Source organism: Nonomuraea basaltis, from assembly GCF_005893125.1.
Lineage (GTDB): Bacteria > Actinomycetota > Actinomycetes > Streptosporangiales > Streptosporangiaceae > Nonomuraea > Nonomuraea basaltis.
This window is the reverse complement of sequence record NZ_VCJS01000013.1, coordinates 1-113570: the sequence shown is the minus strand read 5'-3', so window position 1 is coordinate 113570 and position 113570 is coordinate 1. Positions and strand designations below refer to the sequence as shown.

87 protein-coding genes and 2 pseudogenes are annotated in these 113570 nt (G+C 69.4%); 35 read left to right on the top strand and 54 right to left on the bottom strand.

Annotation, left to right across the window (positions count from 1 at the left end):
• The 6 genes and pseudogenes from EJK15_RS08860 to EJK15_RS08835 form a co-directional block, all read right to left on the bottom strand.
• A pseudogene (locus tag EJK15_RS08860) lies at positions 1-478 on the bottom strand (D-2-hydroxyacid dehydrogenase); the annotation flags it as partial.
• Positions 475-1461: a hydroxyacid dehydrogenase gene (locus tag EJK15_RS08855; RefSeq protein WP_138709886.1), complete on the bottom strand. Its 987-nt coding sequence runs from the start codon at positions 1459-1461 to the stop codon at positions 475-477. The pseudogene EJK15_RS08860 and the gene EJK15_RS08855, both read right to left, overlap by 4 nt.
• On the bottom strand, positions 1455-2612 hold the full coding sequence (locus EJK15_RS08850) for a hypothetical protein (protein ID WP_206060728.1): 1158 nt from the start codon (positions 2610-2612) through the stop codon (positions 1455-1457). Before EJK15_RS08850 ends, EJK15_RS08855 begins: the two co-directional genes overlap by 7 nt.
• A gap of 40 nt (positions 2613-2652) precedes the next feature.
• Positions 2653-3507: a carbohydrate ABC transporter permease gene (locus EJK15_RS08845; protein ID WP_138709885.1), complete on the bottom strand. Its 855-nt coding sequence runs from the start codon at positions 3505-3507 to the stop codon at positions 2653-2655.
• A complete protein-coding gene (locus EJK15_RS70320) occupies positions 3507-4511 on the bottom strand; it encodes a carbohydrate ABC transporter permease (protein ID WP_171074187.1) in 1005 nt (334 codons plus the stop codon). Before EJK15_RS70320 ends, EJK15_RS08845 begins: the two co-directional genes overlap by 1 nt.
• A gap of 59 nt (positions 4512-4570) precedes the next feature.
• Entirely contained in the window at positions 4571-6034 is a 1464-nt protein-coding gene (locus EJK15_RS08835) for an ABC transporter substrate-binding protein (RefSeq protein WP_171074186.1), read from the bottom strand.
• Positions 6035-6336: 302 nt separating this feature from the next.
• Between EJK15_RS08835 and EJK15_RS08830 the strand changes: the two genes are divergently transcribed.
• The 3 genes from EJK15_RS08830 to EJK15_RS08820 all read left to right on the top strand — a co-directional run bounded on the left by EJK15_RS08830 (position 6337) and on the right by EJK15_RS08820 (position 10107).
• Entirely contained in the window at positions 6337-7113 is a 777-nt protein-coding gene (locus EJK15_RS08830) for a sugar phosphate isomerase/epimerase family protein (RefSeq protein ID WP_171074185.1), read from the top strand.
• A 29-nt stretch (positions 7114-7142) separates the two neighbouring features.
• Positions 7143-8171 (top strand): LacI family DNA-binding transcriptional regulator, encoded by a 1029-nt coding sequence (locus EJK15_RS08825; RefSeq protein WP_138709881.1) that lies wholly within the window; start codon positions 7143-7145, stop codon positions 8169-8171.
• A gap of 109 nt (positions 8172-8280) precedes the next feature.
• Complete coding sequence (locus tag EJK15_RS08820) at positions 8281-10107, top strand: DUF2264 domain-containing protein (protein ID WP_240776850.1); 1827 nt, start codon at positions 8281-8283, stop codon at positions 10105-10107.
• A gap of 353 nt (positions 10108-10460) precedes the next feature.
• On the opposite strand, the gene EJK15_RS08815 is transcribed toward EJK15_RS08820, so the two are convergent.
• Positions 10461-11732, bottom strand: coding sequence for an ABC transporter substrate-binding protein (locus EJK15_RS08815; protein ID WP_138709880.1), 1272 nt, complete (start codon positions 11730-11732; stop codon positions 10461-10463).
• A gap of 487 nt (positions 11733-12219) precedes the next feature.
• On the opposite strand from EJK15_RS08815, the gene EJK15_RS08810 reads away from it, so the two are divergent.
• The 3 genes from EJK15_RS08810 to EJK15_RS08800 all read left to right on the top strand — a co-directional run bounded on the left by EJK15_RS08810 (position 12220) and on the right by EJK15_RS08800 (position 15188).
• A complete protein-coding gene (locus EJK15_RS08810; protein ID WP_138709879.1) occupies positions 12220-12921 on the top strand; it encodes an SDR family oxidoreductase in 702 nt (233 codons plus the stop codon).
• Between the two features lie 30 nt (positions 12922-12951).
• On the top strand, positions 12952-13986 hold the full coding sequence (locus tag EJK15_RS08805; RefSeq protein ID WP_138709878.1) for an alpha/beta fold hydrolase: 1035 nt from the start codon (positions 12952-12954) through the stop codon (positions 13984-13986).
• A gap of 227 nt (positions 13987-14213) precedes the next feature.
• Entirely contained in the window at positions 14214-15188 is a 975-nt protein-coding gene (locus EJK15_RS08800; protein ID WP_171074184.1) for an NmrA family NAD(P)-binding protein, read from the top strand.
• An 85-nt stretch (positions 15189-15273) separates the two neighbouring features.
• On the opposite strand, the gene EJK15_RS08795 is transcribed toward EJK15_RS08800, so the two are convergent.
• The 3 genes from EJK15_RS08795 to EJK15_RS08785 all read right to left on the bottom strand — a co-directional run bounded on the left by EJK15_RS08795 (position 15274) and on the right by EJK15_RS08785 (position 17898).
• Entirely contained in the window at positions 15274-16545 is a 1272-nt protein-coding gene (locus EJK15_RS08795) for an aldehyde dehydrogenase family protein (RefSeq protein ID WP_240776849.1), read from the bottom strand.
• Between the two features lie 67 nt (positions 16546-16612).
• On the bottom strand, positions 16613-16831 hold the full coding sequence (locus EJK15_RS08790; protein WP_138709877.1) for a hypothetical protein: 219 nt from the start codon (positions 16829-16831) through the stop codon (positions 16613-16615).
• Between the two features lie 41 nt (positions 16832-16872).
• On the bottom strand, positions 16873-17898 hold the full coding sequence (locus EJK15_RS08785) for an aldo/keto reductase (protein WP_138709876.1): 1026 nt from the start codon (positions 17896-17898) through the stop codon (positions 16873-16875).
• A gap of 256 nt (positions 17899-18154) precedes the next feature.
• On the opposite strand from EJK15_RS08785, the gene EJK15_RS08780 reads away from it, so the two are divergent.
• The 6 genes from EJK15_RS08780 to EJK15_RS08755 all read left to right on the top strand — a co-directional run bounded on the left by EJK15_RS08780 (position 18155) and on the right by EJK15_RS08755 (position 22041).
• Positions 18155-18997: a helix-turn-helix transcriptional regulator gene (locus EJK15_RS08780; RefSeq protein WP_138709875.1), complete on the top strand. Its 843-nt coding sequence runs from the start codon at positions 18155-18157 to the stop codon at positions 18995-18997.
• A gap of 219 nt (positions 18998-19216) precedes the next feature.
• On the top strand, positions 19217-19753 hold the full coding sequence (locus EJK15_RS08775) for a carboxymuconolactone decarboxylase family protein (RefSeq protein ID WP_138709874.1): 537 nt from the start codon (positions 19217-19219) through the stop codon (positions 19751-19753).
• Positions 19754-19843: 90 nt separating this feature from the next.
• Positions 19844-20152 carry an OsmC family protein gene (locus EJK15_RS08770; RefSeq protein ID WP_138709873.1) on the top strand — a complete coding sequence of 103 codons (309 nt, stop codon included), beginning with the start codon at positions 19844-19846 and terminating at the stop codon, positions 20150-20152.
• A gap of 43 nt (positions 20153-20195) precedes the next feature.
• Complete coding sequence (locus EJK15_RS08765) at positions 20196-21011, top strand: SDR family oxidoreductase (RefSeq protein ID WP_240776848.1); 816 nt, start codon at positions 20196-20198, stop codon at positions 21009-21011.
• Entirely contained in the window at positions 21008-21484 is a 477-nt protein-coding gene (locus EJK15_RS08760) for a DoxX family protein (RefSeq protein WP_138709871.1), read from the top strand. Before EJK15_RS08765 ends, EJK15_RS08760 begins: the two co-directional genes overlap by 4 nt.
• Positions 21485-21513: 29 nt before the next feature.
• Complete coding sequence (locus EJK15_RS08755; protein ID WP_138709870.1) at positions 21514-22041, top strand: nuclear transport factor 2 family protein; 528 nt, start codon at positions 21514-21516, stop codon at positions 22039-22041.
• Positions 22042-22128: 87 nt separating this feature from the next.
• On the opposite strand, the gene EJK15_RS08750 is transcribed toward EJK15_RS08755, so the two are convergent.
• The gene (locus EJK15_RS08750; RefSeq protein ID WP_138709869.1) at positions 22129-22545 is read right to left on the bottom strand and encodes an aminotransferase class V-fold PLP-dependent enzyme; all 417 of its coding nucleotides are present in this window, start codon (positions 22543-22545) and stop codon (positions 22129-22131) included.
• Between the two features lie 76 nt (positions 22546-22621).
• A complete protein-coding gene (locus EJK15_RS08745) occupies positions 22622-25507 on the bottom strand; it encodes an AfsR/SARP family transcriptional regulator (RefSeq protein WP_138709868.1) in 2886 nt (961 codons plus the stop codon).
• A gap of 162 nt (positions 25508-25669) precedes the next feature.
• Between EJK15_RS08745 and EJK15_RS08740 the strand changes: the two genes are divergently transcribed.
• From EJK15_RS08740 to EJK15_RS72670, 4 genes are all read left to right on the top strand, one after another.
• Positions 25670-26212, top strand: a complete 543-nt coding sequence (locus tag EJK15_RS08740) for a carboxymuconolactone decarboxylase family protein (RefSeq protein WP_138709867.1) — start codon at positions 25670-25672, stop codon at positions 26210-26212.
• A gap of 168 nt (positions 26213-26380) precedes the next feature.
• Entirely contained in the window at positions 26381-26989 is a 609-nt protein-coding gene (locus tag EJK15_RS08730) for a pyridoxamine 5'-phosphate oxidase family protein (protein ID WP_138709866.1), read from the top strand.
• Entirely contained in the window at positions 26986-27558 is a 573-nt protein-coding gene (locus EJK15_RS08725) for a CGNR zinc finger domain-containing protein (protein WP_138709865.1), read from the top strand. Before EJK15_RS08730 ends, EJK15_RS08725 begins: the two co-directional genes overlap by 4 nt.
• Before the next feature lie 197 nt (positions 27559-27755).
• On the top strand, positions 27756-28028 hold the full coding sequence (locus EJK15_RS72670; RefSeq protein WP_206060727.1) for a hypothetical protein: 273 nt from the start codon (positions 27756-27758) through the stop codon (positions 28026-28028).
• Positions 28029-28317: 289 nt separating this feature from the next.
• Here EJK15_RS72670 and EJK15_RS72665 read toward each other — a convergent pair whose 3' ends face one another.
• From EJK15_RS72665 to EJK15_RS08665, 12 genes are all read right to left on the bottom strand, one after another.
• On the bottom strand, positions 28318-28614 hold the full coding sequence (locus EJK15_RS72665; RefSeq protein ID WP_206060726.1) for an AAA family ATPase: 297 nt from the start codon (positions 28612-28614) through the stop codon (positions 28318-28320).
• A gap of 163 nt (positions 28615-28777) precedes the next feature.
• Positions 28778-30916, bottom strand: coding sequence for a sialate O-acetylesterase (locus EJK15_RS08715; RefSeq protein ID WP_138709864.1), 2139 nt, complete (start codon positions 30914-30916; stop codon positions 28778-28780).
• 18 nt (positions 30917-30934) lie between these two features.
• Entirely contained in the window at positions 30935-33052 is a 2118-nt protein-coding gene (locus EJK15_RS08710) for a DUF6351 family protein (protein WP_206060725.1), read from the bottom strand.
• A gap of 73 nt (positions 33053-33125) precedes the next feature.
• A complete protein-coding gene (locus tag EJK15_RS08705) occupies positions 33126-36869 on the bottom strand; it encodes a glycosyl hydrolase (RefSeq protein ID WP_138709862.1) in 3744 nt (1247 codons plus the stop codon).
• Positions 36869-38857: a sialidase family protein gene (locus EJK15_RS08700; protein WP_138709861.1), complete on the bottom strand. Its 1989-nt coding sequence runs from the start codon at positions 38855-38857 to the stop codon at positions 36869-36871. The genes EJK15_RS08705 and EJK15_RS08700 overlap by 1 nt, the downstream gene beginning before the upstream one ends.
• A 52-nt stretch (positions 38858-38909) precedes the next feature.
• Positions 38910-40862, bottom strand: coding sequence for a sialidase family protein (locus tag EJK15_RS08695; protein WP_171074183.1), 1953 nt, complete (start codon positions 40860-40862; stop codon positions 38910-38912).
• 104 nt (positions 40863-40966) lie between these two features.
• A complete protein-coding gene (locus EJK15_RS08690; RefSeq protein WP_138709859.1) occupies positions 40967-42424 on the bottom strand; it encodes a sulfatase-like hydrolase/transferase in 1458 nt (485 codons plus the stop codon).
• Positions 42424-43356: a dihydrodipicolinate synthase family protein gene (locus EJK15_RS08685; RefSeq protein ID WP_138709858.1), complete on the bottom strand. Its 933-nt coding sequence runs from the start codon at positions 43354-43356 to the stop codon at positions 42424-42426. Before EJK15_RS08685 ends, EJK15_RS08690 begins: the two co-directional genes overlap by 1 nt.
• A gap of 30 nt (positions 43357-43386) precedes the next feature.
• Positions 43387-44943, bottom strand: a complete 1557-nt coding sequence (locus EJK15_RS08680) for an ABC transporter substrate-binding protein (protein WP_138709857.1) — start codon at positions 44941-44943, stop codon at positions 43387-43389.
• Positions 44944-44978: 35 nt separating this feature from the next.
• A complete protein-coding gene (locus EJK15_RS08675) occupies positions 44979-45926 on the bottom strand; it encodes an ABC transporter permease (protein ID WP_138709856.1) in 948 nt (315 codons plus the stop codon).
• Positions 45927-46835 (bottom strand): ABC transporter permease, encoded by a 909-nt coding sequence (locus tag EJK15_RS08670; RefSeq protein ID WP_138709855.1) that lies wholly within the window; start codon positions 46833-46835, stop codon positions 45927-45929.
• Positions 46832-48955 carry an ABC transporter ATP-binding protein gene (locus EJK15_RS08665; RefSeq protein WP_240776847.1) on the bottom strand — a complete coding sequence of 708 codons (2124 nt, stop codon included), beginning with the start codon at positions 48953-48955 and terminating at the stop codon, positions 46832-46834. Before EJK15_RS08665 ends, EJK15_RS08670 begins: the two co-directional genes overlap by 4 nt.
• A gap of 143 nt (positions 48956-49098) precedes the next feature.
• Between EJK15_RS08665 and EJK15_RS08660 the strand changes: the two genes are divergently transcribed.
• Positions 49099-49860 (top strand): FadR/GntR family transcriptional regulator, encoded by a 762-nt coding sequence (locus EJK15_RS08660; protein ID WP_138709854.1) that lies wholly within the window; start codon positions 49099-49101, stop codon positions 49858-49860.
• A 199-nt stretch (positions 49861-50059) separates the two neighbouring features.
• On the opposite strand, the gene EJK15_RS08655 is transcribed toward EJK15_RS08660, so the two are convergent.
• Positions 50060-53539: a ThuA domain-containing protein gene (locus tag EJK15_RS08655; RefSeq protein WP_138709853.1), complete on the bottom strand. Its 3480-nt coding sequence runs from the start codon at positions 53537-53539 to the stop codon at positions 50060-50062.
• Positions 53540-54639: 1100 nt separating this feature from the next.
• On the opposite strand from EJK15_RS08655, the gene EJK15_RS08650 reads away from it, so the two are divergent.
• The gene (locus EJK15_RS08650) at positions 54640-56430 is read left to right on the top strand and encodes an RICIN domain-containing protein (protein ID WP_138709852.1); all 1791 of its coding nucleotides are present in this window, start codon (positions 54640-54642) and stop codon (positions 56428-56430) included.
• Between the two features lie 93 nt (positions 56431-56523).
• On the opposite strand, the pseudogene larC reads toward EJK15_RS08650, so the two are convergent.
• Both larC and EJK15_RS08640 read right to left on the bottom strand, forming a co-directional pair.
• Positions 56524-56706 (bottom strand): annotated as a pseudogene (larC, locus tag EJK15_RS77455) (nickel insertion protein); the annotation flags it as partial.
• Between the two features lie 81 nt (positions 56707-56787).
• The gene (locus EJK15_RS08640) at positions 56788-57552 is read right to left on the bottom strand and encodes a FadR/GntR family transcriptional regulator (RefSeq protein ID WP_138709851.1); all 765 of its coding nucleotides are present in this window, start codon (positions 57550-57552) and stop codon (positions 56788-56790) included.
• Positions 57553-57843: 291 nt separating this feature from the next.
• On the opposite strand from EJK15_RS08640, the gene EJK15_RS08635 reads away from it, so the two are divergent.
• From EJK15_RS08635 to EJK15_RS08615, 6 genes are all read left to right on the top strand, one after another.
• Positions 57844-59142: an enolase C-terminal domain-like protein gene (locus EJK15_RS08635; RefSeq protein WP_138709850.1), complete on the top strand. Its 1299-nt coding sequence runs from the start codon at positions 57844-57846 to the stop codon at positions 59140-59142.
• Complete coding sequence (locus EJK15_RS08630; protein ID WP_240776846.1) at positions 59142-59399, top strand: SDR family NAD(P)-dependent oxidoreductase; 258 nt, start codon at positions 59142-59144, stop codon at positions 59397-59399. The genes EJK15_RS08635 and EJK15_RS08630 overlap by 1 nt, the downstream gene beginning before the upstream one ends.
• A complete protein-coding gene (locus EJK15_RS74285; RefSeq protein ID WP_240776845.1) occupies positions 59396-59521 on the top strand; it encodes an SDR family oxidoreductase in 126 nt (41 codons plus the stop codon). Before EJK15_RS08630 ends, EJK15_RS74285 begins: the two co-directional genes overlap by 4 nt.
• Before the next feature lie 54 nt (positions 59522-59575).
• Complete coding sequence (locus EJK15_RS08625) at positions 59576-60643, top strand: sugar ABC transporter substrate-binding protein (protein WP_138709849.1); 1068 nt, start codon at positions 59576-59578, stop codon at positions 60641-60643.
• Positions 60644-60793: 150 nt separating this feature from the next.
• Positions 60794-62245: a sugar ABC transporter ATP-binding protein gene (locus EJK15_RS08620; RefSeq protein WP_240776851.1), complete on the top strand. Its 1452-nt coding sequence runs from the start codon at positions 60794-60796 to the stop codon at positions 62243-62245.
• A complete protein-coding gene (locus EJK15_RS08615) occupies positions 62238-63284 on the top strand; it encodes an ABC transporter permease (protein ID WP_138709847.1) in 1047 nt (348 codons plus the stop codon). Before EJK15_RS08620 ends, EJK15_RS08615 begins: the two co-directional genes overlap by 8 nt.
• A gap of 126 nt (positions 63285-63410) precedes the next feature.
• Here EJK15_RS08615 and EJK15_RS08610 read toward each other — a convergent pair whose 3' ends face one another.
• From EJK15_RS08610 to EJK15_RS08590, 5 genes are all read right to left on the bottom strand, one after another.
• Complete coding sequence (locus EJK15_RS08610; RefSeq protein ID WP_138709846.1) at positions 63411-64337, bottom strand: nitrilase-related carbon-nitrogen hydrolase; 927 nt, start codon at positions 64335-64337, stop codon at positions 63411-63413.
• Positions 64328-65350, bottom strand: coding sequence for an agmatine deiminase family protein (locus EJK15_RS08605; RefSeq protein ID WP_240776844.1), 1023 nt, complete (start codon positions 65348-65350; stop codon positions 64328-64330). Before EJK15_RS08605 ends, EJK15_RS08610 begins: the two co-directional genes overlap by 10 nt.
• 260 nt (positions 65351-65610) lie before the next feature.
• A complete protein-coding gene (locus EJK15_RS08600) occupies positions 65611-66222 on the bottom strand; it encodes a TetR/AcrR family transcriptional regulator C-terminal domain-containing protein (RefSeq protein ID WP_138709845.1) in 612 nt (203 codons plus the stop codon).
• Between the two features lie 24 nt (positions 66223-66246).
• A complete protein-coding gene (locus EJK15_RS08595; RefSeq protein ID WP_138709844.1) occupies positions 66247-67884 on the bottom strand; it encodes an amidohydrolase in 1638 nt (545 codons plus the stop codon).
• Complete coding sequence (locus tag EJK15_RS08590; RefSeq protein WP_206060724.1) at positions 67881-69422, bottom strand: APC family permease; 1542 nt, start codon at positions 69420-69422, stop codon at positions 67881-67883. The genes EJK15_RS08595 and EJK15_RS08590 overlap by 4 nt, the downstream gene beginning before the upstream one ends.
• A gap of 150 nt (positions 69423-69572) precedes the next feature.
• Between EJK15_RS08590 and EJK15_RS08585 the strand changes: the two genes are divergently transcribed.
• Positions 69573-70586 (top strand): LacI family DNA-binding transcriptional regulator, encoded by a 1014-nt coding sequence (locus EJK15_RS08585; RefSeq protein WP_138709842.1) that lies wholly within the window; start codon positions 69573-69575, stop codon positions 70584-70586.
• 161 nt (positions 70587-70747) lie between these two features.
• Here the strand turns inward: EJK15_RS08585 and EJK15_RS08580 are convergent, their stop codons facing one another.
• The 3 genes from EJK15_RS08580 to EJK15_RS74280 form a co-directional block, all read right to left on the bottom strand.
• The gene (locus EJK15_RS08580) at positions 70748-72502 is read right to left on the bottom strand and encodes a ThuA domain-containing protein (protein ID WP_138709841.1); all 1755 of its coding nucleotides are present in this window, start codon (positions 72500-72502) and stop codon (positions 70748-70750) included.
• 124 nt (positions 72503-72626) lie between these two features.
• The gene (locus tag EJK15_RS08575) at positions 72627-75452 is read right to left on the bottom strand and encodes an RICIN domain-containing protein (RefSeq protein WP_138709840.1); all 2826 of its coding nucleotides are present in this window, start codon (positions 75450-75452) and stop codon (positions 72627-72629) included.
• A gap of 122 nt (positions 75453-75574) precedes the next feature.
• Positions 75575-77956, bottom strand: a complete 2382-nt coding sequence (locus EJK15_RS74280; protein WP_240776843.1) for an RICIN domain-containing protein — start codon at positions 77954-77956, stop codon at positions 75575-75577.
• A 522-nt stretch (positions 77957-78478) separates the two neighbouring features.
• Here EJK15_RS74280 and EJK15_RS08565 point away from each other — a divergent pair.
• Together EJK15_RS08565 and EJK15_RS08560 are read left to right on the top strand one after the other, a co-directional pair.
• Positions 78479-79219, top strand: a complete 741-nt coding sequence (locus EJK15_RS08565) for a FadR/GntR family transcriptional regulator (protein WP_206060723.1) — start codon at positions 78479-78481, stop codon at positions 79217-79219.
• A gap of 392 nt (positions 79220-79611) precedes the next feature.
• Positions 79612-81048, top strand: coding sequence for an arabinofuranosidase catalytic domain-containing protein (locus tag EJK15_RS08560; protein WP_206060722.1), 1437 nt, complete (start codon positions 79612-79614; stop codon positions 81046-81048).
• Positions 81049-81243: 195 nt separating this feature from the next.
• Here the strand turns inward: EJK15_RS08560 and EJK15_RS08555 are convergent, their stop codons facing one another.
• From EJK15_RS08555 to EJK15_RS08540, 4 genes are all read right to left on the bottom strand, one after another.
• The gene (locus tag EJK15_RS08555) at positions 81244-82407 is read right to left on the bottom strand and encodes a mandelate racemase/muconate lactonizing enzyme family protein (protein WP_138709837.1); all 1164 of its coding nucleotides are present in this window, start codon (positions 82405-82407) and stop codon (positions 81244-81246) included.
• Between the two features lies 1 nt (position 82408).
• Complete coding sequence (locus EJK15_RS08550) at positions 82409-83236, bottom strand: carbohydrate ABC transporter permease (RefSeq protein ID WP_138709836.1); 828 nt, start codon at positions 83234-83236, stop codon at positions 82409-82411.
• Positions 83236-84156: a carbohydrate ABC transporter permease gene (locus tag EJK15_RS08545; RefSeq protein ID WP_138709835.1), complete on the bottom strand. Its 921-nt coding sequence runs from the start codon at positions 84154-84156 to the stop codon at positions 83236-83238. Before EJK15_RS08545 ends, EJK15_RS08550 begins: the two co-directional genes overlap by 1 nt.
• A 64-nt stretch (positions 84157-84220) precedes the next feature.
• Positions 84221-85498 carry an ABC transporter substrate-binding protein gene (locus EJK15_RS08540; RefSeq protein ID WP_138709834.1) on the bottom strand — a complete coding sequence of 426 codons (1278 nt, stop codon included), beginning with the start codon at positions 85496-85498 and terminating at the stop codon, positions 84221-84223.
• A 218-nt stretch (positions 85499-85716) separates the two neighbouring features.
• On the opposite strand from EJK15_RS08540, the gene EJK15_RS08535 reads away from it, so the two are divergent.
• The 4 genes from EJK15_RS08535 to EJK15_RS08515 all read left to right on the top strand — a co-directional run bounded on the left by EJK15_RS08535 (position 85717) and on the right by EJK15_RS08515 (position 92307).
• Positions 85717-86406 carry a FadR/GntR family transcriptional regulator gene (locus EJK15_RS08535; protein WP_138709833.1) on the top strand — a complete coding sequence of 230 codons (690 nt, stop codon included), beginning with the start codon at positions 85717-85719 and terminating at the stop codon, positions 86404-86406.
• A gap of 473 nt (positions 86407-86879) precedes the next feature.
• Positions 86880-88208 carry an RICIN domain-containing protein gene (locus EJK15_RS08530; RefSeq protein WP_240776842.1) on the top strand — a complete coding sequence of 443 codons (1329 nt, stop codon included), beginning with the start codon at positions 86880-86882 and terminating at the stop codon, positions 88206-88208.
• A 286-nt stretch (positions 88209-88494) separates the two neighbouring features.
• Positions 88495-91317: a glycosyl hydrolase family 95 catalytic domain-containing protein gene (locus tag EJK15_RS08520; RefSeq protein WP_206060721.1), complete on the top strand. Its 2823-nt coding sequence runs from the start codon at positions 88495-88497 to the stop codon at positions 91315-91317.
• A 207-nt stretch (positions 91318-91524) separates the two neighbouring features.
• Positions 91525-92307, top strand: a complete 783-nt coding sequence (locus EJK15_RS08515; protein WP_138709831.1) for a hypothetical protein — start codon at positions 91525-91527, stop codon at positions 92305-92307.
• On the opposite strand, the gene EJK15_RS08510 is transcribed toward EJK15_RS08515, so the two are convergent.
• Positions 92264-93442 carry an alpha-hydroxy-acid oxidizing protein gene (locus tag EJK15_RS08510; protein WP_138709830.1) on the bottom strand — a complete coding sequence of 393 codons (1179 nt, stop codon included), beginning with the start codon at positions 93440-93442 and terminating at the stop codon, positions 92264-92266. The two genes, EJK15_RS08515 and EJK15_RS08510, sit on opposite strands and share 44 nt — an antisense overlap.
• 114 nt (positions 93443-93556) lie before the next feature.
• On the opposite strand from EJK15_RS08510, the gene EJK15_RS08505 reads away from it, so the two are divergent.
• Positions 93557-94432: an AsnC family transcriptional regulator gene (locus EJK15_RS08505; RefSeq protein ID WP_138709829.1), complete on the top strand. Its 876-nt coding sequence runs from the start codon at positions 93557-93559 to the stop codon at positions 94430-94432.
• A gap of 176 nt (positions 94433-94608) precedes the next feature.
• On the opposite strand, the gene EJK15_RS08495 is transcribed toward EJK15_RS08505, so the two are convergent.
• The gene (locus EJK15_RS08495; RefSeq protein ID WP_420847029.1) at positions 94609-95280 is read right to left on the bottom strand and encodes a TetR/AcrR family transcriptional regulator; all 672 of its coding nucleotides are present in this window, start codon (positions 95278-95280) and stop codon (positions 94609-94611) included.
• A 153-nt stretch (positions 95281-95433) separates the two neighbouring features.
• On the opposite strand from EJK15_RS08495, the gene EJK15_RS08490 reads away from it, so the two are divergent.
• Positions 95434-96657 (top strand): oxygenase MpaB family protein, encoded by a 1224-nt coding sequence (locus EJK15_RS08490; protein ID WP_138709828.1) that lies wholly within the window; start codon positions 95434-95436, stop codon positions 96655-96657.
• A 189-nt stretch (positions 96658-96846) separates the two neighbouring features.
• Here EJK15_RS08490 and EJK15_RS08485 read toward each other — a convergent pair whose 3' ends face one another.
• The 13 genes from EJK15_RS08485 to EJK15_RS08425 form a co-directional block, all read right to left on the bottom strand.
• The gene (locus tag EJK15_RS08485; protein WP_171074181.1) at positions 96847-97803 is read right to left on the bottom strand and encodes a sugar ABC transporter substrate-binding protein; all 957 of its coding nucleotides are present in this window, start codon (positions 97801-97803) and stop codon (positions 96847-96849) included.
• A gap of 50 nt (positions 97804-97853) precedes the next feature.
• Positions 97854-98603, bottom strand: a complete 750-nt coding sequence (locus EJK15_RS08480) for an ATP-binding cassette domain-containing protein (protein ID WP_138709826.1) — start codon at positions 98601-98603, stop codon at positions 97854-97856.
• Positions 98600-99613 carry an ABC transporter permease gene (locus EJK15_RS08475; protein WP_206060720.1) on the bottom strand — a complete coding sequence of 338 codons (1014 nt, stop codon included), beginning with the start codon at positions 99611-99613 and terminating at the stop codon, positions 98600-98602. Before EJK15_RS08475 ends, EJK15_RS08480 begins: the two co-directional genes overlap by 4 nt.
• A complete protein-coding gene (locus tag EJK15_RS08470; RefSeq protein WP_138709825.1) occupies positions 99610-100704 on the bottom strand; it encodes a Gfo/Idh/MocA family protein in 1095 nt (364 codons plus the stop codon). Before EJK15_RS08470 ends, EJK15_RS08475 begins: the two co-directional genes overlap by 4 nt.
• Complete coding sequence (locus EJK15_RS08465; protein WP_138709824.1) at positions 100701-101711, bottom strand: ABC transporter permease; 1011 nt, start codon at positions 101709-101711, stop codon at positions 100701-100703. The genes EJK15_RS08470 and EJK15_RS08465 overlap by 4 nt, the downstream gene beginning before the upstream one ends.
• Positions 101708-102667 carry an ABC transporter permease gene (locus EJK15_RS08460; protein ID WP_171074180.1) on the bottom strand — a complete coding sequence of 320 codons (960 nt, stop codon included), beginning with the start codon at positions 102665-102667 and terminating at the stop codon, positions 101708-101710. Before EJK15_RS08460 ends, EJK15_RS08465 begins: the two co-directional genes overlap by 4 nt.
• Positions 102660-104204 (bottom strand): sugar ABC transporter ATP-binding protein, encoded by a 1545-nt coding sequence (locus EJK15_RS08455; RefSeq protein ID WP_138709823.1) that lies wholly within the window; start codon positions 104202-104204, stop codon positions 102660-102662. Before EJK15_RS08455 ends, EJK15_RS08460 begins: the two co-directional genes overlap by 8 nt.
• Positions 104205-104254: 50 nt before the next feature.
• The gene (locus EJK15_RS08450; protein WP_138709822.1) at positions 104255-105319 is read right to left on the bottom strand and encodes an ABC transporter substrate-binding protein; all 1065 of its coding nucleotides are present in this window, start codon (positions 105317-105319) and stop codon (positions 104255-104257) included.
• A 237-nt stretch (positions 105320-105556) separates the two neighbouring features.
• Positions 105557-106342, bottom strand: a complete 786-nt coding sequence (locus EJK15_RS08445) for a DeoR/GlpR family DNA-binding transcription regulator (protein ID WP_138709821.1) — start codon at positions 106340-106342, stop codon at positions 105557-105559.
• The gene (locus EJK15_RS08440; RefSeq protein ID WP_138709820.1) at positions 106335-107840 is read right to left on the bottom strand and encodes a rhamnulokinase; all 1506 of its coding nucleotides are present in this window, start codon (positions 107838-107840) and stop codon (positions 106335-106337) included. Before EJK15_RS08440 ends, EJK15_RS08445 begins: the two co-directional genes overlap by 8 nt.
• A 181-nt stretch (positions 107841-108021) precedes the next feature.
• Complete coding sequence (locus EJK15_RS08435; RefSeq protein ID WP_138709819.1) at positions 108022-108897, bottom strand: HpcH/HpaI aldolase/citrate lyase family protein; 876 nt, start codon at positions 108895-108897, stop codon at positions 108022-108024.
• Positions 108887-110092, bottom strand: a complete 1206-nt coding sequence (locus EJK15_RS08430) for a CaiB/BaiF CoA transferase family protein (protein ID WP_138709818.1) — start codon at positions 110090-110092, stop codon at positions 108887-108889. Before EJK15_RS08430 ends, EJK15_RS08435 begins: the two co-directional genes overlap by 11 nt.
• 97 nt (positions 110093-110189) lie before the next feature.
• Positions 110190-111116: a LysR family transcriptional regulator gene (locus tag EJK15_RS08425; protein WP_138709817.1), complete on the bottom strand. Its 927-nt coding sequence runs from the start codon at positions 111114-111116 to the stop codon at positions 110190-110192.
• Positions 111117-111140: 24 nt separating this feature from the next.
• On the opposite strand from EJK15_RS08425, the gene EJK15_RS08420 reads away from it, so the two are divergent.
• Both EJK15_RS08420 and EJK15_RS08415 read left to right on the top strand, forming a co-directional pair.
• Positions 111141-112529 carry a CitMHS family transporter gene (locus EJK15_RS08420; RefSeq protein ID WP_338089853.1) on the top strand — a complete coding sequence of 463 codons (1389 nt, stop codon included), beginning with the start codon at positions 111141-111143 and terminating at the stop codon, positions 112527-112529.
• Positions 112530-112539: 10 nt separating this feature from the next.
• On the top strand, positions 112540-113570 hold a 1031-nt coding region (locus tag EJK15_RS08415), incomplete at its 3' end, for a CocE/NonD family hydrolase (protein WP_138709815.1).

The window sequence follows — 113570 nt, the reverse complement described above, 5'->3', positions numbered from 1 at the left end:
CCCCCACCCCCACCACCAGGGCGGTGGCCTCCCCCAAATGGAGCACCGCGCCGGGGTCCCAGTCGGGCGCCCAGCGCGCGCCGGCCTGTTCGCGGGCGTACCTGGGCAGGCCCCTGGCCAGCGCGAGCACGAGCGCCAGCGCATGCGCGGCCACGTGGTCGGTGTAGGTGTCACGCATGTTGGTGACCTGCACGGGGTGCGCGACCAAGGCCGGATGGTAGAACCCCGGAGGCGGCCCGGCCTGCGGGGCCTGCAGCCAGCGCAGCCGCCCGGCGTGCGCCAGCAGGTCCGCGGGCAGCGTGCCGTAGGCGGCGTCGGCCTCTGCCAGCGCGTGTGCCGCCTCCTCGTGGGTCCGCGGCCGGAGCACGACGAGCTCCGGCACCGCCCGCTCCAGCCGGGCCTGCCAGCCCGCGGTGGCCGGATCGTGCGGCGGCAGCAGCACCAGGGTGGGCAGGCCTCGGCGGCCACTGGTGCTCATGCCCTCCTCGGCAGGCCGGACTCGGTGATCTCGTACAGCAGCGGCTCCCCCGCGACGTAGCGGGCGAGCTCCTCGGCCATCGCCTGCCCGTGGCGGCGCCGCTCGTGGCCCAGGCTGCCCGCCACGTGCGGGGTGACGACGATGTTGGGCATCGTGAACAGCGGCGACCCCGCGACAGGCGGTTCCGGGTCGGTGACGTCGAGGACGGCGAACAGGTCGGTCCGCCTGCCCAGCACGTCCACGAGCGCGACCTCGTCGACGAGGCTGCCGCGCGCCGTGTTGATCAGGGTGGCGTCGGGCTTCATCGACTCCAGCAGCCCGGCGCCGACCATGCCGCGCGTCTCAGGAGTGAGCGGCGCGTGCAGGCTGACCACGTCGGAGGTGGCGAACAGCTCCGCCAGGCCGACGAGGCGCACCCCGAGCCGCTCGGCCTGCGCCGGGTCGGCGTACGGGTCGTAGGCCTGCACGACGAGATCGTGGTGGGCGAGCAGCCGCGCCGTGGCCAGGCCCGTGGCGCCGAACGAGACCAGCCCGACCACCGCGCCGTGGGCGCCGATCTCGGGCCCGCGCGCGGCGGGGGCGGCGGCGGCGCGCGCGGCCAGCACGTAGCGCCAGCCGTGCTTGAGCGCGTACAGGATCTGCGAGAGGGCGAACTCGGCGACCGGGGTGGCGTTGGCGGTGGCCGCCGAGGTGACCCGCACTCCCCTGGCCCACATCTCCGGGGTGACCAGGGGGCGGATGGAGCCCGCGCCGTACAGCACCAGCGAGAGCTTGGGCGCGGCGGCGAGCAGCTCGGCGTCGAGCCTGGGCGCTCCCCATCCGGTCACCAGCACCTGGAGGCCGGCGAGCACGTCGGGCGTGAGCCGGTCGGCGGTGAGCGGGGGTGAGGGGATGGCGAGGTGCCGCTCGATCGCGGCCCGGGCCTGCGGGCCGTAGACGTCGTCGAAGCGGTTCGGATCCATCACGTACAGGCCGTTCAGCATTGCCTCTCCTTCAAGCGAGCCGCCGCTCGCAGGCTGGCCAGGCGGGCGGGCGAGCCGAGCCCGGCGTGGTAGTAACGTAGCTGCCGCGCGCCCCCGGCGACGAGGTCGGCGGCCAGGGACGGGATCCGGGCGTGGCCGTCTTCCAGCACGGTGAGGTTGGCGACGAGGGGGACCCCGGTGCGGCTCGCCGCGGCCTTCACCTGGGTCAGGGCCGCCTCCTCCTGGCCCCAGCACTTGAGCACGTACGCATCGACCGGCGCGTCGAAGGAGGCCAGGTCGATCCCCACGTCGGGGCCGGTGACCTGCGGGTCGTCGGTGGCCATGAGCAACAGCTCGCGGCCGCCAGCCAGTGCCGCCACGGCGCGGACCAGGTCGGCGATGACCTGGCCGCGGTGACCGTACAGGGCCTGGGCGCGCTCGCGGCCGAGCGCTTCGTCCAGGCTCGTTCCGGCCGGGACGCCCTGCTGGAGCTCTCCGTCCACGGCGGCGCGCACGTCGCGCGCCAGCTCCTCCACGTCCAGGCCGCGCCTGGCCAACCCGGCCCGGCAGGCCGGGCAGAGGCAGAGGGACAGCAGCGCCCTGCCGCAGGCGGACAGGTGGGCGCCGGAGGTCTTCTCGTGGTGGCCGGCGTGCTCCGCGCCCAGCCAGCCGCACGCCTCCAGCATCAGCGCGGGCACGTCGTACTGCTCGCACACCTCCCGCACGAGGGTGAGCGCGTAGTCGTGGACGGCGGGCTGGGCGGGGCAGAGCGCGTAGGGGAAGGTCTCGCCGTAGGCGTTCCTGACCGTCAGGTCGGGCGCTTCGCGGCCCAGCACCGAGGAGTGCGTGAGCACCAGCCAGGCCTCGGCCCGCAGCCCGGCCCCCGTCAGCGCGGCCAGCGCCGTGCCGAACCTGTCCTCGTCGGGCACCCCCCAGCTGGGCGGGTACGGCCGAAGCCGCCCGCGCCAGCGCTCGGGGCGCAGCCGGAAGTAGGCCGCCGCGTGGTCGGCCTGCACGATGCGGTGGCGGGGATGCCACGGGGTGGTGGCCCGGACCGAGTGGTAGGCGGCCTGCAGGGTCACCGTGCTCACGCCGAGGCCGGCGATGCGCTCGGCCCCCGCGGGGTCGCCCACGATGTCCCAGGTGTAGGCGAACGCGCCGTGCCTCACCATCGAGGGATCACCGGGTTCCAGCCGGGGTTCAAGCGGAATGTCACCCCTTCGTGGCGCCGGCCAGGCCGCGCGTGAAGTAGTTCTGGAAGAAAAGGAAGATCATCAGCATCGGCAGGAACGAGATCGTCATTCCCGCGGCGAACCCGGTCCAGTCGGTGGCGTACTCGCCCTGGAAGGACATCATCCCGACGGCGAGGTTCTGCAGGTCGGGCTGGCCGAGGGTGAACACCAGCGGGATGTTGAACTCGTTCCAGCTGCTGATGAACTGGAAGATGACCACCACCGCGATGACCGGCTTGGCCAGCGGGAGGATGAGGCGGAACGTCTTGAGGAAGCCGGCCCCGTCGAGCTTGGCCGCCTCGAACAGGTCGGCCGGAACGCTGGAGAAGAACCCGACGAACAGCAGGACGTAGAGGGCGCCGGCGCCGCCGGACATGGCCAGGATGACGCCGGCCCGCGTGTTCAGCAGGCCGAGGTTCTCGATCAGCACGAACTGCGGGACGATGATCGAGGCGACCGGGATGAACAGGGTTCCCACGATCATCCGGTAGAGCAGGGTGCGGCCGGGGAATTCGTACCTGGCCAGCACGTAGCCGCACAGGGCGGCCTTGACCAGCTCGATGAGGGTCGAGACGACCGAGTAGAGCACCGTGTTGAAGAAATATCCGGAGAAGCCGGCGTTGACCCAGGCCCGTACGAAGTTGTCGAAGTTCAGCTGGTCGGGCACGAGGCTCGCGCCGCTGGTGAACATCCCGGCCTGGGTCTTGAACGCGGCCGAGATCGTCCACAGGAAGGGATAGACCCACACGAGCCCGATGACCAGCAGGATCGGCAGGGCGATGAGGTTGGCCCGCACGGTGCTGCTGCGCCGGGTGGCCTGAGTGATCGTCGCCATCAGACGCCGAACTCCTTCCTGAGCCGCTGGGCCCGGCGGACCGCGAGGCCCTGGGCGGAGACCAGGACGAAGGCGATGACGGAGAACAGCAGCGCCGCGGCCGAGGCGTAGCCGTAGGCGAACGGAACCCTGCCGAAGGCGTTCTGATAGATGAAGTAGGACACCACGTAGGTGCTGGTGCCGGGCCCGCCCGCGGTGAGCGTGACGACCAGCCCGAAGACGTGCATGGCGTTCACGATGCCCAGCAGGGTGATGATCACGGCGACCGGCCTGATGATCGGCAGCGTGATGCGGGTGAGCTTCTTCCACTCGCTCGCGCCGTCGATGGCGGCCGCCTCGTAGAGCTCCTCCGGCACGTTCTGCAGCGCCGCCATCCAGTAGATCATGTACTGGCCGAAGATCTGCCAGATGGAGACGAGCACGAGCACGAGCAACGCGCTCCACCGGTTGGCGAACACGTCGAACCCCTGGTCGACCAGGCCGAGGTCGCGCAGGATCGCATTCAGCGCGCCGTTGGACGGGTTGAGCAGGTAGGTGAAGACCAGGCCTGCCATGGCGACGGGGATGATGAGCGGCGCGAAGAATACGGTCCGGAAGAACCGCTTGCCACGCAGCCACTTGCGGGTGAGCAGGATCGCCGCCACCAGCGAGATCGGGAGCTTGATGACGGTCGTCAGCAGGGCGAAGATCAGCGTGTTGACGACCGAGACCCAGAACAGCGGGTCGGCCAGGATCGTGCCGTAGTTGCCGGCCCCGACGAAGTTCTCGATCGGGCCGATGCCCGACCAGTCGAAGAAGGAGTAGTAGATCGTCGCGATCAGCGGCCAGATGGTGAAGCCGAGGTAGAGCAGGAGGAAGGGGGCCAGGAAGACGAGCAGCCAGACCCTGTCGAGGCCGCGGACGCGCTCGCGGGAGTGATCGACGCGTTCGGGCACACGCTCGGCGGGCGACCGGTCGCTGTCCGTCGCCCTCTCCCTGCCGGGGGCAGGGGCGATGGTTGTCATGGATGTCCTCACGAGGGAGAAGGGGCGCCGCCGGCGCGCGGACCGGCGGCGCCGTCCGGTCAGCTGCCGTACATGTCCGAGGTGTAGTCCTTGGTGGTGTCCCAGTCGGGGAAGGTGTAGCAGTCCATCGACACCTTCAGGCCGCTGGCCGCCTCCTGTTTGAGCCCTTCCTCCAGGGCGGACTGCCGCTGCTTGACGATGGCGGCGCCCACGGACGCCAGAGGCTGGCCGCTGACCAGCGCCTCGTTCATGGCCTCCCACTCCGCGTCGGGGGTCTTCGTCAGCGCGTTGACGTACGCCTTGGATTTGGCGATGTCGGGGCACTTGAGCAGCGGCTCGGGAAGCTGGACCCGGTAGCCCGGCTTCGCTCCGATCTGCATGATCTGCTTGAGCACCGGGTGGGTGACCATCTTCTGGTTGTCGACGTAGGACAGCGTGCCGAAGGCGTTCTTGTAGTACTGCTGGACGAAGTAGCCGTTCGGGTCGGTCATCCATTGGATGAACGTCCAGGCGGCGTCGGGATGCTTGGTCTGCGAGCTGACCCAGTACTTGTTGCCGTCGTACGTGCGGCCGCCCGCGCCGGTCTGCCCCTCGTCCGGGTCGACGCGCGGCGCCACCACGTAGTTGTCGCTGCTGAAGCCCTGGCTGTCCCACACGCTCAGCATCCAGGTGCCGTCGAAGTAGATGCCGGCCTGCCCGGCGGCGAACTGCTGGCGGGAGAAGTTCTTGTCGTTGGTGCCCGGCGCCAGGTACCCGGCCTTCTTGAGCTCCTGGATGAAGGCGAAGGTCTTCATCTGCCCGGGCTCGGTCAGATTGAACTTGCCCGTCTTGTAGTCGAAGAAGTCGGTCGACGAGGTCGAGACGCTGCTGAGCAGCCCGTACCAGATCCGCTGCATGTCCTCGCCCTTGGTGGGCGCGGCGATGCACTCCGCCTTGGTCTTGGCCTTGATCTGCGCGCAGGCGTTCTTGAGCTCGGTCCAGGCCTTGGGCGGGTTGTTGACGTCCAGCCCGGCCTGCTGGAAGACCTGCTTGTTGAGGAACATGTAGCCGGAGCCCCAGTAGAGGTTCTCCGTGAACGGGAAACCGTACGTCTTCCCGTCCTGCATGTTGATGCCTTCCAGGAAGGACCCGTCCGGCCAGCGCTTGGTGAAGTCGGCGGGGACGGTCCCGCTCGGGCTGAGCGGGCGGATCCACTTCTGGTCCAGCAGTTCGGACAGCCCGGTCGCGTTCCAGTAGAACATGTCCGGCGCCTGGTTGCTCTGGAAGGCCAGGGGCAGGGTCTTCATGTAGTCGGCCTGGGTGATCGAGCGCCACTCGATCTTGATATTGGGATGTTCCTTGGCGAACTGCGCGCCGATGTCCTTGTGGAACTTCACCTGTTCGGCGGAGAAGTCCCAGATCCGCAGCGTGGTCTGCGAGCCACCTCCGCTCCCGTTGCTCGAGGTGCCGCACGCCGCCATGAGCAGTGACGCCATGGCAGCGATGATCATCGTGGTGGTGGTGCGACGCCGATGAGGATTCATGGACCCTCCTAAAGAGGCGGAGGTCATAGGGGTGTCGGGCAACGGGTAAGCGCTTGCCCGAGGGTGGGTCGAGAGTAACCCGGCTCATAACCCGATTCAAGGCTTGTGAGAAAGCGGTTTCAGGTCGATGCTCGGCTGTGAAGGCCTGCCGATCGACGGCCTCCATGGCACACTTTTACCCGGGATATGCGGGTTATTCAGGCATTTCTCGGCAGCATCGCGCCGGGAAGGTCGCGACGGAGTTGCGATGATCGGCGCCTTGAAAGAAGTTCTACAAGCGCTTTCTGACATCGGGAGTTCGTGTGCGCCTGCTCGCCTTCACCAAGCCCTTCGGTCCCATCGACGCCGCCCGGCTGGCCGAGGCCCTGGCCTCGGTGGGCGCCGACGGGGCTGACCTCGTCGTGCGCGAGGGGCAGACGGTCAGCCCCGCCGACCCCGGCGGCATCGCCGTCGTCGCCGCGGAGCTCGAGCGCCGCGGGCTCACCCTCGACGTCGTCACCACCGACCTGCTCGACGCCGGTGCGGACGCCGAACAGATCATCGCGGCCTGCGGCGAGAGCGGCGTCCGTCTCGTGCGGGCGGGCTTCTACCGCTACGACCCCGCCGCCGGATACCGCCGCCGGTTGGAGGAGTCCAGGGCCGCGCTGGCCCGCCTGGCCGGCCTCGCCTCCCGGCACGGCGTACAGCTGGCGCTCCAGCTGCATCACGGTACGATCCATCCATCCGCCTCGCTCGCCCTCGCACTCGCAGGCGACCTGAACGACGTGCGCTTCTACGCCGACCCCGGCAACCAGGCCAAGGAGGGCAGCGAGGCATGGACACTCAACGTCGATCTGCTGGGCGATCGGATGGCCTGCATGGGAGTGAAGAACGCCGTCTGGCGAAACACCGCGGACGGCTGGGTGTGCGAGTGGCAACCGCTTGCGGACGGGGGCGTGGTGCGCTGGGCGGAGATCATCCCTGGGCTGCGGGCACGCGGCTGCACCGGACCGCTGTCACTGCACGTCCACTACCCGGCGGCCGACCCGGTGGCGGCCGTACGGAGGGATCTGGATCATCTGCGCGGGCTGCTCGGCTGACGAGCGCTCCACGGGGGTAGGAGGAGCAGGTGCGTAATCTGCGGCAGGGGCGCCCGGCCCGGGTGACGATCAGCGATGTCGGGGCCGCGGCGGGGGTGTCGGCCTCGACGGTCTCCCGCGTGCTCAACGGCACGGCCAAGGTCGACCCCTCGCTGGCGGCGCGCGTCCACGACGTGGTCAGGCAGCTGGGCTACCGGCCCAACGCCGCGGCACAGGGGCTCGCCCGCGGGGAGTGGGGCACCATCGGCGTGCTGGTCCCCAACCTGGCCAACCCCTACTTTCCCGGCGTGCTCAAGGCCGTCTCGGCCGTCGCCCGCTCCCACGGGCGCCGCGTCATGGTCATGGAGTCGGACGAGGACCCCGCGATCGAGCACGACCTGGTCGAGGACCTGATGCGCAGCTGCGACGGGGTGCTGCTCTGCTCCCCCCGCATGGAGCGCTCCGACCTGGTCCTCCTGACCGCCCGGGACCACCCGCTCGTCCTGCTCGACCGGATCGTCCCCGGCCTCGCCGCGCCCGCCGTCTCCGCCGACTTCTTCGGCGGGATGATGCTGATCTGCGGCCACCTGGCGCAGCTGGGCCACCGCCGGGTCGCCTACCTGAGCGGGCCCGAGGTGTCCTGGGCCAACTCCGAGCGGATCAGAGCGCTGGAGGCGGCCAAGGCGTTCGGCCTCTCCGTCACGATCCTGCCGTGCGGGTCCACCAGCCGCAGCGGGTACGAGGCCGCCGCCGAGGTGGCCGGCACCGGCGCCACCGCGCTCACCACCTACAACGACCTGGTGGCCCTGGGGGCGGTGACCCGGGTGCGCGAGCTCGGGGTGCGGGTTCCCGAGGACCTGTCAGTGGTCGGGTTCGACGACATCGCGCTGGACCACGTGGCGCACACGGGCCTGACCACGGTGTCGGCGCCCCGGGGACAACTCGGCAAGCAGGCGGCCGAGATGCTGGAGACCCTGATGACCCAGGGGCACGACGGGGAGCCGGTGTACCTGCCGATGGAGCTGCACGTCCGCGACAGCACCGCACCGCCCCGGGTGACCAGCGAACTGGCCGGGTGACCGTACGGTCGCACCCTCGGCGGCCGGACGGCCGGGCTGTTGACAAGCGAGGGCGGCGGCGGGAAACCTGTCTCAGGATAGCGCTTTCCCAACGGATGAGAGAGAGCCCGTGGACACCGACGACCGCACAGGACGGCCTGGCAGCGACCGAGACGACCTGGAGCGGCAGGTCCTGGACCTGGTCACGCCGCTGATCTCCCGGTTCAGCCCGGGCGGGGGGCGGCTGCGGCTGGGGTTCAACACGGCGCACTACGACCAGGCGGCCTCCGAGCTGGAAGCGTTTGCACGCCCGCTGTGGGGGCTGGCGCCGCTGGCGGCCGGCGGCGGGGCGTTCGATCACTGGGAGCTCTGGCGCGCCGGGCTCGCCGCCGGGACCGACCCCGAGCATCCCGACTCCTGGGGCGCGGTCTTCGACCGGAACCAGCGGCTGGTCGAGACCGCCGCCATCGGCCTGACGCTCGCTCTGGCCCCCGAGCGGATCTGGGACCCGCTGACCGGCCGGCAGCGCGACACGGTGGCCGCCTGGCTGCGGCACGCGGTCACCGTGCAGCCGAACAACAACAACTGGCTGTTCTTCCCGGTCATGGTGGGGCTCGGACTCCGCCGCGTCGGCGTCTCCCACGACCACGACGCCAACACGGCCAGACTCGACCGGCTGGAGCAGTTCGACCTCGGACGCGGGTGGTACTCCGACGGGCCGACGTGGCAGCGCGACTACTACATCCCGTTCGCCATGCACTACTACGGCCTCATCTACGCGGCGCTCGGCGACGATCCGGCCAGGGCCGAGCGCTTCCGCGAGCGGGCCGCGACGTTCGCCCAGGACTTCCAGCACTGGTTCACCAGCGAGGGGGTCGCCGTCCCGTTCGGCAGGAGCCTGACCTACCGCTTCGCGCAGTCGGCGTTCTGGGGGGCGCTGGCCTTCGCCGGGGTCGAGGCGCTGCCCTGGGAGGTGACCAAGGGGCACCTGCTGCGGAACCTGCGCTGGTGGGCCCGCCGGCCCATCCGCGACACCGCCGGGCTGCTCACCATCGGCTACGGCTACCCCCAGCCACACCTGGCCGAGCAGTACAACGCGCCCGGCTCGCCGTACTGGGCCATGAAGGCGTTCCTGCCGCTCGCCCTGCCCGCGGAGCACCCGTTCTGGGCCGCCAAGGAGGCCGACGCTCCCGCGCTCCCCGAGGTCAGCACCCAGCCGGAGGCAGGCGTGGCGCTGCTGCGCTGCGAGGAGGGACGGCACGTGGTGATGCTCAGCGCGGGGCAGCGCAACCCGCGGGTGCGGCACGGCGCGGCCAAGTACGCCAAGTTCGCCTACTCCACGCGTTTCGGCTTCAGCGTGCCCGCCGGGACGCTGGGGCTCGAGCACGGCGCCTTCGACAGCACGCTGGCGCTCAGCGAGGACGGCGAGCACTGGCGGCCGTGCGAGCTGCCGCACGCCGTCTCCGCCTCCGACGGTGTGCTGCAGGCGCGCTGGACGCCCTGGGACGACGTGGAGATCGAGACCTGGCTGGTGGCGCTGCCCTCGTGGCACGTGCGGGTGCACCGGATCAGAACCGGGCGGGCGCTGCGCACGGCCGAGGGTGCCTTCGCGGTCGACCGGGACCGGCCACCCACCCGGGTCGACACCGGGCCCGGCCGGGCCAGGATCGACTCGCCGCACGGCCTGTGCGTGATCGAGGACCTGTCCGGCCGGCGGGAAGGAGCCCTCGTCGTGGCCCTGCCCGGCACCAACGTGTTCGCCCCGCGCACCACGATCCCCACGCTGAAGGGCGAGCTGCCGCCCGGCGAGCACCTGCTGGCCTGCGCGGTCATCGGCCTGGAGGGCGCGGCGGGCTCGGCTTCGGCGGAACCGGACGCCGCGGGCGGGGGCGGGTGGCCGGAGCCTCCCGCGTGGGATTCCATCGAGCCTCTGCTCGCCCCGGCGCCCACGCCGTGAGGCCTCCGCCGGCCCGGCGTGGTGCGATGCCGGCGGACACGTTCGAGGGCATGTGGCCGCGCGCCCGCGAGTTGGACGACCTGCCGTTGTCTCCCGCTGAACAGCGGGTCCTGCATGCGCTGACCTGCCACGACACCGACTGCGATGATCCTTGTCACCGGGCTGCCGGGAACGTGGGCCGCGAGGTGCTGCGGGCGCTGATCGAGGCGGGCGCCCCGGTTCGCGCGCTGGCGCGCACCCCGGCGGGCCCGGTATCGAATGGGCCCGCGCGGCGATCTGAACGAAGCGGCGTGTCGACGTACATCTGCGCCACGGTGCCCGAGCCCGACGAACGCGAACTATTGGTCTCTCCTCTAGCCTGCGATGAGGGCGTTGGCCTCCGTGATGAGCCTCTGAGCGGCCTCGTCAGAGGTCATCCGACCGAACAAAACCTCGTTCGTATACCGTGTGAGGATGCCCTCTATGGCGCTGGCGTGCTTCGGCGGGGCGGCGGGCGGGTCCGTGAGCTCCCCCTTGATCGCTTCGAGGAAGGCCAGCGTCTTCTTGTCGGCCTCCGGAAGCTTGTCCCTGACTGCCTCCAGCACCTTGGAACTGGCCGGCAGGCCGCGGTCGCTGAGGATGATCTGGCCCGCCTCCGGGTCGTTGATCATGAAGTCGATGAACTTGGCGGCCTCGGCCGAGCGCTCGGACTTCGACGAGGCGGTATAAAACATCGCGGGCTGCAGGAACATGCCACCGGTGGTGGCGCCCTGTGCCTTCGGCATCCGCAGCAGGTCCACTTGCTTGCCCGACGCCTTGTTGATCGAGCCGAGCTGGTTGCTCCACCACATCCCCATCGCGCCGTTGCCGGTGGCGAATAGCGACCGGTCCTCGCCCTGGGCCCCGAGCTCAACGCTCTTGGCGGCGCCAGGAGAACCCTTGGTCTCAATCAGCTTCTGGTGGACGGCCCACCACGCCTTGAGCGTAGTGGGCGAGACGCCGATCTTGTTGCCCTTGTAGAAGGACTCGCCCCGCTGAGCGGCGAAGATCTGCAGGAAAGCCGGGTTGAAAGCCTGCTGCGTGCCGTAGACCTTGCCACCGGTCCTTGCGGTGATCTTCGCCGCCAAGTCGACGTATTCTTCCCAGGTCCACATGGTGTCGTCGGGTAGTTTCTGCCCCGCGTCCTTGATCGCCTTCGGGTCCACGACCAGGGACCAGGCGTTGACGCCGGTGGGGATGGCGAACTGCTTCCCGTCGATCGCGCCGGTGGCCAGCACCTTGCCGTCGATGTCGGCGGTGCTGACCGTGCTGGACAGATCGGCGAGCGTGCCGCGGTCGGCGTATTCCCGCAGGCCGCGGATCTCGATCGTGATGACGTCGGGCGCTTCGCCGCCCGCGACCTTCGTGGCCAGCGTCTCGTAGTAGCTGCCGAAGTCGGAGAACTCTTCCTCGACGTCGATGTTCGGGTTCTGCGCTTCGAACTTCTTGATCGCCTCTTGTGTCATCTTCTGCCGTGCGTCACTGCCCCAGTAGGAGAAACGCAACTTGATCTCACCGTCGGCGCCTTCGCTGCCGCAGGCCGCTGTGATCGTCAGCGCAGCAGTGGCCAGCAATACTGCCGTCCACATCTTCTTGCCAGAGCCCACGGCTCTACCTCCTGGGGTCGGGGGTGCAGGACCTGCTTCGGTCCTGGGGTGGTCGCACCACGGATCAGTTACTTCCGTCCGGCCAGGAAGAAGTCGAAGCTCAGCCCGAGCGCGCCGATCGGCATGGCGAACATCGGTGCCCCACGACGACTCTCCACCGGAGTCAAAGAATCCCGCGGTGAGTCGGCGGTGGCAAATGAGGGCTGCGGCGATGGCGACGAAGAATGCGAAGCGGCCGGCTCGGCGTTCGTAGCGGCGGTCGCCGCGCGACAGGGCAGCCACAGGCTCCGCCGGAACCACGAACGACCGGTTGCCGCGGCGGTGTGCTCACTCATCCACTTGGCGAGCACCTCCTCGCTCGGCTGACCTCCTTGTTCCCGTTGTGAACTCACATGGCGCTGGTTTGGCTCAGCCAATTTGCATGACGAAACCGATCGGTTTACGGTGGGGGTGAAACCGATCGGTTTCCCATTTCCTGGAGGTAGTCGTGACAGCAATCAAGGGCGCCAACGTCTTCGTCACCGGAGGCAGCCGGGGCATCGGCAAGATGCTGGTCGAGGAGCTCTACGCGCGCGGTGCCGGCAAGGTCTACGCCACGGCCCGTGACCCGCGCTCGGTGACCCACCCCGATGCCGTTCCGCTGGCACTCGAAGCCACTGACCCGGCATCCGTGGCAGCCGCCGCCGAGCAGGCCCAGGACGTCACCATCCTGATCAACAACGCCGGAGCCTCCGTCCGCGCTTCGTACCTCAACTCCCCGATGCAGGACGTGCGCCGGGATCTGGAGACCAACTTCTACGGGCCGCTGCTGGTCACCCGGGCCTTCGTGCCGATCATCGAGCGCAACGGCGGGGGCCACATCCTCAACGCCCACTCCGCCCTGTCCTGGCTGGCCGACGGCACGCCCTACGGCGCCTCCAAGGCCGCCCTGTGGTCGCAGACCAACTCCCTGCGCCTGGAGTTGCAGCCGCGCGGCATCGCGGTGACCGGGCTCCACATGGCCTACGTGGACACCGACATGACCTCGGGTATCGACGCACCCAAGGCCGACCCCCGCGACATCGCCGTGGCCGCGCTCGACGGCATCGAGGCGGGGGCGCACGAGGTGCTGGCCGACGACACCACGCGCTGGGTCAAGTCGCAGCTGTCCGCCGGCCTGGAAGCCATGTACGCCCAGCTGAAGAAGTAGCACGCACGTACGTATTTCAAGGAGATCCTTGTGGAAAGTTCGCTCACCCACCGCTTCGTCGACGTGAACGGGGTCAGGCTGCACATCGCCGAGCAGGGGCAGGGGCCGCTGGTCCTGCTGCTGCACGGCTGGCCGGAGAGCTGGTACTCCTGGCGTCACCAGTTCGAGGCGCTGGCGGCGGCCGGCTACCGGGTCGTTGCCCCTGACCAGCGCGGCTACGCCCGCAGCGAGCAGCCGCCGGACGTCACGTCCTACACCCTGCTCCACCTCGTCGGCGACGTGATCGCCCTGATCGACGAGCTGGGAGAGGAGCAGGCGGTCGTCGTAGGTCACGACTGGGGTGCACCCGTTGCCTGGACCGCGGCGATGCTGCGCCCGGACAAGGTCCGCGCGGTGGCCGGGCTCAGTATTCCGCCCATTCTGCCGGGCGGGATGGTCCCGCCCTCGATCACCCGCACCCAGTACGGCGAGGGCTTCTACCAGGTTTACTTCCAGCAGCCGGGAGTCGCTGACGCGGAGTTCGCCAAGGATATCCCGGACTCCTTGCGCCGCCTCCTGGTCGGTGCCTCGGGCGACAACCCGCTCGGCAGGGAGCCCAGACCGTTGGTCGTACCCGACGGTCTGGGCCTCCTGGACACCATGCCGGAGTCGCCCGCTCTCCCTGCCTGGCTGACGGAGGAGGACATCCAGGTCTACGCCGAGGACTTCGCCCTGCACGGCGAGCAGGCCTTCACCGGAGCCTTCAACTGGTACCGGAACATCGAACGCAACAACGAACTGCTCGCGCCCTTCCGGGGGCTCGGGATCGACGTCCCCGCGCTGTACGTGGTGGGAGACCGCGACATGGTCACCTCACTGCGTGGCCCGGACGGGGGCAGCTCGCTGAGCGACATTTTCCGTGGCCAGGGCGGATCGGGCAACCCGCTGAGCGCTGTCGCGCCTCAACTGCACGGACCGGTGGTGCTGCCGGGCTGCGGGCACTGGACACAGCAGGAGCGTCCCGCCGAGGTCAACGCCGCACTCCTCGACTTCCTCGCCCGCATCGACGGCCCGGCGCCCCGATGACACCACGCAGAATCCGCCTGGCCGGCACCGTCCGGCTAGAGCAGAGCCCACGGCTCACGCGCAGGCGGCCATCGAGCTCAACGACTTCACCTTCATCGACCGGCTCCGGCGGGAATGGTCACGCGGGCAGGGCACTCCTTGCACCCCAAGCAGCCCAAGACGGTCGCCGACCACCTCCTGGGCTTTCTGAACAGCTGACTCACCCCCACCAGACAGAGGACACATTGATGCCACAGCGCAACCCCATCCTGATCACCGGCGCCGCCGGCGAAATCGGTGGTGTGAGCAGAACGATGGTCGACATGCTGCTTGAACAAGGGCACCCGGTGCGCGCGTTCGTGCGACAGGACGACGAACGCGCCCACTCGCTCCGCCAGGCTGGGGCCGAGGTCTTCGTCGGTGACCTACTCAACATCGCCGATGTGACCGCCGCGCTGAAGGGCTGCCGCCGCATCTACTTCAGCATGAGCCTGTCGCCGTACTACACCGACGCCGTCAGCCTGATGGCCGCGGCGGCGCGAGCCCAGAGCGACATCGAGGTCTTCGTCAACATCTCCGAGTACGAACAGTCGTTCATGACGTTCGAGAAGATGACAGCGCCAGAGGAAGAACGGCGTTCATGGCTCGGCGGACTCGTCACGCAGTGGTCACCGCAGCAACGGGCCCACTGGATCGCCGAGCAGGTGCTGGACTGGTCCGGCATCCCGACCGTCAACGTGCGGGCGGCCATGTTCGTCGAGAACCCCCTCCTGACCTGGCTGGCGCTGGAGCCGCTGAGCAACGGTGAACTGCGCCTCCCCTTCGGCCACCAGCGGCTCGCGCCCATCGCCGGTTACGACGTGGCGGAGCTGTGCGTGAAGATCCTGGTCGACCCGGCGCCGCACATCTCGAAGTCTTACGAGCTCACCGGTCCGGAACTGAAGGACATGCACGGGTTCGCGGAGGACTTCGGGGCCGTGCTGGGACGCCAGGTCACTTACGTTCCCGAAGAGGTCGAAACCTGGAACGAGAACTACGTGGACAGCGCCCTGGCCGCGTATCCACACATAGCGGAACACCTGAAGACCCTGACCCGCCTGATGGGCGGCGGGGGGTACCGCGGCGTCACCGACCAGCTGGAAACCCTGCTCGGGCGCCCGCCGAAGACCGTGCGGTGGGCACTGGAGAACCATCCGCGCATCCGGAAACTGGCGGCTGCCTGAGCCGCTGAGCGCTCCAGAGCACGGAGATGCCTTTGTGCCTGTCTCCCAAACTCTTGCTCTGATTGGTGGGGCAATGACGGTCCGGTCAGGACGTGAGCCGTCCGCTCGGCACGATCATGTACTGGCGCAGGTAAAGGTCGCGGAAGCTCACCGGGCCGCGTGGGCCGGGCACCCGGTCGATGTTGATTCCGGTCTCTGGCAGCCGCAGCAGTTTGAAGCCGTCGAGGAGCCGTGTGGTGGAGTTCCAGAAGACGCCGGAGCCGGTGTAGGCGTCGATGAACTGCGCGGCGGCGGCGAGGTCCTCGGTCGCGATGGCGGCAGCCAGCCCGGATGTCTCTTCGTTGGCGATCCGAGCCGCGTGCAGTGGTCCGTTGGCGGCGTCGACCGTCACGGTGGCCGCACGGTTCGAGTCGAGAGACCACTCATATCCGCGCGGGTGGGTGTGCGGTGGCAGAGAGGCGGTGACGCCGAGGCGGTCCAGGATCTGGAGAATGCCGGGTAGCCGCTCGTCGTAGACGGATTGGTCGATGAGCAGCAGATTGAGCCGGTTGCACACGCCCAGCCGGTCCAGGCTGTCGGTGATCAGTTGGTGCACGGTTTTGTCGTCGGCGGCCGAATCCACGTACAGGACCCCGCCGCCGTCGGCATGGGCGAGAGTACGCACGCCGTGGCGGGCGGCCTCGCGGCTGAGGTCGCGGGTGCTGTCGCCGCTGCCGCGCAGGATGACCAGCGGAATGAGCTCGGGCAGGGACACCAGCGCATACGCCGCCGAGCGGTCTTCGCTGGGAACCAGCTGGATGGCCTCCGGATCGAGGCCGGCTTCGCCGAGGGCCGGTGCGATCACCTGTTCCACGATGGCCCGGGACGAGCGGAGTGCGGCCGAACCGGTGCGGAGCACGCCTGCGTTGCGTGACTTGAGGAACTGAGAGGCGATGTCGAGGGTGACGTTCGGACGTGCCTCGAAGTTCGCGCCGATGACGCCGACCGGCCGGCGGCGTTCCAGCAGGGTGAGGCCGTCCGAGCGCTCTTCGAGGGCCTTGTCGCGAGGCTCGTGCGCCACATCCGCCAGCGTGCGCAGCTCTGCGGCCATGGCCTCCAGTCGCGGACCGGTCAACCGCAGCCGGTCCTGAAGAGCGGGCGACATCCCGGCGGACACGGCCGCCGCGAGGTCTTCCTCGTTCGCGGACACGAGGGCGTGCCGCGCCGCCGGCAACCGCTCCGCCATGCCGCGCAGCGCGGCGTCGATGTCCGTGTCCGTCGCGCGTTCGAGGGCCGCGCAGCTCTGCTTGGCCCGGATCGCGCAGGCACGCACCGCATCCTCGGTGGAGCGGGTCTGACGGATGGCGTCGCTGATCAAGGGGCGTCCTTCTGCGGGTCGGCCGCATTGGCCAGTTTAAGACGATTGTAGCATCGTTCAACAATCCTCAAGAAATGGTTTCGTTCGCCGTGCAGCCAGGCGCTTCAGGAGTCCGGGCCTTCTGGTCACGCCTCAGGCGCCGCTGATTGCCGTGGTGCTCGATGGTCGCGCCGAGCCGCTTCATCTGGTGCAGCACGTGCAGCTCCCGGACGTACCGCAGCCGGTCGAGTTGCTCGGCCGAGTAGGCCTGGCCGTCGATCGTGCAGTCGATAGTGATCTCGCCCATGACGGAACCTTCCTGGTGTGCTGGTGCAGTGGGATCTGTGGTCAGGCCGCGGCGCGTGCGGTCAGGGGGCGGCGGCGCAGGCTCGGGTTCTCCAGAGCTGGGGGTTGGTAGGCCTGGTCGAGGGTGCCGATGTCGGTGCCGGGCGGGACGATGTCGTCGATACGGTCGAGGATGTCGTCGGTGAGGGTGACGTCCAGGCCGGTGAGCAGGCCGTCGAGGTGGTCCATGGTGCGGACGCCGATCAGCGCGCTGGTGACGCCGGGGTGGGCGATGGTGAACGCCATCGCGAGGTGGGTCATGGGCAGGCCTGCCTCGGCGGCGAGGGGGATGAGCTTTTCGACCGCGTCGAGCCGGCGCTCGTCGTTGAAAGCCCGGATTAGGCCGGCGCGCCGTAGGTTGTTGTCCTGGTCCTTGCGTACGCGGCCGGTGAGCATTCCCTGGCCGAGTGGGCCCCAGACCAGGGTGCCCATGCCGAAGCGCTGGGTGGCGGGCAGGACCTCGCGTTCGATGCCGCGGTTGAGGACGGAGTAGGCCGGCTGCTCGGTGTGGAATCGCGCGAGGCCGCGCCGCTCGGCGACCCACTGGGCCTCGACGATGTCGGAGGCGGGGGTCTGCGACGCGCCGATCGCGCGGACCTTGCCGCTGCGGATCAGGTCCGTGAGCGCGGAGAGGGTTTCCTCGATGTCAGTATGGGGATCGGGGCGGTGAAGTTGGTACAGGTCGATGTAATCGGTCCGCAGGCGGCGCAACGAGTTCTCCACGGCGGTGACGATCCAGCGCCGTGAGGCGCCTTGGTGATTGGGGTCCTGGTCCTGTCCGGTCGGGCGGCTGAACTTGGTGGCGAGCACGACGTCGTCCCGGCGCCCTTCCAGGGCTTTGCCGACGACGTCCTCGGAGTCGCCGTAGGCGTCGGCGGTGTCGACGAAGTTGATGCCGGCGTCCAGCGCCTTGTGGATGATGCGGGCCGAGTCCTCGGGGGCATTGCCCATGACGGTGGCGAACATCAGGGTGCCCAGGGCGTAGGGGCTGACCTTGATCCCGGTCCGGCCGAGCGTGCGGTACTGCATGCGAAATCTCCCTTTCTCCGCAAAAAGATCTACATAGTCGGCAAAGCCGACAAATCCGCGGAAGGCGGTTGTAGCTGTCGCGTAGATGCCGCATCTGGCACGCGGCATCTCTCGTCTCGTCGCACCTGCGGGGCGCCGCCGGTCCGCCGAGCCGGTTTCCAGCGTGCGGCCGTACGGGCGCCGGCGGGAGAGACGTCCTTATCCGGGGACGGGCGGTCCCTGGCTGCGTGCGGCGTTCCCAGGGCATGGTGGAGGCGTGGACAGAACCGAACTGGCCGACTTCCTGCGCCGCTGCCGTACCCGACTCGCCCCTGCCGACGTGGGGCTGTCGCAGGGCGCGCGGCGCCGCACCCCAGGACTGCGCCGCGAGGAGGTGGCGCAGCTGGCAGGCATGTCCACCGACCACTACACACGGCTGGAGCAGGCCAGGGGCTCACGCCCGTCCCGCCAGATGCTCGCCGCCGTCGCCCGCGCGCTGCGGCTGACCGGCGACGAACGGGACCACCTCTTCCATCTGGCCGGCGAGGAGCCTCCACGCAACCGGCCGAGCTCGGAGCACGTCCGCCCCGGCCTGCTTCTCGTCCTCGATCGGCTGACCGACATTCCCGCCCAGGTGGTGAGCGACCGCGGCGACATTCTCGCGCAGAACGCGATGGCCAGGGCGCTCCACGGTGAGGCGTCGGCCCGCCCTGAGGCGGAGCACAACGTCGTCTGGCGCTACTTCACCGACCCCTCCGCGCGGGAACTCTTCCCGGCCGAGGACCGTGATCATGCCGCCCGCGCCGCAGTGGCGGATCTGCGCGCCACCTTCGCCCGCCGCCCGGACGACGCGCGGCTGGCAGGGCTCGTACGCCGGCTCCGCGCCCGCAGCGACGAGTTCTCGGCGCTGTGGGACACCCACCACGTCGCCGTACGCCGCACCGACGTCAAACGCTTCCTGCACCCGGTCGTCGGCCTGCTGGAGCTGGACTGCGAGGTACTGCTGAACCCGGAGCACGACCAGCGGCTGGTCGTCTACACCGCCCGTCCGGGCAGCAGGTCCTACGAGCGGCTGGAACTGCTGCGCGTAGTCGGCCTCCAGGATCTGACCCGCGGCTGAACCGCTCCGCCGGGTCCGCCGGCGCCCGCAGCAGCGACATCGCTCGAACCCATCGGCCGGTCACCGACGTCGCCCTCCCACTCCCTGACGTGAACTAGTCCCCCTACAGGACGACCTATAGGAAAAGCATGGGGAATTTATCAACACGGGCCCGCATGCTCGGTCTCAGCCCCGGAAACGGGCGCCACCACTGAAGAGAACACGAAAGTGAGACCGAGCATGTCCCGTCTTCCCCTGATCCAGCCCGAATCCGCCACCGGCGCCGCCGCCGAGCTGCTGGCCGTCGTGAAGAAGGCGCTGGGTGTCACCCCGAACATGACCAAGGCGATGGCCAACAGCCCCGCCGTGCTCAAGGGCTACCTAGAGTTCTCCGGCGCCTTGGCAGGCGGCGCGCTGGCTGCCCCGGTCCGCGAGCAGATCGCGCTGCTGGTCGCCCAGGAGAACGGTTGTGACTACTGCCTGTCGGCGCACACCTACATCGCCACCAATCTGGCCGGACTGAACGCCGCTCAGGCCGACCATGCCCGTCACGGCCACTCCGACGACCCCCGCGTCCAGGCCGCGCTCACCTTCGCCGCCACGGTGGTCCGTACCCGCGGCGACATCGAAGACACCGACCTGAAGGCGGCCCGCGAAGCCGGACTGTCCGACACCGAGATCGCTGAGGTCGTCGGCCATGTCGCGCTCAACGTCTTCACCAACTACTTCAACAAGAGCGCCGAGACCGACATCGACTGGCCTGTCGTCCGCCACTGACCAGCCCTCTTCTCCAGTACGGCTCGCGCGAGCCGGCTCCTCTGCGGCAGCGTCCGGACGGGCTCGGTCAACGAGGCCACGCTCAAGACCGTGGCGGCGATCGCCCCCGATGGGGTGACATCCGAGCTTTACGCGGGTCTGGAGACGTTGCCGCACTTCAACCCCGACGACGACCCGGTCCTGCGCGAGGAACTCCTGACCAGCCTCACCGCACTCATCGAACAGGCCGTGGACGAACCGATCGCGGCGGGCGGCGCCGACACGGGGCCCACGCCGTACGACCTGCTGCCGGCCGCGTGCACCTCGATGACCACGCGCTGCTGCAGATCGCCGGCCGCTGCCCGGTCCACCGCACGCTCCGCTCCCAGGTCGTCATCCACCCCGGCCCGATCCCGCTGACCTGCGACAACACCTCTGATCACTAGCTGAAAGGGCCATTCCCATGACCATCCTCATCACCGGCGCCAACGGCAACATCTCCGGCGCCCTGCTCAACGTCCTCAAGGGCGCCGACGTCCGAGCCATGGTCCGCGACCCGGCCAAGGCGCCCTCCGGCGTCGAGGTCGTGATCGGCGATCTGGACGAGCCCTCCTCGCTGGAGAAGGCCTTCGCCGGAGTGGACACGCTATGGCTGCTCACTGCCCTGGGCCCACAGGCCCCGTACGTCAGCATGAACGCCGTCCACGCCGCCAAGCAGGCCGGAATCAAGCACATTGTCCGCATGTCAGCCATCGGCGCCGCCCACGACGCACCCACCCGCAACGGCCGTCTGCACGCCCTGTCCGACCACGAACTACGCGAGTCCGGCCTGGACTGGACGATCATCAAGCCCGGCTTCTTCATGCAGAACCTGCTCGGCTCGGTCAGCAGCGGCACCATGTATGCCGGACTCGGCGACGGCCGCCTCGGCCTGATCGACGTACGCGACATCGCCGACTTCGCGGCGGCCGTACTGACGGACCCGAAGCCGCATGCCGGCCGTACCTACACCATCACCGGCCCGGAGAGCATTACCCTGCACGAGGCCGCCGCCGCCGCGGGCGCCACCTATCAGCCCGTTACCGACGAGCAGGCCTATGCCGCGCTGACCGGCTTCGGCTTGTCTGAGTGGGTCTCCGCGGTCACCCTGGAGTACTTCAGGGCATACGCGTCCGGCTGGGGCGACTACACCACGCCCGACTTCACCGAAGTCACCGGCCGTCCGGCGCGCTCCTTCGCCGAGTTCGCCCGTGACCACGCCGAATCTCTCGGCTCATGACCGCCTTCATTGTGCTGACGATCGCCCTGCTCGTTTTCAGGGCGATCGGCGCGCTCACCGTCATTCGCTTCGCCGGCTGGCGGGTCAGCGCCGCCCACGCCATGGCGGTCATGCTGGTCGTCACCGCGAGCGCGCATTTCGTCCCCGCGACCGTGACGGTCATGCCCAACCACGCCGACCTGGTCCGCATGGTCCCGCCGTTCGTGCCCTTCCCCGACGCGATGGTCTACCTCACGGGCGTCCTGGAACTGCTCGGCGCGGCCGGATTGGTGCTCACCCGCACCCGCCGGGCGGCCGGACTCTGCCTGGCGCTGCTCTACCTCCTGCTGCTCCCGGCCAACATCTACGCCGTCGTCGCCGACGTGCCCTACAACGGCGGCGGAGCCACCCCGCTTGGGCTGCGCGTTCCGCTTCAGGCGCTCTACATCTCCGTCGCCCTCTGGGCCTCTGCCCCCAGGCGAGCCGAGCGATGAGCAACCTCCGCCCATAAAGGAGAACCACCATGTACGTCGTTCACGACCACGCCATGACCGCTTCAGGCTTCGACAGCGATGCGGTCGTCCGCGAGTTGAAGGACCGAACGGAGATCATCGACGCGCTGTACCGATTCGGCCTCGGCCAGGACCTCAAGGACAAGGATCTCTTCGCCTCGGCCTTCACCGCCGACGCCGAGCTCGACTTCCGGCCGGCAGCCGCCAAGTGGGGGGCCGAGCCGCCGTTGATGTCCGGGCGCGACACGATCACCACCGCCATCCTGGGAATGTTCAGTGGCCGGGTGGACACCACCCACCAGGTCACCAACCCCCGCATCGCCATCGACGGCGACACCGCACGCCTGACCGCCCTGGTCGAAGCACAGCACCTTCTCACCGCAGACCACAACACGTACGCCCTGTTGAAGAACCCCTACGATGTCGCCCTCGTCCGCGACGGCCAGCGCTGGCTCATCCACCGGATGAGCATCGACAACGCCTGGTACACCGGCGACCCCACCGCCATCTTCGCGGGCCGACGGCACAGCGAACCGTGACAGTGTCGCGGTTCAGCGAAGATCGCTTCAAGGATAGATCACCCCTCTCACACCTCTTCCAGAGCTTGCATGAGTCGGGCGACCTCCTCATGGGTGTTGTAGTGCATCAATCCGACACGCAGTGCGCCCGTGTCCAGCCCCAGGTGCGATGTTGGCCTCGTGGTCGAGCCGGGTGACGACGATCTCGTCGCCGGGCCGCAGGTCCCGCGCGGCGCTTCGGCTCAGATGGAAGTTGATCGTGGTGGCGTACAGGCCGAAGCCCACCTCGTCGGCGTCGGCGCCCAGGAACGCCGCGGTGTGCCGTCGCGCCCGGCCGACCAGGTCTTCGGTGGCGACGCTTTGCTCATACACTCCTCCGCGGTTGGCGTTGCTGGTGCGCAGGTAGGTCGCCATGGCCTCAAGCACCGACCGGTGCGTCTGGGCGCCCGCCGGACCGTCCAGCCGGATGGCCCGGCCATCCAGACCGGGAAACTTCCGTCGCAGCGAGGATAGATCGGTGGTCATGGGTGACTTCTCCTCATGAGGCGGGACACGCAGTCCGACAGTAGCGATGATCAGCTTTGCGACGGCCGGAGGGGCCTCATCCGAGGCCGGCCAGGAAGTCGCGGACCTCGTCGACCTCCGGAACGCCGAGGCCGGTGTACAGGTCGAGGGCCAATTTGGCGTGATCGTGGGCCAGGTCGAGGCGGCCGAGATCGCGGTGAGCACGCGCCAGGCCGTCGTGGGCGCGGCCCTGTTCCGGGTGGTTGCCCAGCTCAAGGGCGAGGGCGAGGGCCTCATGATGACGGTCGACGGCTTGGGCGGGGTCGCTCATCAACCTCTCGGCTTCTCCGAGGTGATTGAGCGCTTCGGTTTCACCGTCCCGGCTCCCGATCTCGCAATGCAGGTCCAGCGCCTGCCGATGATGGTCGAGGGCCTGCTCGTAACGTCCCTGCCGCTGGTACACCCGCCCGAGGTTGTTCAGCACCCGGGCCTCGCCTTGACCTCCGCCCAGTTCGCGATGCAGGTCCAGCGCCTGCCGATGGTAGTCGTGGGCCTCCTCGTAACGTCCCTGCCGCTCGTAGACCAGGCCGACGTTGCCCAGAGCGACGGCTTCGTTGAGCCGCCGACCTAGCTCGCGGCACAGGTCAATGGCGCACCGGTAGCACTTGTGAGCCTCGTCGTACTCGCGCAACATCAGGTGGAGGTTGCCAAGGTTGTTCAGCGTCGCCGCTTCTCCGTTCCGGTCCCCCAGCCGGCGAAACAGGTTGAGAGCTTGCCGGGACTGCTGGGCGGCCTGCGCGTGGCGGCCCCGCACGCAGTTCACCACACCCAGGTGGATGAGCGCGCGAGCCTCACCGGACCGATCACTGCGGTGTCGGCTGGCGCTCAGTGCCTGGGTGTGCAGGGTGAGCGCATCGGCGTGGTGAGCACGTTCGTAGAGGTAGTAGAACAGGGTTATCGACAGGTGGCTGGTGTGGGTTGGCCAGTCACGGTCGGCGGCATGAGTGGCGGTGGCGATGAGGTTGACGCGTTCGGCGTCCAGCCAAGCGGTCGCCTGGGTCACGTCGCCGAAGCACCTGGTGGGGGTACCCGGTTCGGGGATGCGGGGCCTGCGGCCGTCGCCACCGGGGTAGAGGAGGTCGATCGCGGCACTGGCGGTGTACAGATAGTGGTCGAAGAGGCGGGTCAGGGCATCGTGCCGGGCGTCGGCGGATTCGCTGGCCGAGGCGACCGACCGGGCGTGGTCTCGTAGCAGGTCGTGGAAGGTGTAGCGGCCGGGCTCGTGCTGCAGCAGGACATGGGCGTCCAGCAGGTCTTCAAGCAGCGCCTCGGCCTTCTCCAGCGGGAAGTCGGCCAGCGCGGCGGCCGCGTAGGGGTCGATGTCGGCTCCGGGATGTAGGCTCAGCAGCCGGAACAGGCGTTGCTGGTCGGGGTTGAGCTGCTGGTAGGACAGGGTGAATGCGGCCGCCACGCCCCGCTCGGAGGTGGACAACTCGCCCAGCCTGCGGCGCTGGTCACGCAACCTGTCGGCCAGGTATTCGACGGTCCACCGGGGGCGGTGGTGCAGCCGGGCGGCGGCGATCCGGACGGCCAGCGGCAGGAATCCGCACAGCTGCAGCACGTCCAGGACCGCGACGGGTTCGGCGATCGCCCGTTCGCCCACGATCGCCGTGAACAACTCCACGGCGTCAGTGGCCGACAGTAGGTCCAGGGACAGGGCGCGGGCGCCGTCCAGATCGACCAGCCGACGGCGGCTGGTGATCAGCATGAGGCTGTGGGAGGCGCCGGGCAGCAGCGGCCGGACGTGGTCGGTATCGGCGGCGTTGTCCAGCACGATCAGGACCCGGCGGTGAGTGAGTTCGGCCCGCCACAGCGCCGCCCGCTCAGTGTCGGCGGCGGGAATGCGGTCGGCGGGCACGCCCAGTTGCCGCAGCAGGACCTCCAGCGCGGTGCCCGGTTCGACGGGTGTCTGGCCGGTGGTGTGGGCGTGCAGGTCGATGAATAGCTGTCCGTCGGGGTAGTGGGCGGCGAGTCGGTGGGCGGCGTGGACGGCCAGGGTGGTCTTGCCGATCCCGGCCATGCCGTCGATCGCCGAGATGATCACGACCGCGCCCTTGTCCGTTCCTGAGCGGTCCAGCCGATCGAGTTCCGTGGTTCGTCCCGCGAAATCGGGGGTGTCCCAGGGTAGGAAGGACGGGCGCGGCGCCGGCCCGGCGACGGGTGCGGGCTGGACCGGTGTGGAGTGAGGATGCAGGCCCGCATCGTCGCGCAGGATGGCCTGTTCCAGAGTGAGGAAGGTCCGGCTCGGATCCAGGCCTTGCTGCTCGACCAGCCGGTCCCGGAAGGTGCGGGCGACGGTCAGGGCGTCGGCCTGGCGTCCGGACCGATGCAGAGCCAGCATGAGGTGGCCGCACAGCTTCTCCCGCAGCGGATGAACCGCCAGGTGGGAGGTCAGCTCGTCGATGAGCTCCTCGTGGCGGCCCTGCGCCAGCTCCAGCTCGGCCAGGCGCTCTACGACAGTCAGCCGCCGTTCCGTCAATCGAGCTCGGGCCTCGTCCACATAGTCGGCGAGCACGTCGGCGAAGGCCTCGTCCCGCCACAGCGCCAACGCGGCCCGGAGCTGCGCCGCCGGGTCGTCAGCGGTCCGGGCTGCGACGATCCGACTGGTGAACTCCTCCAGGTCCAGTTGCCCCGGCTCGGACACGATGACGTACCCCGCCGCCCGGGTCTGCAGGACCTGTGCCGCGCCCGCCTCGCGCAGCACCTTGCGGATCACCGCGATCGAGGCATGGATCTGCGCGCGGGCCGTGCCGGGCGGGGTCAGGCCCCAGATGGCGCCGATCAGCCTGTCGGTGCTGATCACGGTCCGGGCGTGCAGCAGCAGGTAGGCCAGCACCGCACGATGCCGCGGGGCCGCCCCGGGCACCATCCGGTCGCCGACCGACACTCCCACAGGCCCCAGGATCGTGAACCGTACCCTCATCGTCTGCCCTTCTGACGTCGCGAAACAGCCCCCCATAGGTCCGTCCATGGCGAATGCATGGGGAACCTATCAATGCGGGCCCGCATGCTCTGTCTCAGTACCGGTTCACCGGCGTTCTAACGAATCAAAGCGATTCTAATCATTAGAGAGCGAGACCCCTGCATGTCCGGACTTCCCCTGATTCAGCCCGAGACCGCCACCGGCCAGGCCGCCGACCTGCTCGCCGCCGTGCAAAAGGCCCTCGGTGTCACCCCCAACATGACCAAGGCGATGGCCAACAGCCCCGCCGTACTCAAGGCCTACCTGGAGTTCTCCGGCACCCTGGGCGGCGGCAGCCTGACCGCCGCGGTCCGTGAACGCATCGCGCTGCTGGTCGCCCAGGAGAACGGCTGTGACTACTGCCTGTCCGCGCACACCTACATCGGCACCAAACTGGCCGGGCTGAGCCAGGACGAGGCCACCGCCGCCCGCAAGGGTGAAGCCGACGACTCCCAGGCCGCCGCTGCCCTGATCCTGGCCACCGTCCTGGTCCGCAACCAGGGCACCGTCACCGACGAGCAGCTGACCGCTGCCCGCCAAGCGGGTCTGTCCGACGGCGAGATCGCCGAGGTCGTCGCGAACGTGGCGCTCAATGTCTTCACCAACTACCTCAACAAGGCAGGCCGGGTCGCCATCGACTGGCCTGTCGTCACCCACGAGCACTGACCGGCCCACGACCCCGGTACGGCGGGCGGTGCAGCCGCACGCCGTACCGGACCTACAAGGAGCACACATGTCTCGCCCGCCGCTTCCCCCCTTCACCGCCGAGACCGCCGCGCAGAAGGTGCAGCCGGCCGAGGAAGACCGCACCGTCTTCGGCCCGGGGAGCTGACCGTGACCAGCCGGTTCGCACAACTCACCTTCACCCCCGGTGTGCAGGCCCACCAGCGCGAGCACGGCAGCGACCGGGCCTACCGTCGGATGCTCACCGGACCGGAGGAAGCCGACCGGCTGGGCGACGACGAGCGCCACTTCATCGGCGAACGCGACAGCTTCTACCTGGCCACGGTCGGTGAGACCGGCTGGCCCTACATCCAGCACCGCGGCGGACCGCCCGGCTTCCTCACGGTGATCGACGATCACACGCTCGGGTTCGCCGACTTCCGCGGCAACCGGCAGTACATCACCCGCGGCAACCTCGACCACGACGACCGGGTCGCGCTCTTCCTCATGGACTACGCCAACCAGGTGCGGCTGAAGATCCTCGGCCGCGCCCGGGTGGTCGAGGGCGACCAGGCGTTGGCAGTCGCGGGCTACCCTGCCAAGGTGGAGCGCGCCGTACTGATCGATGTCGAGGGATTCAACTGGAACTGCCCTCAGCACATCCCCCAACTGTTCCCCCGCGACGCCGTCGAGCACGCCCTCGGGCACCTGCGCGACCGGATCGCGGAGTTGGAGCGGGAGAACGCCGAGCTCCGCGAACTGCGCCAGACCCGGCCATGACCGTGACCACCGGCCCCGTGATGGGCGAACCCCTGCCCATCGAACTGGCCAACGCCACCTACGCCGTGCGCGGCCACCTCCAGGACGGCCTGCAGACCGACGAGCAGCTGGCGTTCTGGCTGGAGCAGGTCCGCTCCCGACTGGCGCTCCCCCTGCCCGACCCCATCGCCATCGGGCTGTCCGACCTGGCCACGGCCCGCGACATCCGTGACACCATCAGGACTCTGGCCACGGCGGCCATCACTGGAACGCCCCCGGAGGCAGCCGCCGTCGAAGTGCTGAACAGACATGTTCGTTCGGCCCCGCGCTGGCGCGAACTGCGCTGGGATCATGAGCCCTCGGTCCAGCCGCTCAGCGAAGCACCAGCCGTACCCGCCGCGCTGTCGGCCATCGCCCAGGACGCCGTGGACCTGTTCACCGGGCCCGACCTCGCCAAACTGCGCGCCTGCCAGGCCCCCGGCTGCGTCCTGTTCTTCGTCAAGGACCACCACCGGCGCGAATGGTGCTCAGCCGCCTGCGGCAACCGCGCCCGCGCCGCCCGGCACTACGACCACGTGCGCAACCAGTAACCACCAGCGCAACTCACCCAGCAGAAGATCTCCGGCCGGCTCCGCTCGGAGATCACGGCAGGTCTTGACCGGTCGACCCCAGCGAGGGCTACGAGCAAAAGCCACCGTTCCGGCGCATCGGTGTGTCCGGGTGCGGCCCACTGGTGAGGCCGAGTGATCCGGGACGCGGAAGGTCACGCGCGGACGAGAGTGACGGCATGTCCGGCTGGGCTGGTGACCTGCTCGATGGCGGTGCGTTGCAGGAGGGGCGGCGCGGTGGGGCGTCGGTCGAAGACGACGAGCGTGCCTTGTTTCAGATCGAGGTGGTCGAGGTAGCCGTCGAGTTGCGTCAGTCCGTCGGCGACGGGATCGGGCTGGCGGGGGTGGCGGACCTTGAGCTCGACCGCCTCCCACTGCCGAACGCGGCCCGGTCGATGCGGATGGCGGCCTCGGCCCGCTGGGCAAGCACCCGCAGCACGACCTCCTGGTAGATCGGATTGGCGCTACGTTCATGTGCTCATCGGTGATCGGCTGCGAGGCTGGTACGCGCATCTCCCGGATGATCTCGCGGGCCAGGGCGTTGACCAGCCACGGCTGTCCCTGAGAGGCGTGGAAGGCCCGCTGAATCGCGTGCGGCGTGAACTCCTGACCGGTGGCGTCCGTGTGCTGACCGTACAGCTCAGCCACCTGCTCGAAAGTGAAATCGGCCAGCCGCATGGACTTGGCCAGGATGTTGAACGGCAATGGCCCGACCAGCCGGGACGGATCGCCACCGGAGGCTCAGCAGCCGGGTGCCTCCCGGAGCTCGGAGAGTATGCGCACTTCGGCCGGGGCGTCCTCGACAGCCTTGGTGGAGGCGCTCTCGCAGGAGACGTACACCACCGCGTGCTCAGCTTCGGCGCTCAACTCGGCGGCCAGCGCCTGGAGAGAGGTGGTCTTGCCGCTCTGCCTGGGTCCGGGAACGACGAAGTATTTCCCTTCGCCGACCAGCTCCTTCGCCTCAGGGATCCGGGGAATCGGGGGCAGCATGAAGTGCTTGCCCGGCCGGCATGGGCCCGTCGTATTGAAGGACTTCACCCTGTGTACGGTAGCCGTTACCGAGCATGTTCGCCGCGGACTGTCCCGGCCGGCTGGACGGGTTCAGCCGGCCGGGACATGCTGCTGCGCATGATCGACCCCACGTGCCTGGTGGCGGCGGTGAGCCAGCACACTGCGGCCGGTCACGATGACGGTCATGTGGCTATTCGACGGGGATCCGGAAGGCAAGCAGCCCCATGCCGAGGGCGTCGACGACGCGGGGGCCGGCGCCATGGTGGGCGAGGTAGGCCACGGTGGCGCCGGCAGGTACCGGCCGGTCCAGCGTCAGCACCAGACCACGGCCGCGTTGCCGGCGTACGGATTCCACGACGGTGCCCGGCACCAGGAAGTCCGCGGCGGCGCCGTCCTCGACGGTCAGCGGGCCGGCCGGGGAGCGGAGTGTCACCGCCAGCTGGTCCGGGTTGCCGTCGACCCGGTGAGCCGCTCTGGGGTTGGGCGGCGCCACCTTCGGGGCGCCCGGGCGGTACAGGTCGTCGAGGAGCATGGCCGCGTTGTGCTCACCCAGGGTGCGATAGCCGTCGATGTAGTGGAAGTGGCAACCGTCGTGGCCGTTGAGGCCGGTCGTCGACACCGCCCGCAGGTTGTCGATGGTGTCCGGCAGCCGCCGTTGGGCGTCACGCAGCGCCACCGGGATGGTTTGGTCGCATGGGGAGCTCCGGACCTGGTGGACGTATACCGGCAACTCGGCGCCGTAGTCCTGGCGCCAGTCCGCGACCAGCTCGGTGAAGCCGGCGACGTGTACCTCAGCCTTGTCGCGGTCAGCCTCACCCTGGTACCACAGCATGACGTCGATGGCGTCCGGCCCGGTCAGGCCGGCCCGGGCGAGCCGTTGCAACAGCATCCCGTAGCTGGTCGCGCCGTCGGTGGGGTCGCCGTCGTTGCGGGCGAAGTAGCTGATCGGCTTGCCACCGCGGGCACCGTTGACGATGGCGATCGGGATGCCGAGCTCGGCCGACATCAGCTGTCCCATCCGGACCGCCCACTGGCCGATCGCCGCGACCCGCTGGACGTTGTCGCCCATGGCGTAGGTCCAGCCGCCCATGGCGGCGGCCAGCCGCGGGGTGTTGTTGTTGGACGTGCCGAAGGTACGTACCCACCGGGACCGGTCCTCCTCCGACGACGTCGAGTTCGCCTGCTGGCCGGCCTGCGCGTTCGACTGCCCCTGCACGACGATGACGTCACCGGCGACGACGTCGAGCGCGCGTCCGATGCGGCGGCTGCCGCCGTCGGCGGTGTGCGCGATGAGTTCCAGGTCGGTCGACGTCAGCGCCACAGGCAGCGAGAGGGTCAACGAGAACCGCGGTGCCGCCGGTGACACGGCTGCCCGTCTGGTCGTCCGCCGGCCGTCGCGGGTGATCCGCAGCTCGACCGCGGTGACGTCAGGGTCCAGTGCCACCCCGCTGACCGGCACAGACACGCTGGTGGCCGTCCGGCCCGGGCGAGGGACGACCTGCCGCGAAATGGGGGCGGTGTCCACCCGGGCCAGCGAGGGCCGGGCGTAGAAGGTGAGCCGCCGGGCGGTGTAATCGCCGGCGTTCGCGGCGGATGTCCAGTCGGGGTTCTCACCCGGGCCGGCGCCGATGCCGACGTCCATCGTCTGCGGTCCGGCGGTGGTGAAGGCGTTGACGGCCAGCACCGGAGTCGCGGTGGCGGCGTCCGCGGACCGCGGACCGCGGGCGTTTGCGGCGTCGGCGAACGCGTGCACCTGGAACGAGCCGTATCCGTTCGCCCACAGGACCGCGTCGTCGGCATCGCGTGCGGTCTCGGACGCTCCCGGTATCTGCCGCGAACCCGTTCCGTCGTACTGGTTGGGCCACATCTCGACCCAGCCGGAGCCGCCGTCGACCTCCTGTACGCCGGGCACGTTGGAGACGACCGTCAGGTCGTCGACGAACTGGTGCCGCGACTGCTCCATGCGGGTCGGCAGGCCCACGTCGCCGGGGTTGCCGCTCAGCGCCTCCATCGAGGTCCACACCCAGCTCGTGCCCGCTTCTGTGGTGAGCTCCAGGCAGTAGCCGACCCGGTCGAAACCGCCGGCGACGCCGGCGGTGTCGTCGAGTGTGTACGGAGGGGTAGCGTCCCGCCAGTTCGCGGCGGTGGGCAGGTCGAGCACGCGCACCAGCCGGTAGCTCACGGCCTCGGCGTCGCAGGACGTCGAATAGGCGTCGGTGGCGGCTGGTGCGGCGGCCGCGACACCGGGGGCGGAGAGGGTCGCTGCGCCGAATGCCAGGGCAGCGCATCCGGAGACTAACAGGCGGGTATGGAATCGATGTCGGGGCATGGGCAGTCCTCCATGAGATCAGTTGAACGCCTGCCAGGTATCGCGCAACGGCCGCTGCCCGACTCCGGGCTTGGTCCAGTCGCACACGCCTGAGGGGAAGATCTCCAACAGCCGACGGCGCTCGGCCGGGCTGAAGGTCACCCGGTAGTCGCTCCAGTCGACGGCCTTGCGGTGGCAGGTCACCACGTCATCGGTCAGCGGAGCGCCGGCTACCAGTCGTGGAGTGGGGTAGGCAGGGAACTGCTGTCCGCACTCTCCGGCATTGTCCGCGGTGAGCCGTTGAACGATCTTGCGAGGCTCGGCGTCGCGGCTCCAGCAGGCGTCGGTGAGATCACCCGGCTTGTTCCGCACCACCTTCTGGTGCGCGGGCGAGCGCGGGTCGTCGCCCGCGATCGCGGTCAGCCACTCCTCCATCTTCGTCAGGGCGTACCGCAGAGTCGGGCTGGTCAGGCTGAACCCGCCGTACCGGCTGTCCTCCACGAGGAAGACCTGGTTGCCGGAGTCGCCGTTCGCCGCCTCCAGCCGCGCCCGGGTGGCGTAACCGTGCGTCATCATGTGGATGTCGCCGTTCGCGGCGTCATCGGAGTACGACCGGTAGTCGATGATCGGCGTGCCGGCCAGGCCGGCCCCGCCGAAGAGAATGCGTCCGGTGCGGTGGGCGGCGTCCCTCGCGATCGGGTCCGCCGCGGTGCGCTGCGCCGTCGGCTTGGCGTCGATGTCCAGTCCCCCGATGCCCTGGTTGAGGTCGAGGAACTGCTGCGGGGTGATCGCGCCCGAGTTCAGCGCGGCCAGCCCGTACTGCACCCCCACGTTGTCCAGAGCCCGCCGGGCGAACCCGGTGGCCGGATCGCGTCCGTAGACGTTCACGGTGTGGTCGTAGACGTCTCCGCGCGCTCCACGGGGGTTGGTCTGCGGGTGGTAGCGCAGCTCCGCGAGCAACACAGTGGGGAATTCAGCGACCGGGTCCAGCCGCTTCGCCCCGTCGCTGAGGTTGCGGATGCTCTCCCACCGCCGGAAACCGGCGACCTGGCGCTGCTCCTCCTGGCTGAACGTGTCCGGCGCGACCTCGGTGAAATAGTGCTCGAGCAACCGGGAGTCGAACAGCGTGAAGTTCGTCGCGGACGTGACGTCGGGGAACGACTGCCCGACCACGATGCCGTCCAGCAGACCCGGGTAGTTGTCCGCGATCTGGTGTCCCTGGTAGGAACCTCCAGAAGAACCCCAGCCGATGGTGAACAGCGGATCGCCGTAGCGCTCGACGAACCGTTCCTTGACCATCATCATGGTCTCTGCCGCGAGCAGGTCGTTGCAGTTGTTGCCGAAGACGTTCAGCGACGCCGACGCGACCGCGTAGCCGCGGCCGAGCATCTGCGGGTCCAGTACACCGCCGGTGTTCGTGCCCTGGGTGTACCAGCCGCGCCGGCAGCCGCCGCCGAAGGTGTAGATGAGCCGGTCGTTCCAGCCGGGGCTGCGCCGGTGGAAGGCGGGTTCTTCCGTCGCCGGGTCGTGCAGCATGGAGATCTGGTAGATCGACCGGTTGACCGTGCCGGTCTCGATCCGGATGAGGAACGGGACCGTCTGGCCGGTGAGGGTCGTCGTCCAGGCGAGGTCGTCGGGTCTGGCCGCCGGATCCGGCAGCGGCAGGGTCTTTCCGCTGGTCGACCGGTAGGCGTAGTCGACCCGGGTGGCCACGGAGCAGTCGGCGTCGAGAGGGTCGCCGAGCGTGCCGCCGTCGACCAGGCGGAACCGGTCCGTGGTGCAGACGTACGGCGTTTCGTGCGGACCGCTGATCACCGGCCCGGTGGCCGGATGGTTCGTCAGGACGAGCTGGTCGCGCAGCGGCCCCGCGGTCGCGACAAGGTGGTTGCGTCCGGGCCGCAGCCGATCGACCAGGCCGGTGAAGGCGTGCGCGTTCGCGTCTGCCCGGAAGGAGCCGGTGATGTCGGCGCCGTTGAGCGTGAACCGGACCGCGTCCAACGGCTTGCCGCGCGGCACCGCCGCGGTGACGAGCACGTCGTCCGCCGTCACCAGTTCGGGCCTGGCCGACAACGCCACCAGTCGCAGTCTGTCGCTGCCGGCCGCCGCTGCCGGTGCGGCGTAGGGCGCCAGGACCGTGGACGCGGTGACGGTGACCACGGCTAAGACCGCGGCGAGTACGGATCGTGGCGAACGGTTTCCAGTGACAGGGCGCATTGCGTGCCTCCGTTTCTCAGGCGTCGGCGGAGTAGACAGCGAACTCGGCCAGCTGTGTGTTGTGACCCGGCTGGGTGGGGTAACGGCATTCGGTGATGCGCAGCCGTACGTGGCGCGCCCGTGTCGGCGTGACCGCCCTGGTGGTCGCCGCGTTCCTGGCGTCGTCCGTGACCGCCAGCACGGTCGTCCACCGCTCGCCGTCCAGAGACGTCTGCACGTCGTACGATCGCGGGGCCCAGTTGTCCCGGCCGCTCAACCCCACCGCACGCACCACCGTGGCCAGTCCGAGGTCGACGCCGATGAACTCCGGAGTCTCCGGTGTCGGCGCCTGCCCGGGCGTATGACCGCCGGACACCCAGTACGTCGACGCAGAACCGTCCGTCAGGAACGAAGGCGGATGCTGGTACTGGTAACTCGACGCCCAGACGCGCGGGTACGGGCTACCCGTCGTGTTGACCGCCAGGTTGTCGGAGTGCCGAAGGGTGACGTGCGCCTGCCCACTCGCCCCGTTCGCCGCCACCGCGTCGATGACGAGGATTGAGGAGCCGGACTCGCGCTGACCGCTCAGGCGTACCAGCGCCGTCGCCGACGACCGTCCGGGTATCCGCAGGGTCGGCCGGTCCACCGTCGCCTCGGCCCCGTCGTCGGTCGTCACGTCGACCGATACCGACGCCGGTCTGGGTGAGTCGTTGGCGATGCGGACGCGTGCCTGGTTGGCGCCGCCGGCGGCCAGCGGCAGTTCCCGCTCCAGGGCCTCCACCGCCAGGGTCGGCTGCGGGGCCTCGCGCGGTGTCAGGCGTACCGGCCCGAACAACCCGTAGTCCTGGCGTGGCCGGCCGGCCGCCCCGGTGCCAGGTGCGACCCGGACCGCGTTGACGAGGGTCGACGCGACGCGCACCGTCAGGGTGTTGTCACCGGCCCGCAGATGGCGGCCCACCTCGATGTGCCGGAGATCCTGCGGGCTCCGCGCCGGGATGCGGGTCCCGTTCAGCGTCACGGTGACCGTGTCGACGGCGGCTCCCAGATCCAGGTATGCCGTGCGGACCCCGCCCCACGAGTCGTCGAGGGTGAACGTCGAGGTGTACGTCCCGACCCCGGACACGTCGCCGAGGTCGACGTCGTAGCCGTTCGCCGGTGTGATCGCCGACCACGGCGGCAGCGCTCCACGCTCACCGACGACCGGTTCAACGGCCGGAAGAGTGGTCTTGGCCGTGTCACCGGGCAGCCCTGATTCACCCCGTGTCCAGCTCTCCACCTGGAGAGTCCAATCGTCGAGTAGCACAGGACCCAACCCGGTATTGCGGGCGACGGTCGGACCGTGTTCGACCGGGGCCGACCACCGGAACGTCTCGTCGTGGCGGGTCGACAGCGCGATGACCGCGGTATCGGATGCCTCCAGGGCGACGTTGACCTCCACGCCGTGCGGTGTCTGCCGATAGTCGGTGAGGGGAGTGATCTCGCCGGTCCAGGTGTCCAGCTTGTACGGTCGTCCTTCGCCGGTGAGCGTCAGCCGCTGTTCGGTCGCCCACGACCGCTGGTTGAACAGGTAGTAGTAGTCGGTGGTCGCGTCGGAACGGCGGACACTCAACACGTCGGCGGACGGCGTCGCGCACGCGGCGGCCGGCGCTATCCCGAGCCGGGCGAGCAGGTCCGGCACGACCGCGAGGTCGGCGACCCGGTGCACGCGGGGCCGCGCGGCCAACTGGGCAATCAGCCGACGCAGCTCGGCATCCTGCGCCGCCGCGGCGTGGAAGCCCGGAGTCGACGAGGGCAGCTCACCGACGAAGACGACCGGCAGTCCGTCGCGTGCCAGGTCGAGCAACCGGCGCGCGGTGTCCACCGCCATCGTCTTCTGGTCCGCGAGGACGATCGCCTGGTATGCGCCGGCCGATGGGAACAGCCGCCCGTCCGACACCTTCGCCGAAGGCATCCGCAGGTGCGCCGGGCTGAGGTACTCGTACGTGTAGCCACGTTCTGCCAGCGGCGAGTCGCTCTCCAGGAGCGTCTTCGGTCCGGTGAGCGTGGTGGCCGGCGATCGCAGGCCGAAGTCCTGCAGGTACAGGGCCACGTCGAAGGTCGGCTTGCCCTGCCGGAGCACCAGTTGCAGCCGGGCGAGGTGGTCGTTGATCGCCCGGTAGTCCCGCCAGTTGGGGCCGCCCTTGGCACCCCATGCCTCGGCGAACGAGGTGTTGCCCCCGTACGACATGCCCGGCCACACCGCCTGGTCGGCTGTTCCCTCTCCCTTGGTCAGGTACGGGTAGCCGTGCCACACCACCTGGGTCACGCCACCCGCGTATCCGCGGTACACCGAGCGCAGGTTGGCCGAGCTCTGCCAGCCTCCGGCGGTCGTCGCCCAGACGCTCGCCCGCGCCGCGCAACACTCGCTCGACACGACGGGGGTGCCGTTCAGATGCGCGCCGACCGACACCAGCCGGTAGGGCTCGATGTTGTCGTAGAACACCAGCGACTCGCCCTCGGGCACGTCGACATGGGTGGCCGCCTGCGGCGTGTCGATGGGTCCGCCGTACGCCTGGCTCCGCAGCGCCATGCCGCGTTCGTTCGCCCATTGGCGCAACGGCACGAGCCGGGAGTCGATGTACAGGTCGTTCCAGGTCTGCCGGTAGTCGGTCCGGATGCGCGCGCCGCTGCCGTCGGTGAAGTCGAAGAACGGTGCCGCGGTGAGGCCCGCGGATCCGGCGTCGGTGAGCGCCGGAAGCACCGAGATCGGCGAGTAGCCCCGCCGCCGCTCCCACTGGCCGGCGAAGTCCCACGTCCACTTCTGCGCGGTCCCGAGTTCGAGCGAATCCTCGAAGAGGTCGACCCTGCCGACGGCGTCGAGCGCCTCCCGCACCGGCGGGGTGAGAATCGACGAGTCGTAGAACTGCGTCGTCGCCCGGACTCCCTGTTCGCTGAGGTGGTCGAGGACGTAGTTCGGTGTGGTCGTGGTGAAGTTGTTGCGAAGCTGGCCGTCGCCGGTCTGGAAGAAGCCCATCAGCACATAGGTGTCGCCGGCGTCGCCCGGCACGTCGAGACTCAGCGTGCCGTCGTCGCCGACGCTGCCGGTGAGGTCCCGCACGCTGTCGCGGTGGAGCATCCGGGGACCGCTGCCCTGGCGGTCGCAGGCCGCGTCCCCACACCGGGCGAGCAGCACGGCGATCGGGGTGTGCCTCGCACCGACCGGGGGTTGCGGGCGGTAGTTGGACGGCAGGGCGCCGCTGTATCTCATACCGCCCTTGACGAAGGCGTGCGAGAACACCAGCTGTTGCGAGGCCCGTGGATCGTTGATATCGGTCACCGTGGGCACGATGGCCGGCCATCGTGGACTGATGGTGAAGTCCAGGGCCAGATCGAGCCGGCCGGCGGTCTCCAGCATGCTCTGGACCTTCTGTGCCCAGCGCGGCGAGCCCCAGCCGTACTCCGCCAGGAACTCGGGATGGGAGGCCCTCGGGCCGATGGCGGTGGTCGTGGCGACCTCTGCGCCGCCGGCGCCGACGGCCTTCATGTCGGCGAGCTCGGCGCGTAACTGCTCGTCCTGCGTGAAGGCCATCGGCATCCACCAGCGATACTTCGGACGCGCCGTCGAGGGTGGATCGGCGAATGTCCCGGCGGTCAGCCTGGGCACGGATCCGGCGAGCGCCGCCGGCGCCGACGCGGCGTGCAAGGGAGGCGGGGCAGTCGGTGCGATGGCGAGAGGGGTGCCGGCGAGCGCCGCCGCGAGGAGCGGAACAGCGGCTACGCGGCAGCGACGCTGACCGGGCATCACCGGTCTCCGGTCTGCTCGCCGGCCGGCACGAGGGCGTTCATCGGCAGGTGGGCTGTGAGACCGGGGATGCCGTTGGTGTTGCTGGTGTGCAGCCGGGACACCTCGGCGGTGCTCAGCGCGCGGTCGTAGACGCGGAACTCGTCCATGCTGCCGTGGAACCGGTTCGCCCCGTCGAGCCGCTGCCCCAGGTAGATGGGCGTGGGATCGTCGCCGCTGACCGCCCCGGCGGCACCGGACGCGGCACTGACCTGGACACCGTCCACGAACAACGCGACGGTGTCCGCTTGGCGACGCAGCACGACGTGGTGCCAGGCGCCATCGGCGTACGCGCCGTCGGAGCTGACGCCGGCCGACCCCGTGGCGGTGGTCACCGTGCCACGGATCCGGTTGTTGCCGGGTTCGGCGCTCAGCCGCACCTCGGGTTCGCCGTTGATGCCGTACGCCCAGAACAGTGCCTGGTCCTTGCTGGTGTCGCCGTACCTGATCCACGTCGACACGGTGAAGTCACCAGTACCCAGGACCGGCGCGGTCCGGAAGGGCAGCTGCGCCCGGCCGCGCTGCCCATCGAAGCTGAACGCCCGGCCGTACCGGCCTGCGGTGGTCGTGACGCCGTCGAACACCAGCGCCGACCCGCCCGGCACGTCCGGAGTGGTGGACGGGGTGTGCAGGTCGCGGTCGTTGAGCCGGACGAAGGCGATCTCGGAGCGGTAGTCGGTGGCGCCGCGCTCGTAGAGCAGCCCGACATCACCGCCCGGCAGTTCCACCATGTCGGCGTAGCCGCCGTAACAGGCGCATTCCTCCACTGTGGCGCTGCGGTCATTGGTTCCGTACACCTGGACGCCCTCGTCGGTCGAGTCGAGCGGGGTGTCGACGGACTGCCAGCTCAGCCCTTCGTCGAACGACGAGCGGATGGTCGGCCTGATCCTCGGCTCCGTGTTCACCGACGGCGCCATGGTGAGGATCCGGTTGTATGCGTCACCTTCGTCGGTGGCCACCAGCCGCAACGACGAGGACTGGATGTTCGGCGCCTCGAACCCGGGCCGCAGCGTGAAGTCACTGTGGTACGTCGCCCCGCCGTCCTTGCTGATCGCCACCGCCCGGTGTGGACGGACGTTCGGGTCGGCCTCCTCCTCGGGCGTGCCGCCGCTCCAGTTCTGCCTGGCCCACACCATGACGTCACCGTTGACGAGCTCCACCAGGCTGAGTTCCTGCGGGATCAGCTGACGGTCGGCGCCGTAGAGGGCGTTGGCGCCCCGGTACCAGGTGACGCCGGCGTCATCGCTGTAGACCAGCATCGCGCCCGCCCCATCGCCGGAGTTGTAGTTGACGCCCGCGATCAGCCGGCCGACGTGCGCGCCGCGGGTGAGCTGGATGGCGTGCACCGGGCCGGTCGCGTAGTGGCCCCAGGACGGATCGTCCAGCTCGGGCAGTGGGCGTGGAGCAGCCCACGTCAGTCCGTTGTCGTCGCTGTGCAGGACGTACGGGGTCCGCGGCGCGGTCCGGTGGTTGGTCCCGGGTTTGGCCGGATCCACCGGGTTGTGTGTTCCCAGCAGCACGATCCGGCCGTCCGGCGCGTCGACCGCCGGAGCACCCGGCAGCTGCCGGTACACCACCGGGCCGGGATTGCCGCGGGTCGCCGGCGCCACCGGGTCCCCTGGTTCGCCGCGCACCACGGTCTGCGCCGGCTGCCATTCGGTGGCGCCGGCGGGCAGACGGCGGACGACCGTCTCGATGTTGGACTTGTCCGCACACGTGTGGAACCGGTGCTCGGCGAAGGCCAGCAGCGAGCCGTCCACCGCCCGGACGATCGACGGAATCCGGTAGCACCCCGACGGCACGTTCGGGCTGGAGAACAGCACGGTGGTCTTCGACTCGAACGGATCGACCGCCGCCGCGGCAGCTTGGACAGGTGTCAGTGCCGCCGCCACGCCGACCCCGAGGGCGAGCAGCACTGCCCGGTGCTTGGGTTTGCGATGAACGATCACGGTCGCCGCTCCTCTTTCTCATGGCGATGAGGGTTCTGGTGGGGGAAGAGGATCAGGCGCCGGGTGGGATGACGGCGTCCATCGGCAGGTGTGCGGTGCGGCCGGGAATGCCGTTGGTGTCGCTGGTGCGCAGCCGGGTCAGCTCAGCGGTGCTCAGCGCGCGGTCGTGGACGCGGAACTCGTCCATGCTGCCGTGGAACCGGTTCGCCCCGTCGAGGCCCTGCCCGAGGTAGATCGGTGCGGAGTCGTCGCCGGTGACGGCACCGCCGGCCCCGGACGCGACCCCGGCCTCTGCGCCGTCGACGAACAGGGTGACCGTGTCGCCCTGCCTGCGCAGCGCCACGTGATGCCACACGCCGTCGGCGTACGCGCCGGCGGACATGACGGCCACCGATCCGCCGGCGGCGTTGACCGTGCCACGGATACGGTCACTGGCCGGCTCGGCCCGCAACCACAGCTTCGCCTCGCCGTCCTGGCCGTACGCCGAGAAGATGACCTGGTCCTTGGTGTCGTCGTCGTACCTGATCCAGGTCGACACGGTGAAATCGCCAGAACCCAGCACCGGCGCGGTCCGGTACGGCAGCTGCGCCCGGCCCCGCTGCCCGTCGAAGGCCAGCGCCTTGCCGTACACGCCGCGGGTGGTCGTGACGCCCTCGAACACCAGCGCCGACCGGCCCGGCACGTCCGGAGTGGTGGACGGGGTGTGCAGGTCGCGGTCGTCGAGTACGACGAACGCGATCTCCGCGCGGTAGTCGGTGGTCCCAGCGCAGGTCCGGGTGGACCAGCAACCGGACCTGGTCCGTTCGTAGAGCAGCCCGACATGGCCGTTGGGGAGCTCCACCATGTCCGAGTAACCGCCGTAACAGGCGCAGTCCTCGACGGAGATGTCGCGGTTGTTGTCGCCCCACACCTGGACGCCTTCGTCGCTCGAGCGGGCAGGGGTGTCGACGGTCTGCCAGCTGAGCCCCTCGTCGAACGTCGAGCGGATGGTCATCCGGCTCCGCGGGTCCACGTTCACCGATGCAGCGGACGTGAGGATCCGGTTGTACCGGTCCCCTTCGTCGGTGGCCCGCAGCCGCAGGGCCGCCGACTGGACGGGCGGTGCCTCGAATCCGCGCAGCAGTGCGAAGCCACTGTCGTATGTCTGGCCACCGTCCTTGCTGATGGCGTACGCCCGGTGCGGGCGAATGTCCGGGTCGGCCTCTTCCTCGTCGGTGCCGCCGCTCCAGTTCTGCCTGGCCCACACGAAGATGTCGCCGTTGGCTTGTTCGACCAGGCTCATCTCCTGCGGGATCAGTTGCCGGCCCAGCGGATAGTCCACCCGCGCGCCCCGCTGCCAGGTCACGCCGCCGTCATCGCTGTAGACGAGCATGGCACCGCGGACGCCCGGGGGGACGTAGTTGACGCCTGCCACCAGCCGCCCGGCGTGGGCGCCGCGAGTGAGCTGGATGGCGTGCACCGGACCTGTCGCGTAGTGACCCCAGGCCGGGTCGTCCAGCTCCTCCAGGGCGCGTGGCCGGCTCCACGTCACCCCGTTGTCGTCGCTGTACACCAGGTACGGGGTACGCGGGGCACCCCCTTGGCTCTGGCCGGGAGTGGCCGGGTCCACCGGGTTGTACGTGCCCAGCAGCACGATCCGGCCGTCCGGGACGCCGGCCGCCGGAGCCCCTGGCAGGTGCCGGTACACCACCGGCGCGGCGTTGCCGCGGGTCGCCGGCGCCTGCGGATTGTCAGGCTCGCCCCGCACGACCGTCTGCTCCGGCAGCCACCGCGTGGCCCCGGCCGGCAGCCGCCTGACCACCGTCTCGATGTTGGACTTGTCGGCGCAGCTGTTGAGCCGGTGCTCGGCGAAGGCCAGCAACGACCCGTCCACCGCCCGGACGATCGCCGGAATCCGGTGACACCCGGTCGGCACGTTCGGGTCGGAGAACACCACCGTTGTCTTCGCCTGGAACGGGTCGGCCGTCGTCTCGATGACGTCGGCCGCGACGGGTACCGCCGTCATCGGCATCAACACCGCCGCCGCGCCGGCTGAAGCGGCGAACCTCGATAACCGGTGTCGGAGCCTGCGAAGAGTTGTCACGATCGTCGTTCCTCTCCTCATAGGGGTCACGAGTCGGTGCGGTGCTTGGCGACCTCGGAGGCGAACAACTCGTGCCGCGCGGCACGGTCGTCCTCGGTGGCGATACCGCGGTGCGGAGCGCTGAGGTCCACGTAGGTAGGTGGGGTCGCGTCGTAGACCGCCCACCGCGTCACGGCCTCGCGCAGCTGCCCGAGCGCATCGCCGTACGCGGGGTCGTCGAGGAGGTCGGTCAGCTCGTGCGGGTCGGCGGCCAGGTCGAAGAAGGACTCTCCGGCCGTCTCGGACCACAGCAGCTTGTACCGCTCGGTGCGGGCCATGCCCCCGGCGCCCAGCCGACGCCGGGTCTCGGCGAAGACGCAGTCGTGCCCGGCCACCGGGTCGGCCAGGTCGCGACCGGGCAGCGGTGACGCCGGCTCCACGCCGCAGCTCGCCAGGATCGTCGGGGCGACGTCGACCAGGGAGACAAGCCCGCCGGAGACATCGCCGCGCCGCCGCCCGCCCGGAAACTTGACCAGCAGCGGCACCTTCACCACCGGGTCGTACATCGGCCCGTCCTTGAGAAGCAGGTGGTGGAAGCCGAGGTACTCTCCGTGGTCGGCGGTGAAGATGATCAGTGTGTCGTCGTAGAGCCCGCGCTCCCGCAGCAGGTCGAGCATCAGGCCCACCTGGTGGTCCAGCTGCGTGATGGTGGCGTAGTAGTGCGCCATGACCCGTTGCAGCAGCGGCAGCGTCAGCGGTTCGTTGTCGAAGTACTCCCGCCGGTGCCGGCGGTCGCCTTCCGGGATCGTGTCCGTCCAGCCCGGTAACGGGGTCAGCGTCGCCGGGTCGTACAGGTCGTCCCAGCCCGCGGGCGGGTCGAACGGGTGGTGCGGCTTGATGAACGACACGTGCAGCAACTGACCGGTGCCGCCGGACCAGCCGGCCAGCACGGTCCGCGCCCGTTCGCCGATCCAGGTGGTGGAGTGCCACTGTTCCGGCAGGTTCGACGTTCCGCTGCCGAAGGTCTCCCAGTACGACCGGGATGCCTGCACGCGGAATTCCTGTTCCTGGTCGACGAGGTCGGTCACCGGCGCCAGTCCGGCCGCGGCCAGCTCCCGGTGGTAGTCGTCGTCGTACCGGCCGGGCCCGTCCTGCTCGGCGAGCTCCATGTGGTCGTAGCCGACGTCAAGGTAGGTCGGCGTGAAGTGCATCTTGCCGACCGCCGCCGTCCGGTACCCGGCCCGGCGTAACGCCCGCGGGAACGTGTCGATGCCGGGCGCGAGAGTGCAACGGTTCGTCCAACCACCATGCTGGCGCACGTGCAGGCCGGACAGCAGCGAGTACCGGGATGGGGTGCAGACCGGGAACGGGCAGAACGCGTTGCGGTATCGGACGCCGTCGGCGGCCAGCCGGTCCAGGTTGGGGGTACGCACGTCCGGGTTGCCGGCGACGCCTAGGCAGTCCGCCCGGAACTGGTCGGCCTGGATGACCAGGACATTGGGCATCAGTGGATCTCGTCGCCGAATCCGAGCCGGGTCACCTCGGCGCGTAACCCTGCCAGCTCATGCGAACCGGGTGACACCAGTGGCTGGCGGCATGGTCCACAGTCGACGGCGAACAGGGCGCCGAGTGCTTTGAAGCCGGCCAGCTCGCCACCGTACCGCCCGGCGATTTCGATGACCTGCTGCGCCTGGAGCTGGAGCCGTTGCGCGGCCGCCAGGTCTCCTTCGGCGGCGTGGTCGAGCATCTGACGGAACAGCGGGCCGGCGAAGTTGTACACCGACCCGATAGCGGCTCGTGCCCCCCACTGCCAGGCGGCGAGCGCCAGGTTGGCCACGCCGACGTAGATCTCCTGTTCCTCCCCCGCCAGGTGCAGGCAGCGTTGCAGGTCGACCATGTCGTTGTGGGCGAACTTGACCCCGGCGAAGGTCGGGATCCTCTCCCGCGCGGCCAGCAGAACGTCGCTGGCACGCAGGTTCACTCCGGTCGCCGAGGGGATGTGGTAGTAGGTGAACGGCAGCGTCGGGGCGGCGTCCGCGATGGCCGCGCAGGCATCGACCAGCGCGGCCACTGTGTTGGGACGATGGAAGTACGGGGGGACCGCGGAGATCGCCTTCACCCCCAGCGATTCGGCGTGCGCCGCCAGCCGGCCGGCTTCGGTGACGCTCGCGTGTCCGACATGGACGAGGACGTCCAGCCGGTCGGCCGCGACCTCGCACCACCGCTCGACCAGCGCCATCCGCTCGGCGGTGGACATGGACGCTCCTTCGCCGGCGGTGCCGCCGACGAACGCCGCCGGCGACCCCCACGCGACCAGCGCGTCCGCCTGCTTCGCGACGATGTCGAGGGCGAGTCCGCCGGCCTCGTCGAACGGAGTGAACACGGCGGTGAGCAGCGCCATGTCCGGTCCGTCGGTGCAGTAGCCCAAGCGGGTCATGCGGTTCCTTTCGATTGGCCGACGGGCAGGTCAGGCCTTCGTGTCGATGAGGGTGACGAAGTCGCGGGGGTCGGTGTCCAGGCCGGTGATGCGCTTGTCCAGCGCGAACAGCGATGGCTGGGTGGAGATCCCGATCGCCCAGGATTCCTCGGCGAGGACCTTGTTCAACTCCGCGTACGCGGCCTTCTGGTCCTCCGGCGTGAGCGCGGAGCCGGCCGCGGCCACCGCCTCGACATACGCGGGCGGCACCTTCTCCCGGAACGTCGTGTTCTCCTTGCCCGGCAGCATCTGCCGGCCCCGGGCGATCAGCGACGGGCTCTGCAGATTGTTCGGCTGCGCGGCGACGGTGCACTGCAGTTTGCTGGCGAACAGCGCATCGAGGTAGGCGGCCTCCTCCTGCGGTGCGATCTCCAACTCGAACCCGATCTTCTTCAGGTCCGCCTGTATGATCTGCAACACCTCCGCGGAGGGGCTTCCCGAGGTCACGCCGGCGGTGGCCTTGCGGGCGCCGCCGGACTGCTCCAGCATCGCGGCCGCTTTGTCCAGGTCGAACCCATGCGAGTCGAGGTAGGCCCGGTCGAACGCGGGCGACGACGGCATGAACGCCGTGTAGATGGGCTCGCCGATGCCGAAGTTGACCTGCTTGATGATCCGCTCGCGGTCGATGGCCCGCGCCAGCGCCTGCCGCAGCAGCTTGTTGTCGAACGGCGGGATGGTGGCGTTCATGAAGAACAGCGTCATCCGGCCGCCGCCCTCCACCAGGGTGAACCGGCCCTTCAGCCGCTCGTTGTGCCGGAACCCGATGTATGCGGCGCCGTCGACGGACCCCGACTCGAGCGCGGCCACCAACGCGTCCTCGTCGGTGAAGAACCGGTACTCGACTTCGTTGAGGTAGGGCTTGCCGGCATCGTAGAAGTCGGGGTTCTTCGTCAGCGTCAGGCGCTGGTTGCGCTGGAACTTCCCGAGCCGGAACGGCCCGGAGCCGGCCGGCTCGTGTTCCAGCTGCTTCGGGGTGTTCTTGTCCGCCGGGATCAACGGGAACGCGAACATCCAGTCGATGACGAGCGCCTCCGGGGTGGGTGCCTTGAAGGTGACGCGTACGGTGCGATCGTCGACCGCGGTTCCCGTTGCGATGAACGCTGACGGCTGCGCGAGGGTGAACGCGGTATCGGGGTTCTGCGCCCGCTTGATGCCGGCGACGACATCCGCTGCGCTGACCGCCGCACCGGAGTGGTATCTCGCCTCCCGCAGCGTGAGGGTGACCGACTTGTGGTCGGCGGCGAACTCCCACTTCTCGGCGCCGGCGGGGATGGCCTTGTACGTGCCGTCGGTCGGGTAGTCGACCAGGTACGTGTAGAACGCATGGATGTGGATGTCGGTGTTGGTGAGGTACGGGTCGAACTGCATGATCTTCGTCGTGCCGAGCGTGAGCTTGCCGGCGCCGGCGCCACCGCCGGTGCCGGCACCGTCGCCGGAGCCGCAGGCGCTCAGCAGCGGCGCGGTGACGAGCGCGCCGGTGGCCGCCAGGCCGGTCCGCAGTAACGCGCGGCGGGAAATGTCGCGGGACTGTCGCGGAGAAATGGTCATGGTGGTGCCCTCTGAGGTGAAGTGGGGGTGGAAGGTCAGGTGAGCCGGATACGCGGATCTAGGACGCCGTAGGCCACGTCCACCAGGAGATTCAGCAGCAGGAATGTGGCGACGACGAACAGCACCCCACCTTGGACCAGGGCGTAGTCGCGCTCCCCGATCGCGGTGTAGAGCAGCCGCCCGATTCCGGGATAGTTGAAGACGGCCTCGATGACGACGGTGCCGCCGAGAAAGCTGCCGAGCTGGAGCCCGACGATGGTGACGGTCGGCAGTGCGGCGTTCCGCACGGCGTGCCGACGGATCACGTCCCGCTCCGGTACGCCCTTGGCGCGGGCGGTGCGGATGTAGTCCTTGCCCATCACCTCGCCCAGCGAGTTGGCGAGGAACCGGGCGGTGACGCTGGAGGTGTGCACGGCGATGGCGGCTGCGGGCAGAACCGTGCTGGTCACCGCGGCACCCGGGGCCTGCCAGAGCGGTACGAAGTCGCTGGAGGCGGGCAGCCACCGCAGCTGCACGGCGAGCACGATGATGAGCAGCAGACCGAGCCAGAACGCCGGCACCGCCAGACCCACCGTGAGGTAGCCCTGTAGGACCCGGCCGACGACCGAGTACGGCCGCAACGCCACCACGATGCCGACCGGAACCGCGATGAGCAGCGTCAGCACCAGGGTGAACCCGGCCAGCTGCACCGTCGCCGGGATCCGGTCCATCAGCTCTGTGAGCACCGGCTGGCCCGAGTAGTACGACGCGCCGAGGTCACCGGTGACCGCGTGGCCGAGCCAGACCCCGTACTGCGCCAGGAAGGGCTGGTCCAGCCCCATCCGGGTGCGGGTCGCTGCCAACTCGGCGGCGCTCGCGTCCGGACCGATCAACACCGTGGCAGGGTCTCCGGGCAGCAGGAGGACGAACGCCCACACGGCGATCGACCCGAGCAGCAGCACCACCGCGAACTGCATCAGCCGGCGGACCAGATAGCCGTACATCTACACCGCTCCTCTGCCGATACCGCGCGCCGCCGCGCGTGGCCCGCCGCCACCGACCGCAAGCTGCAGGCCACGCCCGATCCGTTCCAGGAAGAACACGGTGGCGGCCAGGCAGATCCCCGGGAACAGTCCGTAGGTCGGACTCTGGTAGAGGTACGAACGGGCGTCCTGGAGCATGCCGCCCCACGATGGCGCCGGCGGCGGAGTGCCGAGCCCAAGGAAGCTCAGCCCCGCTTCGATCACGACCGCCGTCGACGCGGTGATGACGAACTGGACCATGATCGGACCGAGCACGTTCGGCAGTACGGTGCGGGCCATCGTGTCCGGAGTGCTCGCGCCCATCCCGCGGGCCGCCAGCACGAAGTCGCGCTCGCGTACCTCCAGGGTCGCCACCCGGGTCAGCCGGGCGAACTCCGGTATCGCGCCGATCCCGATCGCCAGGATCAGGTTGAGCCCGCTCGGCCCCAGCACCGCGATGATGACCAGCGCGAGCAGGATCCCCGGCACCGCCAGCAGCAGGTCGACCACCCGCATCGCGACCGTGTCTGCCCACTTCCCGAGGTACCCGGCGACAAGCCCCAGCGGGACCCCGATGCCGGCGCCGACCGCGGCGGCACCAGCCGCGACGAGCAGCGAGCCGCGAGCGCCGTGGATCATCCGGGAGACGATGTCCCGGCCGAGCTGGTCGGTGCCGAGCAGGTGCGTGCCGGACGGGCCGAGCAAGGGCTCGCCGCCCTGGGCGGCCGGGTCGAACGGCGCGACGATCGGCGCGAGCAGCGCGATCACCACGAGCGAGGCCAGTCCCACCGCGCCGACGACGGCGGACCGGGATCGGGCGAACCGGCGCGCCGCAGCCAGCCGTCTCCGTTGGGGCGCGACCGTCGGGGCGCCGGCGGCCGGCGCGCTCATGCGCTCACCTGCGCTGCCAGATCGTGAACTTCATCGGCGAGGTGGCAGGCCGTGTGCCCGCCGGCGACGGCACGGAGCAGTGGTTCCTCCTCGGAACAGCGGTCCGCCGCGATCGGGCACCGGGTACGGAAGCGACACCCCGACGGCGGGTTCACCGGGCTGGGGACTTCACCGCCCAGCGGCACCCGGCTCCGGGTCTCCCGGCCGACCGGATCCGGTACCGGCACCGACGCCAGCAGGGAGCGGGTGTAAGGGTGGCGCGGATCGTCGTACACCCGGGCCACCGACCCGGACTCGACGATCTTCCCGAGGTACATGACCGCGACCTGATCGGCGACCTGGCGGACGACCGAAAGGTCGTGGCTGACGAACAGATACGCCATCCCTGACTCCCGCTGCAGGTCCGCCAGCAGGTTCAGCACCTGCGCCTGCACCGACACGTCCAGGGCGGACACCGGCTCGTCGAGGATCAGCAGCCGGGGCCGGGATGCCAGGGCACGCGCGATCGCCACCCGCTGGCGCTGACCGCCGGAGAACTCCGCCGGGAACCGGTCGGCGTGCTCCGGCCGCAGGCCCACGCGGCTGAACAGCTCGCGCACCTCTTCCCGGCGCTGCGCGCGGGGAAGCCGTTGCAGCCGCAGCGGCTCCGCCACGTTGTCACCGATGGTCAGGCGTGGATTAAGCGAGCCGTTCGGATCCTGGAAGACCATCTGCGCGCGCCGCCGGATCCGCCGCAGGCCGGCCCGGCCGGCCCGCCCGACGTCGTCGCCCTCCACGAGGATCTGCCCGCCGGTCGGATCCACCAGTCGCAGGACGAGCCGCGCGAGCGTGGTCTTGCCACAGCCGGACTCGCCGACAAGCCCGAGCGTTTCCCCAGCCGGGATGCGCAGCGATACCCCGTCCACCGCGTGCACCCAGGCGGTCGCCCGCGCTAAGACCCCGGATCGCACCGGGAACCGGCTCACCGCATCCCGGATCTCCAAGACCGGCACGGCCGACTCGGAAACCGCCTCGGCGGCACCGGCCGGTGCGGCCGGCGGCTCCGCCGCGCCCGCTCCCGTTCCAGGCCTCGTCGCCGCCTCGTCCGGGAAGTGACAGGCGCTCGCACCGGTACCGGCTTCGTCGGCCCGCAGCTCCGGCCGGGTCTCTAAGCAGACACTCCGATCGCGGGCGGTCGGGCAGCGCGGCGCGAACGCGCATCCCGGCGGTATCTCGGTGAGGTCGGGCGGCTGCCCCGGGATCGGGAGCAGCCGTTCCGCCGTGCTGTCGAACCGGGGCAGCGAACGCATCAGGGCGGCGGTATAGGGGTGTCGCGGCCGCGTGAAGATCGAAGTGACGTCGCCGGTCTCCACGATACGGCCGCCGTAGGTCACGGCGACCCGGTCGGCGGTCTCGGCGACCACTCCGAGATCGTGGGTGATCAGCACGACGCCGGCGCCGGTCTCCTCCCGTGCCAGCCGGAGCACGTCGAGGATTTGCGCCTGGACGCTCACGTCCAGCGCTGTGGTGGGCTCGTCCGCGATCAGGACTTTCGGGCGGTTGGCGATCGCCATGGCGATCATCACCCGCTGGCACATCCCCCCGGAGAACTGGTGCGGGTACTGGTCGTACCGAGTCCGAGGGTGGGGCACGCCCACCATCTCGAGCAGCTCCACGACGCGCTCCCGCGCCGCGTTGGCCGTCAGGGCCCGGTCGTGCACCCGCAGCCCTTCGGCGATCTGCTCGCCGACTCGCTGGACCGGGTTGAGCGCGGAGATGGCGTCCTGGAAGATCATCGCCACGTCACGCCCGAGCCGCCGCCGCAGCTCCGCCTCCGGCAGGGTCAGCAGGTCCACGCCGGCGAGCATCACCTCGCCAGAGACCCGGCGCAGGTTCGCCGTGTGGAGCAGGCCCAGCGCGGCGAGCACCGAGACGCTCTTGCCCGAACCGCTCTCCCCCACCACGCTGAGCGTCTCGCCGCAGGAGACTTCGTAGCTCATCCCGTCGACCGCGCGCAACACACCCGCCGGCGTCGTGAACTCGACAACCAGGTTCCGCACGCTCAGCGCCGGCTGGCCGGCCTCGCGATCCGGCACGTCGGGCATGGTTCGGACCACACCATCCAGGTCTCCACCTGACACCGGCGACCTCCTTCGCACTGGAATACCAGCACGTTGCTGCAAGATGTCCTACAGATTTCGTTACCGTAGGCTTCGCCCAATCGCAGTGTCAAGACTGGCAAGATATCCTACAAGTTGGTACGAAGGAGAGGACGATTCAGAACGTGGCGACTCGGGAGGACGACGACGCACAGCCGGAGTTCCGGCGGCTCGACAACACCCCTCCGCTGCACAAGATCGTGCAGCAGGAGATCAGAAACTACATCCTCAAGCAGGGGCTGCGACCCGGTGACCCACTCAAGCCGGAGTCAGAACTGGCCCGCCTGTTCGGGGTCAGTCGCAACTCGGTCCGCGAGGCGGTCAAGGCGCTGGAGTCCACCGGCGTCCTGGAGACGCGTCGCGGCAGTGGCGTCTACGTATGCCACTTCTCCTTTACTCCGCTGCTCGACCACCTCCCCTACGGCCTCATGCAAGACCATCGAGCGCTGCGAGAGTTGGCCGCGTTGCGGAAGACCCTCGAAGCCGGCCTGGTCGCCGACGCGATGCGGGCCATCTCGCCCACGAGCCTCGCCGCGCTGCGAGAGAACCTGGACACGATGCGCACCCTCGCCGAGCAGGGAGAGGGCTTCCCCGAGCAGGACCGCCAGTTCCACCAGCTCTTGTTCCGCGATCTCGACAACGGGATGCTGCTGAGACTGTTCGACCAGTTCTGGCTCGCCTTCCACGCCGCGGCGCCACCACCGCGCGGTCGCACGCCGATGGATGCCTACCAAGGCCACGCCGCCATCTTCGACGCGATTCTCAGCGGCGATCCGGACCGGGCGCGTGCGGCGATCCACGACCACTACATCGGCATCGAATCCAAACTCACCGAGAACTCGCCGCCGGAAACGCCGCCGGCCGAGACGACCGCGGAGTCAGGTTGACCAGGTCGCTCTTGGAGCTGAACACGGGCCGTCCATTTTCCTGATCGTCCCCGACGAGCACGGGTACGCCGACTACGGCGCACTCGGTATCCATCCCGACGTACAGACGCCGGCGGGTACCTGCGGCACGCCGGCCAGGCCGCCGGAGCCGGTCCGCAGGAGGGCGGGCCGGCTCCACGGTTCGGGCGTCACATCGGGATCAGACGCGGGTCCACCTCTGGCTGTTCTGGCCGTTGCAGTCCCAGATCTGCACTTTGGTGCCGTTCGCGGTGTCGGCGCCGCTGACGTGCAGGCACTTGTTCGCCCCGACGGCGGTGATGGTGCCGTCGGCGTTGAAGCGCCACTTCTGGTTGTTCTGCCCGTTGCAGTCCCAGATGATCACCGCGGTGCCGTTCGCCGTCCCTGCCCCGTTCACGTCCAGGCACTTGGTGCCGTACACCCGCAGCTCGCCCGAACTGGCCGACGTCCATTGCTGGTTGGACTGCCCGTTGCAGTCCCAGATCTGCACCTGGGCGCCGTTCGTCTGCGAGGCGCCGTTGACGTCCAGGCACCGGTTCGATCCCACACCCCGCAGCGCGCTCGTGCTGTCCGAGGGCGGGCCACCCTGCCCGACGCCCCTGCCGTTGAAGGTGAACGAGTCCACGTCGAACGAGTTCGCCGACGGCGCCTTGAACACGACGTAGACATTACGGGTGCCACCGGGGTCGGTGACCCGCACCGAGGGCAGGGACACGTAGGTGTTCCATCCCCCGGTCGCCGACACGGGGGCGGCGGCGATGAGCGCCCCGGTCGGCGAGTCGGCGTGCAGCTCGATGGACGCCCCGGTGCTGGACGGCGCCGAGACACGGAAGGACACCGTGTCGATCCCGGACAGGTTGATCGGCCTGAAGGAGATCCAGTCGTTGTTGGAGATGTCGCCGATGCGCCTGCCGCCCTCAGCTCCGGGCTCATCGATGATCCGGATTCCGGACGAGCCGGTGAAGTGCTCGGCCTGCTTGTGCTTGGGCTGCAGCGTGATGCCGGTGCTGCCCTTCAGGCCGCCCTTGTCGGTGTAGTCGGCGGACAGGACGTAGTAGACGTTGGAGGCCTCGTCATGGCCGGAGGCGGTGGTCGTGACCGTTCCGGAGCAACCGGTGTACTGACCAGTGTCGTGGGCGTGCTGGTCATGGCCGAGCGCGCTGATCACGTTGACCTTGGTGCAGTCGACGGCGCCGTCCTCGGGGTCGGTGACGTTCACCGTGTAGGCCACCTGGTCGCCGAAGTCGATGAACCCGCCGTCGGGCGGAGCCGAGAAGACGACGTTGGGGCGGGTGTTGCCGACAGCGATGGACAACGTAACGCTGCCCGTCTTCCCACCGGAGTCCCGTACGGTCAGCTTGGCCGTGTAGGTGCCGTTGGTGGTGTAGGTGTGGGACGGGCTGGCGCTGGTGGAGGTCCCGCCGTCGCCGAAGTCCCACGCGTAGGTGATCGCGTCGCCGTCGGGATCGGACGAGCCGGCCGAGGAGAACGCCACCGTCAGCGGCGCCGCGCCCGAGTCGGGGCTGGCGCTCGCCTTGGCCACGGGTGCGCGGTTTCCGGCTACGTAGTCGACGCGGTAGATGCCGTCATCGGTGTTCTCGTGGCCGAAGCCGTTGCCCCAGTCGGCCATGTACATGGCGCCGTCCGGACCGAACTTCATGTCGATCGGCGCATGCGGGGCGAGCTGTGCCACCAAGGGGTTGATCTTCAGGAGGTTGCCCGAGGAGTCCAGGCGGAACTCCTTGAAGAAGTTGCGGCTCCATTCATAGAGGAACGGCGTGCCGTCGAAATACTCGGGGAACTTGCGGTCAGAGGTGCTGGCCGGGTCGTAGCGGTAGAACGGCCCGCCCATCGGGCCCGCACCGCCGCAGCAGTCGATCTCGGGGAACTCGGCCGAGGCGTGGTAGTTGTACCAGACGGTCGCCGGCTTGGCCGCGGGCAGGTTGGTCAGGCCGGTGTTGTTGGGCGAATTGTTGACCGGCGCCGAGCAGTTGAACTTCGCGCCGGAGGTGTTAGTGGCGAAGTTGAAGTCGTTGTACGGGATGTTGTTGGCGACGCAGTACGGCCAGCCGTAGAAGCCCGGCTGCTTGATCAGGTTCCACTCGACGGTGCCCTCGGGACCGCGGTTGGGGTTCGCGGCGCCCGCGTCGGGGCCGTAGTCACCCAGCGAAATCCAGCCGGTCACCTTGTCGACCGAGAAGCGGAACGGGTTGCGGAAGCCCATCGCGTAGATCTCCGGCCGCGTCTGGGCGGCGCCGGACGCGAACAGGTTGCCGGACGGAATCGTGTAGGTGCCGTCGGGCTCGGGGTGGATGCGCAGGATCTTGCCGCGCAGGTCGTTGGTGTTGGCCGAGGACCGCTGGGCGTCGTAATGCTCCCGGCCCGGCCGCTCGTCGATCGTGGCGAAGCCGCTGGACGCGTGGGGATTGGTGTCGTCACCCGGGCCGATGTACAGGTTGCCGCCCGGGCCGAACGCGAGGTAGCCGCCGGTGTGGCCGGGCTCGTCGACGTTGCGGTACGCCGGAACCTCGATGATCTTCTTCTCGCTCGCCAAGTCGAGGCTGGTGCCGTTGAAGGTGAACCTCGATACCCGGTTCACCTCACCGCCATTGGACGGCGAATAGTTGACGTAGATCCAGCCGTTGGTGGCGAAGTTCGGATCCAGCGCCAGCCCGATGCCGCCGTCCTCGCCGCCGTCGTACACCGGCAGGGTGGCGATGACACGCGTCCCCCCGCCATTGGCGGGGATCATGTTCACCTTGCCCGAGCGCGAGATGTAGAAGACCCTGCCGTCGGCGGCGACGTCCAGTTCCATCGGCTGGTCCGGTGCGCCGTCGAGGGTCACCTTCTGGAACCGGGCCGCGGACGTGCCGCCGCAGTCACCCGGCTCCGCTCCCGCCGCCCACTTCACCCCACCCAGCAGGTGCTGTTTGAACAGCGGCTCCGAATAGGAGGACGCCTGGTGGCCCATCGCGGTGGCCCACACCCGGCCGCCCTCCGGGTTGTGACACCAGGAGATCGGGTGGTCGGCGCCCATCTTGCTCGGCCCCGCGTCATAGGTGGTCTCATCCGCGGTCACCAGCACGTGCACCGAGCCGCGCATGTTCTTGTCGAAGTTGTACCACTCCTCCGGGCGCACCCACCGATCCGGCAGCCCCTTCGTGGAGGGGTGAACCTTGTCGGCCACCTTGGCGGTGCCCTGCAGGATCGCCGAATGCGCGGTCATGTGCGCGCCGGCCATCACGACCTGGTCCCACCAGGGGAACTGCGCCTCGATGTTCATGTCGGTGGCGTTGTGGATCGCGACGACGCCGCGGCCGCTCCGCACGTACGCCTGGAAGGCCTGACGTTGGGCGTCGTTGTCCCACACCATGCCACTGGTCTGGAACATGATCACCGCGTCGTAGGTGTTCAGGGTCGCGGTCGTGAAGACGGCGGAGTTCTCGCTGTGGTCGAGCTGGAAGTTGTTGTCGGTCGCCATCTGCTGGAACATCGCGACACCGGCGGGGATGGAGTCGTGCCGGAAGGCGCCGCTCGCAGTCTCGGTGAACAGCAGCACCTTGAACTGCGGAGCGCTCGCGTGCGCCACCAGCGGCACCGCGGACAGCCACAGCCCTAATAAGGCCGCGGCCAGGGCGGGAAGCAGGCGTGATGTTCGCATGAAGGATCTCCTGGGGGGGTTGCCGGCAACTGTCGGAGTTGAACGGTGCGAAGGCATGAGTCGTCTCGGCTCGGGGGGATCGTCGGGTCGGTCGTGAGGGTGCGGAGGAAGGCAAGGCCTTCGGTGGCGAGGGCGTTCTGGCTCGGGGCGAGGGGGCGCCAGACTGATGCGGCGGTGGCGATGGTCGTGTTGTCGGGAAGGACTCGATCATGAAAGGGCCGCGGTAGCCCACGTCGCGGACGGCCGCGGCGAAGCCCGGCCAGCCGAAGTGGCTGCTGCCGGGTGCGCCCCGGTCGGTCCCGCACGCCTGAAGGTGCGCGGTCCTGGCGCCCGCCGGCCGGACGTCCTGGAGAAGATGCTTCTTCTCGATGTTCATGTCGAATCGATTCGCAATGAAAATAGGTCTGCCTAACATACGTGTCAAGCATGCTTATCCAGGGAACCAGAGACCGCTTTCCTGTTCCACTGGGCGATGGTCCCGCCGCCTTTACCAGGACCGCCTTTACGGGCAGCGTCGATGGTGCCGTACCTGTCTCACCTCTCCGGAACCGGCAAGGATCAGCGATATCCTCCGGATGGTGGGGCGGGCGATGAGTATGAAACTTTCAGGCTCTGGACCGGGCGCAGGCTTCCCCGCCGCACATCCGCCGAGGAAGCCTCCTCCTCTGCCGACGTGGCCCGGGACCGAAGTCCGCCGCGCGGTCGATGGCGCCCGCATGGTGGTCGCATGCCCGACGGCCGTTGGAGAACGGTTCGTGCGATGCGCTGCGAATCCACTCACTGAAAGGCATCGTTCACGTCCAGGAAACATGCCATTGACATCCCTCGCCGAGGAGACCTACGCTTCCTGCGAATCGATTCGATGATGCGCTCCCCCGGACGGTAGACCGACCGTCCCACCGACTCAATCCTGCTCACACGCGCGTACGGCACCCGAAACCAGGGTGAGCAGTGCAAGATCACCATCGGCGTCGACCGCCGTGCCGAGGCCGCCCGGCAGCGTCTCGTACGTCCAGGGCGGGCAGATGGGCGGTCTCCCAGGAGACGGTCGCCGGTGGTCGGCGTCATCCGCACACTCCCCTCTGTCCGAGGAGTTATGAGTGGACACGAAAGGTAAGAGGCGGCGCACAGGCCGTCGCAGCATCGCCGCTCTGTTCGCCATCGGCGCGCTCGTCGCCGGGTCCGTCTTCAGGACAGCAGCGCCGGCCCAGGCGGCGGACGAGTCGATCACCGTGAACTTCTCCGTCGCGGCCGGCTCCCCGACCTACCGGGCCTCTGGGTGGATCTACGGCATGACGGAGGACGCAGCCAACCCCCCGGACCAGTTCTTCAGAGACGTCAAGTTCCGGTACATGCGGGCCGGCGGCGCGCAGCTGGACAGCCCGGGCGGCTGGGTGTCCGGTAAGTATGACCGCCGATGGAACGCCACCCGCGCGCAGTTGCTGCGCACCCGGTCGCTGGGCGGGGAGTTCGTTCTGCTGGTGCACGATCTGTGGGGCGCCGACGGCTACCCCATCTCCCGCTTCCCCGGCGACAACGGCAACTGGACCGACTACGACGCCTTCCTCACCCGCCTGATCAATGACGTGCGGGCCACCGGCGCTCCGGTCCAGTGGGACCTGTGGAACGAACCTAACATCACCCTGTTCTGGAACCGCCCCATCTCCCAGTACTTCGAGATGTGGAAGCGTGCCCACCAGCGCATCCGCGCCGCCTTCCCGTCCCAACTGATCGTCGGCCCCAGCTGCGCCTGTGTGCCGTCCACTGGCGGCTTCTGGACCCAGTACCTCGACTACGTCAAGGCCAACGACGTCGTCCCTGACATCGTCAGCTGGCACTCCCTGCCCGGCGACCCGGTGGCCAATGTGGCCACCGCGAACACCACCCTCGGCTCCCGCGGCATCCCGCACCCACGCCCGTACCAGATCAACGAATACGGCGCAGCGAACGAGCAGAGCCCAGGTGACGGCTCCTGGTACATCGCCAGGCTGGAGCGGGCAGGCGCCGACGGCCTGCGCGCCAACTGGGCCGGCGGAGGCAACCTGCACAATGACCTGGGCAACCTGCTCGTCCGCAACTCCGCCGGGCAGTACCAGCCGAAGGGCGAATGGTGGGTCTACCGCTTCTACGGCTCCCAGACCGGGCAGATCGCCTCTGTCACCCCCAGCACCTCGTACGACGCCTTCGCGACCAAGGCGAGCGGAGAGGCGAAGATCCTGGTCGGCGGAGGCCGCACCACCGGCAACATCGCGGTCAACCTGCAGCGGCTGGACACGACCAGCGGCATCGTGCAGAGCAACCAGGTGCGGGTGGTGGCCGAGCGCATCCCGTACAACGGCGGGGGCGCCGTCGCGGGTCCGGTGACCGTGCAGAACACGGTGGTGACGCTGTCGGACAACGGCACGACGGTGAACCTGCCGCACACCAACGCCGATGAGACCTTCACCATCACGCTGCTGCCGCCCGATACTCCGGGGCCGTCACCGACCCCCACCCCCACGAGCGGTGCGAGCGCCTTGAAGGGCGTCGGGTCGGGGCGGTGCCTGGACGTCAGCGGCGCCTCGCAGGCCAACGGCGCGCAGGCGCAGATCTGGGACTGCAACGGCCAGGCCAACCAGCAGTGGACCTCCACCAGCGCCGGTGAGCTGCGCGTCTACGGCACCAAGTGCCTGGACGTGAACGGGGCCGGGACGGCGGACGGCACCAGCGTGATCATCTGGGACTGCAACGGGCAGAACAACCAGAAATGGCGCCTCAACGCCGACGGCACCATCACCGCGATCGGGGCGAACAAGTGCCTGGACGTCAGCGGCGCCGGCACCGCCAACGGCACCAAGGTACATATCTGGACCTGCACCGGAGGAACCAACCAGAAATGGACCCGCGTCTGAGCCCCACGAACGACCGCGAGGTTGGTGGACAGGACCACGACATGCTCGCCGACCCCCCTGCCGGGACTCGGCGGGGTGACCGCTCGTCACGGCGGTGACGTTCGGACGGTCCGCCAGGCGCCGCGTGCCCGCGCCGTAGCCGGTCGCGGCGACCGTCATCGGCGGAGGCGGCCCGTACCGCGTGCGGGCCGCGGCGAGCAGGTCGCGGGGTGTGCCATCGGTGTCGAGGGCGGCGGGACGCTCGGGGCCCGCAGGTCCCGCACGCAGGAATCTCATCGCCTCTCCTGGGAGGTGTATCAGGAGGTCACGGCCGGCAAGGCTGTGGCGGCCGGACCGGGGTGTCGTATCGGTCTTGTGTCAGGGCCGGTCGGGTGCCGAGGGCGGGGTGCCCATGAGGACGGTGTCAGGACGGCCGCGTGCCGCCGTTGGCGGTCGCGCCTCGCCCTGCTGAAGGTGTGCGCGCAGCCAGCGCTCCGTTGTGCTGACGTGCATGAGCGCCGCGGCCTCGGCCAGCGCGGCGTCCCCTTCGGCCAGCGCTTCGTAGATGGCTTCGTGTTCGGCGAGCGTGCGGGGGGCGGCATTGTCGTCCACCAGTCCGCGCCACACCCGGGCCCGCAGCGTACGGCCGGCGATGCCTTCGAGCAGGGTCGCCAGGGTCTGGTTGCCCGTGGCGGCGATGACCGCCCGGTGGAACTCGGCGTCGTGCCGGTTCAGCAGTTCGACGTCGTCACGCGCCTCGCGCATGGCGGCGAGATGCTGCTCGACCTTGCGGAGCTGCTGGGCGGAAATCCGCGCCGCGGCCAGCCCGGTGGCAATGGGCTCGAACAGCCGCCGCACCTCGGTGACCTCCAGAAGCGTGTCGCCCTGGAGCAGTTCGACCGCGCCGCCGACCCCTCCGAGCAGCAGGCTCGGCTCGAGACTGGTCACATAGGTGCCGTCACCCCGGCGTATCTCCAGCACCCGGGCGACGACCAGCGCTTTGACGGCCTCGCGCATGAGGTTGCGCGACAGGCCGAGCTCGGTGGCCAGCTGCTGCTCGGGAGGCAGCTTGGAACCGGGAGGCAACTCTCCGGACTGGACGAGCTCGCGAATCCGCGCGATGGCCTTGTCGGTCAATGACATCGACGGTCCCCCGGGGGCGGTCCGGCCTTCGGGGAGAGCCGGACGTGGTGATCGGTACGTCCCCGCAGCGTAACAGTGACATCCCATGTCTGGAAGCAGAGATCCCATGTCTGCCCCCATCAGCTCCGCATGTATCGGATTGCGTCAACGCTTCTACGTGCAGATGCTAGAGGTGTGACGACAAGCCTAGACACGACATCCCTGAGCGAGTAAAAATCCATCCCATGTCGAAGAACCGACGTAATGCATCGTTGATGCAAACGAAACGCATCTGGGAAGGTGCCGGCCGCCGTGACTGAGGTGATCAGCGCCGTCGAGGCGGTGGACGTCCGCTTTCCCACCTCACGCCAGCTCGACGGCTCCGACGCGATGAACCCCGAACCGGACTACTCCGCAGCCTACGTGACGGTCCGCACCAGCACGGGTGGCGAGGGCTACGGACTGGCGTTCACGGTGGGCCGCGGCAACGACCTCCAGGTCGCCGCCGTGAAGGCACTGGCGCCGCTGGTGGTCGGCCTGCCGGTGGAGGAGGTGCTCGCCGACCTCGGCGCGCTCTCCCGCAGGCTCACCGGTGACAGCCAGCTGCGGTGGCTCGGCCCGGAGAAGGGCACCATCCACATGGCGGCGGCCGCCATCGACAACGCGATATGGGATCTCTACGGCCGCCGGGAAGGCAAGCCGGTATGGCGGCTGCTGGCGGAGATGTCCCCGGAGCGGATCGTCGATCTGGTCGACTTCCGGTACCTGCAGGACGCGCTGACGCGCGAGGAGGCTCTGGCCATTCTCCGGAGTGCCGAACCCGGCCGGGCCGAGCGGACGCGCGACCTGCTGGCGCACGGGTACCCCGCCTACACCACCACCCCCGGCTGGCTCGGCTACACCGACGACAAACTCACCCGTCTGGCCAAGCAGGCGGTCGCCGAGGGCTTCACCCAGATCAAACTGAAGGTCGGCGCCGATCAGAAGACCGATCTGCGTCGCCTCGCACTGGCCCGCTCGGCCGTCGGTCCGGACATCCGCATCGCCATCGACGCCAACCAGGCCTGGGGTGTTCCCCAGGCCATCGAATGGCTTCGGCCACTCGCGCAGTACGAGCCGTACTGGATCGAGGAGCCCACCTCGCCCGACGACATCCTCGGACACGCGGCGATCCGCCAGGCGGTCGCACCGATGAAGGTGGCGACCGGCGAGCACACCCACAACAAGGTGATGTTCAAGCAGCTTCTCCAGGCCGGCGCGATCGACATCCTGCAGATGGACGCGAGCAGGGTGGCGGGCGTCACAGAGAACGTCGCCATCCTGCTGCTCGCCGCGAAGTTCGGCGTCCCGGTCTGCCCGCACGCCGGCGGCGTCGGACTGTGCGAGATGGTCCAGCACCTCGCCATGTTCGACTACGTCGCGGTGAGCGGCAGCATCGAGGATCGGGTGATCGAGTACATCGACCACCTGCATGAACAATTCACCGACCCGGTCCGGATCCGTGACGGCCGCTACCTCGCTCCGGTGGCTCCAGGAATCGGTGCCCGGCTCCACTCGGAGTCCGTCGCCCGTCACCGCTATCCGGACGGCCCGGAATGGGCGGCCGCCTGATGAACGGCCCTCAGGAATTCGAGGGCCTGGCCGCGATCGTCACCGGCGGCGCCTCCGGCATAGGGTTGGCGACCGCAGCGCTCCTCACCGAGCGGGGCGCTCGCGTCGCCTGCCTCGACCTGAAGCCCGACGTGGCCGAACCGCTCGCCGGGTTCCACGCGGACGTCGGCGACGACGACTCGGTACGCGTGGCCGTCGGCAGGGCGGTCGAGTTTGCCGCGCCCTGGAAGCGCGCCAGCCCATCGGCCGGCTCGTGACCGCGGAGGAAGGCGCCGCGGCCATCACGTATCCGGCGAGCCCGCTCGCCGGAGCCACAACAGGAACCGATCTTGCCGTGGACGGCGGCATGAGCGGCCTGCGCATCCGTCCGCACAACTGACTCAGCACCCACCGTGTCCCTCGGCGAGACCGAGGTCAGCGGCAAGGAGAACACATGAAACTCAGGTCGGCAACCCTGGCTGGCATCGGCTCCTGCCTGGCCCTCTCCCTCCTCTCGGCCTGCGGTGGCGGCTCCGGCACCGCGGCCACCAACGGCGGCGGCTTACCCGTGGTGGGCGTCGACTACCCGCGCTCCGACACCGACTTCTGGAATTCCTACATCAAGTACACCCCCGAGTACGCCAAGCAGCTCGGCCTGGACATCAAGACCACCAACTCCCAGAACGACGTCGCCAAGCTGACCGCCAACGCGCAGACGTTCATGAGTCAGGGCGTGAAGGGCGTCGCGATGGCACCTCAGGACACCGCCGCCATCGCCCCGACCCTCCAGCAACTCGCCGCGAAGAAGATCCCCGTCGTCACCGTCGACACCCGGCCCGACACCGGAGACGTCTACATGGTCGTACGGGCCGACAACCGCGCGTACGGCGAGAAGGCCTGCCAGTTCCTCGGCACCAAGCTCGGCGGCAAGGGCAAGGTCGTCATGCTGCAGGGCGACCTCGCCTCGATCAACGGCCGCGACCGCACAGAGGCCTTCAACGACTGCATGAAGAAGAACTACCCCGGCATCAAGGTCTTCGGAGAGGCCACGAACTGGGACGGCGCCATCGCCGCGCAGAAGCTGCAGACGGACCTGGTCGCCAACCCCGACATCAAGGGCGTCTACATGCAGTCGAGCTTCGCGCTCGCCGGGACGCTGCAGGTGCTGCAACAGCGGGGGGCGCTGGTGAAGCCGGACGACCCCAAGCACGTCTTCATCGTCTCCAACGACGGCATCCCAGAGGAGCTCAAGAACATCGCCGAGGGCAAGATCGACGCGACCGTCTCGCAGCCGGCCGACCTCTACGCCAAGTACGCCCTTCAGTACCTCAAGGCCGCGATCGACGGCAAGACGTTCCAGCCGGGCCCGACCGATCACGACAGCACCATCATCCAGGTCCGCCCGGGCCTGCTGGAGGACCAGCTCTCGGCCCCGCTCGTCACCTCCGACGGCGGCACCTACGGCGGCGTCAAGAGCCTGAAGAGCGACGACCAGTCCCTGTGGGGCAACAACCTCGGCTGACCGAAGCCGGCGAGAGAAGGAAGGCGGGCTGATATGGGCGATCGGGAGCCGGCGACGAGCTCCGGTCCAGCCCCGAGCGGCGGCGGGTGGCCCCCGGCAGGGTCACCCGTCGCCGAGGCGGCAGGGATCACCAAGCGGTTCGGTTCGACGTTGGCGCTCGACGGCGCAGGGATCACGATCATGCCGGGTGAGACACACGCGCTCGTGGGGCGCAACGGAGCAGGCAAATCGACCCTGGTATCGATCATGACCGGTCTGCAGGCACTGGACGAAGGGGCACTGACCTTCGGCGGGCAGCCCGCGCCACGACTCGCCGACCGCGACGCCTGGCGGCAGCGAGTGGCCTGCGTCTACCAGAAATCGACGATCATCCCTGAGCTGACGGTCGCCGAGAACCTGTTCCTCAACCGGTACCGCCGGGGCCGCGCCGGACTGATCAGCTGGCGCACGCTCCGCCGCCAGGCCCGGGAACTGCTGCAGAGCTGGTCGGTGGACGTGAGCGCCGGGACGAGGGCGGGAGACCTCACCATCGAGCAGCGGCAGTTCGTCGAGATCGCCAGGGCGCTGTCGTTCGGCGCACGCTTCATCATCCTCGACGAGCCGACGGCCCAGCTGGACGCCGCTGCGATCGCCCGGCTCTTCGGCCGTATCCGTGATCTCCAGCAGCAGGGCGTCACGTTCCTCTTCATCAGTCACCACCTGCAGGAGATCTACGAGATCTGCGACATGGTGACGGTCTTCCGGGACGCGCGCCACATCCTCACCGCGCCCGTGGAGCGGCTGGCGCGCGCGGAATTGGTCGCGGCGATGACCGGCGAGGCCGCCACGGCCGCGCAACAGCACGGACGTGAAGCCGCGCACCGGCCCAGCGGGGAGCACGTGCTCAGGGTCGATGCCCTGTCCGCGGAGGGCGCCTACGACGATGTGTCGTTCCAGGTCCGCGCGGGTGAGATCGTCGGTCTGGCCGGCGCGGCGGGCAGCGGCCGTACCGAGGTGGCCGAGACGGTCGTCGGCCTGCGCACTGCCGGCGCGGGCGCCGTAGAGATCGCCGGACAGCGTCCACGGCCCGGCAGCGTGTCCGCCGCCCTGGCGGCCGGAGCCGGGTTCGTCCCGCAGGACCGCCACGATCAGGGCTTCGTGCCCGAGATGTCCATCGCGGACAACAGCACGCTGACGATTCCCGAGCGGCTTGGTCCGTCGGGATTCATCAGCGGGCGTCGTAGGGACGCTCTCGCCCAATCCATGATCGAGCGGTTGGCGATCAAAACTCCAGGACCTGCTCTTCCGGTTTCCGGACTCTCCGGAGGCAACCAGCAGAAAGTCGTCATGGCTCGGGCGATGGCCAACGACCCCCGGCTGCTTGTCCTCATCAACCCGACCGCCGGCGTCGACGTGCGGTCCAAGGAATTCCTCCTCGGCAAGGTCGAGGAGATCGTCCGGTCGGGCACGGGCGCGCTCATCGCGTCCGACGAGCTGGACGACCTGCGAATGTGCGACCGCGTCCTGGTGATGTTCAAGGGCCGCGTGGTCGCCGAGATGGCCAGTGGCTGGCACGACCACGACCTCGTGGCCGCGATGGAAGGAGTGGACCTCGATGCATGAGACCGCGACCGCGGGCCCGGGCGCCACCCCCGGCACGCCGGGAGCCGATTCGCCCTCGGCCGACGGCGAACGGCGCCGGATCGCCTTCGCGCGTCTGCGCGATCTGGCGCTCATCCCCGCGATCATCGTCATCGGGGTTGTAGGACAGCTCGTCAGCCCGGTATTCCTGCAACCCGACAACATCATCAACATCCTGCAGACCATGTCGGAGATCGCGATATTGGTCCTCGCGCAGACCATGGTGCTGGTCGTCAAGAAGATGGACCTTTCGCTGGAGTCCACCATGGGGCTGGCGCCCGGGGTGGCCGCCTGGCTCACCGTGTCCGCGGGCGCGGGGCACGGCCTCGGCCTGCTTCCGGGCGCCTGGGCGGTTCCTGTCACCCTCGCCGTCGGTCTGCTGGTGGGCGCCGCCAACGCGCTGCTCATCATCCGGTTCGGGCTCAACGGCTTCATCGTCACGCTCGGCATGCTCATCGTGCTGCGAGGCATCCTGACCGGGATCTCCGGTGGGCAGACGTTCTTCCAGCTGCCCGAATCGATGATCTACCTCGGTACGACCCAGTGGCTCGGCGTCCCCGCCTCCATCTGGATCTGCCTGGCGCTGTTCGCGATCGGGATCGTGGTACTCGGCTTCACCGGCTTCGGCCGGTCGCTGTACTCCATCGGCGGCAACGTGAACGCCGCGAAGGCGGCCGGCATCCGCACCGACCGCGTGTTGTGGATCGTCATCGTCACGGCGAGCGTTCTGGCCGCGCTCAGCGGGTTGTTGCTGTCCGGCCGGCTGGCCTCAGTCGCCTCCGCCCAGGGCAACGGCTACATCTTCACGGTCTTCGCCGCCGCCGTCATCGGCGGCATCAGCCTGAACGGCGGGAAGGGAACGATCTTCGGAGCCTTCACCGGCGTCCTGCTCCTCTTCCTGATCCAGAACGTGCTCACCCTGGCGGGCGTCCCCGCCCAGTGGATCGGCGCCCTCAACGGCGCGATCATCCTCATCGCCCTGGTCATCTCCCGCATCACCGGAGGAAAGATCCAAGAATGAAGGTTCCAGGCGCAGACCTGGTCAAGAAGTCGGCGTTCGGATTTTCGCTGATGCTACGGGGACCCCAGCCGGTTGGCCACCAGCACCCATCCGATCTTCAACTACCTCGACGTGCGGAAAACGGGACTAGCGCTGGGTGAGCCTGTCGTAGGTGTCGGGGCGACGCGTCTCGAGGAAGGGGAACAGCGTCAGCCAGTCGCGACGCTGGTCGAGATCGAGCTCGGCGACCAGGACGGCGTCGCCGGCTCGGGGCGCTTCCGCGAGCACCCGTCCGTAGGGGTCGGAGATGAAGGAGCGGCCGTAGAAGGTGATCAGGCCTTCCGCGCCCCAGCGGTTCGGGACCACCATGAAGGTGCCGTTGGCGATGCCGTTGCCGACGATGACCTGCCGCCACAGCGGGGCGGTGTCGAAGTCGGGGTGGTCGGGCTCGGAGCCGATCGCGGTCGGATAGGCGATCATGTCCGCGCCGGCGAGGGCGTAGGCCCGGGCGACCTCGGGGAACCACTCGTCCCAGCAGGTCGGCAGGCCGATCCGTGCCCGGCCGGCCAGCTCGACCGGACGGTAGGCCTCAGGTCCGGCCGGTCCGGGCCGGAAGTAGTGGTCCTCGTAGTATCCGGCGGTCCGGGGGATGTGGGTCTTGCGGCGGCGGCCGAGCAGCGTGCCGTCCGGGGCGACGAGCATTGAGGTGTTGAAGCCCAGGCCGTCCGCACCTGGGCTGCGCTCGAAGAGCGAGGCGTGCACGTGGATGCCGGTTTCGGCGGCGGCGTCGCGGGCGAAGGCGCGGGTCGGGCCGGTCTCGATGTCCTCGGCGGTGGCGGCGGCGTCGCCGGTGGGCCTGGTGTCGGCCGGGTAACGGGAGAGGGTCAGCTCGGGCAGGAAGACGACCTCGGCGCCGGCGTCGGCGGCGGTGCGGATGCCGTCGAGAAGTGTCTCTCTGTGCTCCACGGGGTCGGCGTGCCAGCGGGTCTGCACGAGCGCGACGGTGAGCGTGCCCCGCACCGGCGGGTGGATGCGAGCCGGCGACTCGGTCGGCTGCGCGATGATCAGTTCCATCGTGTCTCCTGGAGCGGCTGTTGCTGGGTGATGCAGTGGATCCCACCGCCGAAGCGGAAGATGTCGCGGGCGTCGACCAGGACGATCTCGCGGCCGGGATAGGCCAGGCGCAGCATGCGGGCGGCGTCGGCGTCGCGCGAGTCGTCGAAGGCGCAGAGGACGACCACGCCGTTGGCGACGTAGTGGTTGACGTAGGAGTAGTCGACCAGTTCTCCGTCCACCTCGGTGATGGTGGGTCCGGGCAGTTCGATCACTTCCAGGCGCTTGCCGCGGGCGTCGGTGGCGTCGCGGAGGATCTCGGTGATCTCCCGGGTCACGTCGTGGTCCGGGTGGCCGGGGTCCGGCTGGGTGTGCACGACGACCGTGCCAGGACGGGTGAACGCGGCGACGAGGTCGACGTGCCCGCGGGTGCCGTACCTGCCGTAGTCCGCGCTCAGTCCCCGTGGCAGCCAGATCGCGGTGGTGGTGCCGAGACGGGCGTGTATCTCGGCCTCGACCTGAGCGCGGGACCAGCCGGGGTTACGGTCCGGGTCACGCTGGACGGTCTCGGTGAGCAGCACCGTTCCGGCGCCGTCGACCTGGAAGGCGCCGCCCTCCTGGGTCAGCGGCGAACCGATGTGCGGGACGCCGGCCATTCGGGCGATGCGCCGGGCCAGGTGCCTGTCGGCGTCCCATGTCGCCCAGGGCTGTGCGCCCCAGCCGTTGAACGTCCAGTCGACGGCTCGCGTCCCGCCCCTTGCGGTGGACACGAAGGTGGGGCCGCTGTCGCGCAGCCAGGCGTCGTCGAGGGGCACCTCGACGGTGGAGATCCGTGAGTCCAGCAGTTCGGTGCGCTCGCCTGGGTTGATCAGCATGGTGACGGGCTCATGGCGCACGATCGTGTTGGCGACCGCGGCCCAGGCGGCGCGGGCCGCGGCAAGCTCGGCGCTGTCGCCGAACGTGGCGTTCGGAGTGGGGAAGGCCATCCAGGTGCGGGCGTGCGGTGCCCACTCCGCCGGCATTCGGTCGGTCACGTTCGCCGTCCCGTGACGGAGAGGCCGGCGGTCGCGCCGTGATCGTCAGCAGCGACGGTGCGGACCGCTCGAGCGGCATTTCCGGCGACATCCGGCTCGCCGATCAGAGGCGGCGTCTCTTCCGGCATGTGGCTTCCTCCTGTGGAGTGTAGAGCGCGTGAATGGGAAGGCATGCGGTGAGTCGGGGATCGAGTCGAGAGCGACAAGGGGAAACAGCGCCGGGCGGCCCGCGGCCGGGATCCGGATGGCGGGTCCGGACGTTACCGGAGGAGGTCGGCGAGGCCGGCGATCAGGATGTGCAAGCCGATCTCGAAGGAACGCCGGGAGCGGTCGCCGGGCTGGGCCCGGGTCGCCGCGATCGCGGCGCTGAGCGCGGACTCCGGGGCACCCGAGTCAGCCCAGACGTCCAGCGGCGCGCTGGCGTCCAGGGCCGAGCCGAGAATGAAGCAGTCCAGGACGCTGACCACATGCAGCAGGTCGTCGGCCGCGAACCCGGCCTTCCGCAGCACCATGGCCAGCGCCTCGTAACTGGCCAGGGTCTCCGGCGCCGAGACGGTCTGAAGAGTCAGCAGCGGAACCACGTGCGGGTGCCGCGCCATTGCCGACCGGTAGCGGTGGGCCCACTGCTCGGTGTACTCGCGCCAGCCCATGGTCGGGTCGAGCGGGTCGATCACCTCGCGGGTCAGCAGTCCCCGGATGCCTTCGATGACCTCTTCCCTGCCGTTCGCGAAATGGTGGTAGATCGACGAGACGCTGACGTTCAGTGTCGCGGCGAGTTTCGGCAGCGACAGCGCGCCGGTCTCGTCGATTTGACTGAGTGCCGCAGCTGCGATCTGGTCGCGGGAGAGCCGGGGGACGGAGGGGCGGGGCACGGTGGGGTCAGCTCCTCGAAGTGGTCAGTACGCGCTGTTCATGGTGAATGGTGACACCGGCGCATCGGCCCGGTGGACGACATCGCCGTCGACCACGGTCAGCAGGACGGGGGACTCGGCGAACTCGTCCGGGCTTGCGGTGAGCGGGTCGAGTCCGAACGCGGCCAGGTCGGCCGCGAAACCGGGAGCGAGCCGGCCGCTGCGCCCGTCCAGGCCCGCGGCCTCGGCCGCCTGGGTGGTGAAGCCTTCCAGCGCCATCCGGGCGGTGAGTGCCTGTCCGGGCAGGACCGGCTCGGCGTCCGGGCGACCGGCTGGGCGACGTAGCTGCGCGTCGGCGATGATGGCCCGCGGGTCGAACGGGGCGATCGGCCAGTCCGAGCCGAGTGCGAGCCGGGCGCCGTGCTCACGCAGGTCCCGGCAGCGGAACGCGCGGCGGGCGCGGTCAGGGCCGAGCCGGCTCGACCAGTTGTCGCTGTGGTCGGCGCGCGTGTAGTGCGTGCAGTGGGTCGGCTGCATGCTCGCGGTGACGTCGAGCGCGCGGAAATGCGGCAGCAGGTCGGCCGGCATCGTCTCCAGGTGCTCGATGCGGTGCGGGACCGGCGAGCGTCGTGGCAGGTTGCTCAGCGTCTCGAGGACGTGCCGGATGCCGGCGTCGCCGATCGCGTGGGTGACCGTGGGAACGCCCCGCTCGGCCAAGTGGCGCACCGCCACACTGTACTCGGCCGGGTCGGGCCAGAACGGGGCGATGGATTCGCCGTGGCTGTCCGGTTCCGCCAGCCACGCCGTGCCGCCGTCGACCGTACCGTCGATCATGAACTTGGCGCCCTCGACGCGCCAGCGGCGTCCGCGCAGGTGTTGTTGTTCCACGACGCGCGCCAGGTCGGCGGCGGAGGTGGCCGGCATGACGAAGGGCGCGAAGCGCCATCGCATCGGCAGAGGGCCGGCCGCCTCCAGCCCGCGGAACAACTCCAGCGCATCGTCCTCGAAGTCCATCGCGTTGCCGGCGGTGTAGCCGGCCGCGGCCATCCGGCGCAGCAGGTCGAGCAGCAGCCGCCGCCGATCGGCCGGGTGGTCCGGGGGCAGCAGCGCCCGGACCGGCTCCATCGCGTCGAATTCCAGCAGGTGCCCGGTCGGGCTTCCGTCCGGGGCGCAGACGATGCCGGCGCCGGAGGCGAACTCGCGTGGGCCCGTGATGCCGGCGAGTGTGAGCGCTTTGGGGCTGGCCAAGGCCGAGTGCGCGTCGAACAACGTCAGGTAGACGGGGATGTCCGGCCCGAGCGCCTCGACGATGGGCTGGTGCGTGATCGGGGCGCCGCCGAAGGCGTTCGGGTCGAGCCCCCAGCCGCACAGCCACTCGCGGTAAGGTGCCGCGCGCAGTGCGCGGATCAGCTCGTCGATCGTGGACACCGTGGACAGGTCGACGCCGCGGGTCAGATCCAGGCCCGTCACGGGGTGGGAGTGGCCGTCGACGAGGCCGGGGGTCACCGTGGCGTCGCCGAGCTCGATCACGTCGGTGTGGTTGCCGCGCCAGTCTCGTACGTCGTCGCGGGTGCCGAGCGCGGTGATCAGGCCGCCGCGGATGGCGAGCGCGGTGACGGCGGGGCCGGGCGCGTTCATGGTGTGGATCCGGTCGGCCAGGACGATGAGGTCCGCGCTGGTCATGCGGTGGCACCCGCCTGGGCGGTGGGATCCCCCGGCTCGGACGCGGGCGCTGGAGAGGCTCCCCGGATCGGCGAGTTCGCGGCTTCCGCGCAGCGCACGTCCTCGCCGCCGATCAGCGCGTGGGTGTCGGGGCGACGCTTCTTCAGGTAGAAGGCCCAGCCGACGCCGGCGGCCAGCACCGCCGGCACCAGGCCGACCAAGAACGCGTTCGTGGCGGCCCCGGCGCCGGTCAGCAAGGCGATCTGCGCGACGATGGACCACAGGGCAAGGGCGAGCAGCACCGTGGACAAGGCCGCGAAAACCATGGCCGCCGCCGCTCCCTGAAGGCTTCGGCGCCGCAGGAAGTAGGCGAGCACCGCGGCTGACGTCAGCACCTGCAGTGCCAGGACGCCCAGCACGCCGGGCGTGTTCACCAGCAGCACGAGCTGCAGGTAGGGGTCCGCGCCCGCGATGGCGAACCCGGCCACCACGACCGCGGCCAGCACGCTCTGCACCGCACCGGCGTTCGCCGGTGACAGGAATCTCGGGTGCGACCGGCCCAGCGCGCTCGGCAGCAGTCCGTCGCCGGCGAGCGAGAAGGCGTACCGGTTGATCGCATTGTGGAACGCCAGCTGCGCGGCCAGCACGCTGGTCAGCACCAGCACGTACATGACGTCGCTGGCCCAACCGCCGACATAGGTGTCCATCGCGGCGAAGAACAGGCCGGCCGGGTCTGCGCCGGCGACCTCGACGACCTTGGCATCCCCGAACGCCTGCACCACCGCCCAGGCGACCAGGCAGTAGAACAGCCCGAGGAACGTGACCGCGGCGAACGTGGCGCGAGGAATCGTCCGATCCGGCCGGCGGGCCTCGCCGCGGTAGAGCGCGGTCGACTCGAAGCCCATGAACGCGGCGAAGCCGAACCCGAGAATCGCGAGCATGCCCGGATGCGCCAGGGCGTCCGCCGAGAACGTTCCCGCGGTCAGCCCGCCGTTCCCGCCCTTCACCAGTACCGCGGCCACCAGCAATACCAGGATCAGCGTCTCCGCGGTGAGCAGGACGCCGAGCACCTTGGCGCCGACGTCGATGCCGCGCCGGCCGAGCACCCAGACCAGCGCGATCCCGACCCCGGCGAACAGCCACCAGGGGGCGGTGTAACCGGTGAAGCGGTTGAACGCGGCGGCGAACTGCGTGCCCAGCAAGCCGTACACACCGATCTGCAACGCGTTGTACGAGATCACGGCGAGCAGGCCGGCCGCCGCACCGAGCGTGCGGCCGAGCCCGAGCGTGATGTACGCGTAGAAGGCGCCGGCACCACGGGTGTGGCGGGTCATCGCCGTGAACCCGGCCGCGAAGATCGCCAGCACGACGCCGGCGATGAGGTAGCCGGCCGGGGCGCCGATACCCCCGATCGAGATGGCCAAAGGGGCGACGCCGGTCAGGACCGTCAGCGGTGCCGCCGCGGCCACGACCATGAACGTGATGCCCGCCGCACCGAGCGCGCCGGCTTTGAGCAGGGACGGTGGGGTGGGGGGTTGCGCTTGAGCGTTGGTAGCCACACGGACTCCAAAGGCGAGGGAAGGTGCGGTGACCATAACCGAATCGGTTTCGTTTTGTCGATAGGGCAGACGTGAAGCTGTTGTGATCGTCGGCTCGAACGATTCGGCCTACGATGATCCGGGGTGGCTCGAATCACGTGAGGAGCGCCGGTGAACATTGGGGAGATCGCCAGGCGGGCAGGTGTGTCACGCAGCACCGTCTCCTACGCTCTGAGCGGCAAGCGGCCGGTGTCGCAGGAGACCCGCCGGCGGGTCCAGGCGGTCATCGACGAGCTGGGCTACCGTCCCAACGCCACAGCCAAGGCGCTCAAGGAGGGCAGGACCCGCACCATCGGGCTGGTCATCCCTCCGGCCAGCCGACGCCTCACCGACATGCAGCTCGGCTTCGTCGCGAGCGTCGTCGACGCCGCCGCACGCGCCGACCTCGACGTCCTGCTGTCCCCCTCCGGCGGCGAGCACGACCGCTCCTTCGAGCGCACGGTGAGCGGCGGACGCGTGGACGGCGTCATCCTCATGGAGATCCGGCTGGAGGACGACCGCGTCACTCGGCTGCGGCAGACCGGCGTGCCGTTCGTCGGCATCGGCCGCACCAGCCGCCCCGAGGAGATGTCCTGGGTGGACATCGACTACGAGACGCTCGTCGCCCAATGCGTGCACCACCTGGCCGACCTGGGCCACCGCCGCGTCGCCCTGGTCAACCGCTCCGCCGAACTGGTGGCCGCCGGGTACGGCCCCGGCCACCGGGCCCAGGCGGGTTTCACGCGCACCGTGGCCGAACGCGGCCTGGAAAGCATGCAGACATGCTGCGCCGACGACGCCCAGTCCGGGGTGTCCTGCGTCGAGCGGCTCCTGGCCGAGCATCCTGACCTCACCGCGATCGCGACCATCAACGAGGCCGCCCTGCCGGGCATGTACCGCGCGCTGGCGCAGGCAGGCTTGGCCGTGCCCAGGGACTTCTCCGTCGCGGGCGTCGCCGCCCGGCACTGGGCGGAGAACCTGCACCCGCCGCTCACCGCCGCCGACGTGCCCGCCGACGAGCTCGGCGCCCAGGCCGTGGAGCTCCTCATCCAGCGCATCGCCGATCCCGCCACGCGGCACCGCCATGTCCTCGTCGCCCCGCCGATCTCCCTGCGCGGAACGACCGGACCCGCACGCCCGCGCTGATCGGCGGACCGGACGAAAGGGCGGCCTCCGGACGTGGCCGGCGTGGCCCCGATCGGGGCCACGCCGGCCGTCATGTCAGGTGCGAAGACATCCACCGGAGCAGGACATCCCGCCGAGTACTGAAGCTCCTGGCCACTCCCCCGGGCTGTGGACGGATGGCCTCAGACGCGGGTCCACTTCTGGTTGGTGCCACCGTGGCAGGTCCAGATCTGCACCCTGGTGCCGTTGGCGGTGCCGGACCCGGACACGTCCAGGCACTTGTTCGCCCCGACGGCGGTGATGGTGCCGTCGGCGTTGAGGCGCCATTTCTGGTTGTTCTGCCCGTTGCAGTCCCAGATGATCACGCTGGTGCCGTCCGCCGTCCCGGCCCCGTTCACGTCCAGGCACTTGCCGCCGTAGACGCGCAGCTCACCGGCGCTGGTGGAGGTCCACTGCTGGCTGGCCTGGCCGTTGCAGTCCCAGAGCTGCACCTGCACGCCGTTGGCCTGCGAGGCGCCGTTGACGTTCAGGCACCGGCCCGACCCCGCACCCCGCACCGCACTCGTACTACCCAACGGGTTCAGTTCCTTGATGCGGATGTTGCGGAATGACACCAGGTCGCCGGACCCGTGGTTCTGGATGCCGATGTAGCCCTGCTGGAGCGAGCGGACAGGATCGGTGTTGGTGAAATCGTTGATCTTCGTGCCGTTCAGGAACACCTGCAGCCGCTCACCCTCCACCAGCAGCTCATAGGTGTTCCACTGACCGGGCGGATTCAGCGCCGCGTCCCGTGAGGCGATGTCCGCCGCCTTGAACCCATAGATCGCCCCCGTCGTTTTGTCCGCGGTGTCGGTCGCGTCGATCTGCACCTCATATCCGGTGTTGAGCGCCGCGTTCGGGTCGCCGGTGGCCGGGAACCCGACGATCACGCCAGAGTTGGAGTCGCCGGTCAGCCTCCAGTCGAGCTTGAGCGAGTAGGAACGGAACTCCTTGGCGCCGTACCACAGCATGCCCATGCCGCCCTGGGAGGTCAGCGTGGCGTCGCTGTTGGCGAACGACCCCGGCCCGGCCTGCGACCAGCCCGTCGTCGACCCGTTGTACAACGTCGTGTACCCGGTCTCCGGGCGGCAGTCGGCGTTGGTGGCCTTGGCCGCGTACCGGATTCCGCCGAGCAGCAGCGTGCGGAAGTTCGGGTCGGCGTACGACTCCTGGGTGTGCCCCAGGCCGGTGTAGAACGCGCGGCCGGAGGACTGGGGGTGGCACCAGGTGATCGGGTGATCGCCCATGCCGCCGCCGCTGTAGCTGCTCTCGTCCAGGCTCTGCAGCACCCGGACGTTCGAGCGGGGGTTGGAGCGGTAGTTGTACCACTCGTCGGTACGTGACCAGGCCGCCCCGAGGTGAGCGGTCGCGGCGTGCGCCCGGTCCTCGGTCCGTACGATGGCCTGCTGGATCGCCGGGTGGTTGTTGAACCAGGCCCCCATCAGCTGCCCGTAGTACGGCCAGTTGTACTCGGTGTCCGCGGCCGAATGCACCCCCACGTAACCGCCCCCGCCGTCCACATACGTCTGGAATGCGGCCTGCTGGTTGTCGTTCAGCACATCACCGGTGGTGTTGAGGAACACCACCGCCTTGTACTGGGCCAGGTTGGCCGTGCTGAAGGCGTTCGAGTCCTCGGTGGCGTCGGCGGCGAAGTCGTGGGCGGCCCCCAGGTCGCGGATGGCCTGGATCCCGTTGGGGATCGAGTCGTGCCGGAACCCGGCCGTCTTGGAGAACACCAGCACCTTGAAGGCGGCGGCCTGGGCGGGGATGGCGGGGATCACCGTCGCTGCGGCGGCGGTGATCGCCACCACGGTCACCGCCAGGCGTCGCAGCACAGATGACTTTCGGTCGCTCCCCGCGATGCGCCCGAGCGCGGCGGGGGTCGGATGTCGCAGCATGGGTGTCCTTCCGTCGCGGGGCCCGGGGCGGCCCCTTTTCGGCGCTGAAGCATGGGCCGCGCCGGACGTCACGTCAATGGGTGATCGCGGTGCGGTCGAGGTCGGGTGGTGTGATGGGTGGGCCTCAGACGCGGGTCCATTTCTGGCTGGTTCCTCCGGTGCAGGTCCAGATGTTCACCTTGGTGCCGTTGGCGGTGCCGGCGCCGGACACGTCCAGGCACTTGTTCGCTCCGACGGAGGTGATGCTGCCGTCGGCGTTGAGGCGCCATTTCTGGTTGTTCTGCCCGTTGCAGTCCCAGATGATCACGGCGGTGCCGTCCGCCGTCCCGGCCCCGTTCACATCCAGGCACTTGCCGCCGTAGACGCGCAGCTCACCGGAACTGGTGGAGGTCCACTGCTGGTTGGCCTGCCCGTTGCAGTCCCAGAGCTGCGCCTGCGCGCCGTTGGCCTGCGAGGCGCCGTTGACGTCCAGGCACCGGTTCGACCCCACACCCTTGAAGGCGCTCGTGCTCCCCGAGGGCGAGGTGCCGGTGTCGAGGGTGAAGGCGTCGACGTCGAACAGGTAGCCCTGTCCGGTCGGGCCACGGAAGACCAGGTACAGCGTCGTCGTGCCGGCCGGCGGGCCGCTGAGGTTCGCCGAGACGTCGGTGAAGACGTCCCAGCTGCCGGTGCTCGCGACGTTCACCGTTCCCAGCAGTGTGCCCGTCGCCGAGCCCGCCCGCACCTCGATCCGGCCGCCCGCGCCGGCCGAGGAGACCCGGGCGGTGATCCTGGTCGCGTTGCCCAGGTTGTACGGCTGGAAGGAGATCCAGTCGCCGTCGTCGGTGAAGCCGGCCGTCTTGCCGCCTTCCGCGGTGGCGTGGTCGGCCGTCTGGATGCCCTGCTGGGCGCCGAAGTGCTCGGCCTGCCGGTGCCGCGGCTGGAGCGTACGAGCGCTGGTGGAGGTCAGACCGCCGTTGTCGGTGTAGGAGGCCTCGAAGATGCCGTAGAGGTTGGCCGCGGTGTCATGCTCACCATCGGCCGGCACCGAGATGGAGCCCGAGCAGCCGGTCTTGGAGGTGATCTTGTGGGGGTGGCTGTCGTGGCCGAGGTAGTAGGCGACGGTGACCTCGGCGCAGTCGATCGTGCCGTCCTCCGGGTCGCCGACGGTGACCTGGAAGGGCACGGTGTCGCCGAAGGAGAACAGCTGCCCGTCGGCAGGGGTGGTGAGGTTGACCGTCGGCGCGGTGTTGCCGACGGTCACGATCACGCTCGCCGTGCCGGGGAGACCCTGCGGGTCCCGGACCGTCAGCGTCGCCGTGTAGGTGCCGTTCGTGGTGTAGGTCTTGCTCGGATTCGCGGCCGTGGAGGTGGTGCCGTCGCCGAAGTTCCACGAGTAGGTCAGCGCGCCACCCTCCGGGTCGGAGCTGCCCGCGGAGGAGAAGTTCACCGTCAGCGGGGCCGGTCCCGACGTCTTGTCGGCGGACGCCTTGGCGATCGGATTGCGGTTGGCATTGCCGATGTGCTCGATGCGATACAGCGCCTGGTTGTTGTTCCCGGTGCCGTAGTCGAGGACGTATAAGGCCCCGTCAGGACCGAAGGCCATGTCCATCACCTGCGTGCCCGACCAGGGGAACGCCGAGATCTCCCCGTAGGCGCCGTCCGGCTTGACCTCGATCGCCTTGATCCAGCGGCGGCCGTACTCACCGGCGAAATACCGCCCGTCGAGCGACTGGGGGAACTTGATGGCCGAGTTCAGGTCCGGGTCGTAACGGTAGACCGGACCACCCATCGGCGACTCCGACCCGGAGCCGAACTCCGGCGGAGATCCGGCGTCCCCCGCGTACCTGATCCACGCCGGCTTCGCCGGAGGCAGCGTGGTCAGGCCGGTGTTGCGGAAGGAGTTGTTGGTGGGGCCGCCCGCGCAGTTGTACTTCGGGCCGGTGCTGTTGGTGGCGAAGTTCCATTCGTTGTAGGTCTCGCTGGTGGTGTTCGTACCCGTGCAGTACGGCCAGCCGTAGTTGCCCGGACCGGTGATGCGGTCGAACTCCACTTGCCCGCTCGGCCCGCGGTTGGAGTTGGTCACACCCGCGTCCGGCCCGTAGTCGCCGAGGTAGACGATGCCGGTCGCCTTGTCCACGCTCATCCGGAACGGGTTGCGTAAGCCCATCGCGTAGATCTCCGGCCGGGTCCTCGCCGTCCCCTGCGGGAACATGTTGCCGCTGGGAATCGTGTAGGTGCCGTCGGGCTGCGGCTTGATGCGCAGGAGCTTGCCGCGCAGGTCGTTGGTGTTGGCGGCCGAGCGCTGGGCGTCGAACTGCGGGTTGCGGTTGGTCCGCTCGTCCAGCGGGGAGTAGCCGCTCGACTCGAACGGGTTGGTGTCGTCGCCGGTGGTCAGATACAAGTTACCTTCGGCGTCGAAGTCGATGTCCCCGCCCACGTGACAGCACTGGCCGCGGTCGTTCTGGACCCGCAGGACCACCTTCTCGCTGGTCATGTCGAGAGTGTCGTCCGACTTGAGGGTGAACCGGGACAGGTACAGCTCGCCCTTCCACTGGTCGAACTGCGCCTGCGTGCCGGTGCTGGGCGCATCGCCGTTCGGCGTGCTCAGCCGCGGCGAGTAGTAGAGCCAGATGTGCCGGTTCGAGGTGAAGTTCGGGTCGACCGCCGCACCCTGCAGGCCCTCCTCGTCGTGAGAGTAGACGTTGAGCCTGCCGGCCACCTTCGTGTTGCCGTTGACATCGGTGACGCGCACCGTGCCGTCGCGCGCCGTGTGCACCACCGACCGGTTCGGCATCACGGCCAGCGACATCGCCTCACCCAGTTCCGCGCCACCCGAGGCGAGAGACACCTGCTGGTAGTCGGACGGCGGGATGTCGAGGGCGTTCGCCGGGGAGGCGTTGAGCGCGAGTGCTCCGGGAGTGATGAGCGCCATCGTGGTCAGCAAGGTGAGCCACGGACGTCGGGACATGAGTGTTCCCTCCTGCAACAGGAAGACCAGTCAGGGCAAGGCGCCCGGGATTCTGCTCGTGGCCAGAGGAGTGCCGCCCCTGGCCACGGTGGGAGACGAGGCCCGTCGTCAGGCGGACGGTGTCAGGCGCGGGTCCATTTCTGGTTGGTGCCGCCGTGGCAGGTCCAGATCTGCACCTTGGTGCCGTTGGCGGTGCCGGACCCGGACACGTCCAGGCACTTGTTCGCTCCGACGGCGGTGATGCTGCCGTCGGCGTTGAGGCGCCACTTCTGGTTGTTCTGGCCGTTGCAGTCCCAGATGATCACGGCGGTGCCGTCCGCCGTCCCGGCCCCGTTCACGTCCAGGCACTTGCCGCCGTAGACGCGCAGCTCACCGGAACTGGTGGAGGTCCACTGCTGGTTGGCCTGCCCGTTGCAGTCCCAGAGCTGCGCCTGCGCGCCGTTCGTCTGCGAGGCGCCGCTGACGTCCAGGCACCGGCCCGATCCCACACCCTTGAACGCACTCGTGCTCCCCGAAGGCTGGCCCTGGGGCCCGGCGGACGCGATCACGGCCTGGGCGCCGGCCGGCCAGGCGCCGTTGGTGACGGTGACGTTGTTGTTCACCACGTTGCCGCGGTCGCCGTTGGTCACGTTGGTGCTGCCGTTGGTCGACCAGTTGCCGGTGACGGTGAAATTGCCCATGTTCTCGCCGTAGAAGTAGTTGGCGGTGGCCCAGGTGCCGGTGTTCGAGAGCACGTTGTTCCTGACGGTGTAGTACTTGGAGCCCTCGTCGAAGTAGATGCCGAACCAGCCGTTGGTGCGCAGGCAGTGGTTGTCGCTGATCACCGCGCCCGGGTTCCACGACAGCGTGTAGATGCAGCCGCCGTCGGTCATCTGCTGCATGACGTCGTGCACGTAGTTGCCGACGAGCCGGTTGCCGGAGGCGGTGGTGGCCGTGGTGTAGCGCGGCTGGAAGTCGTACAGGCCGCGGTCGGCGTAGTGGGTGCTGCCGCCCGGCTCGTTGGCGCCCCAGCCGTACCCGATCGACATGCCGGTGTACGGCATGTTGTAGACCTCGTTGTGGGACACGTCGGTGTTGGTGACGTAGGTGGTCAGGACCGAGACGACGCCCCGGTGGTCCAGGCCGAGGTCGTGGATGCGGTTGTTGCTGACGGTGATGTTCCGGTTGACCATCCGCTGGTCACTCGGGTGGTGCGCGTCGGCGCGCACGCCGCCGACCACGATGCCGCCGGCCGAGCTGCGGGCGATCTCCGACCGGGTGACCGTGATGTCGGCGGCGCCCAGGCCGACACCGCTGGCGTGCGCGTTGGCGTCGTTGCCGATGCCGATGGCCGTCTGTCCCAGGTTGACGAAGCGCGAGTCGGTGAAGGTGATGGTGTTCGCCGCGGAGACCTGCACGGCGGCGGGCATCTGGTACCAGTTCGGCCGGGTCGCCTCGAACTGGCGGCAGCCCTGATGACAGGAGGTGAAGGCGGGCCAGCTCCAGTTGCCGGCCATGTAGGCGCCGGTCTGCTGGTCCACGTAGCCCTGGTTGCCGCTGGGGCCGAGCCAGCTCGTGCCGGTGAAGGCGATCCCGCTGAACGTGATGTGGTGCGCGGGCGCGTCGTAGGTTCCCCCCACGTGCACCAGCGACTGGAGCACCGGCAGCTCCACGCTGACGTTGCCCATGTTCTGCCCGGCGAGGGGGATGTAGGACAGGGCGCCGGTCGCGGGGTCGAGGTACCACTCCCCCGGCGAGTCGAGGAACTCGTAGGCGTTGGCCAGGTGGAGCGGCCCCGCCCGGTGCGGGCTGGTGAAGGTGTCGTACCCGAAGTTGTTGTTGTTCCAGGCGGGCTGCCGCATCGTGATGAGGTTGCCGCTGATGCTCTGCACCGGCGCGTACCGGTCGGTGAACGAACCGACGCTCTCCATCTCGACCCGGCCCTGGTTGGCGAGGTTGTTCAGATAGCTCAGCGCGCCGCTGGTGAACCTCATCCCGGTGCTGCTCGCGGTGAAGTCGGACCGGTTGACGGCGGTGCGCGCCCGGGTGGCGAGCGCGCCGTCGACGTACAGCTGCCGGGTGTCGATCCCGGTGCCGACGTTGGCGCGCCAGATGTTCTTCGCGGAGTCGGCCAACGACCAGCCGGTGACCGCCCTGGCTCCGCTGATGACCGGAACGGCCCCCGCCGCGGCCTGCCATCTGACGGAGTAGCCGTTGTTCCCGGAGTCGGCGGCGGTCAGCCGGAGCGGCGCGGAGAGCCGGTACACCCCGTCGGCCAGCTCGACGACGATGTCCCCGGACATGGCGCCGTTCAGCGAACGTACCGCCGTCTGCGCCGCGGACAGCGAGCACGGCTGGGCGGAGGTGCAGGCGGTGCCGGTGCCGGCGGGGGACGCGTACAGGGTCGTGGTGGCCGCGAGGGCCGAGGTGGCCGGGGCGACGAGGGCGAGCGCCGCGGCCAGCGCCGTGGCGACGATGCCGGTCAGGACCGGTCTCAGCGCCGTGACGGGCGAAGACAATTGCACGGTGGTTCCTTTGGGGGGTGGGGTGTGGTCGGGTCACGCCCTCCTCCTCAGGCAGGCGACGCCCTTCTGAGGTGGAGGCAGTCGTCGAACGGGGAGGGGTACGACGGCGCCTCACTGGTGACACCACGAGGGACACACGGTGAAGCGAGGCTGTGGACGTCGACGTGGCCGGCCACGATGCGGAGGGCCGCGAAACGCCTCCACATTGCGCCCATGTGATCCAGCCGCGGAGGTTCCGGAAGGAGCGCGTCCCCCGGGGCCTCGCTATCTAATTACGTTCGGAGTCATGATGCCCGTCAAGACCTTAAGCCCGCTTATTTCGCCATCCGCACACCGAGGGCCCGGCCATGGTTAGCCGCTTTGCTCCTTCACCAGCGGAGACGCCTGCCACCACGTACGTCCGCGCCGACCATTCCCGCATGAACCGTTCAGATGTGTCGTACTGATCGGACGGTGCCTGGCCCATGGGAGGGCAACCTCGATCAGTCATACTCTTGCAGGGAATGGCGAGGAGGAAGCACGGTGACCGACACCCCGCGTGAGAGCGGATACCGGCCGGGCTACGAGGTGGCCGCCGAGCAGGTACTGGAATTCATCGTCCGGCTCGGCCTGCGTCCCGGCGACCGCATGCCGACCGAGAACGAGCTGGCCCGGCAGCTGGGCACCAGCCGCACCGTGGTACGCGAGGCGGTGAAGATACTCTCCGCGCTCGGCCGGGTGCGCGCCCAGAAGGGCCGTGGCCTGTATGTGGCCGACGACGAGGGGATGCTCGGCACCGGGCGCTGGGCGTCCTTCTTCCTCCCGACCGACCTCGACCACGTCTACATGCTGTTCGAGTTCCGCCGGGCGCAGGAGATGGAGACCAGCCGGCTGGCCGCCCGCCGCGCCACCCCTGCGGAGCTGAGGGCCATCGAGGAAGCGGCCGGCGCGTGCCGCCACGGATTCGAGACCGGACGCGAGGAGCTGTTCAACGAGGGCGACAACACCTTTCACACCGCCATCGCCACGGCCTCGCACAACATGTTCCTCCAGGTCGCGGTGCGGGAGGCGCGCAGGCTGCAGGCGCAGTCGAGCCTCATCGGGCTGCGCGGCTCGGTGGGCGGGCACGCCGCCAAGGCCGTCGAGGAGCACGACGCCATCTACCGGGCCATCCGCGCCGGCGAACCGGAAGCGGCCGCCCAGGCCGCCGCCACACACATCGACAACACCCTCGACGACTACCGAAGGGAGATCCAGCAGCGCCTCTTCTCCTCATCCGAATGACCCGGCTGGCGGTCGGCTATGTCGAACCGGTTCGACCATGCGGGAGCCGATGGGACGCCATCAGGCGAACCGGGGGCGGATGAACGTTTCATCGAGCCCGACTCGGCGGGAGTCGGAGCATCGCCGATGGGTGCCACCGGGAGGACTTTCGGCAGGCAGCCGGAGAGCATGGAGCCTTGACAGGCGGCCCGCCGGTCGTATGTGCTTCGCTGTACACCGCCGTCTCCCCCTCCTCAGTGGATTCAGTACGTTGGCGAATCGATTCGCACTCGTTGTGGCGACCGGTTTCCGAGCAGCTATCCCCAAGGAGTACGACAATGCAGCCTTCATCCGTTCCCTTATCGGGCCGTGCGACGCGTGGGCGGCGCTCCCGGGCGGCCGTCGTCGCGTCTGTGGTGGCGGCGCTGGCGACCCTCCTGACCACCGCCCTGACATGGTCGGCACCGGCCTCGGCAGCGACCGCGCCGCTGGTGGGCATGGGGTCGCAGCGGTGCCTGGACGTCAATGGCGCCTCGCAGGCGAACGGCGCGCAGGTGCAGCTCTGGGACTGCAACGGCCAGGCCAACCAGCAGTGGACCTCCACCGGTTCCGATGAGCTACGGGTGTACGGCACCAAGTGCCTGGACGTTTACGGCGGCGGCACCGCCGACGGCACCAGTGTGATCATCTGGGACTGCAACGGGCAGAACAACCAGAAATGGCGCATCAACGCCGACGGCACCATCACCGCGGTCGGCGCGAACAAGTGCCTGGACGTGTCCGGGTCCGGCACCGCCAACGGCACCAAAGTGCACATCTGGACCTGCCACGGTGGCACCAACCAGAAATGGACCACCGGAGCGGAGCCGCCCCCGCCGCCGCCCGGCGCGCGCCCGTGCGACATCTACGCCTCGGGCGGCACGCCGTGCGTGGCCGCGCACAGCACGACGCGGGCGCTCTACGAGTCGTACAACGGCAACCTGTACCAGGTCAGGCGCTCCTCCGACAACACGACCAGGAACATCGCCGTCCTGACCGCGGGCGGCGTCGCCAACGCCGCGGCCCAGGACTCGTTCTGCGCCGGCACCACGTGCGTCATCACCGTCGTGTACGACCAGTCCGGGCGAGGCAACGACCTGTGGTACCAGGGATCCAGCGTGGTCCCCGGCTCCCCTCAAAGCAGGCCCGCGATCGCGACCACCGAGTCGCTCACCGTCGGCGGCGGCAAGGCCTACTCGCTCTACATCAACCCCGGCAACAGCTACTGGCGGGACGGCCACCTGACCGGCGTGCCCACCGGCAGCGCACCCGAGGGCATGTACATGGTCACCAGCGGCACCCACGTCAACAGCGGCTGCTGCTTCGACTACGGCAACAGCGAGACGACCAGGAAGGCCGACGCCGCCGGCGCCATGGACGCCATCAACTTCAGCACCCAGTGCTGGTTCGGCGGCTGTCAGGGAACCGGCCCCTGGGTCCAGGCCGACCTCGAATGGGGGCTCTACCCCGGCGGCAGCCAGTCGTGGAACCCCAACCAGCGGGCCTTCCCCCACAAGTTCGTCACCGCCACGCTGAAGAACAACGGCACGACCCGGTTCGCCATCAAGGGCAGCAACGCGCAGTCCGGCAGCCTGTACACCCTGTACGACGGGCCGCTCCCCAACGGCTACAGCCCGATGAAGAAGCAGGGGGCCATCATCTTGGGCAGCGGCGGCGACTGCTGCAAGCCCGACGGCGGCGCCAACCTCAGCGCGGGCACCTTCTACGAAGGCGCCATGGTCGCCGGCTATCCCACCGACGCCACGGAGAGCGCCGTCCAGGACAACATCATCGCCGCCGGCTACCGCTGACCGGGTCCCAGGACAAGACCCTCGGCAAATCCGGACGTCAGCCACCTACTCCGCCCAGCAGGGGGAGGCGGTGGCGACGTTCGGACGACGCCGGGGCACAGGCGACGGCGGGCGTCATCCGGCGATTTTCCGGCGCATGACACTAGATCTGGTGACTCCTCCGCTCTCTGCCGGGTGAACCCGGAAGGTCCCTCACTAGGCCTGATGGAAGCTGCCGGTGACCGCCAGCAGCCGTCGTCCGGCGTGCTCCGGCCGGATGTGGGGGCCCTCGGCGGCTGTGGCATTCGGCCGGCGGGCGAACGCGTTGATCGCGTGCTCGTCGATCGTGATGCCGAGACCCGGCGAGTCGCCGAGGATGAACGCGCCGTCCTCGACGTACAGGTCGAGCGACAGTCCGAGCGGCGGGTGCAGGTCCTGCAACTCGCTGGCCAGGTGGTTGGGCACCGACGTCGCGGCGTGCAGCAGCGCGACCGGCGTGGAGCCGATCGGGCTGACCGGCAGGTCATGGGCGTGCGCCAGGGCGGACACCCGGAGGAAGTGGGACACCCCCCAGACGACGGCCGTCTGGACGATGTCGACGGCTCCCGCGGCCAGCAGCGGACGGAACTGCTCCAGCCCGGTGAGGTTCTCCCCCGTGGCGACGGAGGCGTGGATCCCGCGACCGACGACGGCCAGGCCTTCGGCGTCCCACCGCCGGACCGGCTCTTCGATCCACGCGAGATCCAGGGTGCGTTCGAGCTCGCAGACGTGCCGGACCGCCTGCTTGCGGGTCCAGGCCTCGTTCACGTCGAGCATCAGGCCCGGCCGCGATTCGTGCCCGGCCTCGGTCAGGACATCCCGTACCAGCGTCAGGCGGTGCCGGTCACGGTCGATGTCCAGGCCACCCTTGAGCTTGGCCGCGCGCAAACCGTGCTGGGCGTAGACCTGATACACCGAGACGAGTTCGTCGTCGGTCAGGCCGATGTCGAGGCCCGAGGCGTAGGCGGGCACCCGCCGGTCGCGTCCGCCCAGCAGACGCCAGAGCGGTTCACCTGCCGCCTGTGCCTTGATGTCCCACAAGGCAGTGTCGAGTGCGCCGATCGTGCCGAACACGGCGCCGGCGTGGCCCGCCTTGAAGGTCCGCCGCAGCATGCGGTCGTAGAGCGCCGTCACGCCGCGCGGATCCTCGCCCTCGATCGCGGCGAAGACAGCGTCGATCTCCACGTGCGGCCCGAGGCCGATGCCGGTGATCCCCTCGTCGGTGTCCACCATGACGACCGGCACCGAGACGACTCCGTCGGCGAAGACGCCGTTGGCGTCGCCGACGGGACGGCCCCATTCCTGGACCGTCGTCGTGGTCCGATACCCCGTGATTCGCATGTCAGCCTTTCGTGGAACCGGCGGTGACGCCGTCGGCGATTTGGCGCTGGAGGGCGAGATAGATCATCAGCACGGGTATCGCGGCGATCAGGACTCCCGAGGCGAAGGTGGGGATGTCGTCGGAATACTGCCCGCGCAGCGCGTTGACCCCGATCATGAGGGTGCGATGCTCGGGTGACGGCATCATGAGCAGGGAGATGAGCACGTCGTTCCAGCAGAACAAGGCGTCGAGAATGCCGACCGACAGCAGCGCCGGAACGCCCAGTGGGAGCATGATCCGCCGGTACACGCCGTACACCGTGTTCCCGTCGATCCTGGCCGCGTCGACGATCTCGGCCGGAATGGTCCTGTAGTGACTCGTCATCAGGAAGACGGTGAACGGGAGGAACTGCGCGACGTAGGCCAGGATCAGTCCCGGGTAGGTGTCGACGAGCCCGCTGTCGGCCATGACCCTGGTGAGCGGCACCATGATCACCTGGAACGGGATGAACAGCCCCGCGAGACAGCCCAGGAAGATCACCGAAGAGCCACGGAACCGCAGCTGACTCAGCGCGAAGCCGGCCATCGACCCCAACAGCAGCAGCAGGAACACGGCGCATGCCACGACGATGAACGAGTTGACGAAGTACCGCGCCATTCCGGCGCTGGCCCACGCCTCGGCGATGTTGTCCCAGCGCAGGGAACCCGCCGGGGAGAATCGGTCGAGGATGTAGTCGCGCCGGGTCTTCATCGCGACGTTGACGGTGAACACGAGAGGATAGATCGTCGCCAGCGCGAGAACGGCCATCGGAACGGCGGCCATCCACCTGGCCAGACGCATGCCGAGCATCAGTCTTGCCTTCCCGCGCGGCGGAGCAGAGTGATCTGCAGGAGCCCCACCACGAGCATGACGACGAAAAGGACTGTCGAGGCGGCCGAGGCGAGCGCCGGCCGGTTCATCTGTCCCTGCTGGTGCCAGATGTAGTACTCCGGCAGGTAGGTCGATCCCTCCGGGCCCCCGCTGGTCATGATGAAGAGCAGGCCGAACATGGACGTCAGCATCCCGATCATCGTGGTCACGAAGACGAACTGAATGGTGCGCGTCAGGCTCGGGATGATCACGTGCCAGATGATCTGGCGGAGCGACGCGCCGTCCACGCGGGCGGCGTCCAGCAGCGCGGCGTCCAGAGTGCTGAATCCGGCGAGGAACACCACCAGGGCCATCCCGAACGTCGCCCATATGTGCACGCCGACAACGGTGAACATGGCGATGCGCGGATCCCCGAGCCAGTCGACCGGGCCGACGCCGATCGCCCCGAGGGCGGCGTTCAAGGGGCCGTCGAACCCGAGCATGAGGTTGAAGATCGCGCCGACGATCACCGGTGAGAGCACAGCCGGGAAGAAATAGACGCTGCGGTAGACCCGGTGCCCCGGAACGCGCAGATAGATGAAGGTCGCGAGCAGACCCGGAATCGCCACCGCCACGGGAAGCAGCAGCACCAGCAGCCCGACGTTGCCCAGCGAGGTGCGGAACAACGGGTCGCCGACCAGCTCCAGGTAGTTGCTCAGGCCGACGGGGGCTCCGTTGAGCTCGCCGTCACCCGTGAAGGAGAAGTTGACCCCCAGGACCAGCGGCCACAGCCGCAGCACCACGATGATCAGTACGGCCGGGGCCACCAGGACGTAGGGCGCGAGGCGCTCGGCGCGCGCCTTACGGGAGGGTGGCCGGGCAGCCGTGTGGGCGCCCCCGCGGCGTTCCCGCTGCTTCACGGCCGCTCCGCCGGCCCGCCCCGAGCCGGCCGCCAAGGACGATGGACCTCCGATCGGCACGCGGTCAGCTCTCCCGGTCGGAGGCGGCCAACTGCTTCACAGCCTTGTCCACGGTGGTCGACCCGCTCAGGAGCTGCTGGGACAGTCTTCCCATGAGGTCCAGGGTCTTGGAGGACAAGGCCACGTGCAGGGCGGGCTTGCCGGTCTGGATCTCGGACACGATCGTGGCGACGGCCGGGCCGGCCTGCGAGACGTCGATCGTGGTGTCGGACGCGATCGCGCCGGCCTTGGAGTAGAACGCCGTCAAGGCGTCGGTCGAGGTCAGGGATCGCACCAGATCGGCGGCCAGTTCCGGGTCCTTCGTCCACTTCGCGACCGCGTAGCCGATGCCGCCGTCGTACGGAAGGCTCGGGGTGGCTCCGTCGGTGACGACGGGGGCCTGCATGACGCCGATCTTGTCGGGCGGCAGGAACTCGCCGAAATCCTTCCAGTGCCCGATGTCCGACATCAGCCCGGTGATGTGAGCGGCCTTACCGGTCTCGAAGACTCTGAAAATGTCGGTGAACATCGCGGTGGAGTTGGCACCGTCGTTGTTCAGCCCTTTGTCGCCGGTGTCCTTCCACAGCTCGAAGATCCGCTTCACGTGAGGAGAGGTCCAGTCGCGCTTCCCGGCGATCCAGTCGTCGTACTCCTGAGGCGGCAAAATGCCGGATCCGAGGCCCGACATGAAGAACTGGATTCCGAAGCCTTCCTTGTTGCCGAGCGCGAAGCACGTGGCCCCGGTCGCCTTCTTGATGGCGGCGCAGCCGCTGACCAACTCGTTCCAGGTCTTGGGCGGGCTCGCCGGGTCGAGACCGGCCTTCTCGTAGAGCGTCTTGTTGTAGTAGATCGGGTGCCCTTGCAAGGTCACCGGTGCGGCGTAGATCTTGCCGTCCTTGCTGAACGCGTCCCAGCCCGCCAGCCGGCTCTTGTCCCCGGCCACGTACTGGTCCAGCGGAAGGAGTGCGCCGACCCGGTCGCGGATCTGCCCGCCCCCGTTGAAGAGCATGACGTCCGGCCCCTTGCTGGACTGGATCGCCGTGCCGAGCAGGGTGTAGTACTGGTCGAACGGCTGGGCGACGAACTCGACGGTGACCCCCGGATGCCGCTTGGCGAAGTCGGCCTTCGCCTTCTCGATGTAGGCGGCGGCGACCGGTTCACCGGACTTCCAGTCCCAGACCACGAGCTTCTTCTGCTTCTGCTGCGAGTCTCCGGACGGGGACTCCGTCCGGGTCGCGCTCCCGCAGCCGGCCACGGCCAGTCCCACGACCATCAAGGCCAACCACAACGCGCGCTGCTTCATTGCTGCCCACTTTCCGAAAGCGGCCACTGGACCCGGCCGGTCTCCGGGAAACATAATTCGTATGACGTCTTAGGTCAAGACAGGTCACGTATACTGACGCGGTGGCGCTGCCACGTGCCAGGCCACCCGGAGGGGATATGACGGCATCGGAGGAAACGGCCGGCAGTGTCCCGGCGTCACCGGCCTGGGTGCGACGCCCGGCCAGTCTCGCCAGAGCGGTGACAGCCGAGCTGGTGGAGCGCATCGTTCGCGGTGTGCACCCGCCGGGGACGCCGCTGCCCCCCGAGCCCGCGCTGTGCGCGGCCTTCTCCGTGAGCCGCACCGTCGTCCGGGAAGCGGTGAAAGTCCTGCAGGAGAAGGGACTGGTACAGGTCCGCCAGGGCTCCGGCACCATGGTGACCCCACCGGCGATGTGGGACATGCTCGACGAACTCGTCCTCGCCGCGACCATCGTCGAGGACGCGAGCCTGACGATTCTCGACGACCTCGTCGTCACACGGCGCGTGCTGGAGTCCGACATGGCGAACGTCGCCGCCCGGCTGGCCGGGCCGGACACCGTGGATCAGCTGCGCGCACTGGTGGATCGGATGGACGAGCTCGTGGACGACCCGGCCACGTACGCCGAAGGCGACCGTGCCTTCCACGACACGATCATGCAAGCGTCGGGAAACCGCATCGCTCGTGGCGTCGTACGGGCGCTGGAAAGCCAGGTCTTCAACACTGCCCGCTACATGGGCCGGACCGAGCGGGCCTTGTGCGTGGCGTCGAACCTCGGCCATCGCCGCATCTACGAACGCATCGCCGCCCACGATCCCGACGGCGCCGCCGAGGCGATGTTCAATCACATCACCGAGGCCTGGATCGTCCGCCGCAGCGGAACGGCCGATCCCGTACGGCTGCGGCGTTAGCACCGGACGCATCCCGTGAGACCGGCCGCCCCGCCCGGGCAGGGCAGGGGTGGCCGCTTGGCTTGATCATGCGAACCGATTCGATTGACGGACCATGAAAGTTTCATCGCGGCACGTCTGTGGTGACCACGGCCTTCCCCTGGCCAGACGCAGGATCGACGGGGCGCCTCAGGCGAGTGCCCCCAACGTCGAACAGGCCGGGCCTTGACAGGTCTAGTCACGATCATATTTGCTCCGCTGCACCGTCGCCTCCAGCTGCCCGGAAGAAAGGAGATGCGATTATTGCGGCATTGAGTGAACGCTAACACTTTGGGACTCGATCGGTCGGCCGACGCGCGCCGGGCCAGCGAGTTTCGATCGGCAGAACGCAGTGCGCCGCGTCGACCCGGTATTCACCGAGTCAGAGACCAGAAACGCCGGCCGCCGATGTTCCGCACCCCGGAAAGGTGGAGGAATTGGCTTCCCATTTACGTGTGTCGAGGCTCAGGACCCTCTTCACTGCTATCGCGTCCACGGCCCTGCTCGTCGTCCTGACCACGGCGCAGACGGCGCTGGGCGACAGCGCAACCCCGTCGCTCGCAAAAGAGAGCGCCCTCGCGGCCACCGCGGGATGCGGCAATACTCCGACGCTGAGAAGCGGTATGCAGTCGATAACGACCAGCGGGAAAAATCGTAGCTACATCCTGAGAATTCCGGACAACTACAACAACAGCACCCAGTACCGGTTGATCTTCGGGTTCCATTGGAATGGCGGCACCGCCAACGATGTCGACTCGGGCGGAACCAGTGGGTATCCCTGGTCCTACTACGGGCTCAGGGCATTGTCGAACAACACCGCGATTTTCGTCGCGCCTCAGGGCATCAACAACGGCTGGGCAAACTCGGGCGGTGAGGACGTCACCTTCGTCGACGACATGATCCGGCGGATCGAGGCGGACCTCTGCGTGGACACCTCCCAGCGCTTCGCCCTGGGCTTCAGCTACGGCGGCGGCATGAGCTACGCGCTCGCGTGCGCCCGGGCGACGGTCTTCCGCGCGGTGGCGGTATACGCCGGCGGGCAGCTCAGCGGGTGCAGCGGCGGCACCGAGCCCGTCGCGTACATCGGGCTGCACGGCCTCAGGGACCCGGTGCTCAACATCTCCGCGGGCCGGTCGCTGCGTGACAGGTTCGTCAGGAACAACGGCTGCACACCCCAGAACCCGCCGGAGCCGGCGCAGGGCAGCCTGACGCACATCGTCACCTACTACTCGGGATGCCGGGCTGGGTATCCGGTCGCATGGGCGGCGTTCGACGCGGGCCACACTCCCGGTCCCGTGGACGGAAGGCCTGGCGACTTCGAACCCGGCGAGAACTCCTGGACCAGGCCAGTGGTGTGGGAATTCTTCACGCAGCTCGGAGGCGGCAACCCCGATCCGCCGGCGAACGCGCTCAAGGGTGTGGGGTCGGGCCGGTGCCTGGACGTCGCCGGGGTATCGCAGGCCAACGGCGCGCAGGTGCAGCTCTGGGACTGCAACGGCCAGGCCAACCAGCAGTGGACCTCCACCGACTCCGGTGAGCTGCGCGTCTACGGCGGCAAGTGCCTGGACGTGAACGGGGCCGGGACGGCGGACGGCACCAGCGTGATCATCTGGGACTGCAACGGCCAGAACAACCAGAAATGGCGCCTCAACGCCGACGGCACCATCACCGCCGTCGGAGCGAACAAGTGCCTGGACGTGTCCGGGTCCGGCACCGCCAACGGCACCAAGGTGCAGATCTGGACCTGCCACGGTGGCACCAACCAGAAATGGACCCGCGCCTGACGCTGACAGCCTGTGACAGCTGACGACGCGCCATCGCCGGGGCGACTCATCGCCCCGGCGATGAGTGAGGTGAACCGATCTTTACCTCAGGTTCACCAGCGCAAGCGGCTACCTGTTCAACGTGAACTGGTGGCAGTTCACCGGCGGCGGTGGTTCTTGACGCCCTCATCCTGCCGATCCTCCTCATACCGCCGGAACAGGCGCGTGGTCGTACCCAACGGAGGCCGTCCGCCCGCAACCCCCATAGGCTTGGAGAACCGAAATGGCTGATTTATCGCGAAGACAAGTGCTGAGATTCGGCGCGGTCGGAGCTGGAGCTGCGCTGGTGCCGGGGCAATGGACGGCGGCTGCCCGGGCCGCGTCGGTGGCGCCTCCGGAGGTGCGCGCCGCGAACGATCTGGCGCTGTGGTACGACGCAAGCGCCGGTACGGACTGGCTGCGTGCGCTTCCGATCGGAAACGGTCGCCTGGGCGCCATGGTGTTCGGCAACGTCGACACCGAGCGGCTGCAGCTCAACGAGGACACCATCTGGGCCGGTGGGCCGTACGACCAGAGCAACACGAGGGGTGCGGCGGCGCTGCCGCAGATCCGGCAGCTGGTCTTCCAGAACCAGTGGAGCCAGGCCCAGAGCCTGATCGACCAGAACATGCTGGGCAACCCTTCGGCTCAGCTGGCGTACCAGCCCGTGGGCAATCTGCGACTGACCTTCGGCAGCGCCACCGGCGTCTCGGAATACAACCGCTGGCTGGATCTGACCACTGCCGCCACGACGGTGACGTACCTGCAGAACGGCGTGCGGTATCAGCGCGAGGTGCTCGCGAGCGCGCCGGATCAGGTGATCGCCCTCCGCCTGACCGCTGACAGGCCCGGCTCCATCACATTCTCCGCGACGTTCGACAGCCCGCAGCGGACGACGCGGTCCAGTCCGGACGGCACGACGGTGGCGCTGGACGGCATTTCCGGCGACCAGAGGGGCCTGTCCGGCAAAGTCAGGTTCCTGGCACTGGCCCGGGCCGTCGCCGAAGGCGGCAGTGTCAGCAGCTCCGGCGGCACGCTGCAGGTGAGGGCCGCCGACAGCGTGACGGTGCTGATCTCCATCGGCTCCAGCTACGTGAACTACAAGGACGTCAGCGGCGACTACCAGGGCATCGCGTCGCGCCACCTCAACGCCGCCGTCACCAGAACCTACGACGACCTGCGTGGCCGGCACGTCGCCGACTACCAGCGGTTGTCCGGGCGCACGACGCTCGACCTCGGCCGCACCGCGGCGGCCGACCAGCCGACCGACGTACGGATCGCGCAGCACGCGAACAGCAACGACCCGCAGTTCTCGGCGTTGCTGTTCCAGTACGGCCGTTACCTGCTGATCTCCTCCTCGCGTCCGGGCACCCAGCCCGCCAACCTGCAGGGCATCTGGAACGACTCGCTGACCCCGTCCTGGGACTCGAAGTACACCCTCAACGCCAACCTGCCCATGAACTACTGGCCGACCGACACGACGAACCTGTCGGAGTGCTACGAGCCGGTGTTCCGGATGATCAACGATCTCACGGTCAGCGGCGCCCGCACGGCCCGGGTGCAGTACAACGCCGGCGGCTGGGTGACCCACCACAACACCGACGGGTGGCGGGGCAGCTCGGTCGTCGACGGCGCGACCTGGGGCATGTGGCAGACCGGCGGCGCATGGCTGGCCACCATGATCTGGGACCACTACCTCTTCACCGGCGACCTCGAGTTCCTCCGGCAGTACTACCCGGCCATGAAGGGGGCGGCGCAGTTCTTCCTGGAGACTCTCGTGCAGGAGCCAAGCCTGGGGTATCTGGTCACGAACCCGTCGAACTCCCCGGAACTGACCCACCACGCGGGCGTCAGCGTGTGCGCCGGCCCCACGATGGACAACCAGATCCTGCGGGACCTGTTCAACGGCTGCGCCAAGGCCAGCGAACTCCTCAGCACGGACGCAAGCTTCCGGGCGCAGGTCCTGGCCGCCCGGGACCGGCTCCCCCCGATGAAGACCGGGTCACGCGGCAACATCCAGGAGTGGCTGTACGACTGGGTCGAGACCGAGCCGAACCACCGGCACATCTCCCACCTCTACGGCCTGCACCCCAGCAACCAGATCACCAAGCGCGGCACCCCCGCGCTGTACACCGCCGCGCGGCGGACCCTCGAACTGCGCGGTGACGACGGGACCGGCTGGTCGCTGGCCTGGAAGATCAACTACTGGGCGCGGATGGAGGAGGGCACGCGGGCGCACGCCCTGATCCGCGCCCTCGTGACGACGGCCCGGCTCGCGCCGAACATGTTCGACCTGCACCCGCCGTTCCAGATCGACGGTAACTTCGGGGCGACATCCGGCATCGCCGAGATGCTGCTGCAGAGCCACAACGGCGAGCTGCACGTGCTGCCGGCGCTGCCGGCGGCCTGGCCGAGCGGGAAGGTGCAGGGTCTTCGGGGGCGCGGCGGCTACACCGTGGACGCGACGTGGAGCTCCGGCGGGGCCACCGAGATCCTCCTCAGGTTCGACCGTGACGGGACGGTCAACGTACGCAGCCGGATGTTCGCCGGAACCTACCAGGTGGTCGACACGACGACCGGCGGTACCGTCAGCGTCGACAAACCCGAGAGCGACGTCATCAGACTGACCGGCCAAGCCGGTCGTACGTACCGCATGACCGGGTCCGGCCCCGCGCCGACGAGCTACGTGCGGATCATCAATGTCACCACCGGTCTGGCGCTGGACAGCGGCGGGAATGTCGCCTCCGGGTCGAACCTCAAGCAATGGAACTGGGACGGCAGCACCAACCTGCAGTGGCAGCTCGTGGACCTGGGCGGGGGGTGGTACCGCATCGTCAACCGCACCAACGGCATGGTCGCCGACAGTTGGGGCAACACCGCCAACGGCGCCAACGCCAGGCAGGCGGCGTGGGGCGGCGGCAACAACCAGCAGTGGCGCCTCAACAACATGGGCAACGGCCGCTACCAGATCATCAACCGCGGCACCGGCACGGCCCTCGACGGTATGGGCAACAGCACCGCCGGCTCCACCGTGGCCATGTGGACGCCGAACAACAACACCAACAACCAATGGACTATTACGGGCGTGTGAAAACCCGGCGCCCCAAGCAGACCTCAACCCTACGCGCTTCGCCGCGACCGGTGACCGGTTGCGGCGAAGCCATGAGCCGGCCGACGTTCCGCAGCCCTTCACGTGCGTCCCGGCCTGGCTCATGATCAGCCCGCACGCCACCACGGCCGGCACCCGGGACGCGTGCACGGCCTCGGCCGGCAGGACGCGGTGAAGGGGATCAGCAGCATGGCCACGCTGCCAAGCAGCGACGCCCGGCCTGCCCTCGCCCCCGCCGCCGGCATCGCCTGGAAGTGCCTGTCCCACGACTTCCCACCGCGCACGACCGTCTACTACTTGTCCGCCGGGGCCAAGGAAGGCATCTTCGAGCAACTGGGCATCGAGCTGACCCACAACACCGACGTCGACCAGCTCAACGGCGCGGCCCGGGTGCTGCGCCGCGCCGCCGGGCGAGCCGCCCGGTGCTGGTCGAGTGGCGCGCCCGCACCCCGAGGGGCCTCGCCTGGAACGGGGGTGGATCGAGGCGGGTCACATCGCCGCACCCCGTCCCTTCCCCCGCCAACTACGACAGCACGGGCACCGGCCACCACCCGCAGTTCTGCACTGACCGATGCCCGTGCAAGGCCCGCCAGGACAACGGTGCGTCCCAGGCGGCCACCCATGCAGCCTGAGCAGCAGCCGGCGATAGCCGCCCGCCCCCGCTACCAGGGGCGGGCGCGCATTGCCGCGATGCTCGGGGTTAGCTCGGACCTCCTCGAACACTGGATCCGACGCCACCCAGACAGAATGCCCGAGCCTGACGCCGAGCTGGACGAAGGCCGCGGTCGCGTGGCCCCGCTGTGGCTACCCGGCCGGGACGCCGAGTGGCAGGCATGGCGGACCTCGGTTACGGCGACCCGCACCCCCATCGCCGCGCAGCCGGGCCGGATCGGTGGTGCGACGTCGCACCATCTGCTCAAACAGATGTTCAGCGCGCTCCTTCTGCGAGGGGGCGGAGGGCTTCGGTGGTGAGGTGCCGCAGAGTGGGGTAGCCGTCGACGGCCATGAGAAGGTCGGCCTCGGCCAGCAGCGAGCGCAGCACGTGGACGATGCCGTCACTGCCGCCCAGGGCCAGGCCGTAGGCGTAGGGGCGGCCGATCCCGACGGCGGTGGCACCCAGGGCGAGGGCCTTGACGACATCGGCGCCGCTGCGGATGCCGGAGTCGAAGAACACGGGCAACCCGTCGGCGGCCTCGACGACCGCGGGCAGGCAGTCGAGGGCTGGCAGGCCACCGTTGGCCTGGCGGCCGCCGTGGTTGGAGCAGTAGATACCGTCCACCCCGCCGTCCCTGGCGCGGCGTGCGTCCTCGGGGTGGCATATGCCCTTGACGATCAGCGGCAGGTTCGTGAGTGAGCGCAGCCACGGCAGATCGTCCCAAGTGAGCGGATTGCCGAAGACCTGGACCCAGCGCAGTACGGCTGTCTGCGGGTCCTGCTCGGGGGTGGTCCCCAGACCGGCGCGGAAGACGGGATCACTGGTGTAGTTGGCCAGGCAGTGGCCACGCAATTGCGGGAAGTTGGAGGCGGCCAGGTCGCGGGGGCGCCAGCCGGTGATCCACGTGTCGAGGGTGACCACGATGCCCCGGTAGCCGGCTTTTTCGGCGCGGTGTACGAGGCTCGCGGCCAGGTCCCGGTCTTTGGGCGTGTAGAGCTGGAAGAAACCAGGGGTCTCACCGAATTCGGCGGCGACAGACTCCAGCGGGTCGACTGACAGGGTGGAGGCGACCATCGGGACACCGGTGCGGGCTGCGGCCCGGGCTGTTGCCAGGTCGCCGTGGCCGTCCTGGGCGCACAGGCCGATGACGCCGATCGGGGCCAGGAACAGCGGTGAAGGCAGGGTCATCCCGAACAACTCGACGGACAGGTCCCGTTCGGCGGCGCCGACGAACATCCGCGGAACCAGCCCCCAGCGGTCGAACGCGGTGGTGTTGGCCCGCTGGGTGCGCTCGTCCCCGGCTCCGCCGGCGACGTAGTTCCACACCGAGGCCGGCAGCGTGGCCTGAGCCCGGGACTCCAGGTCCGCGTAGGTCATGGGGAAGCGCGGCATGACGCCGCCCAGTCCGTTGAGGTAGATCTCCTCCTGGTAGGAGCCGAACGCCTGTCCCATGGGGTCACCCTTCCGATCGCCGATTCCGCAGGTGCACCGCACCTTTGCCCAGTGTGGAAGACCGGGCGGAGTGAAGCACTGAAACGCAGGGATCTCGCGCCAAAGCAGGTGTGAATGCAGGATAGCGTCAGACGGCTGGGTGAGGACGATCTCGCGCTCATCCACGCCCTGCAGTTGCGGCCCAGGGCCTCGTGGACCGACCTCGGCCGCGCCCTCGGCGTGGACCCGGTCACCGCGGCCAGGCGCTGGAGCCGTCTGACCGAATGCGGGGAGGCCTGGATCGGCGTCTCACCAGGGCCCCGGCTGTTCGAGCAGGTCTGCGTCGCCTTCGTCGACATCGAATGCGCCGCCGGGGCGGCCGCCGCCGTGGCCCGCGCGCTGAGCGGCCGCCCACACGTGCTCACCCTGGAGCGGTCGGCCGGGACCCAGGACCTGCTGGCCACCGTGGCCACCAGCGACCTGGCCGCCGCCCTCGACACCAGCTCCTCCACCGTCAAGCGCCGCCTCGACCGGCTCACCCGGCTCGGCTTACTGCGCTTTCGTTGCGACTTCGCCCGCCCGCTGGAGGGCTGGCCGGTCGCCGTCACCTTCTGGGCCAAGCTCCCGACCCTTGACGTGCCGGACATCGGCCACGCCCTGATCCGGCTCCCGGAGACCCGCAACTGCGCCGCGATCAGCGGCCCGCACAATCTCATCCTGCAGGCCAGCCTGCACTCCGTCGAAGACGTGCTCCGCTTCGAAACCCAGCTCGCCATCGCCCATCCCAGCCTGGACATCGCCGAGCGGGTGATCACCCTGCGGCACGACAAGCTGCTCGGCCGCCTCCTCGACCCCTACGGCAGGTCCGTCGGCACCGTGCCACCCGACATCTGGTCCAATCCCGTCGAGGCGACTCCTGACCCGGGTTTCGGGTGCTCAAAGGCGGCCCACAACCGGTCCGAGTCCAGTCGGCCGTGCCAAGCCGGGCGTGAAACACCACGTCATCACTGACGGCACCGGGATCCCCCGGCCGTCTGTCTGACCGGCGGCACCGCAGTGACCTCACCCAGCTCATGCCACTGATCAAGGCCATTCCACCCGTCCGGGGCCGCGTAAGTCGGACGCCGCCAGCATCTGCCGGCGACGGCTCGCACGTCAGCCTCGGGAAGCCGGCGCGCCACTAAAGCTCAGGCTGGTGGCTCCAGCATGGGCACGAGGAACCGCCGGGCCACCGCGGCCAGTTGCTCGTCGTCATCCAGGTTGATGATGGCACTGGGGATCGTCAGGAAAGAGGTGGAGATCCGCACCATCATCTCCGCCACGAGGTCGACGTCAAGGCTGCTCGACACGTTGCCCGCGCGTTGCTCGCTGCGAAGCTGACCGGAGACGAAATGCCGCACGGCGGCGAGGGTCTGACCCCCGTCAGCCGTCATGGAGGGGACTAGCAGGTCCGGTTCCGTGGCGATGAGTCCGCCGATCAGCGGGTTGCCGCGAATTGCCCGCAATGAGCTCACGAAGCCCAGCACCACCCTGTCGGCAGCGGTGCCGGCTTGTTCTATGTCGATGAGGAACTGGTCGAAATAGCGGCGGAACTCCCGGCGCACCACGTGTTCGATCAGCGTGTCCTTGGTGTCGAACCGCCGGTAGACCGTGATCCGCGACACCTTCGCCAGTCGGGCGACGTCTTCTATGGTGGAGCGCCTGATGCCCATCCGGCAGAACTGCTCGTACGCCGCGTCAAGGATGCGCGTCCGTAGCTCGTCATTGTCGTCGACGCGCTCGACGGCATCGAAATAGGCGCGCTCCAGCAATGAATCCGAGTCCGACAGCGCCATGAATCCGGACAGCACAGATTCCACGATCACCTCCTGTAGGGATTCTGCCTCAAACGCGGTCTTGTGATGCTCATCACACTATGCTCTGATGATGATACATAGATTCATGATTTGTTTCTCTGTATCATCCTTTTTCGCATGCCTGAGCGGGACCCCCACCTCGAAGGAGTGCAGAGCATGGCAGAGTTGAGCAGGCGCGAGGCACTGATCTCGGGCACCGCCTTGGGAGCGCTCGGCGCGTTAGGGATGGTCTCCCCAGCCCAGGCGGACTCCCTGTCCGGCGACTGGACCTGGCCGGCCAGTGGTTCGATAGCGGGTTCCGGCAGCGGCGCCGACCCCCGATGGGTGTGGGACGACGTGGCCGATCCGCTCCTCGCCTCACTGTTCGACCGCGGTGTCATACCCGAGGTCAACCGGCTGCTGTACGACTGGAACCGCAACGACCAGCCCCTGCCCGCGGGACTGCCGGAGGATCTGCGGGCCTTCATCGAGCAGGCGCGTCAGCTGCCGCCGTGGGCCGACCCCACCAAGCTGGACGCTGGGGCGCGGTTCCACGCGCTCAAGGGGAACTACATCGTCGTCCTCACCATTGTCGGCGCCGGGATGCTGGCCACCTCCATCCCCAAGGAGGCCCGCGCTGTCTATTACTCCGCGGGCGGTGCGGATCTGAAAGACCGGATCGCCAAGACGAACATCCTGGCGTACGCGGTCAGACCACAGAACGCCTGGGGTGCCGGCGGCACGGCCGTGGTCGAGTCTGTGAAGACCCGGCTGGTGCATGCGGCGGTGCGGCACCTGCTGAAGTCGTCTCCCCACTGGTCCGGCCCTATCCCGATCAGCCAGGAGGACATGCTCGTCACGTGGCACACCCTGGCGACCTACTCCATGCGCGGGATGCGGGAGTGGAAGGTGCGTATCTCCTCCACCGAGGCCGCGGGGTACCTGCACTCGGTGCAGATGCTGGGGCACATGCTCGGCATCAGGGACGAGTTCCTCCCCGCCACCTGGGACTCCTCCTACGCCCAGTCGGACCTGGTCCTGCCCAGGAATATGGGGCCGACCCCGGAGGGGAAGGAACTCAACGCCATCCTGCGGGACATGCTCGCGGAGCTGACCAGCCCCGGCGGCATCGACAAGCCTCTCGTCAACGCGTTCGCCAGGTACCTCACCGGCAACCAGGTGGCCGACTGGAACGGCATCCGACGCGAGCCGCTGTGGGACCCGGTGGTCAAGACCGCTTGGCCGCTACTGGTGCAGTTCCGGGAGGGTCTGATTGGGCTGCCGCTGGTGCCCGCCGCCGCCTGGCTCCTCGACGAGATGGTCAAGAAGTGGACCACGTACTACCTCACCAAGGGAGCACAAACCAAGATCGCGATTCCGACGGGCAACCGGCCCAGCTGATCACGGACTAGGGGCGCCGCTCGCATTGACGGGCTCTTTGAAGGCCGCCTTGTCCACGACCGCCACCCCCAGCCCGTCGGCCTTGGCCGAGGTGCCGGACGAAGGCGCGAGGGCGGTGCGGACGTCGCCGTTCCACAGAGCTGCGGCCCGTCGCCTCGAGAGCCTCCGCGAAGCCCCGTTCCTGCGGCGTCACTGGAAGCCGGCCACGTTCTCCTTCGTCACCATCTCGGTGCCGGTGTCGATGATCGCCGGGACACGCTGGCCCCGGGCCGCGGCGACCGCGGTCTCGATGCCGGCCGAGCCCATCTTGGCGGGGAACTGGGCGACCGACGCCGCGATCTCACCTGCGGCGATGGCCTTGAGCTCGCCCGGTGAGGCGTCGAAGCCCACAAGCACGAGCTCTCCCGGCTTCTTGCCGGCCGACTTGACGGCCTGGAGGGCGCCGAGGACCGGCGGCCCGCAGGCCCCATAGATGGCGGCGATGCCGGGATGAGCGGCCAGGATGTCCTGGGCGGCGTTGAGCCCCTTGGTCTGGTCGCAGTCGGTGGCGGGTTTGGAGACCACGGTGACCCCGTCACCGAGCGTGGCCAGCATGCCGGTGACGCGGTCGTCGAGCGAGGGGTTGCCAAGCCGCCCCTGCAGGACGGCGATCGTCGAGCCGGGCTTGACGCGCTCGGCGAGCCAGGCACCCGCCAGCTTGCCGCCCGCGAGATTGTCGGTCGCCACCACCGACGACTTACCTGCCCAGCCGGGGATGTCGTTGTCCACCAGGACGATCTTGACTCCGGCGTCCACGGCCTTCTGCAGAACGTTCTGGAGGTTCGGGCTGGTCGGCGTGATCGCGATGGCCTTGACTCCCTTGGCGAGCATCGACTCGATCTGGGCCGTCTCGCCTTCGTCGTCCGTGCCGCTCTTGCCCTGGCCGAAGAGGACCTCGACGTCTGGGTGATCGCGGTTCCAGGTCTTCACCGCGTCGACCATGGTGTCGTAGAAGTCGACCGGGAACTTCGTGATGAATCCAACTTTGATCGGTTCGGCGGTGCCGGGAGACGCCCCGGTCGTGGACGTACCGGAGCCGGTGGAGCAGGCGCCGAGACAGAGCGCCAGTGCGAGGGCCAGCGAGGCTGACCGGAGGTGTGGGGCCATCGTTCTCATCACTTTCGGGAGGGGCGGTGGCGCGGAACGCCGGAGGGAGGTCACGAGTCGCCTCCGACGATGAGCGAGACGATCGCCTGCCGGTTGTCCGGCGTAGGCGTCATCTCGCCGACCTTGCGACCGCGCCGCAGCACCGCGGCTCGGTCGGCGATCTCGATCACGTGGTCCATGGCATGGGAGATGACGATGACGGCGTGGCCCTCCTCGCGTAGGCGCAGGATGAGATCGAGCACTCGCCGCGACTCGCGCAGCCCGAGCGCTGCCGTCGGCTCGTCGAGAATCACGACCTTCGACGCGAACGCCGCGGCCCTGGCCACGGCGATGGCCTGCCGCTGGCCTCCGGACATCAGACCGACGGTGGCGTGGGGGTCGGCGATCCCGACCTGGAGGCGTGTCAGCAACTCACCCGTCGCCCGGGACATGTCCCGGCGGCGCAGCAGCCGCAGGCCGCGGGGAAGCCAGCGCGGCCCGGCGATCTCCCGCCCGGCGTAGAAGTTCGCGACGGGATCCAGATTGTCGAACAGTGCGAGGTCCTGGTAGACGGTCTCGATCCCGAGGGCTCGGGCGGCGGCGGGCGAGCCCGTCGTCACCGCGACCCCGCCCATCTCGATGGATCCCGCGTCCAGCCGGTGCACGCCGCTGATGCACTTGATCAGCGTGGACTTGCCCGCCCCGTTGTCACCAAGGAGGGCGAGCACCTCGCCGGCGAACACCTCCAGATCCACGCCGTCGAGGGCGAGAACGGCGCCGAAGCGCTTGGTGGCGCCGCGAACGGCCAGGACGGGCGTCATGACCGCGCCGCCTGCGCGACGCGGAAGCGGCTTTCCAGCCGCCCGCGGACGACGTCGGACTCGACGGCCATGACGATGACGACGCCGATGACGATCGGCTGCAGAAAAGCGTCGACGTCGAGCAGGTTCATGCCGTTCCTGATGATTCCGATCATGAGTGCTCCCACGAGTGCGTTGCCTACGCCGCCCCGGCCGCCGAGGAAGCTCGCGCCCCCTATGACCACGGCGGCGATCGAGTCGAGCTCGGCCAGGTCGCCGAAGGTCGGGGAGCCGGCGTTGAGCCGGCCGGAGGTGACGATCGCGGCGATCCCGGCGGCCAGGCCGCTCAGGACGTACACCGAGATCACCACCCGGTCGACGGGGATCGCCGCCCGGCGGGCTCCCTCCGGGTTCCCGCCGACGGCGTAGATCCAGCGCCCCCACACCATCCGCGTGGTGAGCAGGACGACGGCCAGCGCCACTGCGGCGACCAGAAAGGACGAATACGGCAGCCCGCCTGCCGAGCCACCGCCCACCGCCTGGACGATCTCGGGCATGCCCTGCTGCGGTTGCCCGCCCGACAGCCACAGGGCGAGGCCCCGCCCCGCGCTCAGGGTGGCGAGCGTGATGATGAAGGGGTGGGGCAGCCGGCCCAGGACGTAGCCCATGCCGTTGATCGCGCCGACCGCCATGCCGGTGGCCAGCATGGCGAGGATGACAACCGGTCCGGACGGTGCGGCGGAGTAGACCAGGGCCCCGGTCACGGAGGCGAGCGCCAGCGTCGATCCCACGGACAGGTCGATCCCCCTGGTGAGGATCACCAGGAGCTGTCCGATGGCGAGCACCGCGATCACCGCGCTCTGCGCCAGCACGTTGCCCAGGTTGAGCATGGTGAGGAACGCGGGTGACAACATGCTCATGATCACGACGAGGAGCAGCAGGATCAGCGCCGGGCCGAGCCGGATGGCCAGCAGCGCGAGCCGCAGTGGATCGCTGCCCAGGCGGCGCAGGGCTCCGGTCTCGACGGTCACGTCACCGCTCCGGACGGGTCGTCGTGAGTGGCCGGCGACGTCGTCCGCATCCGGCCGGAGGGGGTGTCCGGGGACGTGCCCAGGCTGTCGGCGGACAGGGATTGGCTGGGGGCGGTGTCCACCCGCTTCCCCGACTCGTACGAGCGGATCACGGCGTGCGCGAGCGCGAGCGCGCGGCGACCGGCGCGGGCGTGGACGGGCGGCGGATCGCCGGCGCGCAGGGCGGCGAGCACCTCGTCGACGTGCCGGTCGAAGGTGGCGTGGAAGCCCCGGTCGGTGTCGTTGAAGTAGCCGGCCTGCCACACCCGGCTCGTCTCGTCGCCGGCGGGCGTGTAGGTGTAGCGGCGGACGGTGTCCTCGACGAGGATCCGGCCGCCGGTGCCGTTGATCTCCAGCAGGTGGGTCCCCGGGTAGGTGTACGAGGAGTCGTAGGTCCCGAGGAGCGTCCCCACCGCCCCGCTGGCGAACCGCACGGCGATCGCCATCGTCGTGTACGGCGGCCCGCCGGTCATCTGCGCCGTCACGGACGCGATCGGGCCGCACAGGTGCTCGACCATGTCGAAGCCGTGGCACTGGGTCTCGATGAGGTTGGCGTGAGGGTGCCGGCTGGTGCCCGCCTCTCCACCGAATCGCCAGGTCGCGAAGACCAGCCGGCCCAGCTCACCGCGCTCGATCGCCGCCGCCGCCAGCCGTACGGGACGGGCGTAGCGGTGGTTGAAGTTGATGGCGAAGAAGAGCCGGCGGGCCTCGGCCTCGGCGATCAGAACGTCCGCCTCCTCGAGCGAGAAGACGAGCGGCTTCTCGACCAGCAGCGGGATCCCCGCCTCGACCAGCTGCCGGGTGGTGGCGAAATGGTCTTCGTTCGGCAGGCACACGGATATCAGGTCGGGCCGCTCCCGGGCGATCATCTCCTCCACGTCGAGATAGGGGCGTACACCGAACCGTCGGGCACGCTCGACGGTGCGCTTCTCGGTCCGGCCCACGACGGCGCACAACTCGGCGTCCTCGCGGCAGGAGAACACGCGGGCGTGGTGGAAGCCCCACCAGTCGCCGGTGCCGACCACTGCGACCCTGGTCCGATTGTCGTTCACTGTCGTCTCCTCCTTGCCAGGGCGGCCTGGACGAGTACGACCAGGACGAGGAAGGTGCCGCTGACCACCTGCTGGTAGGCGGAGCTGAGTGTGCCCACCTGGTTGATCAGGTTCTGGATCACCTTGAGCAGCAGCACGCCCGCGAGGGTCCCCCCGAGCGATCCGGCACCGCCGGTGAGCAGCGTGCCGCCGATCACGACGGCCGCGATGGCCTCCAGTTCCCTGCCTTCGCCGAGAGTGGGCAGCCCGGAGGCGGTCTGCGCGGCGATGAGGACTCCCGCGAGGCCGGCCAGCAGGGAGCTCAGCACGTAGACGCGGACCCGGATGCGAGCCACCGGGAGCCCCATGAGCTCGGCGGCGTGCCCGTCCCCGTTCCCGGCGGCGAAGACCCGCAGACCGAACCGGGTGCGGTTGAGTACCACGCCGGCCGCGGCGAAGACCGCGAGGGCGATCAGCACCGGGATCCCGACGCCGAGAACACTGGCCTGCCCGATCCGGGTGAGGGCCAGATCGGCCGGGATGATGTAGACCTGGTTACCCTCCTGTGAGACCGCGAAGGCCAGCCCTCGGGCGAACAGCAGGGTCGCCAGGGTGACGACGAACGGCGCCAGCCGGGCCCGTCCGATCAGCAGCCCGTTCACCAGGCCGATCAGCCCGCAGACCGCCAGGGGCAGCAGGACCGCGCCCGCCGTCCCCCAGCGGGAGCCGTACGCCGCCAGGACACCGGACAGTGCGAGAACGGACCCGACGGACAGGTCGATCCCGCCGGAGAGGATCACGAACGTCATGCCTGTCGCGACCAGCAGCAGGTAGGAGGCGTCCAGCGCGATGGCGCCGAGGTTCCCCGGCCCGGTGAAGTTCGAGCCGAAGGTCAGCGACCCGAGGAGGACGACGAGGACGAGCACCAGGGCGGCCCCGTGCCGCCGGGCGAGTGCCGCCAACCGCGTCCGCCCGGTGCCGGCGGCCGGAGAGAAGGGGGCGGCACGTTCCGCCTGTCCGGTCGTCACGTCCCGCTCCTGTTCCGCTGCGCGTACACGGCGGCCACGATGATCGCCGCCTGGATCATCCGGGCGGTCGAGTCGTGCAGGTCGTGCTGGATGACCGTGGCGATGATGAGCTGCATCAGCAGCGCCCCCATCAGCGTGCCGAGGATCCGGACGCGGCCTCCGGCGAGGGGCGTACCTCCTACGACCACGGCGGTGATGGCGCTCAGCTCGATCAGCAGCCCGGTGAACGAGGGGTCGCTCGCGCTCTGCCGCCCGGTTGTGAGCACTCCGGCCATCGCCGCGAGCACCCCGCTGATCACGTAGACGGTGGCCAGCGTCCGTCGTACAGGCAGGCCGGCCAGGAGCGCCGCGGGCCGGTTGCCGCCCACGGCCAGCAGTCTGCGGCCGAACGCGGCGCGGCGCAGGACGAACCCGGCGGCAGCGGCGAGCGTCAGGGCCGTCAGCACGGGCAGTGGGATCCCCAGCACCTGCCCGCCGCCGATGGCGGCCAGCGTGGGGTCGAAGATCTCGACGAGCCGGCCGTCCGCGAGCACGAGCGCCATCCCCCGTCCGGCGACGAGCAGCCCGAGGGTGGCGACGATCGGCTGGATGCCGTAGGCGACCAGCCCGCCGTTCACGAGTCCCACGGCCGCACCGGCGAGCACCGCGACGGCGATGGCGGGCCAGGGCCCGTAGCCGAGGTAGAGCGGCAGCAACGCCGCCGCGATGGCCATCGTGGAGCCGACCGACAGGTCGATGCCTCCGGTGCCGATCACCAGTGCCATGCCGAGGGCGACGATGGCCACCGGGGCTACCTGGACGAGCTGGAGCCGTAGGTTCGCGACCGTGGCGAAGTTCGGCGTGAACACCAGGTTGAACGACAACAGGACGCCGAGGGCGAGGTAGACCCCGTAATCGGACAACCAGGTCACCCGCCCCACCACGCCCATGCGGCCGGCCACGGTCGGCTCAGTCATCGAACCGCCCGCAGGCGGATTCGTCCGAGTCGGCCGCGGCGATCAGCTCCATGATCCGCCGCTCGCCGATCTCCGCACCGCGCAGGACGCCGGCCGCCGTCCCGTCCCGCAGGACCACGACGGTGTCGGCGCCCTCCACGATCTCCTCCAGCTCCGCCACCAGCAGCACGCCGAGGCCTTCTTGAGCGAGCTCGTCGATGAGCGCCTGAATCTCCGCCTTGGCGCCGATGTCGATGCCCCGCGTCGGCTCGTCGAGGATCAGCACCGCGGGATGGAGACAGAGCATGCGGGCGAGCAGCACCTTCTGCTGGTTGCCTCCGGACAGTTCGCCCACCTTCTGGTCGGGCGACGACACCTTGATCCCGAGGCGGCGGATGAATGCGTCGACGATGCGGTCTCGCGCCCGGCGGGACACCAGCCCGCCGCGGGTGAGGCGGGGCAGCGCCGCGAGCGTGATGTTGTCGCGGACCGACAGCCCTGGCACGACACCCTCGGCCTTGCGGTCCTCCGGAACCATGCAGACACCCGAGCGGATCGCGGTGGCGGGGTTCCAGCGCCGGCGGGTGCGCCCGGCCACCTCCACCGACCCGGCGTCGAGGGGGTCGGCGCCGAACACCGCCCTCGCCGTCTCCGACCGGCCGGAGCCGAGCAGGCCCGCGAGTCCCACCACCTCGCCAGGGCGTACCTCGACGGAGACGCCGTGCAGGGCGTGCGCGCGGACGAGGGCTTCGGCCCGCAGAACCGGCGCGGCGCGGCCCACCTCGTGGGCCTCGCCGAAACTCGTCACGCCGTGGCGGCGCACCTCGGCGACCGGCCGGCCGAGCATCGCGGCGACCAGGCCGATACGGGAGGTCTCCCGGACGGAACCGGTGTGGACCAGACGGCCGTCGCGCAGGACGCTCACCCGCTGGCACACGCGGAAGACCTCATCCAGCTTGTGAGTGACGTAGAGGATCGCGATGCCCTGCTCGCGCAACACCTCGATGACGTCCGCGAGCCGGTCCACCTCGCGCGGGGCCAGTGAGGAGGTCGGCTCATCCATGATCACCAATCGGGCGCGCGCACTGACCGCGCGGGCGATCGCCACCATCTGCCGGATGCCGAGGCCCAGCTCGCCGAGCGGCCGGCGGACGTCCACGGTCACGCCGTACCGGGCGAGGACCTCGGTGGCTTCCCTCCGCAGCCGCGACCGGTCGAGCAGCCTCAAGCGGGTGATCGGCTCCCTGCCGAGGAAGAGGTTGTCGGCCACGCTCAGCAGCGGGGCGAGCTCGACCTCCTGGTAGATGGTGCTGATCCCGGCGTCCTGAGCGTCGGCGGGCCCGGAGAAGGACACCGGCCGGCCGAGGTGGCGGATCGTGCCGCCATCCGGCCGGTGCACCCCGGTGAGCACCTTGATCAGCGTGGACTTCCCCGCCCCGTTCTCCCCCACCAGCGCGTGGGACTCGCCGGCGTCGAGCCGCAACGAGACGCGATCGAGGGCGAGGGTCCCGCCGAACCGCTTGGAGACGGCATGCGCCTCGCACACCGGTTCATTCATGTGCCCGCTCCTGGACGTCGTGAGGGCGGCGGTCCTGGCCGCCCCCGGGCTCAGTAGGCGTTCGGCAGCTCGGCCTTGGCGTTCTCAGGGGTGTACTCCTTGTCGGAGATGATCGTCTTCGCCGGTACGCCCTTGCCGGCGTAGAAGTCCTCCAGCGCCTGGAAGGCCAGTGGCCCGAATCGTGGGTTCGACTCGATGACCGCGGCGATCCAGCCGTCGACGATGCCCTGGACCGCGCCGCGGGTGCCGTCGATCGTGACGATCTTCACGTCTCCCGGCTTCTTGCCCGCTGCCTTGAGCGCGGCGACGGCGCCGAGGGCCATCTCGTCGTTCTCCGCGTAGATGGCGGTGATGCCGGGGTTGGCGGAGATGAGCTGCTCGGTGACCGCGCGGCCCTTCTCACGGGTGAAGTCGCCGGTCTGCTCGGCCACGACCTTCAGCGCCGAGCCCTTCGCGGCGAGTTGATCCTTGAACCCCTTGGTCCGGTCGACGGTGACGTTAACCCCCGAGGCCCCGAGCAGGATCGCGACCTCTCCCTTGTCTCCCGTCGCGGTGATCATGGCGTCGGCGGCTCGAGCACCCTGCTTGACGAAGTCGGAGCCGATCCAGCCGACGTAGTCGACGCAGGCCTTCTTGGTGGTGAGCAGCCGGTCGATCGTCATGATCGGGACTTTCGCGTTCTGGGCCGCCTTGAGCGCGGGGTCGAGCCCTTCTGAGTTGAGCGGGGAGATGATCAGGACCTTGGCGCCTTGGGCGATCATGCCCTGGATGTCGGCGATCTCCTTGTTGAGGTCCGACTGCGCGTTCGTCGTGATCAGCTTGATGCCCCGCCGAGCGGCCTCGTCCTTGATCGACTGCGTCTCGGTGATCCGGAACGGGTTCGCCTCCTTCTCTGACTGCGCGAACCCCACGGTGACGTTCTTCAGGTCGAGCTGGGGCACACCGCCGTTGTACCGCTCCGGAGTGCACAGCGACGCGTCTCCAGAGGTCGCCTCCACCTGCTGCTGGGCGGACGCGCCGGTGTCCGCGGGGCCGTCGCCGACGGACTTGGTGCACGCGCTCAGCGTGAGCGCAAGCAGGCCGGCAGCGGCCGCAGCCGTTGTTCTGCGGGGCATCAAGTGACCCTCCCTCCGAGGGAACGAGCACCGCCTGCCATGATTTGCATTATTTTGACAGGAAGTTGAGAGGATGATAGCCACGGCGGTCACCGATGTGTCAATATCCGTCGCCAGGACAACGTGCAGCAGCAGGCCGCGTGGATGCCTGCAAGCTGGTCATATGCGACAACGGCAGAGGATGAGCGTTGCTGACTCGTTATGCGACCCAGAAAAGATGTCAGTTCACGTCAGAACTCATCGGTTCATGTCAGCAATGTGGACGTCGACCTGTGCGCCGACAAGCCGGTCCACCATGACGGAGTCCGCCTTCGGGTCTGTGACCAGGACGCTCATACGCTCGGTGGACACGGTCTGGCACATCGTGTCATGACCGATCTTGGAGTGGTCGGCGAGGACGACGACCTCGCGGCCGGCCGCGGCGAGGGCCTGGTCGGTGGCGGCGGCGAAGACGTTGGGCGTGGTCAGTCCCCTCTCGGGGGTGACGCCGTCGCCCGACAGGAAGGTCTGCGCGCCACGCAGGCCCGCCAGGTGCTGCTCGGTGATCGGCCCCACGAAGGCGTGGATGGACCGGCGCAGCGTGCCGCCCACCGCGACGACTTCGACGTGGGGCGCGTCCATGAGCGCCTCGACCACCATGGTGGAGTTGGTGACGACGGTGAGGGCCGGCAGCTCGGCGAGCCGACGGGCCAGCGCCGCGGTGGTGCGCCCGGGACCGAGCAGGACGGCGGTGCCGGGCTCCACGAGCGTCGCGGCGTGGGCGGCGATGGCCTCGCGCTCGGCCGCCACCGCGTCCGCGGAGGCCGGACGCGACACCGCGGGGAAGACGGGCCGAGTCACGCCACCCCGAGTGGCGTCCAGCAGTCCCTCGCCGACCAGCGACCGCAGGTCCCGCCGGACAGTGGACTCCGAGGTGCCGAGCGCGCCGGCCAGCTCCCGGAACGAGGCATACCCGTGCTCATGCACGTGCTCCAGGATGCGGCGTCGCCGCTCTGCGATCAGCATGGGACCGGGCTCACTCATCTATGGTCGGGCACCTCTGGGAGGCTACTTTACTCCAGAAGTTGTCAACAGCGGTCAATTGGTGGAACCGGACATACGTCGCATCGTACGGCTCGCGCTCACTGTCCGGCAGGTATGTCCGGGGCGGGTACGACCGGTGGACCACCTCGCGCAGCTCTCCGAGAGAACCGATGCCCCCGTGGGCCATGACCTGGACGAGGAGGTTGCCGATACCGGTCGCCTCGACCGGCCCCGCGAGCACGGGCCGCCTGCCGATGTTCGCCGTGAGCCGGCAGAGCATGTCGCTGGCGGCACCGCCGCCGACGAGGTGTACAGCCTCCACCGGGCGGCCGGTCAGCTCCTCGGCCTGCTCCAGGACCAGGCGGTAGGAGCACGCCAGGCTCTCCAGGATGCATCGCACCATCGCGGCCCTGCCCTCGGGCACCGGCTGGCCCGTCGCACGGCAGAACGCCGCGACTTGTGCCGGCATGTCCTCCGGCTTCAGGAAGCCCAGGTGGGTGGGATCAATCAGCGGGCCGAAGGCCGGCGCAGCCTCGGCCTCGGCGACCAGGTCGGCATACGAAGCGCCGGTCCCCCAAGCTCGGCGGCACTCCTGGAGCAGCCAAAGACCGTTGAGATTGCGCAGGAACCGCACGGTGCCGAGCACGCCACCCTCATTGGTGAACCCGGCGAGCCGGGACTCTGGGGTGGTGATGGGCTCGGCCGTCTCCACACCGACGAGCGACCACGTGCCGCACGAGACGTACCCGACTGCGCCAGAGGAGCCGCTCGAACCGGAGACGACGGGGAGCGCCGCAACCGCCGACGCGGTGTCATGACCGGCCACGGCGACCACGACGGCCTCGCCTGGCCGGCCGGATTCGTCCCGCAGCGGCCCGGCGACCGTGCCAGGCTCGACGATTTCCCCGCCGAACAGACGCGACGGCAGCCCGAGCCGGGCGATGAGGTCGCCGGCCCAGCGGCCGGTCCGGGCGTCCAGGAGCTGGCTGGTGCTCGCGATCGTCCGCTCGGTGAGCGTCTCGCCGCTCAGCCAGAGCGTGAACAGGTCCGGTAACATCACCAGCCGATCGGCGGCGTCCAGCAGCGACGACCCGGCGTGCGCGAGCAGCTGGCACGACGTGTTGATGGGCAGCGGCTGCACCCCCGTCACCTCATACTGCTCCTGAGAGGAGACCAGGGAAGTCAGGCCCACGGTGTAGGGGTCGCGATGGTGCCGGGGGTTGGCCACGAGCCGCCGGTCGCGGTCGAGCAGCCCGAAGTCGTTGCCCCACGCGTCCACACCCACGCTGACGACCCGGCGCTCGCCGGCGACGCGCCCGATCCCGGCACGCGCCTCCGCCAGCAGGCGCAGAACGTCCCAGTGGAGACCGCCGAGAACGCGGACCGGCACATTGGGAAAGCGGTGGGCCTCGCTCACCACGAGACGCTCGCCATCGAACTCACCCGCGAGCACCCGTCCGCTCTCGGCCCCGAGGTCCACGGCGACGTAGGTGGGCACAGGCCGAGCCTATCCCGGTCACGGCGCTCGGAAGGTGCCGCAAGGTCACGGTTCGAAGGCGGCTGCGCCCACGGGTTCCGGCGGCCCGGGCGGCACGCCGGCGCCAAGGACGAGGAGACGATCTGGGTCCACCTGGACCACAGCCTGCACGGACTCGAAGGGGCACAATTTGGTCCGAACCTCAACGGCGTTCGAGGGCGGCTCGGGCTCTGCCCGCCATGGCCTCGTCCACCATCTCCCCCTCGAACGCGATCGCCCCGGCGCCGCGCGCCCGCGCCTCCTCCACCGCGGCGATCAGCCGCTCGTAGCGGGCGAGCTCCTCGGGACCAGGCGAGTACACCTCGTTGATCACGGGGACGTGAGAGGGGTGGATGGCCATCATGCCGTCGTAGCCGAGCGAGCGGTTCTGCTCCGCGAACGCCCGCAACCCCTCCAGGTCGCCGACGCCGGTCCACAGGCCGGCAACCGGGCACGGCACTCCCGCCGCCCGGACGTCCAGCAGGACACGGGAGCGCAGGGCCAGGGTCTCGGCGCCCTCGCGGCTCCAGCGGTAGCCGATCGCGCGCTCGACGTCGCCGCCCTTGCCGGTGACCGCGCCCAGGTAGGCGACGCGGGGGGCGGCCCGGCCGATCTCGTACGCCTCCCGCAGCGCGGCGGCGCTCTCCAGCAGCGGCACCAGGGCGAGATGCCCTTCGGGCAGGCCGTGTTCGCGTTCGCACCAGGTCAGGAGCCGATCGGCCACAAGCACGTCCGCCGGCCCGCCGATCTTGGGCACGACCACCCCGGACAGGCCGGCGTGCGTGACGGCGCGCAGGTCCTCGGCGGCCGCCCAGCCGTCGAGGGGGTTGATGCGGACGAGGATGGCCATGTCGCCGCTCGCGTTCGCGACGGCGTCGGCCACGCGGGCGCGGGCGGCGGGTTTCTCCGCGGGCGGGACCGCGTCCTCGAGGTCGAGGATGGCCGCGTCGGCCCCCGCGGCCGCCGCCTTGGCGAGCCACTCGGTTCTGGTCCCCGGGACGAAGAGCAGGGAGCGCAGCTGGGGCCGGTCAGATGACACCGCGCTTCTCCAAGTCCGCGATCTCCTCCGTGCCGAGCCCGAGCCAGTCGCGGTAGACGAGGTCGTTGTCCTGCCCGAGCGCGGGCCCGGTGCGCCAGATGTGCCCGGGCTCCTGGTGGAAGTGCGGGAGGGCGGCCTGCATGCGGACGGGGCCGAGGTCGGGGTCGTCGACGGTGACGATGTCGCCGCGTTCGGCGTAGACGGGGTCGGCGGCGATGTCCGCGGCGGTGAAGACGCGGGAGGCGACCACCTCGGCCTCGGCGAAGGCCCGCAGGCACTCGCCGGTCTCGCGGGCCGCCACCCAGGCGCGGAGCCCCTGGTCCAGCCGTTCCCGTCCGGCGAGCTGCTGCAGGGTGGTGGCATAGTCCTCCTCGGGCAGGCCCAGGAGGCGGACGACGTTCAGCACGGAGCGGAGGGTCGCGGAGGTCACGGTGATCCAGTCGCCGTCGCGGGACAGGTAGGTGTTGATCACGGCGGCGGGGGCGACGGCGAGCTGGTTGCCGGATCTACCGGGGACGACGCCGAGCTGGTCATGGGCGATGACCTGCCATTCGACGAGCCGGAACAGGGGCTCGAAGAGGGCGAGGTCGATCCACTCGCCGTCGAAGCCGGGGTCGTGCGCCCGGCGGTGCAGGGCGGCGAGTATGGCGTAGGCGCCCATCAGGCCGGTCACCGCGTCGCCGTGGGAGAACCCGGTGTGCACGGGAGGGCCGTCCGGGAACCCGGTCAGGTGCACCACGCCGCTCCTGGCCTCGCCGACCTTCCCGAATCCTGGGGCGTCGGCCTGCGACGAGGTCGCGCCGAATCCGGAGATCTGCAGCAGGACGGCCTTGGGGTTGATCCGGTGCACGGCCTCCCAGTCGAGCTCCCAGGTCCGCAGCCGGCCCGGCCGGAGCGTGACGATCACGACGTCGGCCCAGGCCACCAGCCGGTGCGCGACCTGCCGGCCGCCGGAGTCGTGCAAGTCCAGGGTGACGGAGCGCTTGTTCCGGCCGGCGACCTTGAACCACAGCGGCACGCCGTCGCGCGTGGGACCCATCGCCCGGGCGGCGTCGCCGACGCCCGGGGGTTCCACGTGCACCACGTCCGCGCCCTGGTCGGCGAGCATGGAGCCGGCCAGCGGCCCGGCGACCACGTGGGCGAACTCCACCACCTTCAAGCCGCACAACTGCCCTCGCTGTTGTTCAGAGGCCACGCATGCTCCTTCGTCCTGTCGGGCTCCATGTCATCCTGCCCAGGCGAAGAAATGCGGGTCCAGCACAAAAAATCGATAAATTCATGCTATTAACGCATTAGTCAACCCAGGAGGCGCCCACAGGCACGTCCAGCGCCCGAGTACGGGACTCCTCCAGCAGGTCGAGGAACGCGGCCGCAGCGACCGGCAGGGTCCGCCGCGCCCGGACCACGACGTCCAGTCGCCGCTCGACCACGGGGCCGACCAGCGGGCGGTGCAAGATGTGCCCGGGTCCCAGGAGCGGCAGCACCAGGGCGGGCATCGCGGACACGCCGAGCCCGGCGGCGACCAGGCCGCCCACCGTCGCCACGTTGCTCGCCTCCGCCGCGAGCGTCACCTCGGCGCCCGCCTGGGCGAACGCCGCGTCCGTGAGCCTGCGGACACTGGACTGCGGCCCCACGGCCAGGAACGGCTCGGCGGCCAGGTCCTCCCAGGCGACCTCGTCGCAGTCGGCGAGCGAGTGCCCCTCCGGCAGCACCGCGTGGAAGCGGTCGCGGATCAGCGGGCGGTGTTCGAGCCGATCCGACGGCGCGCCGACCGTGGTGATGGCGAAGTCGGCGTCGCCGGACAGCACCTTGCCGAGCACGGCCCGTTCGAGCCCGTCCATGATGCGGACGGTCACGAGCGGGCGCTGGCCCCTGAAGGCGGAGATCATGCGTGGCAGCAGCACGGCCGCGACCGAGGGCAGGGTGGCCACGGCCACCATGCCCGACTCGCCGAGCAGGTAGCGCTGCAGCTCTTTCATGCCCGACCGGTGGGCGCCGACGATCTGCTCGGCCACCCGCAGGGTCTCCTGGCCCGCCGCGGTGAGCTGCACGTTGCGGGTGTCGCGCGCCAGCAGGCGGACGCCGAGCACGCGCTCCAGGTCGGCCACGGCGCGGCTCAACGTCGACTGCGAGACATGCAACTGGGCGGCCGCGGCGGTGAAACTTGCCGCCTTGGCGACGGCGACGTAGGCGGCGAGCTGCCGGAGGCTGGCTTCCATGGAAGCAACTGTTGCGCATAACGCATGGATAAATCCACTTTTGATGGTGGACGTGAAAGGTCGGCGCTCGGAAACTTCTCCGTAACCTCCCGAAAGAAAAGGACCCCGATGATCGCGCTCCTGGGCTTTCTCACCATCGGCCTGTTCCTGGTGCTCACCATGACCAGGCGCGTCTCGGTCCTCACCGCGCTGGTGCTGGTGCCGGTGCTGACCGCGGTGGCCGGCGGGTTCGCCGCCGACATGGGGCCGATGATCCTCAACGGGCTGGCCAAGGTGGCGCCGACCGGCATCATGATCGCTTTCGCGGTGCTCTACTTCAGCCTGATGATGGACACAGGGCTGTTCGATCCGCTGATCCGCGGCATCCTGCGGGTGGCCAAGGACGACCCGCTGCGGATCGCCGTGGGCACGGCGGTCATCACCATGTGCGTGGCCCTGGACGGCGACGGCGCCTCGACCTTCCTCATCACCGTCTCCGCCCTGCTGCCCGTCTACAAACGGCTCGGCATGAGCCCACTGGTGCTCACCGGCGTCGTCTGCCTCGGCGCGGGCGTGATGAACATGATCCCCTGGGGCGGCCCCACCGCCCGCGCCATGGCGGTGCTGAAGCTGGACAGCTCGCAGGTGTTCACCCCGGTCCTGCCCGCGATGGCCGCCGGCATCGCCTGGGTGCTGGTGGCGTCGTGCCTGATCGGCCTGCGGGAACGCCGCCGCCTCGGCACGGTGACCCTGCCCCCGCAACCGCAGGTCGTCGGCGACGGCCCAGGGACGCCCCGGGCCCCGGAGCGCAGGCACCCGGCCCTGACCGCCTTCAACCTGGCGCTGACCGTCGCGCTGCTGGTCGGGCTGGTGCTGCAGGCGATGCCGCTGCCGGTGCTGTTCGTGCTCGGCTTCGCGATCGCCGTGCTGGTCAACCACCCCACCTGGGAGAAGCAGCAGGAGCTGCTCGACCGGCACGCCAAGAGCGTGGTCCTGGTCACCACGATGATCTTCGCGGCGGGCGTCTTCACCGGCATCCTCACCGGCACCAAGATGATCAACGAGATGGCCACCGCGTTCGTGAACATCATCCCCGACTCCTTCGGCGGCCACCTGCCGGTGCTGGTCGCGGTCACGGGCATGCCGCTCAGCCTGGTCTTCACCCCCGACGCCTACTACTTCGGTGTGCTCCCGGTGCTGGCCCAGACCGCCGGCGGCTTCGGCATCGAGTCCGCCGAGATCGCCCGGGCCGCGATCCTCGGCCAGATGACCACCGGCTTCCCGCTCAGCCCGCTCACCGCCGCGACGTTCATCCTCGTCGGCATGAGCGGCGTGCAACTCGGCCGGCACCAGCGCTTCATCTTCGGCTGGGCGTTCGCCACCACCCTGGTCATGACCGTGGCCGCGCTCGTGACCGGCGCCATCTCGCTCTGAGGAGTCCCCCATGAAGTACGGCAGGATCGCCGCCGCCCTGTCCGCCGCCCTGGCGCTCCCCCTCACCCCGCACCAGCCCGCCCGCGCCGAAACCGACCCGTTCTTCTCCTACGACCGGCCCGCCACATACGGAGTGCGTACCGAGCGCGTGTCGGTGCCACTGCGCGACGGCGGCCACCTGGCCTGCGACCTGCACCGGCCCGACGCCGACGGCCGCTTCCCGGTGATCGTGTACGACTACAACGCCTACAACCAGCTGGAAGCGCAGGGCCGCGCGGCCGCCTACTTCGTCACCCGCGGCTACCACGCCGCCGTGTGCAACGCCCGCGGCTCGGGCGACTCCCCCGGCCGGCTCGATCCGTTCAGCGCGCAGGAGCAACGCGACAACTACGACCTCATCGAGTGGCTGGCCGCCCAGCCGTGGTCCACCGGCAAGATCGGGCAGACCGGCGTCAGCTACGGCGGCCACTCCTCGCTCCTGGTGGCGATGAACAAGCCACCCCACCTCGCCGCGATCATCCCCGTGGACGGGATCAGCGACTGGTACGAGAACACCATCTACCGCGGCGGCATCTACTCGGCCCGGATCCGCGACTGGCAGCGCGCCGTCGCCCCCGGCACGCTGGTCACCTACGCGCAGCACCCGCTCTACGACGACTTCTGGCGCGAGCGCAGCGTCAAGGCCCGCTGGAAAGACCTCGACATCCCCGTCCTGGAGATCGCCGGCTGGTACGACAGATACCGGGCCGCCATGGTGGAGAACTTCCAGGCCCGCCCCGGCAACGTCTGGCTGGTCGCCGGCCCCTGGCAGCACGGATGGCCGTCCGGCCAGCACGCCGACCCCGGCAACGGCGCGTACCTCGCCTGGTGGGACCGCTGGCTCACCGGACGCCGGGACGCGCCCCTGCCGGCCGCCAAGGTCACCTCCTACGAGATCCCCGGCCCCGGCGCGGGCGCCGGCTGGAAGCAGTTCTCCACCTGGCCTCCTCCCGGCGCCCGCCGGCCCCGGCTCGGCCTGAGCGCCGACGGAACGCTGACCTC

Coding starts and splice junctions, on each gene's coding strand:
- EJK15_RS08855 (WP_138709886.1), bottom strand. CDS start 1,461: ATGCTGAACGGCCTGTACGTGATGGATCCGAACCGCTTCGACGACGTC.
- EJK15_RS08850 (WP_206060728.1), bottom strand. CDS start 2,612: ATGGTGAGGCACGGCGCGTTCGCCTACACCTGGGACATCGTGGGCGAC.
- EJK15_RS08845 (WP_138709885.1), bottom strand. CDS start 3,507: ATGGCGACGATCACTCAGGCCACCCGGCGCAGCAGCACCGTGCGGGCC.
- EJK15_RS70320 (WP_171074187.1), bottom strand. CDS start 4,511: ATGACAACCATCGCCCCTGCCCCCGGCAGGGAGAGGGCGACGGACAGC.
- EJK15_RS08835 (WP_171074186.1), bottom strand. CDS start 6,034: ATGAATCCTCATCGGCGTCGCACCACCACCACGATGATCATCGCTGCC.
- EJK15_RS08800 (WP_171074184.1), top strand. CDS start 14,214: ATGCCACAGCGCAACCCCATCCTGATCACCGGCGCCGCCGGCGAAATC.
- EJK15_RS08790 (WP_138709877.1), bottom strand. CDS start 16,831: ATGGGCGAGATCACTATCGACTGCACGATCGACGGCCAGGCCTACTCG.
- EJK15_RS08785 (WP_138709876.1), bottom strand. CDS start 17,898: ATGCAGTACCGCACGCTCGGCCGGACCGGGATCAAGGTCAGCCCCTAC.
- EJK15_RS08775 (WP_138709874.1), top strand. CDS start 19,217: ATGTCCCGTCTTCCCCTGATCCAGCCCGAATCCGCCACCGGCGCCGCC.
- EJK15_RS08765 (WP_240776848.1), top strand. CDS start 20,196: ATGACCATCCTCATCACCGGCGCCAACGGCAACATCTCCGGCGCCCTG.
- EJK15_RS08760 (WP_138709871.1), top strand. CDS start 21,008: ATGACCGCCTTCATTGTGCTGACGATCGCCCTGCTCGTTTTCAGGGCG.
- EJK15_RS08755 (WP_138709870.1), top strand. CDS start 21,514: ATGTACGTCGTTCACGACCACGCCATGACCGCTTCAGGCTTCGACAGC.
- EJK15_RS08750 (WP_138709869.1), bottom strand. CDS start 22,545: ATGACCACCGATCTATCCTCGCTGCGACGGAAGTTTCCCGGTCTGGAT.
- EJK15_RS08745 (WP_138709868.1), bottom strand. CDS start 25,507: ATGAGGGTACGGTTCACGATCCTGGGGCCTGTGGGAGTGTCGGTCGGC.
- EJK15_RS08740 (WP_138709867.1), top strand. CDS start 25,670: ATGTCCGGACTTCCCCTGATTCAGCCCGAGACCGCCACCGGCCAGGCC.
- EJK15_RS08725 (WP_138709865.1), top strand. CDS start 26,986: ATGACCGTGACCACCGGCCCCGTGATGGGCGAACCCCTGCCCATCGAA.
- EJK15_RS72670 (WP_206060727.1), top strand. CDS start 27,756: ATGTCCGGCTGGGCTGGTGACCTGCTCGATGGCGGTGCGTTGCAGGAG.
- EJK15_RS08715 (WP_138709864.1), bottom strand. CDS start 30,916: ATGCCCCGACATCGATTCCATACCCGCCTGTTAGTCTCCGGATGCGCT.
- EJK15_RS08705 (WP_138709862.1), bottom strand. CDS start 36,869: ATGCCCGGTCAGCGTCGCTGCCGCGTAGCCGCTGTTCCGCTCCTCGCG.
- EJK15_RS08695 (WP_171074183.1), bottom strand. CDS start 40,862: ATGACGGCGGTACCCGTCGCGGCCGACGTCATCGAGACGACGGCCGAC.
- EJK15_RS08690 (WP_138709859.1), bottom strand. CDS start 42,424: ATGCCCAATGTCCTGGTCATCCAGGCCGACCAGTTCCGGGCGGACTGC.
- EJK15_RS08685 (WP_138709858.1), bottom strand. CDS start 43,356: ATGACCCGCTTGGGCTACTGCACCGACGGACCGGACATGGCGCTGCTC.
- EJK15_RS08680 (WP_138709857.1), bottom strand. CDS start 44,943: ATGACCATTTCTCCGCGACAGTCCCGCGACATTTCCCGCCGCGCGTTA.
- EJK15_RS08675 (WP_138709856.1), bottom strand. CDS start 45,926: ATGTACGGCTATCTGGTCCGCCGGCTGATGCAGTTCGCGGTGGTGCTG.
- EJK15_RS08670 (WP_138709855.1), bottom strand. CDS start 46,835: ATGAGCGCGCCGGCCGCCGGCGCCCCGACGGTCGCGCCCCAACGGAGA.
- EJK15_RS08655 (WP_138709853.1), bottom strand. CDS start 53,539: ATGCGAACATCACGCCTGCTTCCCGCCCTGGCCGCGGCCTTATTAGGG.
- EJK15_RS08640 (WP_138709851.1), bottom strand. CDS start 57,552: ATGTCATTGACCGACAAGGCCATCGCGCGGATTCGCGAGCTCGTCCAG.
- EJK15_RS08630 (WP_240776846.1), top strand. CDS start 59,142: ATGAACGGCCCTCAGGAATTCGAGGGCCTGGCCGCGATCGTCACCGGC.
- EJK15_RS08625 (WP_138709849.1), top strand. CDS start 59,576: ATGAAACTCAGGTCGGCAACCCTGGCTGGCATCGGCTCCTGCCTGGCC.
- EJK15_RS08615 (WP_138709847.1), top strand. CDS start 62,238: ATGCATGAGACCGCGACCGCGGGCCCGGGCGCCACCCCCGGCACGCCG.
- EJK15_RS08610 (WP_138709846.1), bottom strand. CDS start 64,337: ATGGAACTGATCATCGCGCAGCCGACCGAGTCGCCGGCTCGCATCCAC.
- EJK15_RS08595 (WP_138709844.1), bottom strand. CDS start 67,884: ATGACCAGCGCGGACCTCATCGTCCTGGCCGACCGGATCCACACCATG.
- EJK15_RS08580 (WP_138709841.1), bottom strand. CDS start 72,502: ATGCTGCGACATCCGACCCCCGCCGCGCTCGGGCGCATCGCGGGGAGC.
- EJK15_RS08575 (WP_138709840.1), bottom strand. CDS start 75,452: ATGTCCCGACGTCCGTGGCTCACCTTGCTGACCACGATGGCGCTCATC.
- EJK15_RS08555 (WP_138709837.1), bottom strand. CDS start 82,407: ATGCGAATCACGGGGTATCGGACCACGACGACGGTCCAGGAATGGGGC.
- EJK15_RS08550 (WP_138709836.1), bottom strand. CDS start 83,236: ATGCTCGGCATGCGTCTGGCCAGGTGGATGGCCGCCGTTCCGATGGCC.
- EJK15_RS08540 (WP_138709834.1), bottom strand. CDS start 85,498: ATGAAGCAGCGCGCGTTGTGGTTGGCCTTGATGGTCGTGGGACTGGCC.
- EJK15_RS08515 (WP_138709831.1), top strand. CDS start 91,525: ATGGCCACGCTGCCAAGCAGCGACGCCCGGCCTGCCCTCGCCCCCGCC.
- EJK15_RS08510 (WP_138709830.1), bottom strand. CDS start 93,442: ATGGGACAGGCGTTCGGCTCCTACCAGGAGGAGATCTACCTCAACGGA.
- EJK15_RS08505 (WP_138709829.1), top strand. CDS start 93,557: ATGCAGGATAGCGTCAGACGGCTGGGTGAGGACGATCTCGCGCTCATC.
- EJK15_RS08490 (WP_138709828.1), top strand. CDS start 95,434: ATGGCAGAGTTGAGCAGGCGCGAGGCACTGATCTCGGGCACCGCCTTG.
- EJK15_RS08485 (WP_171074181.1), bottom strand. CDS start 97,803: ATGGCCCCACACCTCCGGTCAGCCTCGCTGGCCCTCGCACTGGCGCTC.
- EJK15_RS08480 (WP_138709826.1), bottom strand. CDS start 98,603: ATGACGCCCGTCCTGGCCGTTCGCGGCGCCACCAAGCGCTTCGGCGCC.
- EJK15_RS08460 (WP_171074180.1), bottom strand. CDS start 102,667: ATGACTGAGCCGACCGTGGCCGGCCGCATGGGCGTGGTGGGGCGGGTG.
- EJK15_RS08455 (WP_138709823.1), bottom strand. CDS start 104,204: ATGAATGAACCGGTGTGCGAGGCGCATGCCGTCTCCAAGCGGTTCGGC.
- EJK15_RS08450 (WP_138709822.1), bottom strand. CDS start 105,319: ATGCCCCGCAGAACAACGGCTGCGGCCGCTGCCGGCCTGCTTGCGCTC.
- EJK15_RS08445 (WP_138709821.1), bottom strand. CDS start 106,342: ATGAGTGAGCCCGGTCCCATGCTGATCGCAGAGCGGCGACGCCGCATC.
- EJK15_RS08425 (WP_138709817.1), bottom strand. CDS start 111,116: ATGGAAGCCAGCCTCCGGCAGCTCGCCGCCTACGTCGCCGTCGCCAAG.
- EJK15_RS08420 (WP_338089853.1), top strand. CDS start 111,141: ATGGATAAATCCACTTTTGATGGTGGACGTGAAAGGTCGGCGCTCGGA.